This is a genomic window from Paenibacillus sp. B46(2026), assembly GCF_056786355.1.
In genome coordinates, this window is the sequence record NZ_CM165907.1 from 5,651,804 (window position 1) to 5,767,146 (window position 115,343).

Annotated in this window: 100 protein-coding genes, 16 tRNA genes, 2 rRNA genes, 1 pseudogene and 1 riboswitch (2 of these 120 running past the window's edge); of the genes and pseudogenes, 18 read left to right on the plus strand and 101 right to left on the minus strand. The window is 46.6% G+C overall.

Going from position 1 to position 115,343, the window contains the following annotated elements; translation table 11 throughout:
• From AC1S8V_RS25050 to AC1S8V_RS25090, 9 genes are all read right to left on the minus strand, one after another.
• Nucleotides 1–490, minus strand: partial view of a YwmB family TATA-box binding protein gene (locus AC1S8V_RS25050; RefSeq protein ID WP_482071208.1) — the 5' portion only. 260 nt of this gene lie to the left of the window's left edge; 490 of the gene's 750 nt are visible here — the first part of the coding sequence; its start codon is at nt 488–490; its stop codon lies beyond the left edge, outside the window.
• Nucleotides 491–902: 412 nt separating this feature from the next.
• On the minus strand, nt 903–1,571 hold the full coding sequence (locus tag AC1S8V_RS25055) for a response regulator transcription factor (RefSeq protein WP_091020933.1): 669 nt from the start codon (nt 1,569–1,571) through the stop codon (nt 903–905).
• Nucleotides 1,513–2,628: a sensor histidine kinase gene (locus tag AC1S8V_RS25060; protein ID WP_482071209.1), complete on the minus strand. Its 1,116-nt coding sequence runs from the start codon at nt 2,626–2,628 to the stop codon at nt 1,513–1,515. Before AC1S8V_RS25060 ends, AC1S8V_RS25055 begins: the two co-directional genes overlap by 59 nt.
• Nucleotides 2,629–2,659: 31 nt before the next feature.
• On the minus strand, nt 2,660–3,307 hold the full coding sequence (gene liaF, locus AC1S8V_RS25065; protein WP_482071210.1) for a cell wall-active antibiotics response protein LiaF: 648 nt from the start codon (nt 3,305–3,307) through the stop codon (nt 2,660–2,662).
• 150 nt (nt 3,308–3,457) lie between these two features.
• Nucleotides 3,458–4,165, minus strand: a complete 708-nt coding sequence (locus tag AC1S8V_RS25070; protein WP_124117409.1) for a PspA/IM30 family protein — start codon at nt 4,163–4,165, stop codon at nt 3,458–3,460.
• A 1-nt stretch (nt 4,166) separates the two neighbouring features.
• A complete protein-coding gene (locus AC1S8V_RS25075; RefSeq protein ID WP_278298326.1) occupies nt 4,167–4,670 on the minus strand; it encodes a PspC domain-containing protein in 504 nt (167 codons plus the stop codon).
• Between the two features lie 17 nt (nt 4,671–4,687).
• Complete coding sequence (locus AC1S8V_RS25080) at nt 4,688–4,921, minus strand: PspC domain-containing protein (RefSeq protein WP_017692313.1); 234 nt, start codon at nt 4,919–4,921, stop codon at nt 4,688–4,690.
• A 4-nt stretch (nt 4,922–4,925) separates the two neighbouring features.
• Complete coding sequence (locus AC1S8V_RS25085; RefSeq protein WP_482071211.1) at nt 4,926–5,597, minus strand: PspA/IM30 family protein; 672 nt, start codon at nt 5,595–5,597, stop codon at nt 4,926–4,928.
• A 36-nt stretch (nt 5,598–5,633) separates the two neighbouring features.
• On the minus strand, nt 5,634–5,942 hold the full coding sequence (locus AC1S8V_RS25090; RefSeq protein WP_017692311.1) for a LiaF transmembrane domain-containing protein: 309 nt from the start codon (nt 5,940–5,942) through the stop codon (nt 5,634–5,636).
• Nucleotides 5,943–6,433: 491 nt separating this feature from the next.
• Between AC1S8V_RS25090 and AC1S8V_RS25095 the strand changes: the two genes are divergently transcribed.
• Nucleotides 6,434–8,785, plus strand: a complete 2,352-nt coding sequence (locus tag AC1S8V_RS25095; protein WP_482071212.1) for a helix-turn-helix domain-containing protein — start codon at nt 6,434–6,436, stop codon at nt 8,783–8,785.
• 68 nt (nt 8,786–8,853) lie between these two features.
• On the opposite strand, the gene AC1S8V_RS25100 is transcribed toward AC1S8V_RS25095, so the two are convergent.
• The 20 genes from AC1S8V_RS25100 to AC1S8V_RS25195 form a co-directional block, all read right to left on the minus strand.
• Nucleotides 8,854–8,929, minus strand: a tRNA-Asn gene (locus tag AC1S8V_RS25100).
• A 305-nt stretch (nt 8,930–9,234) separates the two neighbouring features.
• Nucleotides 9,235–10,161: a class I SAM-dependent methyltransferase gene (locus tag AC1S8V_RS25105; protein WP_482071213.1), complete on the minus strand. Its 927-nt coding sequence runs from the start codon at nt 10,159–10,161 to the stop codon at nt 9,235–9,237.
• Between the two features lie 168 nt (nt 10,162–10,329).
• A tRNA-Leu gene (locus AC1S8V_RS25110) sits at nt 10,330–10,408 on the minus strand.
• A gap of 6 nt (nt 10,409–10,414) precedes the next feature.
• Nucleotides 10,415–10,488 (minus strand) — tRNA-Cys (locus tag AC1S8V_RS25115).
• Nucleotides 10,489–10,494: 6 nt separating this feature from the next.
• A tRNA-Gly gene (locus AC1S8V_RS25120) sits at nt 10,495–10,569 on the minus strand.
• Between the two features lie 4 nt (nt 10,570–10,573).
• Nucleotides 10,574–10,648, minus strand: a tRNA-Gln gene (locus AC1S8V_RS25125).
• 22 nt (nt 10,649–10,670) lie between these two features.
• A tRNA-His gene (locus AC1S8V_RS25130) sits at nt 10,671–10,743 on the minus strand.
• 29 nt (nt 10,744–10,772) lie between these two features.
• Nucleotides 10,773–10,846, minus strand: a tRNA-Trp gene (locus AC1S8V_RS25135).
• A 6-nt stretch (nt 10,847–10,852) separates the two neighbouring features.
• A tRNA-Tyr gene (locus tag AC1S8V_RS25140) sits at nt 10,853–10,938 on the minus strand.
• A 9-nt stretch (nt 10,939–10,947) separates the two neighbouring features.
• Nucleotides 10,948–11,023: transfer RNA gene (locus tag AC1S8V_RS25145), tRNA-Thr, on the minus strand.
• 20 nt (nt 11,024–11,043) lie between these two features.
• Nucleotides 11,044–11,119 (minus strand) — tRNA-Phe (locus AC1S8V_RS25150).
• Between the two features lie 95 nt (nt 11,120–11,214).
• A tRNA-Asp gene (locus AC1S8V_RS25155) sits at nt 11,215–11,292 on the minus strand.
• 26 nt (nt 11,293–11,318) lie between these two features.
• Nucleotides 11,319–11,392: transfer RNA gene (locus tag AC1S8V_RS25160), tRNA-Met, on the minus strand.
• Nucleotides 11,393–11,409: 17 nt separating this feature from the next.
• Nucleotides 11,410–11,485: transfer RNA gene (locus AC1S8V_RS25165), tRNA-Val, on the minus strand.
• A gap of 67 nt (nt 11,486–11,552) precedes the next feature.
• Nucleotides 11,553–11,624, minus strand: a tRNA-Glu gene (locus AC1S8V_RS25170).
• A 9-nt stretch (nt 11,625–11,633) separates the two neighbouring features.
• Nucleotides 11,634–11,725, minus strand: a tRNA-Ser gene (locus tag AC1S8V_RS25175).
• A gap of 3 nt (nt 11,726–11,728) precedes the next feature.
• Nucleotides 11,729–11,804, minus strand: a tRNA-Asn gene (locus tag AC1S8V_RS25180).
• Nucleotides 11,805–11,872: 68 nt separating this feature from the next.
• Nucleotides 11,873–14,800 (minus strand): 23S ribosomal RNA (locus AC1S8V_RS25185).
• Between the two features lie 368 nt (nt 14,801–15,168).
• Nucleotides 15,169–16,721, minus strand: a 16S ribosomal RNA gene (locus AC1S8V_RS25190).
• The 16S and 23S rRNA genes sit together here with 15 tRNA genes alongside, the layout of an rRNA operon.
• 458 nt (nt 16,722–17,179) lie before the next feature.
• Entirely contained in the window at nt 17,180–18,058 is an 879-nt protein-coding gene (locus tag AC1S8V_RS25195; protein ID WP_482071214.1) for a nucleotidyltransferase-like protein, read from the minus strand.
• A gap of 122 nt (nt 18,059–18,180) precedes the next feature.
• Between AC1S8V_RS25195 and AC1S8V_RS25200 the strand changes: the two genes are divergently transcribed.
• Entirely contained in the window at nt 18,181–18,561 is a 381-nt protein-coding gene (locus AC1S8V_RS25200; RefSeq protein ID WP_221820841.1) for a DUF2614 family zinc ribbon-containing protein, read from the plus strand.
• Between the two features lie 268 nt (nt 18,562–18,829).
• Here AC1S8V_RS25200 and AC1S8V_RS25205 read toward each other — a convergent pair whose 3' ends face one another.
• From AC1S8V_RS25205 to uptA, 17 genes are all read right to left on the minus strand, one after another.
• Nucleotides 18,830–20,560 carry a glycosyl hydrolase family 18 protein gene (locus AC1S8V_RS25205; RefSeq protein ID WP_482071215.1) on the minus strand — a complete coding sequence of 577 codons (1,731 nt, stop codon included), beginning with the start codon at nt 20,558–20,560 and terminating at the stop codon, nt 18,830–18,832.
• A gap of 141 nt (nt 20,561–20,701) precedes the next feature.
• Complete coding sequence (perR, locus tag AC1S8V_RS25210; protein ID WP_482071216.1) at nt 20,702–21,124, minus strand: peroxide-responsive transcriptional repressor PerR; 423 nt, start codon at nt 21,122–21,124, stop codon at nt 20,702–20,704.
• A 171-nt stretch (nt 21,125–21,295) separates the two neighbouring features.
• The gene (locus tag AC1S8V_RS25215; RefSeq protein ID WP_482071217.1) at nt 21,296–22,705 is read right to left on the minus strand and encodes a DUF4097 family beta strand repeat-containing protein; all 1,410 of its coding nucleotides are present in this window, start codon (nt 22,703–22,705) and stop codon (nt 21,296–21,298) included.
• A gap of 26 nt (nt 22,706–22,731) precedes the next feature.
• Complete coding sequence (locus tag AC1S8V_RS25220; protein WP_482071218.1) at nt 22,732–23,325, minus strand: hypothetical protein; 594 nt, start codon at nt 23,323–23,325, stop codon at nt 22,732–22,734.
• Between the two features lie 146 nt (nt 23,326–23,471).
• Nucleotides 23,472–24,182 carry an MgtC/SapB family protein gene (locus AC1S8V_RS25225; RefSeq protein WP_482071219.1) on the minus strand — a complete coding sequence of 237 codons (711 nt, stop codon included), beginning with the start codon at nt 24,180–24,182 and terminating at the stop codon, nt 23,472–23,474.
• A gap of 33 nt (nt 24,183–24,215) precedes the next feature.
• Nucleotides 24,216–24,677, minus strand: a complete 462-nt coding sequence (locus tag AC1S8V_RS25230; protein ID WP_482071220.1) for a GNAT family N-acetyltransferase — start codon at nt 24,675–24,677, stop codon at nt 24,216–24,218.
• A gap of 95 nt (nt 24,678–24,772) precedes the next feature.
• Nucleotides 24,773–26,212 (minus strand): Asp-tRNA(Asn)/Glu-tRNA(Gln) amidotransferase subunit GatB, encoded by a 1,440-nt coding sequence (gatB, locus tag AC1S8V_RS25235; RefSeq protein ID WP_482071221.1) that lies wholly within the window; start codon nt 26,210–26,212, stop codon nt 24,773–24,775.
• Nucleotides 26,213–26,238: 26 nt separating this feature from the next.
• A complete protein-coding gene (gatA, locus tag AC1S8V_RS25240; RefSeq protein WP_482071222.1) occupies nt 26,239–27,696 on the minus strand; it encodes an Asp-tRNA(Asn)/Glu-tRNA(Gln) amidotransferase subunit GatA in 1,458 nt (485 codons plus the stop codon).
• Nucleotides 27,697–27,723: 27 nt separating this feature from the next.
• Nucleotides 27,724–28,011, minus strand: coding sequence for an Asp-tRNA(Asn)/Glu-tRNA(Gln) amidotransferase subunit GatC (gene gatC, locus AC1S8V_RS25245; RefSeq protein WP_036607033.1), 288 nt, complete (start codon nt 28,009–28,011; stop codon nt 27,724–27,726).
• Between the two features lie 205 nt (nt 28,012–28,216).
• Entirely contained in the window at nt 28,217–28,600 is a 384-nt protein-coding gene (locus AC1S8V_RS25250) for a hypothetical protein (protein WP_017692297.1), read from the minus strand.
• Between the two features lie 215 nt (nt 28,601–28,815).
• On the minus strand, nt 28,816–29,049 hold the full coding sequence (locus AC1S8V_RS25255; protein WP_482071223.1) for a sigmaY antisigma factor component: 234 nt from the start codon (nt 29,047–29,049) through the stop codon (nt 28,816–28,818).
• Nucleotides 29,042–29,377, minus strand: a complete 336-nt coding sequence (locus AC1S8V_RS25260) for a YxlC family protein (RefSeq protein WP_482071224.1) — start codon at nt 29,375–29,377, stop codon at nt 29,042–29,044. Before AC1S8V_RS25260 ends, AC1S8V_RS25255 begins: the two co-directional genes overlap by 8 nt.
• Nucleotides 29,378–29,379: 2 nt before the next feature.
• Entirely contained in the window at nt 29,380–29,910 is a 531-nt protein-coding gene (sigY, locus tag AC1S8V_RS25265) for an RNA polymerase sigma factor SigY (protein ID WP_076212623.1), read from the minus strand.
• A 103-nt stretch (nt 29,911–30,013) separates the two neighbouring features.
• Nucleotides 30,014–30,280: a hypothetical protein gene (locus AC1S8V_RS25270; protein ID WP_482071225.1), complete on the minus strand. Its 267-nt coding sequence runs from the start codon at nt 30,278–30,280 to the stop codon at nt 30,014–30,016.
• A gap of 587 nt (nt 30,281–30,867) precedes the next feature.
• Nucleotides 30,868–31,500: an MBL fold metallo-hydrolase gene (locus AC1S8V_RS25275; protein WP_036607016.1), complete on the minus strand. Its 633-nt coding sequence runs from the start codon at nt 31,498–31,500 to the stop codon at nt 30,868–30,870.
• Between the two features lie 6 nt (nt 31,501–31,506).
• Nucleotides 31,507–32,076 (minus strand): thioredoxin family protein, encoded by a 570-nt coding sequence (locus AC1S8V_RS25280; protein ID WP_340399454.1) that lies wholly within the window; start codon nt 32,074–32,076, stop codon nt 31,507–31,509.
• A gap of 2 nt (nt 32,077–32,078) precedes the next feature.
• Complete coding sequence (gene uptA / locus AC1S8V_RS25285) at nt 32,079–32,693, minus strand: undecaprenyl phosphate transporter UptA (protein WP_145325788.1); 615 nt, start codon at nt 32,691–32,693, stop codon at nt 32,079–32,081.
• Nucleotides 32,694–32,853: 160 nt separating this feature from the next.
• On the opposite strand from uptA, the gene AC1S8V_RS25290 reads away from it, so the two are divergent.
• Nucleotides 32,854–33,201, plus strand: coding sequence for a dehydrogenase (locus AC1S8V_RS25290; protein ID WP_482071226.1), 348 nt, complete (start codon nt 32,854–32,856; stop codon nt 33,199–33,201).
• Between the two features lie 315 nt (nt 33,202–33,516).
• Here AC1S8V_RS25290 and AC1S8V_RS25295 read toward each other — a convergent pair whose 3' ends face one another.
• The 5 genes from AC1S8V_RS25295 to yyaC form a co-directional block, all read right to left on the minus strand.
• On the minus strand, nt 33,517–36,030 hold the full coding sequence (locus AC1S8V_RS25295) for an O-antigen ligase family protein (RefSeq protein WP_482071227.1): 2,514 nt from the start codon (nt 36,028–36,030) through the stop codon (nt 33,517–33,519).
• A 185-nt stretch (nt 36,031–36,215) separates the two neighbouring features.
• Nucleotides 36,216–37,457 carry a class I SAM-dependent methyltransferase gene (locus AC1S8V_RS25300; RefSeq protein WP_482071228.1) on the minus strand — a complete coding sequence of 414 codons (1,242 nt, stop codon included), beginning with the start codon at nt 37,455–37,457 and terminating at the stop codon, nt 36,216–36,218.
• A 95-nt stretch (nt 37,458–37,552) separates the two neighbouring features.
• Entirely contained in the window at nt 37,553–38,257 is a 705-nt protein-coding gene (locus AC1S8V_RS25305; RefSeq protein ID WP_482071229.1) for a DUF6483 family protein, read from the minus strand.
• 206 nt (nt 38,258–38,463) lie between these two features.
• Nucleotides 38,464–39,255: an alpha/beta fold hydrolase gene (locus tag AC1S8V_RS25310; protein WP_482071230.1), complete on the minus strand. Its 792-nt coding sequence runs from the start codon at nt 39,253–39,255 to the stop codon at nt 38,464–38,466.
• A gap of 60 nt (nt 39,256–39,315) precedes the next feature.
• Entirely contained in the window at nt 39,316–39,873 is a 558-nt protein-coding gene (yyaC, locus tag AC1S8V_RS25315) for a spore protease YyaC (RefSeq protein WP_482071231.1), read from the minus strand.
• Between the two features lie 158 nt (nt 39,874–40,031).
• Between yyaC and AC1S8V_RS25320 the strand changes: the two genes are divergently transcribed.
• Nucleotides 40,032–40,256, plus strand: coding sequence for a DUF1128 domain-containing protein (locus tag AC1S8V_RS25320; protein WP_017692283.1), 225 nt, complete (start codon nt 40,032–40,034; stop codon nt 40,254–40,256).
• A gap of 151 nt (nt 40,257–40,407) precedes the next feature.
• On the opposite strand, the gene AC1S8V_RS25325 is transcribed toward AC1S8V_RS25320, so the two are convergent.
• Together AC1S8V_RS25325 and AC1S8V_RS25330 are read right to left on the minus strand one after the other, a co-directional pair.
• The gene (locus AC1S8V_RS25325; protein WP_482071232.1) at nt 40,408–41,133 is read right to left on the minus strand and encodes a pirin family protein; all 726 of its coding nucleotides are present in this window, start codon (nt 41,131–41,133) and stop codon (nt 40,408–40,410) included.
• Between the two features lie 139 nt (nt 41,134–41,272).
• Complete coding sequence (locus AC1S8V_RS25330; RefSeq protein WP_482071233.1) at nt 41,273–42,292, minus strand: asparaginase; 1,020 nt, start codon at nt 42,290–42,292, stop codon at nt 41,273–41,275.
• A 176-nt stretch (nt 42,293–42,468) separates the two neighbouring features.
• On the opposite strand from AC1S8V_RS25330, the gene AC1S8V_RS25335 reads away from it, so the two are divergent.
• The 4 genes from AC1S8V_RS25335 (at nt 42,469) to AC1S8V_RS25350 (ending at nt 44,480) form a co-directional block, all read left to right on the plus strand.
• Nucleotides 42,469–43,170: a phosphatase PAP2 family protein gene (locus tag AC1S8V_RS25335; RefSeq protein ID WP_482071234.1), complete on the plus strand. Its 702-nt coding sequence runs from the start codon at nt 42,469–42,471 to the stop codon at nt 43,168–43,170.
• Nucleotides 43,171–43,304: 134 nt separating this feature from the next.
• Nucleotides 43,305–43,562, plus strand: coding sequence for a GlsB/YeaQ/YmgE family stress response membrane protein (locus AC1S8V_RS25340; RefSeq protein WP_017692278.1), 258 nt, complete (start codon nt 43,305–43,307; stop codon nt 43,560–43,562).
• A 63-nt stretch (nt 43,563–43,625) separates the two neighbouring features.
• Nucleotides 43,626–44,033, plus strand: coding sequence for a YtxH domain-containing protein (locus AC1S8V_RS25345; protein WP_458462305.1), 408 nt, complete (start codon nt 43,626–43,628; stop codon nt 44,031–44,033).
• An 81-nt stretch (nt 44,034–44,114) separates the two neighbouring features.
• Nucleotides 44,115–44,480, plus strand: coding sequence for a DUF5665 domain-containing protein (locus AC1S8V_RS25350; protein WP_482071235.1), 366 nt, complete (start codon nt 44,115–44,117; stop codon nt 44,478–44,480).
• A 17-nt stretch (nt 44,481–44,497) separates the two neighbouring features.
• On the opposite strand, the gene AC1S8V_RS25355 is transcribed toward AC1S8V_RS25350, so the two are convergent.
• The 11 genes from AC1S8V_RS25355 to AC1S8V_RS25405 all read right to left on the minus strand — a co-directional run bounded on the left by AC1S8V_RS25355 (nt 44,498) and on the right by AC1S8V_RS25405 (nt 56,768).
• Nucleotides 44,498–45,529, minus strand: a complete 1,032-nt coding sequence (locus tag AC1S8V_RS25355) for a magnesium transporter CorA family protein (RefSeq protein ID WP_482074583.1) — start codon at nt 45,527–45,529, stop codon at nt 44,498–44,500.
• 127 nt (nt 45,530–45,656) lie between these two features.
• A complete protein-coding gene (locus tag AC1S8V_RS25360) occupies nt 45,657–46,430 on the minus strand; it encodes a sigma-70 family RNA polymerase sigma factor (protein WP_145325800.1) in 774 nt (257 codons plus the stop codon).
• The gene (gene rsbW, locus AC1S8V_RS25365; protein WP_482071236.1) at nt 46,427–46,879 is read right to left on the minus strand and encodes an anti-sigma B factor RsbW; all 453 of its coding nucleotides are present in this window, start codon (nt 46,877–46,879) and stop codon (nt 46,427–46,429) included. Before rsbW ends, AC1S8V_RS25360 begins: the two co-directional genes overlap by 4 nt.
• Before the next feature lie 18 nt (nt 46,880–46,897).
• Nucleotides 46,898–47,236 carry an STAS domain-containing protein gene (locus AC1S8V_RS25370; protein WP_482071237.1) on the minus strand — a complete coding sequence of 113 codons (339 nt, stop codon included), beginning with the start codon at nt 47,234–47,236 and terminating at the stop codon, nt 46,898–46,900.
• Between the two features lie 86 nt (nt 47,237–47,322).
• Nucleotides 47,323–48,999 carry a response regulator gene (locus tag AC1S8V_RS25375; protein ID WP_482071238.1) on the minus strand — a complete coding sequence of 559 codons (1,677 nt, stop codon included), beginning with the start codon at nt 48,997–48,999 and terminating at the stop codon, nt 47,323–47,325.
• Between the two features lie 15 nt (nt 49,000–49,014).
• Nucleotides 49,015–49,887 carry a CheR family methyltransferase gene (locus tag AC1S8V_RS25380; protein ID WP_482074584.1) on the minus strand — a complete coding sequence of 291 codons (873 nt, stop codon included), beginning with the start codon at nt 49,885–49,887 and terminating at the stop codon, nt 49,015–49,017.
• Between the two features lie 86 nt (nt 49,888–49,973).
• Nucleotides 49,974–53,702 (minus strand): response regulator, encoded by a 3,729-nt coding sequence (locus tag AC1S8V_RS25385; RefSeq protein WP_482071239.1) that lies wholly within the window; start codon nt 53,700–53,702, stop codon nt 49,974–49,976.
• Nucleotides 53,699–54,868, minus strand: a complete 1,170-nt coding sequence (locus AC1S8V_RS25390; RefSeq protein WP_482071240.1) for a PP2C family protein-serine/threonine phosphatase — start codon at nt 54,866–54,868, stop codon at nt 53,699–53,701. The genes AC1S8V_RS25385 and AC1S8V_RS25390 overlap by 4 nt, the downstream gene beginning before the upstream one ends.
• A 349-nt stretch (nt 54,869–55,217) precedes the next feature.
• On the minus strand, nt 55,218–55,562 hold the full coding sequence (locus AC1S8V_RS25395; RefSeq protein WP_458124102.1) for a YflT domain-containing protein: 345 nt from the start codon (nt 55,560–55,562) through the stop codon (nt 55,218–55,220).
• 94 nt (nt 55,563–55,656) lie between these two features.
• The gene (locus AC1S8V_RS25400; protein ID WP_482071241.1) at nt 55,657–56,190 is read right to left on the minus strand and encodes a hypothetical protein; all 534 of its coding nucleotides are present in this window, start codon (nt 56,188–56,190) and stop codon (nt 55,657–55,659) included.
• A gap of 68 nt (nt 56,191–56,258) precedes the next feature.
• The gene (locus AC1S8V_RS25405) at nt 56,259–56,768 is read right to left on the minus strand and encodes a DUF948 domain-containing protein (protein WP_482071242.1); all 510 of its coding nucleotides are present in this window, start codon (nt 56,766–56,768) and stop codon (nt 56,259–56,261) included.
• 219 nt (nt 56,769–56,987) lie between these two features.
• Between AC1S8V_RS25405 and AC1S8V_RS25410 the strand changes: the two genes are divergently transcribed.
• Both AC1S8V_RS25410 and AC1S8V_RS25415 read left to right on the plus strand, forming a co-directional pair.
• On the plus strand, nt 56,988–57,152 hold the full coding sequence (locus AC1S8V_RS25410; protein WP_017692264.1) for a DUF1328 domain-containing protein: 165 nt from the start codon (nt 56,988–56,990) through the stop codon (nt 57,150–57,152).
• 366 nt (nt 57,153–57,518) lie between these two features.
• Complete coding sequence (locus AC1S8V_RS25415; RefSeq protein ID WP_482071243.1) at nt 57,519–58,037, plus strand: hypothetical protein; 519 nt, start codon at nt 57,519–57,521, stop codon at nt 58,035–58,037.
• Nucleotides 58,038–58,128: 91 nt separating this feature from the next.
• On the opposite strand, the gene AC1S8V_RS25420 is transcribed toward AC1S8V_RS25415, so the two are convergent.
• Nucleotides 58,129–59,016, minus strand: coding sequence for a cation diffusion facilitator family transporter (locus tag AC1S8V_RS25420; protein WP_482071244.1), 888 nt, complete (start codon nt 59,014–59,016; stop codon nt 58,129–58,131).
• A 290-nt stretch (nt 59,017–59,306) separates the two neighbouring features.
• Between AC1S8V_RS25420 and AC1S8V_RS25425 the strand changes: the two genes are divergently transcribed.
• Nucleotides 59,307–59,495: a hypothetical protein gene (locus tag AC1S8V_RS25425; protein ID WP_482071245.1), complete on the plus strand. Its 189-nt coding sequence runs from the start codon at nt 59,307–59,309 to the stop codon at nt 59,493–59,495.
• Between the two features lie 112 nt (nt 59,496–59,607).
• Here the strand turns inward: AC1S8V_RS25425 and AC1S8V_RS25430 are convergent, their stop codons facing one another.
• From AC1S8V_RS25430 to AC1S8V_RS25455, 6 genes are all read right to left on the minus strand, one after another.
• Nucleotides 59,608–61,233 carry an ABC-F family ATP-binding cassette domain-containing protein gene (locus tag AC1S8V_RS25430; protein ID WP_482071246.1) on the minus strand — a complete coding sequence of 542 codons (1,626 nt, stop codon included), beginning with the start codon at nt 61,231–61,233 and terminating at the stop codon, nt 59,608–59,610.
• A 216-nt stretch (nt 61,234–61,449) separates the two neighbouring features.
• The gene (locus AC1S8V_RS25435) at nt 61,450–62,496 is read right to left on the minus strand and encodes an MBL fold metallo-hydrolase (RefSeq protein ID WP_482071247.1); all 1,047 of its coding nucleotides are present in this window, start codon (nt 62,494–62,496) and stop codon (nt 61,450–61,452) included.
• Between the two features lie 71 nt (nt 62,497–62,567).
• Nucleotides 62,568–62,771: a cytochrome bd oxidase small subunit CydS family protein gene (gene cydS, locus AC1S8V_RS25440; protein WP_482071248.1), complete on the minus strand. Its 204-nt coding sequence runs from the start codon at nt 62,769–62,771 to the stop codon at nt 62,568–62,570.
• Nucleotides 62,772–62,779: 8 nt separating this feature from the next.
• Nucleotides 62,780–63,814, minus strand: a complete 1,035-nt coding sequence (locus AC1S8V_RS25445) for a cytochrome d ubiquinol oxidase subunit II (RefSeq protein ID WP_482071249.1) — start codon at nt 63,812–63,814, stop codon at nt 62,780–62,782.
• Nucleotides 63,811–65,157 (minus strand): cytochrome ubiquinol oxidase subunit I, encoded by a 1,347-nt coding sequence (locus tag AC1S8V_RS25450; RefSeq protein WP_482071250.1) that lies wholly within the window; start codon nt 65,155–65,157, stop codon nt 63,811–63,813. The genes AC1S8V_RS25445 and AC1S8V_RS25450 overlap by 4 nt, the downstream gene beginning before the upstream one ends.
• A gap of 386 nt (nt 65,158–65,543) precedes the next feature.
• Nucleotides 65,544–68,390 (minus strand): PAS domain-containing sensor histidine kinase, encoded by a 2,847-nt coding sequence (locus AC1S8V_RS25455; protein WP_482071251.1) that lies wholly within the window; start codon nt 68,388–68,390, stop codon nt 65,544–65,546.
• Nucleotides 68,391–68,735: 345 nt separating this feature from the next.
• Here AC1S8V_RS25455 and AC1S8V_RS25460 point away from each other — a divergent pair, with 345 nt between their 5' ends.
• The gene (locus tag AC1S8V_RS25460; protein WP_482071252.1) at nt 68,736–69,434 is read left to right on the plus strand and encodes a response regulator transcription factor; all 699 of its coding nucleotides are present in this window, start codon (nt 68,736–68,738) and stop codon (nt 69,432–69,434) included.
• A gap of 47 nt (nt 69,435–69,481) precedes the next feature.
• Here AC1S8V_RS25460 and AC1S8V_RS25465 read toward each other — a convergent pair whose 3' ends face one another.
• Nucleotides 69,482–69,898, minus strand: coding sequence for a hypothetical protein (locus tag AC1S8V_RS25465; RefSeq protein ID WP_482071253.1), 417 nt, complete (start codon nt 69,896–69,898; stop codon nt 69,482–69,484).
• A 242-nt stretch (nt 69,899–70,140) separates the two neighbouring features.
• Between AC1S8V_RS25465 and AC1S8V_RS25470 the strand changes: the two genes are divergently transcribed.
• From AC1S8V_RS25470 to AC1S8V_RS25480, 3 genes are all read left to right on the plus strand, one after another.
• On the plus strand, nt 70,141–71,283 hold the full coding sequence (locus tag AC1S8V_RS25470) for a virulence factor (RefSeq protein WP_482071254.1): 1,143 nt from the start codon (nt 70,141–70,143) through the stop codon (nt 71,281–71,283).
• A 147-nt stretch (nt 71,284–71,430) separates the two neighbouring features.
• A riboswitch (Lysine riboswitch) is annotated at nt 71,431–71,644 on the plus strand.
• Between the two features lie 117 nt (nt 71,645–71,761).
• Entirely contained in the window at nt 71,762–73,243 is a 1,482-nt protein-coding gene (locus AC1S8V_RS25475; RefSeq protein ID WP_482071255.1) for an amino acid permease, read from the plus strand.
• Nucleotides 73,244–73,530: 287 nt separating this feature from the next.
• Nucleotides 73,531–74,172: a class D sortase gene (locus tag AC1S8V_RS25480; protein ID WP_482071256.1), complete on the plus strand. Its 642-nt coding sequence runs from the start codon at nt 73,531–73,533 to the stop codon at nt 74,170–74,172.
• A gap of 132 nt (nt 74,173–74,304) precedes the next feature.
• Here the strand turns inward: AC1S8V_RS25480 and AC1S8V_RS25485 are convergent, their stop codons facing one another.
• The 11 genes and pseudogenes from AC1S8V_RS25485 to xylA form a co-directional block, all read right to left on the minus strand.
• Nucleotides 74,305–77,448 (minus strand): SpaA isopeptide-forming pilin-related protein, encoded by a 3,144-nt coding sequence (locus tag AC1S8V_RS25485; protein WP_482071257.1) that lies wholly within the window; start codon nt 77,446–77,448, stop codon nt 74,305–74,307.
• A complete protein-coding gene (locus AC1S8V_RS25490; protein ID WP_482071258.1) occupies nt 77,429–78,811 on the minus strand; it encodes a collagen binding domain-containing protein in 1,383 nt (460 codons plus the stop codon). Before AC1S8V_RS25490 ends, AC1S8V_RS25485 begins: the two co-directional genes overlap by 20 nt.
• Before the next feature lie 165 nt (nt 78,812–78,976).
• Nucleotides 78,977–80,104, minus strand: coding sequence for a transglutaminase domain-containing protein (locus tag AC1S8V_RS25495; RefSeq protein ID WP_482071259.1), 1,128 nt, complete (start codon nt 80,102–80,104; stop codon nt 78,977–78,979).
• Nucleotides 80,105–80,311: 207 nt separating this feature from the next.
• Nucleotides 80,312–82,705, minus strand: a complete 2,394-nt coding sequence (locus AC1S8V_RS25500) for an S-layer homology domain-containing protein (RefSeq protein WP_482071260.1) — start codon at nt 82,703–82,705, stop codon at nt 80,312–80,314.
• Between the two features lie 226 nt (nt 82,706–82,931).
• Nucleotides 82,932–83,858, minus strand: coding sequence for an alpha/beta hydrolase (locus AC1S8V_RS25505; RefSeq protein ID WP_482071261.1), 927 nt, complete (start codon nt 83,856–83,858; stop codon nt 82,932–82,934).
• A 174-nt stretch (nt 83,859–84,032) separates the two neighbouring features.
• The gene (locus AC1S8V_RS25510; RefSeq protein ID WP_482071262.1) at nt 84,033–84,659 is read right to left on the minus strand and encodes a bifunctional 4-hydroxy-2-oxoglutarate aldolase/2-dehydro-3-deoxy-phosphogluconate aldolase; all 627 of its coding nucleotides are present in this window, start codon (nt 84,657–84,659) and stop codon (nt 84,033–84,035) included.
• 247 nt (nt 84,660–84,906) lie between these two features.
• A complete protein-coding gene (locus AC1S8V_RS25515) occupies nt 84,907–85,977 on the minus strand; it encodes a glycosyltransferase (protein WP_482074585.1) in 1,071 nt (356 codons plus the stop codon).
• A gap of 441 nt (nt 85,978–86,418) precedes the next feature.
• Nucleotides 86,419–87,072: pseudogene (locus AC1S8V_RS30515) on the minus strand (glycosyltransferase family 2 protein); the annotation flags it as partial.
• Complete coding sequence (locus AC1S8V_RS25520; RefSeq protein ID WP_482071263.1) at nt 87,060–87,776, minus strand: glycosyltransferase; 717 nt, start codon at nt 87,774–87,776, stop codon at nt 87,060–87,062. The gene AC1S8V_RS25520 and the pseudogene AC1S8V_RS30515, both read right to left, overlap by 13 nt.
• Nucleotides 87,777–88,000: 224 nt before the next feature.
• Complete coding sequence (gene xylB, locus AC1S8V_RS25525; RefSeq protein WP_482071264.1) at nt 88,001–89,494, minus strand: xylulokinase; 1,494 nt, start codon at nt 89,492–89,494, stop codon at nt 88,001–88,003.
• Nucleotides 89,495–90,094: 600 nt separating this feature from the next.
• Nucleotides 90,095–91,411: a xylose isomerase gene (xylA, locus tag AC1S8V_RS25530; protein WP_133387161.1), complete on the minus strand. Its 1,317-nt coding sequence runs from the start codon at nt 91,409–91,411 to the stop codon at nt 90,095–90,097.
• Between the two features lie 200 nt (nt 91,412–91,611).
• On the opposite strand from xylA, the gene AC1S8V_RS25535 reads away from it, so the two are divergent.
• Both AC1S8V_RS25535 and AC1S8V_RS25540 read left to right on the plus strand, forming a co-directional pair.
• Nucleotides 91,612–92,778 (plus strand): ROK family protein, encoded by a 1,167-nt coding sequence (locus tag AC1S8V_RS25535; RefSeq protein ID WP_482071265.1) that lies wholly within the window; start codon nt 91,612–91,614, stop codon nt 92,776–92,778.
• A 146-nt stretch (nt 92,779–92,924) separates the two neighbouring features.
• The gene (locus tag AC1S8V_RS25540; protein WP_017692236.1) at nt 92,925–93,122 is read left to right on the plus strand and encodes a hypothetical protein; all 198 of its coding nucleotides are present in this window, start codon (nt 92,925–92,927) and stop codon (nt 93,120–93,122) included.
• Nucleotides 93,123–93,254: 132 nt separating this feature from the next.
• Here AC1S8V_RS25540 and AC1S8V_RS25545 read toward each other — a convergent pair whose 3' ends face one another.
• Both AC1S8V_RS25545 and trxB read right to left on the minus strand, forming a co-directional pair.
• Complete coding sequence (locus AC1S8V_RS25545) at nt 93,255–93,485, minus strand: glutaredoxin family protein (protein ID WP_036668031.1); 231 nt, start codon at nt 93,483–93,485, stop codon at nt 93,255–93,257.
• A gap of 62 nt (nt 93,486–93,547) precedes the next feature.
• Entirely contained in the window at nt 93,548–94,489 is a 942-nt protein-coding gene (gene trxB, locus AC1S8V_RS25550) for a thioredoxin-disulfide reductase (protein WP_482071266.1), read from the minus strand.
• A gap of 255 nt (nt 94,490–94,744) precedes the next feature.
• On the opposite strand from trxB, the gene AC1S8V_RS25555 reads away from it, so the two are divergent.
• Nucleotides 94,745–95,476 (plus strand): ZIP family metal transporter, encoded by a 732-nt coding sequence (locus AC1S8V_RS25555; protein ID WP_336764765.1) that lies wholly within the window; start codon nt 94,745–94,747, stop codon nt 95,474–95,476.
• A gap of 189 nt (nt 95,477–95,665) precedes the next feature.
• On the opposite strand, the gene AC1S8V_RS25560 is transcribed toward AC1S8V_RS25555, so the two are convergent.
• The 16 genes from AC1S8V_RS25560 to AC1S8V_RS25635 form a co-directional block, all read right to left on the minus strand.
• Nucleotides 95,666–97,678, minus strand: coding sequence for a heavy metal translocating P-type ATPase (locus AC1S8V_RS25560; RefSeq protein WP_482071267.1), 2,013 nt, complete (start codon nt 97,676–97,678; stop codon nt 95,666–95,668).
• 313 nt (nt 97,679–97,991) lie between these two features.
• Nucleotides 97,992–100,343 carry a histidine kinase gene (locus tag AC1S8V_RS25565; protein ID WP_482071268.1) on the minus strand — a complete coding sequence of 784 codons (2,352 nt, stop codon included), beginning with the start codon at nt 100,341–100,343 and terminating at the stop codon, nt 97,992–97,994.
• A gap of 63 nt (nt 100,344–100,406) precedes the next feature.
• Nucleotides 100,407–100,979 carry a potassium-transporting ATPase subunit KdpC gene (kdpC, locus tag AC1S8V_RS25570; RefSeq protein ID WP_482071269.1) on the minus strand — a complete coding sequence of 191 codons (573 nt, stop codon included), beginning with the start codon at nt 100,977–100,979 and terminating at the stop codon, nt 100,407–100,409.
• 15 nt (nt 100,980–100,994) lie between these two features.
• Complete coding sequence (gene kdpB / locus AC1S8V_RS25575) at nt 100,995–103,022, minus strand: potassium-transporting ATPase subunit KdpB (RefSeq protein ID WP_482071270.1); 2,028 nt, start codon at nt 103,020–103,022, stop codon at nt 100,995–100,997.
• 24 nt (nt 103,023–103,046) lie between these two features.
• Nucleotides 103,047–104,714, minus strand: a complete 1,668-nt coding sequence (gene kdpA, locus AC1S8V_RS25580; RefSeq protein WP_482074586.1) for a potassium-transporting ATPase subunit KdpA — start codon at nt 104,712–104,714, stop codon at nt 103,047–103,049.
• Between the two features lie 32 nt (nt 104,715–104,746).
• Nucleotides 104,747–104,827 carry a K(+)-transporting ATPase subunit F gene (gene kdpF, locus AC1S8V_RS25585; protein ID WP_433754336.1) on the minus strand — a complete coding sequence of 27 codons (81 nt, stop codon included), beginning with the start codon at nt 104,825–104,827 and terminating at the stop codon, nt 104,747–104,749.
• On the minus strand, nt 104,824–104,931 hold the full coding sequence (locus AC1S8V_RS25590; RefSeq protein ID WP_433747247.1) for a signal peptide protein: 108 nt from the start codon (nt 104,929–104,931) through the stop codon (nt 104,824–104,826). Before AC1S8V_RS25590 ends, kdpF begins: the two co-directional genes overlap by 4 nt.
• A 172-nt stretch (nt 104,932–105,103) precedes the next feature.
• Nucleotides 105,104–105,811, minus strand: coding sequence for a response regulator (locus AC1S8V_RS25595; RefSeq protein ID WP_482071271.1), 708 nt, complete (start codon nt 105,809–105,811; stop codon nt 105,104–105,106).
• Entirely contained in the window at nt 105,804–108,491 is a 2,688-nt protein-coding gene (locus AC1S8V_RS25600) for a DUF4118 domain-containing protein (RefSeq protein WP_482071272.1), read from the minus strand. Before AC1S8V_RS25600 ends, AC1S8V_RS25595 begins: the two co-directional genes overlap by 8 nt.
• A gap of 246 nt (nt 108,492–108,737) precedes the next feature.
• On the minus strand, nt 108,738–110,096 hold the full coding sequence (locus tag AC1S8V_RS25605) for a TrkH family potassium uptake protein (RefSeq protein WP_482071273.1): 1,359 nt from the start codon (nt 110,094–110,096) through the stop codon (nt 108,738–108,740).
• 211 nt (nt 110,097–110,307) lie between these two features.
• Nucleotides 110,308–111,615, minus strand: a complete 1,308-nt coding sequence (locus tag AC1S8V_RS25610) for a homocysteine synthase (protein ID WP_482071274.1) — start codon at nt 111,613–111,615, stop codon at nt 110,308–110,310.
• A gap of 239 nt (nt 111,616–111,854) precedes the next feature.
• Nucleotides 111,855–112,700, minus strand: coding sequence for a sugar phosphate isomerase/epimerase family protein (locus AC1S8V_RS25615; RefSeq protein ID WP_307542097.1), 846 nt, complete (start codon nt 112,698–112,700; stop codon nt 111,855–111,857).
• Nucleotides 112,701–112,737: 37 nt separating this feature from the next.
• Nucleotides 112,738–113,490, minus strand: a complete 753-nt coding sequence (kduD, locus tag AC1S8V_RS25620; RefSeq protein ID WP_482071275.1) for a 2-dehydro-3-deoxy-D-gluconate 5-dehydrogenase KduD — start codon at nt 113,488–113,490, stop codon at nt 112,738–112,740.
• Between the two features lie 77 nt (nt 113,491–113,567).
• On the minus strand, nt 113,568–114,326 hold the full coding sequence (locus AC1S8V_RS25625) for a DeoR/GlpR family DNA-binding transcription regulator (protein ID WP_482074587.1): 759 nt from the start codon (nt 114,324–114,326) through the stop codon (nt 113,568–113,570).
• An 87-nt stretch (nt 114,327–114,413) separates the two neighbouring features.
• Complete coding sequence (gene kduI / locus AC1S8V_RS25630) at nt 114,414–115,253, minus strand: 5-dehydro-4-deoxy-D-glucuronate isomerase (protein ID WP_036606918.1); 840 nt, start codon at nt 115,251–115,253, stop codon at nt 114,414–114,416.
• Between the two features lie 64 nt (nt 115,254–115,317).
• Nucleotides 115,318–115,343: the 3' end of a hypothetical protein gene (locus AC1S8V_RS25635; RefSeq protein ID WP_482071276.1), read on the minus strand. It continues 199 nt past the right edge of the window; 26 of the gene's 225 nt are visible here — the last part of the coding sequence; the start codon falls outside the window, past its right edge — the gene reads right to left on this strand; it ends in the stop codon at nt 115,318–115,320.

Here is a 115,343-nt window from a genome sequence, read left to right on the forward strand (position 1 = left end):
CTGTACCTTGCACAGACATATTCCAGGTTACCTTCATCCCTGAGTCTACAAGCAGTTCATCTACCCGTTTATGTAACGTCATTAATGCCTTCCGATCCGTGTGTGCATCCCCTGAAATTTGTACGATGGCGTAGTAGCCGTTGTCTCCTGTCTCGACGACATTGACCAACAGCCCTGCTTCTCCAGTAGCCTCATCGACAACCATCTCACTGCGATACACATCATGGCCCGTCTGACGTACCTGCATCGGTGGTTCAAGTCCCAAGTGACTAGCCAGTAATGCTGCTTGTGCCTCTGCGTTTCCCTGGCCTTCTCCTTGCCATTTAATAACTAGACGATCCACATTATCAATCACGCTGTCAGCAGTATAGATCAATTGTTCCAGTTGGGCTGCTTTCGGTTCGTTCTTCTCTGCATATACCCGTGTCACACCGATAAGAATAATGATAACCATTGCTAATATACCTGCTGTCATCCAACGATTTAACATTTGAATCCCCCGCTTCTTTCTTGCATTCTATGAATCTATCAACAGCATGCCCCTTTCCCACATTAGCTATACTTCTTCAGAACACATCAAAAAAAGCCCCCTCTACCACATGCATGGCAGATCGGAGCTTTCCATTCATACTTATAGAGGTTGTTCAAAAAGTCCGCTTTTGATTACGAAGGGTGCCTAGCGGCATCATCAACATCGAATATGGAATTCAGCCGAAATGTCCGTTGCTCACGTAGCTCGATCTACACTCCGCTACTCCATTTCTAGCTTTATCCCTTCTTCTTGGTACTGAAAACCGACCTTTTTGAACACGCACTTATATCTGAATCATCTCTTATCTATAATTTCCGCACATTAAAAGTACGGTTCTTTGGCTTGATTATGATATTGCATATGATTCTTGTTACTCTGCAAGTCCGTTTTTATAAGCATAGATCGCGGCCTGTGTACGGTCGTCTACGCCCAATTTTGCCAGTAGGTTTGTAACATGGAATTTGACTGTCTTGATGCCGATAATCAGATCATCAGCGATGTCCTGATTCGACTTGCCTTTAGCCAGCAACCGGAGCACATCCATTTCCCGGTCCGTCAATTCATCATGCAAAGGAGCTGCTGCCTGTGGCTGCCGGAATCGATTCATCATTTTCGAAGCGACCTGGGACTCCAGAACGGATTGTCCGCGAGCTGCTGCGCGAATCGCATCTGCCACTTCATTGGCTCTTGATGTTTTCAACAGATAACTGAATGCGCCTGCTTCAATGACAGGATACATTTTTTCATCATCCAGGTAACTGGTCAATACGATGACTTTGCACTCCGGATACATTTTAAGTACCTGACGAGTAGCCTCAATGCCATCCATTCCTTCCATAACCAAGTCCATCAGAACAACATCAGGCTTATATTCCTGTGCGAGCCGAATGCCTTCCTCTCCACTACCTGCTTCACCAACAACTTCAATTCCATCTTCGGTATCCAGTACCGCTGCAAGACCAATACGTACCATCTCATGATCATCCACGAGCAATACTTTGATCGACGTTTCCGTCTCCGTTTCGACTTCCGGTTCCATTGACATGTTCTTCCTCGCTTTCATCGTTCATCAAAGGTATCGTAATCTCAATCCGCGTTCCCTTACCAGGTGCTGTTACAAATTGTATGGCCCCGCCAATCTCCGTAACACGTTCACGCATGTTAGCCAGACCGTAGGAAGCTTGTTTATTCTCATCCAGATCGAAGCCTTGCCCATCATCACGAATCAATACCCGGATCGCATCAGTACGGCCCTGGATCCGTATCTCCATTTTTTCCGCTTTTGCATGCCGTAACGTATTGGACATAGCCTCCTGAACGATTCGAAACAGATGATTCTCGATGCCTTTGATCAGATCAATGTCTTCGTCCATTTCGAGCACAATGTCCATGGGTACTTTTGTTTTCAGTTCCATCACCAGATCACGCAGACCTTGTTCGAGATGTTTACCCTCCAGATAGACTGGCCGCAGATGTAACAGTAACGCACGCATCTCGGACTGGGCTACCGAAGCCATCTCCTCAATCAAAGCCACCTGCCTCTGAGCACGTTCAAAATCCTTCTCCATCTTCCGTCCAACGGCCGTTGCTGTCATGGATATCGCGAACAATTGCTGCGATACCGCATCATGCAGTTCCCGTGCCAAACGTTGCCGCTCTTCCACAATAGCCGTAATTCTGGCTTGTTCAGCAAGCTGTGCATTATGAGTAGACAATCGCTGGAGCGAAGATATCTGATCTTCCCACTTTTTGCCGATTCGTCCGAGTTGCTCACTTAAACGGCCCACATCATCATCGCCCAGATCAGGTACAGTGCGTGATAGAGAGCCCTTCTCCCACAGTAGAAGTGTTTCCCGCAGTAGTTCGAGCCGGCGTTTAACCCGGTAACTCTGATAGAACCCAAAGACCGCACCGATTCCAATCAGAAGCAGCAATAGAGCCAGACCCGATTGAATCAGATGCCGCCAGCCTGCAAACGGAGCAAGATAACCATATGTATACAATACATACAAAATAACAGCGAGCACAATGAAAACCAGGAGGATCCCTTCACCCATACTTCGGGTTACCATGTCGGTATGTCGTTTTGTCTTCATCGGGGTCTCCTCCTTCTCTTCATCTATATTACTACGGATTACTGATGCTTAGGTCGCCAACAATATAAGAAATGACAAATTTTGCTTTATGTTCACTGGATTCATATCCAGGTGTTCTCCATACTAATTTGTTCATCATGCCGCTATCTTGTTCTCCAAGAAGATTAATCCGGCCAAAAAGAACCGATGCTTCAATCTCCACACCATAATCTTCTGGTAGCGTAAGGCGAACATTACCCATCACTCCTTGCAGCAGCACAATCGTTTGTTTCTCCTCCGGAATCGAAAGAGACAGATCGGCGTTAACCTCACCTATGGCATGCCACAGACTCATACTACGTAACGTCCAAGATGCTTGATCCCAGTAGTACCGAGCCATGAAGTTCTGTTTCTTCATAACGCCCTCGTCCAGATGAATCTTTTTGTTTTTTGAATAAAAGTAAGCTAAAGAAGCCAGTACAATCAAAAATACAATCATTAAATTATCCAGTACTAACAGTGCCGCACCAATGCCAAGATACCGATAACCTTTGCGGGTATCCCCTTTGCGGACTTGAAGCATTCCAACCGTTAACAGAATCAGTGCGGCAGCGGTCAGCATATTAATATTCTGATTCAACAACATTAATGTGCCAATAATAATAACGACAACTGCAAGCCATTTGCTCTTTTTATTCATCCCTGCCGCACCTCCTCTGTAAGTTATTCTATCTTTATTCAACGGAAAAGCCATACCAGGCAATGAAGTCCTGTATGGCTTAACTTTTGTTCTACCAACCGTACATTATACACGATTTATAGAATATCATATTGTCCACCAAGCGAACAGTTATTCTTTTGAAGTTCCGTTCGCTTCATTCTTGGAACCATTGCCCATTTTGTTTTTGAGGGCCTGCAATTGCTGATCCACTTTGAATTGTTTTTCCACATCTACAGGATTCGTATACGTGGATGATGTGTTGCGGTAAGGTGCACGAGCTACGTCAGCTTCTGCTTCCAGTTGCATGATTTTCTCTTCCATGCGGTGGAATCCTAGTGATGCCCCACCACTTTCGATGGAATGCAAGCTGTTAATGGAAGACATTTGTTTTTTGGCTTTTGCCATTTGTGCACGGGATACGAGTTCATTACGTTTGTTACGCATTTTGTAGAACTCATCTTTCATATCATGCAACTGTTGCAGCAAATCTTTCGCTTGTGCTTCGGACTGTGCATGCAGTTCACTGTACTCCGTAATTTTTTGATCAAAGTAGATTTTCTCTTCCAGCAATTTGCGTGCCACTTCTTCCTGACCGTTGGCCAGAGCAGCTTCTGCTTGGGACTCACGTTGTACCGAAGTACGCTCCGCTTCATCCAGACGTTGTTTCATGCGGCGCTCATTCGCCATTTGTTTGGCAACAGTTACCTCTGCCTCGTGAATCTCAGCCTCCATATCACGCAAGTACTGGTTCAACATTACAATCGGGTCCTCTACTTTATCCAACATATCATTTACCGATGCTTTCGTCATATCCTTAATCCGTTTAAATACTCCCATTTTACTTTTCTCCCTTCTCGTAACGAGATAATTTTTGGCGAAGCTCTTCAACTTCTTTTTTCAGTGCTTTTTTCTCGATATCTTTCATCATGGAATCAAGTTCACTTTCTTGCGGTGCTCCTGCTCCGTAGGCGTTGTTGTCATAAGAGCGCGGACCAGATTGGGGTCTGCTGTTGTATCCTGGGCCGGGACCGAAGTTGCCAGGACCTTGTTGGTTGTGATTATTTTGAAAAGGACCTCTTGGCGGCTGATGGTCATAGTTGTTGTATCCTCTGCCAGGACCAGGGCCCGGACCATAGCCATATGGATCATAAGGCGGATACGGTTCCTTTGGTACCACCAGTGCGGCAATGAAGTATATTAACAACGACGTGCCGCCTGTTACGAAGATACTGATGACAAAGATGATCCGCAGCAGGGTGGAATCCATTCCGATGCTTTCGGAAATTCCGCCGCACAAGCCGGTTAACATCCGGTCACGCGTTGAGCGGTATAATTTGCTCATGTGTTTGCTCCTTTCGTTTACTTGTATCCTCTTACGTTGGAATCATAAGCATACGGATCAACGTGATTGGATTCCTTTGGTACCACCAGCGCAGCGATGAAGTAGATCAACAATGATGTACCTCCCGTAGCGAAAATACTGATGAAGAAGATGATACGTAGCAGCGTGGTACTCAATCCGAGATTTTCAGAAATGCCGCCGATCAAACCTGTTAGCATTCGATTACGCGCCGAGCGGTATAATTTACTCATGTGACTACTCCTTCCTGTCATTGTTCAATTTCTGTTTTAAGCGCTCCAGTTCCTTATCCAGCGCAGAGGATGACATGCTGCCAGTCGCTCCTGAACCGTCTTGGCTCATCCGCCGGATATCCCGGAGACTTTGTGCTTCATATTCGAGATCAGAGACTTGGTCATCCAGTCGGTTAAACATACGGGGTACATTTTGACCGTTGTGATTCCCTCTCTGGTTCATACGTTGTTGTAACTGAATCGTCTGCATACGAGCGTAGTAATATTGGCGTTTGCTGTATACATTCTGATATTCAACCTTCAGCTGGTCGATCTGTTCATCCAGCTCCTGTAATGCCGCATAACTTTGTGCATACAATTCATTGTATTGTTCCATTTTTTCCTCGTGGAGGATTTTCTCCTGCAAAGCCAGTTTAGCGAGATGCTCTTCCCCTGCTTTCAGAGCCATGGAAGCCTGCTCTTCCCGTTTGTTCACCATACCTGCTGCCTGATCGGCTTGTTGTTTCATTTGTCTGGTATGGCTTGCATATTGGTGACGAAGCTTCTCGGCTTCACCGATGTCTTGGCGGGTCGAGACCAGGAACTGATCAATCAGTTTGACTGGATCCTGACTTTGCTCCAAATGTTCGTTCAGATTGGCTACGGTAATATCCCGCATTCGACGAAATACACTCATTATGTTCTGTCCCTCCTTTTTCATAATCCTGAAAGCTTAGTAACGACCACGACGACTGCGGTTATTGCTTAGCATTGAGATACCAAAGATGATTAACCCGATCGCGATGATCGGTCCGATCAGCCATGCCAGCTTACCCATCAGTGAGATGATACCGATGATGAGAACAATCCAGCCAAGCATCACATTCCCTCGTTTAACTCCGTAATATCCCAGTGCAATCATCAGGACCGGAATCAGATAACCCATTAAGTGTCCAAGAAGAGGAGTTAACTTTCCGAAGAGGAGTAGTGCACCCAGTGCAATCAATACAATCGCCCAGCCATTTCCCTTATTCAATCTCATAATTGTTGTTCACCGCCCTTTCCGTTCGTTCATTTTAACTGGTTAAGTCATTTGTTCGTTTGTTTCTTGTTTTTTTGTTTCCGTGTTTCTTGTTTAACCTTATGTCCTTATTCTAGGGGATTCTGAGACTTTTCAAAACAGACCGTGGACGGTTTTTCATCCTAGACTCAGGTCGGGGATCTAGTTGGACCTTTGACTGTCCCTATATAAGACCTTCGTTCCACCCAAGCTGTATAGCTCCGGATACCTTTTATATACCCGTATTCAGGCTACCCCTTTACCCGATATCGACCTGTAGAGAGAATGATGTCCATGCCTCTATTTACGTTCACACTGCAATTTCGTTTCCCTTCCTCAAAATTACTTATTTATCCAAATAAACAAAATTTAGATTGTTCTATATGTAAGCGTTTACTAAAATAGAAAGTGTTACTATTTCTAATGTCAGGGGTGGAACTGAAACTGTGCGACCAATCAGCTATCTCCATAAAATGATCATCTTCGGAATCCTGTTAAGTACCCTGCCCATTTTGTTAACGGGAATTGCCGCATTTATCTATTCATCAAACCAAACTGAGCTGCATCGTACGCAGGCCAACAGACAGTTGCTGGAACAAATGCAATCCAACGTAGAACACAAACTCGCTACAGTCAGTTATATGCTTGATCAGGCCGTTCGCTCTCCAGTAACCCTCCGTTCCCTGTCTGCTTCTTCTTCACTAGAAGGGAAAGGACCTTTACTTGCCGACAAGTTACAGAGCGAATTTCAGAATATGAGGTCATGGGAACCTTTGCTGGATATTACTCTGGTGAATCAATCTCAGAATTGGCTTATTGATCATGCCGGATTATATCGTAATACGGATTTTCCACTGGCTCTTCCCATGAAGGAATTGATTTCGGATACGTTAACCTCCGGATGGCAACTCTCCCCTTCATCGGTGTTCAGTAATGATGAGCGTTCACCCGGTACAGGCTGTATTTATCATATTGCCCTTGCGAGATCTATTCCGAATCTGAATACGTCTTCCGATGTAGCCTTAATTGCCGGAATTCCTGCATGCTCTTTACAAAATACGCTAGGTGAAGCCTCCATGGGGAATTCTGCCTCAGGACTGATCATTTTAAATCGGGAACAACGTATCATGGTACATCCCGATCCCGTATACATTGGACAACCGCTGTCTGCAGTTGGATTACAAGATCGTGATACGGAAGCCAGCATAATTAGACTATCTCCCATCACATTTTCAACAGGCTTTGAAGAACGTGAAGTCAAGATCGCCGATACAAGCTATTCTCTGACGTATAGCCCTTCTACCTTAAAAGGATGGACTTATGTACTAATCTCACCTACCAACATTCTGACACAAGAATATATCGATATCGGATTACACACCTTGTATATCAGTATCTTTCTGCTTATGCTTTCATTATTGCTCGCATGGCTCGGCTCCAAACGAATGCATATTCCAATTCGTAAACTTTTAACCCAACTTGGTGACAACCACTTGTCCAAAGATGGCGGCACTTTGACTCAGCAATCACCAGAGCTCTCTGATGAGTTCGAACAGATCAGAGCAGGGGTCTCACAATTATCTGCCTCTCGCTCCCAATTAGAGAACACACTTAATATGCATCTGTTGCAGATTCGCAATCATTTTATGATGAATCTGTTCCAGGGCAAGAGCCCTGTTCATACTCTTCATGACACCCTCAATGAATATGGCTACACGCATCAGGTTCGGGAATGGCAACAAATTGCTGTTATTACACTACAGGCCGATCTCGTTAATCATACAAAATATAGTGCTAGTGATCGTGACCTCTTATTATTTGCTATTCAAAATATATTGGAGGAAACGGTTGTGCATAACCAGCAATTGCTTCCCTTTGTGCTGGAACATACGGTAGGCACGGTGATTGGCACCGTGGAACAGGATCAGTTTATTTTTTCACAACAGCTATATGTATTAACAGAACAGTTACAACAACAGATTAATGAGATTTTAGCTCTTCAAGTCAGTATAGGTTTCAGCCAGCCGCACAGCTCCCTATATCACATCCCTCAAGCTTATACAGAAGCCATGGAAGCATTGAGGCATCGGATGAAGCTGGGAACAGGCATTATTTTTCAATATGAGAACATAGATCATAATGCTCCCACTTGGTCCGTGACCTACCCGGAATCATTGGAATATTCGTTGATCCAAGCTATTCAAAGTGCGGACGAAGTCCAGGCCTCTACTCTTCTGCAACAGCTGCTTGAAATGATCTTTGGTATGGAGTGTACACCAGAGGAATATCAGGTGGCTCTTATGAGGCTGCTGACGCATATTTTGCAAATGACTCAGGAATCCGGTATTCGTCTTGGACAGATCACCCAAGGCCATGGATCGATGTTTCATGAACTTCATGGTTTGCAGTACGCCGCTGAAGTTGAGGATTGGTTTAACCATCAAGTCATCTTGCCCATCATTCAGGTTTTTAAAGCAAGACAGTATGCCCAGTATCAGCATATATCAGAGAAGATGATTGCCATGATTCATCAAGATTATGATAAGGATCTGACGCTTGAGGAATGTGCCGTGAAGCTTCACTACAATGCCAATTACTTAAGTAGTGTTTTCCGCAAAGAGACCGGCTGTGCATTTAGTGAATATCTGACCAAGTACCGATTTAACATCGCTAAAAAATGGCTGGACGAAAGTGATCTAACCGTTAAAGATATCGCAGCACGACTTCGGTACAACAATCCGCAAAACTTTATCCGATCATTTCGTAAATGGGAAGGAATCACCCCCGGTCAGTACCGGGAGCGCAAACAAAAAGCAGAAGTGTAGAACAGAAATTAGAAAAGGAGCACGATTGTAAGTCGTGCTCCTTCGTCCAGCTCGGTCACCTCTCCATATGGCTCCCCGAACAGGGGTCGAACCTGTGACAAGTCGATTAACAGTCGAGTGCTCTACCAACTGAGCTATCAGGGAATATGCTTCAGAGATCATTCTCTGAAAACTAGATATGTGTTTTGTTTTTTCGTTGTCTCGAACATCTCCAAATAAATGAGGGTCTGGTTCGAAGCAGTGGATTACTCATTGGCTTTACAAAAAAGAGGGAGCAAATATTCTGCTCCCTTCACTTACAACTTAACTTCTATACTCTTAACTTCATATGTTTCATACGTACATCTTTTTGCGCAGCGATGTGATACTTCCTAGCGTCATCTTAGACGTTAGACTACGTTGTCCGTCTCGATTCCTGACCCTTGTAACACGTACCAATCTTATACGATTTATCGTTTATCCTTGGTACGGACTGTTTTCATATTGGGTTGTTCAAGTTGGATCAGAATTTTACCAAACCTTGCTCCACGTGAGAAGGTCACCATACTATCCTTATATGTATCCCGGATATACTTCTCAGCCAGTCTGAGGGAATCTTCATCTGTTGGTAACTCATACGTATTAAGCCATTCTGGCAGCTTCTCAATAATCTCTTCCACCGGCACTTCAAATGAGTTAACTTCTCTTGTAATGATCATCGTGTATGAATAACCCTTCAAATATAGTAATTGTTGGATATATCCCATATCACCAGCCTTATATGAAGAACTGATCCCAAGTACATCCTTAAGTTCATCCATTAGTGTGTGTTCCTTCTGTCCCGCTATAGTGCTTATATACACATACTTACGAGCACAGTTGATCGCCATCTCAATTGTTTCCCAATCCGACATGGCCGGGCACATGGAAGCAAATGCAAAATCATATTTCTTCTCCCAGCCTTTATCCTGAATGGAGATTTCCTCAAATCGCTCTTTCACGATTTCGATATTAGATTCCAGCTCTGAAGGTATCGTTTCTTTCATGAGTGAGACAAGCAGGTCAGAAGGCTCAACAGCGGTTACCCTTGCTCCCTTTTCAGCAAAAGGAATGGTAAATATGCCTGAGGCCGCTCCAATGTCCAAAATGGACAAGCCCGCGAACTCTACTCCCTGGTTTTCAATCCAGCCCATAATGCGCTCAGACCGCTGTTTTCCTTCTTCAGTAAACGATTGTGCATGATAATCTCTGGCCCACCGCTCAAACGCTTCTTCTGTATTAAATGGTGCACTTTTCTTCTTATATTTTGAACTTCTCGGACGATTCATCCATGCCTCTTCCCATACAGAGAGATTGAATAACAGGTCTGTATCCGGTATATTTTTTTCAGTAGTCACTTTACTTCACTCCTTTATATTAAAGACTTCACTTATCTACAATATACCGGATATAATCATACGTCAATCTTTATTAAAGTCCAACTTTTCTTACTATGCAAAAATCATTTCTTATAAAATAAAAATAGCCCCACAGATTGCATAAGCAATTCGTAGGGCTATTCAATATACCGGCGAGAGGACTCGAACCTCCACGGTTTCCCACTCGATTTTGAGTCGAGCGCGTCTGCCATTCCGCCACGCCGGCATATACTGGAGGCGCCACCCAGATTCGAACTGGGGATAAAGCTTTTGCAGAGCTGTGCCTTACCACTTGGCTATGGCGCCATATCTTGGAGCGGACGACGGGAATCGAACCCGCGACCCTCGCCTTGGCAAGGCGATGCTCTACCGCTGAGCCACGTCCGCATAATGGCTGGGGATATAGGATTTGAACCTATGCATGACGGAGTCAAAGTCCGTTGCCTTACCGCTTGGCTAATCCCCAATAAAAAATGAAAAAACAAAGGGGCGATCGAGGGGAATTGAACCCCCGAATGCCGGATCCACAAACCGGTGCGTTAACCACTTCGCCACGATCGCCACAAAAAGTTAATTTTCTAAAATTTAATTGGCAGGGGCAGCAGGAATTGAACCCACACCAACGGTTTTGGAGACCGTTGTTCTACCTTTAAACTATGCCCCTAAAAACTGGTGGAGGATGATGGATTCGAACCACCGAACCCGTACGGGAGCAGATTTACAGTCTGATGCGTTTGGCCACTTCGCTAATCCTCCAGGATTACATGGTGCCGGCGAGAGGACTTGAACCCCCAACCTACTGATTACAAGTCAGTTGCTCTACCAGTTGAGCTACACCGGCATATTAAATTGTTTTAAAAATGGTGGCTCGGGACGGAATCGAACCGCCGACACGAGGATTTTCAGTCCTCTGCTCTACCGACTGAGCTACCGAGTCATAATAAAGTCTAATCTCATTTCCTTACACTTTATATAGGGCATCAGTGCCATACAGCAGATGTAGCGAACATTTTGCCTCATGTAAAGATTAAATGGCGGAACCGACGGGATTCGAACCCGCGATCTCCTGCGTGACAGGCAGGCATGTTAGGCCAACTACACCACGGTTCCAGATCACTTTCTCAAGGAAAGTCTAATTGCGGGGGCAGGATTTGAACCTGCGGCCTTCGGGTTATGAGCCCGACGAGCTACCGGGCTGCTCCACCCCGCGTCGTTATAAAAGTTATATGGTGGAGGCTGAGGGGATCGAACCCCCGACCCTCTGCTTGTAAGGCAGATGCTCTCCCAGCTGAGCTAAGCCTCCGAACAACACATTTATGATCTTACCATAATCTTATTGTAAAAATCAACTTCTTTTTTTGAAGTTAATATGACCCGTAGGGGATTCGAACCCCTGTTACCTCCGTGAAAGGGAGGTGTCTTAACCCCTTGACCAACGGGCCTTAATATTATGGCGGAGAGAGAGGGATTCGAACCCTCGAGACGCTTGTGACGCCTACACGATTTCCAATCGTGCTCCTTCGGCCAGCTCGGACACCTCTCCATATGGCTCCCCGAACAGGGCTCGAACCTGTGACAACTCGATTAACAGTCGAGTGCTCTACCAACTGAGCTATCAGGGAATATGCTTCAGAGATCGTTCTCTGAAAACTAGATTCGAAACGAAACCTGCGAATTATCACTTGCATATTTGGATAAGCCCTCGACCGATTAGTACTGGTCAGCTCCATGCATTGCTGCACTTCCACCCCCAGCCTATCTACCTCGTCGTCTTCAAGGGGTCTTACATACTGGGAAATCTCATCTTGAGGGGGGCTTCACGCTTAGATGCTTTCAGCGTTTATCCCTTCCGTACATAGCTACCCAGCGGTGCTCCTGGCGGAACAACTGGTACACCAGCGGTACGTCCATCCCGGTCCTCTCGTACTAAGGACAGCTCCTCTCAAATTTCCTACGCCCACGACAGATAGGGACCGAACTGTCTCACGACGTTCTGAACCCAGCTCGCGTACCGCTTTAATGGGCGAACAGCCCAACCCTTGGGACCTACTTCAGCCCCAGGATGCGATGAGCCGACATCGAGGTGCCAAACCTCCCCGTCGATGTGGACTCTTGGGGGAGATAAGCCTGTTATCCCCAGGGTAGCTTTTATCCGTTGAGCGATGGCCCTTCCATGCGGTACCACCGGATCACTAAGCCCGACTTTCGTCCCTGCTCGACTTGTAGGTCTCGCAGTCAAGCTCCCTTATGCCTTTGCACTCTTCGAATGATTTCCAACCATTCTGAGGGAACCTTTGGGCGCCTCCGTTACTCTTTAGGAGGCGACCGCCCCAGTCAAACTGCCCACCTGACACTGTCCCCGTACCGGTTTACGGTACCAGGTTAGAACCTAGATACGATCAGGGTGGTATCCCAACGTTGCCTCCACGCAAGCTGGCGCTCACGTTTCAAAGGCTCCCACCTATCCTGTACAGATCGTACCCAAATTCAATATCAAGCTGCAGTAAAGCTCCATGGGGTCTTTCCGTCTTGTCGCGGGTAACCTGCATCTTCACAGGTATTAAAATTTCACCGGATCTCTCGTTGAGACAGCGCCCAAGTCGTTACGCCATTCGTGCGGGTCAGAATTTACCTGACAAGGAATTTCGCTACCTTAGGACCGTTATAGTTACGGCCGCCGTTTACTGGGGCTTCGGTTCACAGCTTCGGGATTGCTCCCTAACCACTCCCCTTAACCTTCCAGCACCGGGCAGGCGTCAGCCCGTATACTTCGCCTTACGGCTTCGCACAGACCTGTGTTTTTGCTAAACAGTCGCTTGGGCCTTTTCACTGCGGCCCCCTCGTGCTATTCACACTACCGGGGCACCCCTTCTCCCGAAGTTACGGGGTCATTTTGCCGAGTTCCTTAACGAGAGTTCTTCCGCGCGCCTTAGAATACTCTTCTCGCCTACCTGTGTCGGTTTGCGGTACGGGCACCATCACCTGGCTAGAGGCTTTTCTTGGCAGTGTGAGATCATGACCTTCGCTACTGTAATTTTCACTCCCCATCACAGCTCAGCCTTACGATGTGCGGATTTGCCTACACATCAGCCTTACTGCTTAGACGGACATCCATCAGTCCGCGTCACTACCCTACTGCGTCCCCCCATTGCTCATAACGGCTTACGGTGGTACAGGAATTTCGACCTGTTGTCCTTCGACTACGCCTTTCGGCCTCGCCTTAGGTCCCGACTTACCCTGAGCGGACGAGCCTTCCTCAGGAACCCTTAGGCTTTCGGCGGATCAGATTCTCACTGATCTTTTCGTTACTCATACCGGCATTCTCACTTGTATAATGTCCAGCGCTCCTTACGGTACACCTTCAACCCTTATACAACGCTCCCCTACCCCTGATGCAAAGCATCAAGCCATAGCTTCGGTGGTGTGTTTAGCCCCGTTACATTTTCGGCGCAGAGTCACTCGACCAGTGAGCTATTACGCACTCTTTCAATGATGGCTGCTTCTAAGCCAACATCCTGGTTGTCTGTGCAACTCCACATCCTTTCCCACTTAACACACACTTGGGGACCTTAGCTGATGGTCTGGGCTGTTTCCCTTTTGACAATGGATCTTAGCACTCACTGTCTGACTCCCGGAAGTAAGTCTATGGCATTCGGAGTTTGACTGAGCTTGGTAACCCTTGCGGGCCCCGCACCCAATCAGTGCTCTACCTCCACGACTCTGTTTTCCGAGGCTAGCCCTAAAGCTATTTCGGGGAGAACCAGCTATCTCCGAGTTCGATTGGAATTTCTCCGCTACCCCCACCTCATCCCCGCATTTTTCAACATGCGTGGGTTCGGGCCTCCAGTGCGTGTTACCGCACCTTCACCCTGGACAGGGGTAGATCACCCGGTTTCGGGTCTACGTCCACGTACTCACTCGCCCTATTCAGACTCGCTTTCGCTGCGGCTCCGGCTCTTCACCTTAACCTTGCACGGGAACGTAACTCGCCGGTTCATTCTACAAAAGGCACGCCATCACCCCTAAAACGGGCTCTGACTTTTTGTAAGCACACGGTTTCAGGTTCTATTTCACTCCCCTTCCGGGGTGCTTTTCACCTTTCCCTCACGGTACTGCTTCACTATCGGTCGCTAGGAAGTATTTAGCCTTGGCAGATGGTCCTGCCGGATTCATACGGGGTTTCACGTGCCCCGCACTACTCGGGATCCGTCTCGGAGGGAACCAACTTTCAATTACAGGGCTTTTACCTTCTTTGGCGGGCCTTTCCAGACCTCTTCGCTTAACCGGTTCCTTTGTAACTCCATGTGAGACGTCCCACAACCCCAGAGAGCAAGCTCTCTGGTTTGGGCTTCTCCGCGTTCGCTCGCCGCTACTGACGGAATCACTATTGTTTTCTCTTCCTCAGGGTACTTAGATGTTTCAGTTCCCCTGGTATGCCTCTGCACAACCTATGTATTCAGTTGTGAGTAACTGGAAATTACCCCAGCTGGGTTTCCCCATTCGGACACCCCCGGATCAAAGCTTGCTTACAGCTCCCCGAGGCAGTTTCGTTGTTCGCCACGTCCTTCATCGGCTCCTAGCGCCTAGGCATCCTCCGTGTGCTCTTAGTAGCTTAACCATATTGCTCCGGTTTTGACTGCTCGCTTCCCTTGTTTTGCTTGCGCAAAGCCAAAAGTCGCTCCCATCCAATACCATCGCAAAAGCAATTAACTACCGTTTTTATTGAAACTTGTTTTAACACAAGTTCAGCTAAAAAGGAATGTTCTAATTCGCGTTTGTTTCGTTTCGATATCTAGTTTTCAAAGAACAAGCTCCATGCAAAAGCAAGCTGTTTGAGAGTTTGAGCTCTCAAAACTGAGCAACGAGTGAGTGTTTTGTGCTCTTCATTTCATCCACACCGAAGTGATGGACCGAAATGAATTGCTGTCGCAGGTTCTAAGAACCTGCTGATTTGAATGTTTCCACGCGGGAAACGATTCTCCATAGAAAGGAGGTGATCCAGCCGCACCTTCCGATACGGCTACCTTGTTACGACTTCACCCCAATCATCTATCCCACCTTCGGCGGCTGGCTCCTTGCGGTTACCCCACCGACTTCGGGTGTTATAAACTCTCGTGGTGTGACGGGCGGTGTGTACAAGACCCGGGAACGTATTCACCGCGGCATGCTGATCCGCGATTACTAGCAATTCCGACTTCATGCAGGCGAGTTGCAGCCTGCAATCCGAACTGAGACCGGCTTTGTTGGGATTGGCTCCATCTCGCGATTTCGCAGCCCGTTGTACCGGCCATTGTAGTACGTGTGTAGCCCAGGTCATAAGGGGCATGATGATTTGACGTCATCCCCACCTTCCTCCGGTTTGTCACCGGCAGTCTATCTAGAGTGCCCACCCGAAGTGCTGGCAACTAAATATAAGGGTTGCGCTCGTTGCGGGACTTAACCCAACATCTCACGACACGAGCTGACGACAACCATGCACCACCTGTCTCCTCTGTCCCGAAGGAAAGATACATCTCTGTACCGATCAGAGGGATGTCAAGACCTGGTAAGGTTCTTCGCGTTGCTTCGAATTAAACCACATACTCCACTGCTTGTGCGGGTCCCCGTCAATTCCTTTGAGTTTCAGTCTTGCGACCGTACTCCCCAGGCGGAGTGCTTAATGTGTTAACTTCGGCACCAAGGGTATCGAAACCCCTAACACCTAGCACTCATCGTTTACGGCGTGGACTACCAGGGTATCTAATCCTGTTTGCTCCCCACGCTTTCGCGCCTCAGCGTCAGTTACAGCCCAGAGAGTCGCCTTCGCCACTGGTGTTCCTCCACATATCTACGCATTTCACCGCTACACGTGGAATTCCACTCTCCTCTTCTGCACTCAAGTCACCCAGTTTCCAGTGCGATCCGGGGTTGAGCCCCGGGATTAAACACCAGACTTAAATGACCGCCTGCGCGCGCTTTACGCCCAATAATTCCGGACAACGCTTGCCCCCTACGTATTACCGCGGCTGCTGGCACGTAGTTAGCCGGGGCTTTCTTCTCAGGTACCGTCACCTTGAGAGCAGTTACTCTCCCAAGCGTTCTTCCCTGGCAACAGAGCTTTACGATCCGAAAACCTTCATCACTCACGCGGCATTGCTCCGTCAGGCTTTCGCCCATTGCGGAAGATTCCCTACTGCTGCCTCCCGTAGGAGTCTGGGCCGTGTCTCAGTCCCAGTGTGGCCGATCACCCTCTCAGGTCGGCTACGCATCGTCGCCTTGGTGAGCCGTTACCCCACCAACTAGCTAATGCGCCGCAGGCCCATCCCCAAGTGACAGATTGCTCCGTCTTTCCAGTTCTCTTCAGGCGAAGAAAACAACTATTCGGTATTAGCTACCGTTTCCGGTAGTTGTCCCAAACTTGAGGGCAGGTTGCCTACGTGTTACTCACCCGTCCGCCGCTAAGTATCCAGGAAGCAAGCTTCCTATCAACTCCGCTCGACTTGCATGTATTAGGCATGCCGCCAGCGTTCGTCCTGAGCCAGGATCAAACTCTCCAATAAAGTATTGAAAAGAGCGATAAGCTCATTTTGAATCTGACGAGATTAAAAATCTCATTTGTGCTCCAGTCGATCCAAGCCAAGGCTTGTTTCATACTTTCGCGTTCATTCTGCAAGCAGAACGTTTACTCACTCGTTGTTCAGTTTTCAAAGATCAAACACGATTTGTTTTACTTGTTTTTGTCTCAGCCAAGTTTCGGCGGCGACTTAAATAATGTAACACATTTCGTTTGTTTTCGTCAAGAAGTTTTTTTGATTTCTTTTTTTGAAGCTTTAGTTCTTCACTTTTCCTCTGAAAAATTCATCGTTTGTTGGCGATAATCTCGTTTGAGGAACGAAATATAATGTATCATATATCGCGAATGAGAGTCAACATCTTTTTATAAATTATTAAACAAACAAAAAAGGAAGGTTTCCCCCTCCCTTATGTGATCAATATAATACCAGGCTTTTGAAAAAGGTTATGCCTCAATCCAATACCGAATTTCCCGGCCCTCTCCTCCGATCGATGGCCATCCTGCCGATTCTTTTACAATAGAACGAAAGACCAGCTTGCGCAGAACCAACGGCAGATCTTCCCGAACAAATCTTAACTGCGGATGATGAACAAGCTCATTCATGCTCCACGGCTCCTTGCGACTTCTTAGCACACGCAGCAGCAGTTCTGAGCATTCACTCATTTTGGACATTACCGAAAACTCACAGGCAAGCAGGACAAGCTCTACTCGCTGCTCCAGCGTCTCCGAGCTTACGGTAAGTTCTTGATATAGTTTCCATAAAGCGCGATCCAGATTCTGCACATGTGTCCATACGGCATGATCCGGGTATATCCCCTGTTCAATCAATACAATTCTTGCCCAGTTCCCCAGAGCCTCTAATACATTGTAGTAGGCGTCTACAACATGACCTTCCTGAATATGACGTTTGGCCTCCACATACATCCTCAAGAAACTGGTGAATTCATGAAGCAGCTTCTGCTCGCGCAATTCCGCCCCAAAGGCAGACAATTCTTCTCGCAAATCACTTAAGGTGCTGTCCGCTTCCCAGATAATCTCACCTTCAATCAGACACTGGGTGAGATTATTATGATTCCCGGTAACTACACTACTCTTTAATTCATGACGGCTCGCATAGATCATCTGATAACGAAGATCACCATATCTGTAATGTCCCACCGCCGACTTTAATTGATCATCATTATGAACAACAAGTACTAATAATTCGAAATCTTGAATTAGGGAGCCGTGGAATCGCTCTCCCGGGTGGGAATATGCGATAGCCCCAACTGCCCCTGTCTCTTCCGACTGTTCGGACAAAAAAGCAAGGTTCTTTAATTCCACGATTCCCTCCATACATTTCATGGCAGATAAGCGCCAAGTCAGTTATAATGTAATTCTACATCCAGACTGAAGTTTCCTTCTTTTCCAGGTCCGATACTACTCATACGATAGGAGCATTTTTCATGATTTTTAAATCAGCAAAAATTAATGCTTTTCGCACTTGGGGATTACTACTGACCATGCTAGGTATGGGCCTAATGATACTGGGAACAGCCGGGATTGTTTTCTGGGGACATGCAGGCAAGGTATTCGCAGCTGTAGGGCTCGTCATCGGACTGATTGCCATGATGGCCAGTTTAGCCATTTATTTCTGGGCGGGTATGCTTTCCACCAGCGCAGTACAAGTCGACTGTCCGGAATGCGGGAAGTTAACCAAAATGCTTGGCAAAACGGATCGTTGTATGTTCTGTCATACCATCCTCACCCTGGACCCTAATAAGGCCAATATGACCAGCCAACAACTGAAAGCGCCTTCTACACAAGTTCCCCCCACCGATGGATAGCACGAAATGATCTCCAACGCTAAATGTCTTTTACCTTAATTTCATTGAAGAACAAAAAAAGGCCCGGTATGTTTACCGGACCTTTTTGGACTTGGCTTATAAGTGAACCCTTGTTGCTGTTATCAATAGCTAAGATCTGAAGTTAAGTTATGATTCCTATGGCTAATAAAATGATAGATTAGATGTAAGATGGTATCGAACGGGAGCAACTTCTGACCTTGCAAAGCAAAACGAGAGAAGCAATCCGTCGAACACGGAGCACAAGTAATTATTTCTGATATCCAGCCTGCTTCAATATCTCCCATGCAGAAGCATTAGCAAAGCTTCGATTCCACGCCGCTACTCCGCCTAACTTCAACGAAGCAATCAAATCCACACGTGCCTGAAGGGACACGGCATCTTCAATCCATATTTTCTTGGTAGCTCCGTCTTCCTCATATTCCACATAGTTCTGTCCACTTGCCTGATCCAGTTCGGGTTTGAGTTTCTTCTCTTGGATGAGTTCCACAATGGTATTCATGCCTACCGCTTTGGAAGACACTTTAACCTCCCCTTGATCATTCGTCTCTTCCGTCCAGATCCGTGTATAGAGCGGAACCGCCATGATCAACTTGTTAGAAGGTACTTCATCCTCCTCAAGTATACGTCTCATGGAAGCCTCGGTCCATGGCAGAGACGCTACCGAACCTGCCTTGGGACTGGCCGCCCAATGTTCATCATAAGCCATCACAATAACATAGTCTGCAAAAGAACCTAAAGCGCGGCGATCCAGAAAGGCTGACCACATCTCACTGTTCGATTTTGGTGTCACATCAATCGATAACATTAATCCATGTATGCGTGCCATCGCCTTGATCTCGCGAACAAATTGCGTAATATTCGGCCCGTCATCTGTATACACGTTCTCAAAGTCGATATTGATACCATCCAATTGATACGTCTGTGCATACTCTAACATCTGCTCAATAATATGCGTGCGTGTCTCGTAAGAAGCTACGGCTTCTTTTGTAACGTCCGGATCAAAGCTGTTATCCATGAGTCCCCATACTTCCATACCCGAACGGTGAGCCCAGTTCACATAAGCTTGGTTTCCCTTGCTTTTCACAGTTCCCTGTCCATCCGTAATATGAAACCATGTGGGGCTAACCACATTCACACCGGGCATTTTACCGATAGAGCCCACATCAGGCTGACGATTGTACACGGCTTCCCAAACCAGGTTTACCGGTTTATTTTGCCACTTTTTCTCTGCTGCAGTCAGCGTATACTTGGGCAAGTCCACCTTCTTTTTCTCGGTGAGTGCAATATAATCATTATCTACATATCCGGCATATCCATTATCGAGTTGAACAAAACTCTGTTTATCCCCCGTCTGCCATACACGTACCCGTGCATCCTTTTCCATGTCGGCAATGATGGGTGAGGATTCTCCCCCACGTTTATATAACGGCACCGTCTTGTCTGCTTTGGATGACAACGTATCAATCTCTGCATATTGTATCGTGTCCCCTCCACGCATCAGCAGCACAGCACCTGTTACTGGATCTTCCTGTACGGTTATGCCATATACTTCTTTCAAAGGTTTGAGCGGAATATAGGCTTCTCCGTCCTTAACCTCAGGCTTAACTGTCATGGGATAATCTTTGTGATTAAGTTCTGCTTGTGTGCTTCCATCTTTCATATGAAGGACTCGCTGAGGGGAGGCAATAATGATATCTCCCGATTCAGATTCATAACGTATGCCTGCATCAATCGCTTCTTGCAGCACATCTACAGGTAACTTGAGTTGATCTCCTGTACCCAGAGCGTCTCCATCCATCAGTTGCCCATCTACAAAAATAGGTTGGCTTCTTCCTACCCAGTCGGGGTCTTCATGGGTCTGGTTCAACCATACATTTGTTATAAGCCAGTAAGCCCCTCCGGCGATCAGACAAGCCCCGAGAAAACCGGGCCAAAATGAACGTCGCTTCTGACGTGTATATCTGCTTTTTCTACCCAAACGTCTACCTCCGTTAATTATGCTGATCATAAGGATGTGCGCATAAGTTGTTATAAAAATGAGTGTTTTGCATAAATGCTAAAAAAAAAACGTGAAGAATCCATACTGAATTCTGCACGTTAATATTGTAATTCAACTCTCTTAATCCCTGCAACTTTTGCATACGCCATATACTTCCAATCGGTGACCATGTACTTCAAAACCCGTACTAGACTCCGCTTGAAGTTCTACACTTTTGAGTGAAGGATAGCTGAAGTCTTCTATCTTGCCGCAATGATCACAAATAACATGATAATGATCCGTCACATTGGCATCGAAGCGACTTGAATTATCTCCGTATGTCAATTCCCGGACCATGCCAGCTTCCAGAAACATCTTCAAATTATTATATACCGTCGCCACGCTCATACTGGGAAATTGGGGTTCAAGCGCTCGGTAAATTTCATCGGCTGTCGGATGCCCCATGGATTCCATCAGATAGTTCAATATGGCATGACGCTGGGGTGTAATACGGACACCGGTCGTTTTCAGATGCTCCAACGCATGTTGGACACGTGTTGCCATAAAACCCACCGCCTTACCTTTCATTCATTCTCTGGCGAAGAGTGAGTTACTGTCTCCTCGTACAGAGTAGATTCCCGGCCATTAACAACGACACCCCATCTATCGTATCGTGTAATCTTGCCAGTGTACATTTATTGTACGGCGATTACAAGTTTATTGTCAACGCGGCCGTCAAGGAACTTCTGTAGAATCATCCTGGGAATTTGCTCCGTCTTCGGTCGTCTGTTCCAGATTTTCAGCCGCATCTTCAGATTCCTGTGTAACCGTATCTGGTGTAGACACAGCTGGGTTGCTCTGAATGGTGAGATCACTGTTGCCTTCGATTTTCACCCTGTACTCACCCTCACCGAGCTGGCCTTCAATAGTTTTATTCTGTACTTTGAAAGGCAGATCCGTACTTAAATCTCCATAACTGCTGGAACCCGCAAGACTGTAGTCTCCACGATCAGGAAGTAATACGTTAATGGCTCCCACAGCACTGTACACATCCCAGTCACCCCCGACTTTGGCAGATACGATGTTAATACTGCCATTAAGCGATTGAGCCTTGATTCCCAGGTTGGCACCATCCAGCGTAATATTGCCGTTACGTGTCTCTGCCGTGAATTGGCCAACGGAGTCTGCGATACTGATACTTCCCACTTGTGTGGTCAGATCGACATCACCGGAAACTCCGCGGGCCTTCATGTCTCCACGGTTACTGTCGAGGTCTACATTACCAATGGCGTTGGCTACAATGACATCTCCGTTCAACGTTTTCCCCGAGATATCTCCAACGGCATTGGTAATCCGGATCCGTCCGTTACCCGTTTCGGCAAATATGGTACTAATGGCTTCCGGACGGTTTAACAATATGGCTCCATTGGAAGTTCGAATATCCAGATTAAAGCGACGATCATCCGGAATCGTTATGGTAAGATTCATCCGTGGCTGCGTTTTTTCATTTTCTCCATACGTCTTGCCTGTAGCTTTAATATGAATCACTTTCGCACCATCGGTCTCCACAAAAGAGGCAGCTGCTACAGCCTTCGCTTGCACTTCCGTCGTCTGATCTACCCAGATAACCGTTCGTACTTCAATCCCCTCCGTATCCCCCCGTTGCACTGAGATATCCCCGTTCACACCTTCGACCACAAGATCTGAAGTATCCATGCGTACGGGTACTCGAATTGTGCCCTTATCCTCCATATATCCCGCAGCTTGACTGTAGTCCATGGAGGCCGCACCGAGATTAAGACTCACTCTATTCCATAAGTGCATATAGTGATCCTGCTCGGTAACGATAAATACGGAAGCCGCCAAAATCAGTGAGGTCAGAATGCCTTTGGCATCAGGTCTAAAACGTACTTTTATGGGTACATCAGGATGGTCTGGATTATCTGATTGCGCCTTGTTTCTTCTGCGTGTCCACAGAAACAGCACAATATATTCCACGCCTAAAACTATGAGCAAAAATGGCCACCAGTCCACCATCTCATATACGTAGTCAGTTCCCCACCGTTTATCCAAAATCAACAGCACACCCACCGCTACGATTAAGGCGGCAGCCGTATAGCGGCCAACCCGGACTTTACGGTTCATTACGTTCCCTCCTTGTATCGTTTCAACTACATTTTTTTCTTGTTCAACATAACCCAGAACTCACGCCCGAACAGAAGCAAACCTCCTATGATCATGAGAATTGCAAATGAGTATCCGCCGTACATGGCGAGGATCTCTTGGAACCAGCGTGGTTTACGAAAAAACAGTACCATCAAAGACCCTCCCACAATCAGGAGCAATCCAAACGATATGCCTCTCTCCCAGACCATCATTGCATCTCGTGTAGAACGTTCATTGGATACCGGCTTGTCCAAAGTTCCCTGGGTCACTGCTCTCCGTCTGCGCATCATGACCCAATCTGCAGATTGCAGCACATCATATACATTGTAAAAGTAAATAACCGGGATACACAAAGCAAGCAAGATGAGCAATGGCACATTGATCTGTATTCCAATGGATGAGAAGTACAACACTGCTGACAGATCAAGCAAAACAAGCAGCATAAAGGTCAGACCTCTCATGTACAATCTTAGATAAATATGACCGAGCCCAGGAATAATGGCACTCAATAATCCCGCAATAAACTTGTGAGTCCGATTTCTCACCGGTTTGGCCTGGACTGTACGGGTCCTTTTGTTGGATTGACGTCTCCGCTTCATAACATACTCCTCTCTTCTGATCTGACCTTCCGCTCTTCATGCATTTGGTTAGATAGTACCCTAAAGAGCAAGGAGAGTAACTGGAAGAAATATGGATATAACCAAAAACCCTCCGGCACTGCTGGCCTGGGGAGGGTTGTAATTCATTATTCGATCGATACTTTGGTCACATGTTCCCAATGTCTTAACTTGGATACCAGCCCTACTGTTTTGAAATCATGCGGTACCTGGACATGCAGCACAATCTCAATTTTACGTTCAACCGATATCATCTCTGCATAAGCCAGGTCTTGTTCATTCACTGTAATTTTACGAATTTTGATCTTCTCCTGCTCCATACATGAAGACAGTTGTTCCAGAAAACCAGGTTCTGACAAGGTATGAAGTGTAACGACATGCATTTTGTTCCCTCGTAAATACCTCAGCTCTAGTTTGTTAAATACCCAGAGATTAAGCAATACCAGGACGGTGGATACGATAGATGCAAAAAAGAATCCCGCACCTGCTGCGAGCCCAATGGCTGCAACAACCCAGATTGAAGCTGCCGTAGTCAGTCCGGTGATGGATTTTCCCGTGAAGAGAATTGTCCCTGCTCCCAGGAATCCCACACCAGTAATTACAGCTGTAGCCAAACGAGCTGGATCGATCCTTACATTTAATTCATTAGCAAAATCTTTAAAGCCATAAACAGACAACATCATAATCAGTGCAGAGCCCAGACACACCAAAATATGGGTACGCAAACCAGCAGCATGATTGGACCGTTCCCGCTCCAGGCCTACGAGCCCTCCAAGCAGCATAGCCAGTAATAATCGTAATAAAATGTGCCACTCATCAATGAACCAGGGATCGCCCAAAGTCGGTACTCCTCCTCCCAGTTGTTAACGTTATTAAAGTTTATTCTTATGAAAAGTCGTTAATTCCACTCCAGGTGCAATCTGTGTGACTTCCACGGGGTTAAAACCAAATTTGGTGTACAGTTTCACAGCGGGTTGATTCAGCGTTCCTGTGGAGACGATATAACGTGGAAGATCCGCATGCTGTTCCAACACATACGCCATCAAAGATGCAGCAATTCCCTTGCGAAAGTGATCCGGGTGCACCATCATTCGTGTAATGGTCAGTGTGTTCTCCTCTTCCTCCGCTACAGCGACAGCTCCGATAAGTTCTCCGTCATCATGGACACCATAAAAGTGCTCTCCGCAATCCCGAAGTGTCTCCATCGTATCCATCAAAGGAGGAATCTCCTGAAATCCGATGATTTCAGCTTCCAATCGATAGGCCACATGTTGAAGTCTCCATAACTGTCCCAACGTCTCCAGATCACTTAGTGACAATGATTGAATATTCATATCCGTTCCCCCGTCCGAATTTCTTTTATATCTTTCATAACAAAAAGAGGCTGTCACAGGGACGAGCCTCTTTCTGTCCGGCCTCACCGGAAGGATTAGCGGTTCAGTACATCTGCAAGCAGTTGGTTGGCGAGGGCGGGATTCGCCTTGCCTTTACTTTCTTTCATAACTTGACCAACGAGGAAGCCGATGGCTTTCTGTTTACCAGCCTTATAATCTTCCACAGATTGAGGATTGTTCGCCACAACCTGCTCAACGATGGCAAGAATGGCACCTTCATCACTAATCTGCACAAGACCCTTCTCTTCAACGATCTGCTGAGGAAGCTTACCGCTCTCGAGCATTTCCTTGAATACCGTTTTGGCGATTTTGCTGTTAATGGTGCCCTTCTCAAGCAAGCCAATCATCTCACCCAAACCTTGACCTGTTAGTGGAACCTGAGTCACCTCGAGGTTGCTCGTATTCAGGTAACCCAGCAAATCGCCCATGATCCAGTTGGATACGGATTTGGCATCCTGAGTGAATTTCAGGCTATCTTCAAAAAGATCAGCTATAGCTTTGGATGAAGTAATAACCTCTGCATCATAGCTAGGCAATCCATAATCAGCCGTGTAACGAGCCTTACGTTCGTCCGGAAGCTCAGGTATGGTAGCCTTGATCCGCTCTTTCCAGTCTGCATCAATATGCAGCTTCACCAGATCCGGGTCCGGGAAATAACGGTAGTCATGCGCCTGTTCCTTGCCACGCATTGACAGTGTCTTTCCTTGAGCTTCGTCCCAACGACGCGTCTCCTGAACCACCTCACCGCCATCATCCAGAATTTCAGCCTGACGATATTGTTCATATTCGAGACCACGTTGAACACCACGGAAGGAGTTCATGTTTTTCAACTCGGCTCTCGTTCCCAGCTTTTCCTGTCCATGTGGACGCAAACTGATGTTGGCGTCACAACGTAGTGAACCTTCTTCCATCTTCACGTCCGATACATCACAGTACTGCATAATCGCGCGCAATTTTTCAAGATACGCACGTGCTTCTTCCGGAGAAGAAATCTCAGGTTCAGATACAATCTCTACGAGTGGAGTACCGACACGGTTGAAATCCACCAAAGACGCGTATCCGCCATCGATATGTGTAAGCTTCCCTGCATCTTCCTCCAAGTGAAGACGTGTGATGCCGATTCGTTTCGTTTCACCATTCACTTCGATATCAATCCAGCCGTTCTCACCGATCGGTTGATCGAATTGCGAGATCTGATAGGCTTTTGGTGAATCGGGGTAAAAGTAGTTTTTACGGTCAAACTTGCTGACATCAGCAATTGTACAATTCAGGGCCATCGCTGCCTTCATCGCGTAGTCTACAGCTTGACGATTCAGTACAGGCAATACGCCCGGATGCCCGAGGCAGACCGGACAGGTATGCGTATTCGGCGGAGCTCCAAAAGCTGTGGGGCAGCCACAGAAAATTTTGGAGTTCGTGTGCAACTCCACGTGGACCTCAAGTCCAACGACCGTTTCATATTTAGATGCGGACATTTCTATATTCCTCCGTTCCGGGCAGTCTACAGCTGCGGACGCTGCTTGTGGAATTCTGTATTTTGTTCAAACGCATGCGCTACACGCAATACGGTCGTTTCATCAAAAGCTTTACCGATAATTTGCAGGCCTACTGGCAATCCTTCCGAGAATCCACATGGAATACTAACGGCAGGTACACCAGCCAGGTTGACCGGAATTGTCAGAATATCGTTCAGATACATCGTAAGTGGATCATCCACCTGTGAACCCAGTTTGAACGCCGTTGTTGGCGCAGTTGGTCCGATAATGACATCATATTTGGCAAATACATTGTCGAAATCCTGTTTGATCAATGTACGCACTTTCTGTGCTTTCAGATAATAGGCATCATAGTAACCCGAGCTGAGTGCATACGTTCCAAGCATGATGCGTCGTTTCACTTCAGGACCAAAGCCTTGACTGCGGGATTGATGATACAGATCCAACAAGTTGTCCGGATTGTCTGCACGCACGCCATAACGTACACCATCAAATCGAGCCAGGTTCGAAGAAGCCTCTGAAGAAGCCAGCAGGTAATACGTAGCCACCGCATATTCGGTATGCGGGAGGGATACTTCTTCCCATGTTGCCCCGAGTCCTTCGAGAACTTTCAATGCAGACAGAACTGTCTCTTTCACTTGTGGATCGACGCCTTCACCGATATATTCTTTCGGAACCGCAATACGAAGTCCTTTGACATCACCTGTCAGTCCGCTCAAATAATCGGGGATCTCCACTTTTGCAGATGTCGAATCTTTGGCATCATAACCAGCAATGGCTTGCAATACATAGGCAGAATCTTCAACATTTTTCGTCAAAGGCCCTATCTGATCCAGGGATGAAGCAAATGCCACCAGACCAAAGCGGGAAACAAGTCCATAAGTCGGCTTCAATCCGACAACACCACAATACGAAGCAGGCTGTCTGATGGAGCCACCTGTGTCTGAGCCTAGTGTGAAGTATGCTTCTCCCGCAGCTACAGCAGCTGCAGAACCACCACTGGAGCCTCCTGGAACACGGTCAAGCGCCCATGGATTACGTACAGGGGAGAAACTTGAATTTTCATTGGAGCCGCCCATGGCGAATTCGTCCATGTTGAGTTTACCAATAGTTACGGTGTCTGCAGCTTTCAATTTCTCGACAACTGTCGCATCATACACCGGGTCGAAATTACGAAGAAACTGGCTACCGCAGGTCGTGCGCAGTCCGTTCGTAACGATGTTATCCTTAATCCCTACAGGCAGGCCGAAAAGCAAACCTTTCTCCTCGCCGCTAACCAAACGGTCATCCAGTTGACGTGCACGAGCGCGTGCTTGTTCTTCATCCAGTGCCAAATATGCTTTAACTTTATCATCATGCGCGCCAATATTCTGATACGCCTGTTCCACCAGATCGCTGACCGACAGTTCTTTGGCATGCAGCTTGTTATGTAAATCAGGCAACGATTGTTCAAATAAACTCACAGTTTTTGTCCTCCTTCCGGTTATCCGTTATTCCATTACAGCAGGCACTTTAAACTGCCCGTCTTCTTCTTCCGGTGCATTGCGCATCACCTGTTCAATCGACAGGCTTTCTTTGGTCTCATCTTCACGCATGACATTGCTTACGTGCAGAACGTGAGTGGTGGGTTCGATGTCTTCTGTATCCAGCTCATTCAGCTTTTCTGCATATTTTAAAATCGCGTTCAGCTGACCTGTCAGGGTCTGTTCTTCTTCAGCAGTCAAGTTGAGCCGGGCCAGCTTGGCCACATGCTGAACGTCATTATTCGAAATACTCATTAGCGGATGCCTCCTTCATTCGTTCTGATTCCCAAAACGGCCTGAAACGAATCGCTCGTTTAACGGGCTAAAGTCTCAAGATAACTTTTTTCATTATAGGTGAGATAGTTCGACAATTCAATGCAAATGACCTGACAGGCTTCCGGGAAGCTAAAAACAAACTTATAAAATAAAAAAGAGCCGACATCAGCCGACTCTTAAAATTCTAAATCCATGCACGCAGATTAACCTGCTTTATAAAATCCGCCTGTGACATAACATCGTTCGCGGGTTCTTCTTCCTCTTCCACAACTTGAAAATCTCCATTCATCAGATGATGAAACAGCTTCTCATTGTGTGTCGCAAGGGCGTAATCTATCAACGCTTCTCGCTCGACCCGCTCAGCTTCCTGCTTCAGCAGAACCTCTTCCAGATCGATGTCGCCGGATGGAACAAAAAAGTTCCGGTTTACCTGCGGCACTCGAAGCACGTAATCGAACGCATTGTCCGGATTCCGGTCATAAGCGATGACGAAACCATATTCCCCTACAGGAAGATTCTGCTCAAACGAATCCGCGACGATGACAACCTTCTCTCCTAATCGCAGCATCGTCTAACCTCCTGGTAGTCTATCTTTTTATTATCTGTATAGTCTACTAGAAAAGAATAACGATGTCTAGGAATACTAGAATTAAACAACATATTTGTGCAAAATCTTTTTTCTCTGTATTAGTGCGTGTTCAAAAAGATAAGTTTCAGTACCGAGAAGGTGGGATGAAGCTAGAAATGGAGTAGCGGACTTTTTGAACATCCTCTATTAAACGATCATACTTTCTTGTGTTGTGTACCTGGCTTGCGTTGTGATCGAATCACGACGAACCAGTATATGATGAGAGGCGTGGGAAATCCGGTGATCCCCCATAATCCCCATAACCAGGGGAAACGTCCACGTTTGCGTGCATCCTGAAAGATCCATGTGCCCTGAACCAAGAGAAAAATGCCAAGCAGTATAAGCCACAGAGGAGAAATTTCATCCAACGAATAATGCATTTTATTCATGACGAACCTCCTTCCGGCGCCGTCCAGCCCAGATCACAGCCAAAATCACCGCAACAGCTGTACCAAGAGCCTGGATACTCACGTATAGAGCTGGAGCGGACACGAACAATAAGACCCCGAAAACAATGGCAAACAAGCCAACCAACCAGAAACATATCATCTCGATCCAATTGGCTCGACGTCTACTCTGTCTTCGTTCCCTGACTTGGGCTTCAAGTGAACCTAAGGAAGGAATGCTTGTCGGTTCAAATGCATCATCCAGCACTTTCATGTGTTGCTGCAATCGTTCTACAACTTCTTGTTCTTGTGCATCATCTGATCTGCCCATCCTTATTCCAGCTCCTTTCTTAACTGACGGAGACCATAAGCTGTTCGTGACTTTACCGTTCCAGCAGGAATACCCAGCATTTCCCCGATCTCGTCATACCCGTATCCATAATAATGCTTCAGTAACACTGCAACACGATGTTCGGGTGTCAGTCTTGTCATCGCATCCATGACATCTGTCCATTCTTCATTCCGTGTCTCAAGCTGCCAGCGGAATCGACGTACAGCCTGATCCCGGATGAGAGCAAGCCAGTTCTGTTCTCTCTTCTTACGTCTTGTCTTATCGATATAGATGCGGGTCGCAATGGTGATCATCCATGATGAAAAGGCAGACGTGCCATCATATCGATGGATATTTTCCATACAACGAATCATCGTATCCTGCACCGTCTCTTCTGCGAGGTTAGCGTCCATTGTCACTTTGACAAGATACTTATACACAAAAGTGTAGTGACGTTGCAACAACGCTGCGAGTGCGCTATCGTCTCCCGATACTGCTCTGCGTACCTCTTCCAGCTCAGCTGCCTTTATCATGAAAATCACCTGCTTTCCGTTCAATCTGGAGTTAATACGACAGGCTCTGCAGAAACGTTCAATGGAATCAAAAAAAAATTAAACCCGACAATTTCCCGGGCAATCAGACTTGATTCCGGTAATCTTGCAGCTTGTCGAACCACGGTTGGTTGCGGGCTCCGTTTCTTAATACATGGCTTGTCCATATATTCTGCTGAGGCTTCATCACTTCATTGGTCACGCTAGGATTATGTATTAAAGCTCGGTTAGTACCTGTTTCTCTTTTTCCACTATCCAACATGCGACGGTTTTCTTCAATAATCGGATACTCGACATGCTGTCCCAACGGAATGACTCTTGTTTTCTCCACTTTGATCTTCCCCGCTCTCATGATCTATATAAGTTGAACTAAAGATTATTTACACTGACACTACGATGACAGAATAACCTTCCAATCGCTGTTATCCCCAGATTTTTTGATTCCCTTTTCCGAAGGGGAAAATCCGGAGATAGCGTATGCTTCCGATGCAGCTTTCTTTCAGAAAGCTTTTAGGCGAAGTGTATGCTTCCGGAGTAGCTTTCTTGCAGAAAGCTTGTAGCTTCGCTTTTTCAGGTTTTTTCTGTCCTCTCCGTTATCGTGTAAATGATTAGTTCAACTTATATAATATTTTCTTAAATTTATTTTTTCTAAATCAATCTGTACTTGCTGCTAACTTGCTATTGGTCTCAAACTGGCTTGTGATGAAGCGCATCTTGCATCTCAATGTAGGGTGAAACGGACTGATTCTGTCATAAAAAGGGGCTGAAAATAAAAAAAGAACGCAAACCGGGTATAGACCACAGTCTGCGTGCTTCGCAAGGTTGGGTGTTTCTTGGTAATGCTTCGGTTAGATGATGCCTTAACGCTTGTAACAACTAATTGCTATTCTAATGAAAAAGTTGTCGCTTGTCCAGACTTTCTTCACATAACCTGTCGGATTATCTTGCGGACACGTAAGGATTGTTCTGTTTCTCATAACCAATGGTCGTTTTGGGACCATGACCTGGATATACTTTCACTTCATCAGCAAAGGTGTAAAGCTTGTTCTGGATTGAATCAATCAGATCCCGTTCACGCCCTCCTGTCAGGTCCGTTCTGCCCACACCCATGCGGAACAGCACATCACCGGCAAACAGGTCGTTATCACAAAGCAAACTTACACTGCCTGGTGAATGTCCAGGTGTATGGAACACTTTAAACGTATGTCCAATCAGATTCAGCTTCTGTCCTTCGTCCATGGCATATTCAGCAGGATCTGTCGAAAGCGGTGGTGTCGCCTGCGGCCAATTCAAAGATCCATTTAATTTTGGGGTTGTAAGCCAGTCACTCTCCAAGTCATGAAGATACACGGGACATCCCTTCAATTTACGGATCTCATCTACCCCACCCATATGATCAAAGTGAGCATGAGTCAGGAGAATGGCTTCAATCTCCAAGTCCTGGATCGCCTTAAGCAGCGGCCCTGGATTCATGCCCGGATCAATAATGACGGCTTTACCCGGATCATCTCCTTGCAGGAGATACGCATTGGTCTGAAGCGGGCCTAGTGTAAACGTGCGAATGTTAAGCATATCGGCTTAGTAACCCGAAATCAGTTCACGCAACTCACGGATAATGGTTGCATGTGACTCCGTTCCTTCCCCATAACGTTTACCTATCTCTTGACGCGCTACAGCCAAATTTTCTTGATAATCTGCTGCTTCACGATCCGGGTTAAGGCGTTTGAATTCAATCATGACTTCCTGTACATGCTGCGGACGAGGTCCCCACTGACCTAACACATGGCCACCCGTGTCTGCGAAAATAACGACTGGCACGGAACGGCCACCCATCGTCAGGAACTCATCCATCACTTCCGGATGGTTCTCCATAATCAGAACTTCTGTTGGGATTCCTGAGATTTCAAGCGCCTGGAACACAACCGGAATATTGCGGACAACATCCCCGCACCAGTCAGCAGCCAGAATTAACACACGCAGATCATCGCGATGGTTCAGACTCTCAAAAAACTCACGATCCTCTTCGTTCGACCAAGTAAAGCTATCATAGTTGGCCTGGAATTCACTTTGGTTCTTGGTCATACTCTCAATGAAATCCTTCGGTGGCAGACCTTTACCGAATTTGTGAGACAAGTTGGGTTTACCCATAACTAGACACTTCCTTTCTTTTTACGAGCATTCATCCATTTAATAAGTACATAAACAATCATAAGGGCGAGAGCGACCAACAAAATAGGCATAACATATGGTGCCGCTTTCTCATCAATATGCTTCCATTGATCTCCAAGAATCATCCCTAAATATATAAACAATGCAGTCCAAGGTATAACAGCGAGTGTAGTAAGCAAGATGAATTTGCCTGCATGCATTTTCGTGATGCCAGCCGGGATGGAGATTGCATGTCGTACCACCGGAACAAAACGAGCCGTGAAAATGACACCGGTACCATACTTGCGGAACCACTCTTCGGAATGGTCGATGTGTTTTTTCTGGATGAGTATGTATTTACCGTAGCGTTCAAGTACAGGTCTACCGCCATAACGGCCAATCCAGTAAATAAATAACTGGGCAATCACACCGCCCACTGTACCGAAAATCATAGCACCGAAAAAGTTGATATTACCTTGTGAAACGAGAAAACCTCCATACGCCAGCACAATTTCGCTCGGGATGACTTCCATCATTAATCCAAGCATGATTCCAAAGTATCCAAGACTTTGAATCCAATCGAACAATTGGCCGACAAGGTTATGAATAAAGTCCATCTCAACCCTCTTTCTCCATCCTGATTGGCGGTGCCCCTCCGCACCATGGATGTTCGTCCCTATTTTATCACAGGGCTGTGGACGTTGCTACTTCACAAGGCTGGGATAGTGTCCCGTTTGCAGCGGTTCGCATATGGTATGGGGAGAGGAGCGTGAGAAGATGTCACACAAGTCAATACCCGGTTCTCCACCGGTCAAACATAAGCAGTCTGGTCAAAACCTTCCTTCCGCCAGGGGAATTCGCCGGGCATGCAGCAAAGAACTGTACCGCACAGCCAAACGGCTGAAGGTGTACGTCTCCCCAGAACGAATGAAGCAGGCGGAAGAATGTTATTACTGTAAGGTAATTGCCAATCTGCTCTGGATCGGGGAAAATCGCGACAACCGCAAAAAGTTATGTGAGTGGTGGAACACGGATGTCAGTGCAGAGATCGCCGCGCTGTGGGAAGTCGATGTTGAGCCATTAAAAGATGCATTTCAGCATGCATTTGGCGGGTATCGTCTGTAGATATGCGGCAATGAGCTAGGCAGGCGGAAAAAGAGTTTATGTTGTCTCCCTGTACATGAAAATGGGCTTAACTGTTAACCCTCTTAATTCTCATGAATTGAATCTGTTCATTAGGGCGTGTCTGAAAACTCCGAAGGAAGCAGATTTTGCCGAATTTTCGTTCCAAGCCAGGAAGTTTTCCGCAGGCGTGCCGGGGCACGTCAAGGGAAAGTGACGCAGCATGGGGCGAAAAGGCGGTTAAAGATGCACTTCAGCGAGTTTTGAGACACGTCCTAGATAAAAGCAAACAGGTAAGCCACTAAATCCAGCTGCGGTTCAATGATTCCGCCGGGTCAACTCTGGAGTAAATGGAGCGGAAGCAAGCTTGCGCAGGTTCTCTCCATAAACAAGAGCATGTTCCTCCATTACAAAACGACGATCATTATGAACGTTCCCTGCTTCCACTTTCTCCACCAACAAACGATAACGTTCATACATCTGTACACCAGCGGCGGCAGTCTGTTGGGCTCGATCCGTGAATCCTGCCTCCCATTCCCGCTGCGCTGCCTGCTCCATCCAATACAATGCGGCGGATTGGCCAATGCCATCATAGCGATTCAATGCGATAGCTTGATCAAAATATTTCCCAGCCTGTTGCCCCTCTCCGAATTGGACTGCCAATCGCCCCAGTTCGAAGTAAATCTGAGGGTGCACCGGGGAATGGGACAGGCTGTTCAGAAGGAGTGATTCTGCTTCTTGCCCCCCGAGAGATCGTGCAAGGGATAAGATAATATCTGGTCGATTCGGATTCGATTGAAAGGCAGCTATAAGATGTGCCTTTTGTACGGGAGTTCCATCCGATTCAGACATCGCCTGACGGTACTGCACTTCTGCTACGGCGTATCGGGAGGTCAGCCAGACTGTTCCACCGAGCCAGAAAAGGATAATCATCACTACTGATGCCCGTATTCCCCGATAAGTTAAACGCTGAAGAATATGAGAGAAGGACCGCATCGGTAAAGATAATAGACGGGATTGGGTTGGTGGAGAATCGGAGAGCTGAGGTCTGGGTGGGTTGTATTCGACAGTTCCCCCGGATCGCTTGCCTTCCACCGCTTCCGTCTTCAATGCGACTGCCCAAGCACCGAGCCAGATGAAGAGCATCCAGAATAGTGTGAAGCTCCAGTCAAAGTCCATCGCCCCATGCAGGCCAAAAATAAGCACAGATGGCATGAGCTGCGGTGCAACGTGAAGGATGCTTCGCAGGGTGAGGAGAAACCACCCTGCGACAAGCAGAATGCCGATCAAGCCCGTGTCCAGGGCAAGATCGAGCAAGCCGTTGTGAACCTCGCCTCCGACATAAGGCGAGGATTGAATGGCGTGGAACGTGTTGCGCCATGTGTCCCCCCCGTGGCCAAGCCATGCGGCCTCGGTCCACAGCGTTAGGGCGTCCCGCCACATCTGAAGGCGGGACACCCCTGTGCCGACACCAGCCGCGAGGCGATCAGCGGTGGAGGCCACGGCCATGAGTGCGGCGGCGGCTCCCGCCAGCACGATGGCCGTCAGGGCAGCGGCGCGAGGAGCCTTGGCGGCGCCGCTGTGCCATAGACGGCACAGCAGCAGCGTGCCGAGCAGCGCAGCTGCCCATGCCCCGGCCAGTGCCAGCAGGCCGGGCACGGGTGCAGGCGCCAGCTGGGCAGCTGCCAGCTGGCGGTATAGCCAGGCCGCGCACGCCAGTGGCGCGGCCGTGGCCAGCAGCAGCGGCAGGCGGGCACCGCGCCGCTGCAAAGCGAAGGCGGCGACCGCGGCGCAGCCGGTCGCCAGCCAAGCGCCGCGCGACTCGCTCAGCAGGAGCGCGGCTTGCGCAGGCATAAGCGGCAGCACTGCCGCGATGAGTCGCCCGGCCGGCACAGGCCGGGCTATGACTCGCGCGGCGGCCGACAGCCGCTCTAATGCGTACATGCCAACAACGGCACCGTACGCATTCGGGTACTGCAATAATCCGCCGAGCCGGGCCCCGGCGGAGCTGATCTCGGGGTCAGCGGTCCGCATCACCCCGAAGGGCAGCGGCCATACCCCGCACACGGCAAGGATGCCGCTTAGCACGAGCAAGCCGCCCGCCATCTGCCAACCGCAGGCTAACCAGCGCGCACCATCCGTACGCGCAGCCAATATTGCGGTGAGCAGAGTAAATATCGCAAGCAGGCTCCATCGCAGCATCTCATCCATACTGCCCTGTTTACTCACCGAGCCTGCCCATGCATGTAGGGCGTAACAAATTATCATCCCTAGCGGCCACAATACCCGCCACATCCCCGGAGTTTGAAATATTTTCTCAACCATTCGTTCAATGTTCCCCTGCCCCTGTACCAATGACATGGGTATTCGTTCACTCGCCTTCTGTGGACGAAAAACTACAAGAAATAGCACAAGTATAATCAAGGTGCTTCCTGCTGCGATCAGAAGGACAGGATACAGATCAGCCGAATAGTACAGTCCCCGACTCAGACATCCTGCGAGCAGCAAGACAATGGAGAGTATGCCCAACCCAACAGTCCATCCCGAACCTAAATTACGTTCACACCTCAAAATCCGAGAAAAACTGCCCTCCCACTCGGTTTGGATAGCTCCATTTGGATTAGATGTATCATCTTTTTTATATGTATCTTCCTTTTTGTATACACTGTCTCTACTGCACCTAATGTCCCCGTTACATAAGTACCTGTTATCTACATATTCTGTACCATCTGCATGGTGGGACCTGTCTAACACAAGTTCTATCATTTCTTCATTCACCGCACGCCCCTGTTTATCCACTGGCTTTGCCTTATCCATTGTCCTATACTTCATCCACGTCCACCCTCCTTTCACGGCTCCACATGCATAACAAAAAGACAGAAGATCCCGATAAAGGGTCCTTCTGTCTGATAGATCTGACAGTTATGATGTTGCTTGCAACGAAGGTTGTGCACTGTATTGAAGTTTACATTCAGAGACCCTAATTGCAGTATGTCCCTGGATTGTCATTGGCACACTCAGCAAAGGTCGCAATGTGCGGAATCCTGAACGGTTCCTTTACCTGATTTCCCGCTGGTCTGTTTGCCATCGCCTGGAAGCAAATCCGCACAAACCCGCTCCAAATATGGATCGGCATGAATGAAATCACGGAAAGCTGTATATTCATTCCACATATCCGTCACTTCGCCGGCCTGACCACGAACGGCACGAATCAATATATTTTTGGGCGTATGCTCCATATCGATGAATTCTAGCAGTTGTGTTTTATATCCCATCAGGTCAAGCAGCTTGGCACGAATCGCATCCGTAGCCAGTGCGGAGAAACGTTCCTTCAGGATACCATGAGACAACAACGGATTCATCACGGAAGATTCAACCTGGTCAAACAGCTCGTGCTGACAGCAAGGCACAGACAGAATGACTGAAGCGCCCCAGCGAACCGCCTTCTCCAAAGCCGCATCGGTAGCTGTATCACAAGCATGCAGCGTTACGACCATATCCACTTCATTTAGTTCATCGTAGTCGGCGATGTCTCCAACCAGGAACTTCAGGTCACCATAATGTAATTTGTTAGCCAGATCATTGCAATGTTCGATCACGTCAGCCTTCAAGTCGAGACCAATAATCTTGAGCGAACGCCGTTGTTGTACAGACAGGTAGTGATATAACGCAAATGTCAGATAAGACTTGCCACAACCAAAATCAACGATGGTCAGCGGACGTCCCTCCGGCAGATGCGGAATGACATCCTGCACCATTTCGAGGAAACGGTTGATCTGTCTGAACTTGTCATACTTGCGGGTCAGCACACGACCTTCTTCGTTCATAATACCAAGTTCAACGAGGAACGAGACGGGCACTCCCTCTTCCAATACATATTGCTTCTTGCGATTATGCGAAAGATCCACCGCAGTCTTGGAAGCAGATTTGGTCAGTATGGATACTTTATATTTTTTGCTGATCAAAATTTGATAGTCTGCCTCGGTCGTGCAGAGCAGCCCTTGACGAAACGTCTCTTCGCATAGCAATGTCATGCGCTCGGCCGCTTCAGCCGGAATCAAATTCTCGTGCAGCACTTTGTTGTTATAATGAAATGCAAATTGATAATGCAGCTGATTCTTCAGTGTCACCGGCTTGACTTGCACTTTGGTATACGAGACATTGTCCCGTCTGCGCAGCTGGCTCCAGGTCGCTGTGATCAGCGAATTCTGTTCAAAGATGTCTTGTATAAGCTTTCGCAATGAATCCACGGGGTACATCTCACTTTCGGTTTGGTTTGGTCAACCGTTACCATACCACAATTCCGTTCCCTCTCCAAGTGAAGGCATGTAACAAGCCTTGATCCAATCCATATTTATGAGCTCATCTCTTGACGAGTGAGTTCAGCTAGCCCCTCTTCAACTTCGTTCCGTGGCAGACCACCTTGCTCCAGTTGTTCATCCGTGAGATGGCTCAACCTTTCGTAGAACGCCTGCACATCAGCTCGATAATTCACCGGGAAGTCAGCACCAAGCTGTAACAACCTGTACCAACTGTTCTCTGCCTGGTCGTACCGTCCTTGTTGCTCACGATACAGGGCAAGCTGTCTCACGGTTCGGGCAGGGAGTTCATATTCTTTGGTGAGCCCCAATACACCCTCTACCCGTTCCGGTGCGTCCAATAACTTAGGATTAGCGCCATGATTCAATGCATACAGGTAAAAATGAAGTGATCTCATCAATCGGATGACAGCCTCATCCTCTGCATCCATTCTCTCCTGATCATCTATGCCTTCCACTCTGGCCTTCTCTTGATAAATGTAAGCTTCTTCTTCAATCAGCCTGGCGGCTTGCTGCAGATTGTCCACTTCGATAACTCCGCGAAAACGAAACATTTCAATAACATCCTCCGCTGGCAATGAGTTCAGTAAAGATAAGTTCAACCCAAACTGCCTGCGCATCAATTCATCCAACTCGGACAATGCCTCCGCGTGCTTACGTTGCTGCTTGAGCGTGAACACTTTGCCAATCGCCTCTGTCATTTCCTCCATCATGCGGAGCAGATAATCTTTTCTGAACATCTGGTATGCCCCCTCATCGTTCGACCCTATCAATCCACTCGTTCTCACATCGTCCCTTTATAATTATTTTAATTCATGCCATGACAAAAAGCCAAAAACAAGACATACGCGTCTATGTTATGGCCCTAAACGCACCAACCCCCGCCTGTCCCAAAGGGACGTTGCAGGGATTGGACTTGAATGGTACTGGTACTAATGAAATTAAATTACTTCGATAAGCCAGCCATAAATTGTTTAATGACCTGAATTAACTCTTCAGGAGCTTCATACATGCTCATATGACCCGCACCCGCAATCACGGCTTGCACGATATGTGGCTTGTCACTTGTAAATGTGCGTTCTGGCGGGATAACAGCATCCTTCTCTCCCGCAACCAGCAATACAGGTAAAGGTGTAGCCGATAACACATCGCGGCGATCCGGGCGTTCTCGCATAGCAAGTGCAGCGCCGACAGCACCTTGAGGTACGGTCTTGTAACCAATCTCCTTCACACGTGTTACATGCTTAGATAGCGATTCCACATGTTCCGGTGCAAACAGTCCGGGAACCAGTCCATCTACAAAATTTACGATACCTTCAGTTTGAATGGCGGATACAGCGCGCAGGCGTTTCTCCTTGGCTTCTTCACTGTCCGGATAGGCTGTGGAATGAATCAGACCAAATGCATTCAAACGCTCCGGGTGACGTTGTGCGATAGAGAGCGCAATATATCCTCCCATGGAGTGTCCCAGAAGGACCGCCTTTTCCACGTTCAGCTCATCCATCAGCTGTAATACATCGTTGCCCATCTGTTCGATGGTATAACTTCCTACAGGTGCATCCGTTTTTCCGTGTCCACGCAGATCAGGTACGATACAGCGATAGCTGCGTGCCAGTTCAGGTACGACCTCATCCCAATACGATGAACTGCCACAGTATCCGTGGAGCAAAATGAGTGCTTCTCCCTTACCTTGTTCGGCATAACAAATCGTCGTTCCATCACACATCACTTTTTCCATATGAATCCCTCTCTCTGCGCGAATGATATAATTCAGGTTGTATATTATTAAGCCTACATATCATGAATGAAACGTTTGTCTCCATTTCCATGCTTCAATTGCGGCGTCTGCAATCGTTCGGGACATCCCCATGACCAAGTGAAGCGAGGTCATCTGCAAAATGGAATAGGGCCTTGGTCCATTAGCATTAACCACAGCTGCTAAACTGTATTGTCCAACAGGGGGTAGCTTGCCTCCGACCGATTGGGCCGGAATGAGTGGGTTATTCGAGAGATAGTATGTACCTACCGCATGCTTTGGACCCAGACATGCATCAATCGCTATGATGGTATGGTGTGCAGGAATAAGTGCCAATTTCTTTTCCAGCGTATCTGCATCACAAGGGGAAGACAGCGTGCCAATCACGTTCTCCATTCCGCTCTCTTGCAGTAAACTTCCTGTCAGTGGACCCAGAGCATCCCCGGTGGAACGATCGGTACCGATGCAGACAAACGTAATTTCATCTGGAGAATGAAGCTGAACGATGTTTTTGAAAAATAAGACCAGATCCTCTGCAGGCACACCTTTACGGACTTCCCTTCCTTGATGGCGAACCATTTCTCGCTTATACGCTGCCAAGCTGTATTCCCTCCAGTACACTCAGGTTTCCATTAAACCCTGTTGTTGTATCCATCATTGTAACCGATGCTTCGTCTCCCCGCAAAAGCATTGGCCTGAGCACTTCCAATCATGATACAATAACAAGAGTTTCCGATACGGAAGGGATGATCTTAACGATGGATTTAACACAAGCAACAGCAGCCAATATGGAATATATGATTGAAGCGATCAAAACCAAACTTCGTATGGCAAGCGGTGCCGCCATGCAAGCTTCTTCATTCCCACTTGAGAAATATGAAGATCTGTTTGACCTGTATGAAATGATTTTGAGCAAGGAACATCTCAGTATCTCTGAAGTGGAAGCTGTCGCTTCAGAACTAGGTAATCTTCGTAAATCTTAGCAGAGTGTTGCTTTTGATTATTTGCGATTTCTATGAAGTCCTATTCAAAAGCAAGCAAAAAAAAGGACCTGTTTTCCACATCAACATGGGAACAGGTCCTTTTTGGCATGTTTATATTTCCAGAATATCCTTAACGGAATACATCCCATCCTTAAGGCAGGTCAACCAGAACAAATTCGGCAGGTTCGCTACCTGTGCTCGTGATTTGCAGATCACAGCTTTTGCGAATTCGTGCAGCATCCCCCGGCTTGAGGTTGAAATTACCATCCGAACAGTTAATCTCGACATGTCCACTGATCAGAAAAAGATGTGTACGCCGATCTTCGTGCTGCGGGTACATCAACTTCTTACCGGATTCCAAATGGGACAAGTAACAGGTCACATCCTGGGAAATAGGCAATGCGCTCTCGGCTCCCTCCCCACCTTGCCCGGATACAATCGGACATAGACGATTCAAATGTTCCTGAGCCTCTACCCTTCGATTCGTATAAGAAGGTTTCAGCATACGTTCAGACGGCAAAAACCACATCTGGAGGAAACGTACCGGTTCATCCGTTGACGGATTGGTCTCGGAATGCTCCACTCCCGTACCTGCACTCATCACCTGAACCGTGCCTGGCTCAAGTAATTGCTCTGTTCCCATGCTGTCCGTATGCTTGAGCGTGCCTGATATGACATAACTGACAAGTTCAAGATCATGATGTGGATGTTTCTTAAAGCCTTCTTGCGGCATCAGCGTGTTGTCATTATGGGCAAGCAAACAGCCAAAATGGGCATTGCTCGGATCATCATAATCCGCAAAGGAAAAGCTGAATTCACTGTGTATCCAACCTCGATCCGACGTGTGCCTTTCTTCCGATGTCACCACTTTAATCATGTTCATCCACCTCCAAGGGTTTAGAACTGCCACTTTACCGCGGCAGTCCGTGCGTGTATATGAATTGTATAGATGAATACCAGTTGGTATGTCATCTTTACCCGAGGTCCGGCAACTCTAATCACGCCCCTTCTTAAGGTTATAGGCTATCTTCAAGTGAGTGCAGAAGGAACTCAGTTTCTGCATGACCCACAAGGGTACCTGCGTCATTTCGGATATCCGAAGGGAATACTTCAGCCAATCGTGCAATGGTTCTGTCATTGGAATAACCAATCTGTTTCAGGATGGATTGGGTAATGAAGGCCCACTCTTCCTCGGAACCATCCAGTACCTTGAAGGTGACTCCCAGCCGTTCTTTTTTCAGACCAAATCCAAAGACCCCCTTGAATCCACCTTTCGCTACAATGTTATCGTCTTCCAATAGCACTGAATCTACCCGCTCCGTGCCACCTACCATCAACGGATGTTCATTCATAGCTGATGTTATGGTCTCTACAGCTGTTCTTGTGGAAGGATCAGCGATAAGATCCGGACAAGCGAGCTTCAGATAGGCGTTCGACAATGCCGACAACGGCAAAGAAAATACCGGAAAGCCGCAGCCATCCGTCCCAAGCTCAATCTCCTTTTCCTCAATGCCTGCCAGGTCGGCAAACGTTTCAAGAATTTCACGTTGCACTGGATGATCCGGCTCAGCGTAACTGCCCAAATCAACTTGCTTCATCTGACTGTATCCCAGAATTCCCAGATGTTTGCCGGAGCAGTTATGCAAAATGCGACGTTTCTCCCCTTGTCCACGTAACCATTGATTACGGCTTTCTTCATTAAGCGGATAGCTTGGTGCACAGATCAGGCATTCTTCTCCCAATCCGATTTTACCGGATAGCTGCTCCAACACCCGAATGTGTTCCGGTTCCGAACGGTGTGAAGAGGACATGATAGCAATCTCCTGTGCTGAGAGACCGTAGTGACCGGCAATTCCTGCCCGAATGCCTGGAATGGCTTGAAAAGGTTTGGCAGATGAGCGAGTGAACGCTCTAAAATGAGGATCACCAGCCGAGTATACGATTCTGCCATGCTCATCCGTAATACTTATGTGTCCGTAGTGGGCGCATTCCATAACGCCTGCACGGTATTCTTTAATTAACAAGGCACTCTCCATGCGAGTTCTCTCCTTTGTACTCCCGAATTCATCTCTGCTTTGCGTCACGACGCCGCATGGGATATCTTAAATAGTATAGTACAAAAGTGACGTTTTTACAGTTTTTTCGACAGCTATTCCGGGTATAGCTTTATCATCTATGTTTATCTATTACAATATTGAAGGAGAAACTCACTATGCCGCGCAAAACGTATACACCATCCTCAGCCGGTTCAGCTCCCGGCATGTTGTTACGCCCCCTCCTCAACTGGAGTTTGGCTGGTATGGCCATCAGCGCTTCGATTGTGTTCATCCTGGCAGGTCTGGGTGCCTGGTTGGGTGCTGATGTTATTATTCATCTGGATGATCAAATTCAGCAATTATTTTATCTGAATTCGGATTCCCGTCTTCATCTACTCCCTTACCTTACATTCATCACCGTACTTGGTTCATTCAAAATCTCTGTGGTGGCTGCAGGAGGTTTTGCTCTTCTTTTCTTCATGCAACGCAGCCCAAGGTTTGTTATATATGGATATGCGATCTCGGGAAGCTTTGCCATGATGTGGATTCTGAATACGTTATTGAAAGAATTTTTCAGACGAAGCCGACCTGAACTGGATCATCTGCTGGTTGTTCACGGGTATAGCTTCCCCAGCGGACATGCCATGATCTCCATGGGTTTCTACGGCATGCTCTTTGTAATCTGGGCGATTGAACGACAGCGACATAACTCTTCCAGTGTGTGGCTTCCTGTTCTATGCGGTATCAGTTTTATTTTCTTGATTGGCCTCAGCCGAATTATGTTGGGCGTTCATTATCCTACGGATGTATTTACTGGATTTACTGCTGGATTGGCATGGATCTTCTGCATGATTAAAGGCATTAAACAAAGCCGCTAAAGAATGAATTCCTCTGATTTCCAGTTCATTCATCCTCATCTTTATTGTTTCACAGGGTTGCACGGGGTTTATATACGAAGTAAGCAAACGCGAACAGACAACATCCTACATCAAGTTTAAAGGAGGCGGTTGTTATGTGGGGCATCATTATCAGCATTGTGATGGCTGTCATCATCGGTTTGATCGGAGATGCACTAGCTGGTCACAATATGCCCGGGGGCATCATCGGTGCAATGATCGCCGGATTTGCCGGAGCCTGGCTGGGAGCACTTTTGCTTGGTAACTGGGGACCGGTTATCGGTAACTTTGCCATTATTCCTGCCATCATTGGTACAGCGCTCTTTGTTTTCTTGCTGGGGCTTGTGTCCAGACTGCTAAGACAGGCTGCCTGATTCGGGCAACAAGGTGTTCGTTGTTTCGTATTTGTTTCTTAATTTGAAGAAGGAGTGATTAGCATGAATAAAGCAGAAGAACAATATCCTGTACAGACGGGTTCAACTTTCGCCAAGGGAATTTTCATCGGGGGTTTGCTGGGAGCAGCTGCAGCTCTACTCTTCGCACCTAAACCAGGACGTGAATTGCGTGGTGATCTGTCCGAGAAAGTAGGCATGGTTACTGACCGTACTAAAGAAGTGGCAACTGTTGTAGGTGACAAAGCCTCTGAACTGGCTAAAACGGTCTCTTCCAAAACTTCCGATATTGCAAAAACGGTAAACCAGGGCCGCAATGATGTTATGGAATCTGTGAGAAAAGCATCCGCGGATGTAGCCAACGAAGCATCCCGTGCATCTGATGAAGTGGCTGCCGCTTCCGTTGAAGCGAAGGAAGATACACGTAAAGAACTGAACTCGACTAGTCTGTAAGCTTTACAGATCGAGTGACCAATAGCCAGCTGTATTTCAGCTGGCTATTTTTTATCCAAAGCAACTTAAGGAGGTAAGAACATGAGTAAAGTCACGATGAACGGTAATACTCCGGTTACAGGAGGAACACCCACTCAACAGTATGATACAAGTGAGCACCCTTTTGAATTACGGCATGAGGTAAAGCGATTGAACACACGTCTGGACCAGATTGCGGACAGTCTGGAGCGAGCACAGATCAAGGATATTATCGAGAATTACAGCAGTCCCAAAAAGCGGATTATTACCAACTTTACAGCGGGTATGGCACGAGGACTTGGTCTGACCGTAGGTACCTTTGTTGTTCTGGGTTTGCTCGCATTCATTCTCAGCCAATTCGTCAATATGCCGATTGTTGGACAATACATTGCTGATTTACTTGGCTATATTGAAGATTACAAAAACTAAGAGGACTAGCCAATAGGCTATCCCCTACGCGTTTTAGTCATTTCTTTTTTCTCTATCTCTTCAGCTGAAGGCTGTGAAGATTTCACTTTCAGCAGATCCCCTGTCCATCCTTTCATCATCAGCCATACATACATGCTGATCATGCTAAAGATAATCAGTCCGATGACCAGTACAACTCCCCAGCTCTTGTCGATCAGGGGCAGATTCTCAAAGTTCATGCCCCATATCGCTCCAGCAGCCGTTGCCGGTATGAACACAGCTGTAACTATGGTTAGCGTCTTCATAATCTCATTGCCACGAACCCCTGAGATTGCATTATCAATAGAGATTAAGGTGTCAATCTCTTTCTCATAATGGTTAAAGAGACGCTCCATCCGTTCCACACGATATTGAAGCTGTAGAAAGAAACGGTTGTCTTTCAGCTCACTAAGGTAAGCTTCATGGGCAGCGGCCATGAGTTCCGAATACGGGATAAACAGATTGCTCCAGTATAACAATTCAAATCGGGCAGCCAGAATCTGATCCATCAAGGTGCGTGCATTACGAGACTCCATCTTTCGTTCCAAATCACGCAGGTTCATCTCAAAATGATCCATTCCCACATGGTAGTAATGCAGTATAGCTCGAAAAAGTACAAACATGCCCTCCCTCGCCACCGTACATTGTTGCAACATATTCGCACGTTCATCTGTCTTCATAATGCCTCTTGTGTTGTCATCCATATTCAAAGTAACCAGGTTGGTACGATCGACATAAAAGAACATCTGATTATCTTTTCGTTTGTCATCTCTCTCATTCTTAATCGCATATAACAAGGAGCCAAATATGACGGGCTCCGTACCATTCACGAAACGGACGGACAAATAATTCGATTCCACTTCCGGAATTTTATGAAGCCAATACTGCATATCAGGAAAGGCCTCTGTCAGCTCCTCCAAGGCATTCTTCATGCTATCCGTGTCAGGTGCAACCCAATCCCACCATTGCCAATGATCGGAGCAAGCTAACTTGTCGCGACGAGCTTCCAGCTTGATTTGGTCCACAATCACAATATCCACTCCTGCAAATATGTTTATTGCATACAACCTTTTTAATCCCAAAAAGGACACGTATGTATTCCAATGGAATTACGTGTCCTTCTTTATGCCGTGCTCAACAATATCAGGGATTCATCTTTCATAACATTGAAGCATTGGACATGATCTGTTTCAATTTCTCTGTAGCTCGCTTCTGAATCCGAGATACACTCATCTGTGAAACACCAAGCTTCTGGGCAATTGCCCGCTGAGACTGGCCATCCTGGAATGCTAGAATAAGTACCTTCTGTTCCTGTTCCTTCAATTGTGCCAATGCCTGTTGCAAGTCCATCCGTTTTTCGACTGAATCAAAGTCATTTACATCTGCACTGATCAGTTCTCCCAATGTGGCTGCACTGTCATCCTGAGATAACGGAGAATCCAGTGACACATAGTGGTAACATTCCCGACCAGCCAGAACTTCAATTGTCTCTTCTGCAGTCAAATCAAGGTATTCAGCAATCTCGTTCACACCAGGTGAGCGCTCCAGCTTCACGGTTAGCTCATCAATGGCATGCTGCACAAGTGCTCCTTTTTCCTTAATCCTCCGGGGCACCTGAATATACCAGGATTTATCTCGCAAATAGTTCTTCATATGACCGATCATGCTCTTCATGGCATAAGGTTCGAATGGGATACCCAGGTTGATATCGTATTGCTTGAGCAAACGAATCAATGCCATCTGCCCGGTCTGATACAAGTCCTCGTATAGATCGGGGCGATTCCGAGCAATTTTACCTGCTGCCATCTTTACCATCGGTTCATATTTACGGATGAGAACTGTTGCAATTTCATTATCTTGGGTTTGCTGGTATTCCCAGATCAAACCTATTGCTTCAGACATGGACTCTGGGGGAGTCACTTTTTCACTCATACTTTCTCCTCACTTCTTGCAAGACGTTTTACGAGTACTACTTTCGTACCTTTGCCCGTCTCACTTTCCACACTGACATCGTCCATCAAGGCTTGCATCAGGTAGAACCCAAGTCCGCCAATCTGTGCTTCTGTCAGTTCTTTGTCGTGAAGACCGGCACGTGCCACAGCAGGGTTCATGTTCTCGAAACTGGCACCTTCGTCTTTAACAGTAATGGACAATGTCTCGCCATCCACTTCAAATACGACTTCAACCATGCCGCCTTCATGTGAGTAGGCATACAGTACAGAGTTGTTACAGGCCTCGGATACAGCAACTTTCATATCTTCAATGTCTTCATAAGAGAATCCCATTTTGGATGCTACTCCATAAAGATTGAGTCTTACAATATCGACGTAATCAGCTGTCGCCGGTAAATTAAGGGTGACTCTTTGAACTTCTGCATTCATTCCTTTTTCGATCCTTTCCTATTGGGAATTCTTCTGTGTGACAAAGAATTTGGCGATGCCCGTCATGTCAAAAAGTTTCTGGATTTGCGCAGGAACTTCCTGTACTTCAAAGCGAGCTTCCATTCCATGTCTAGCCTTCAGAACAGATAGCAGGATGCCAATCCCTGTACTATCGATATACTTCAAATCTTTCATGTTGATCATAAGATCCTGTTCCTTGTTATCCACGAGCGGCTCCATGACCAAACGGAAATCAGGAGCGACAGACAAATCCAATTCGCCAGTCAGATACACTGTGCACACACCGTCTTCTGCTTCAGTTCTTGCATTGAATTTTTCATTTTTATTTGTATTCATTAGACATCTCTCTCCTGATCAATGGTTTCCTTACCTAATAACCCAACTTCAGCATGAGTGAAACAAAAAGAAGTTTGGAAAATGTTTCAATTGGCATGATTCATGGCAGATGGACCTGAGTTTAACATTTGTCGTGGTTTCTGAAAATGGGTAATTTTCTGTTTTACATTACCCATTTTCACCGGTTTACTAATATAATCATCCATACCTGCGGCAGTACAGCGTTGCTGAATCCCTTCCATAACGTTAGCAGTCATGGCTATAATGATGGGCTGGTTGGACTGGGGCAAGCTCTCTCTAATCCGCCGTGTACATTCCAGACCGTCCATAACTGGCATCTGCAGATCCATGAATACATAGTCATAGGGATGACGGCTACCGAGCACCATGTCCAGTGCGCTCTGCCCATCTTCAGCTATGTCCGATAACAACCCAAGCTTACTGAGCATAATCGACATCAACTTCTGGTTAATGGGATGATCATCCACAATTAATACCGTAGGATATTTATTCTCATTCTTCACATCCGTCAGCTTCTCTTCTCCGTTCATCTGTACCAGTTCGGTTTCTACATAGCGTTTCGCCTGAATCGTAAATACAAACGTTGCCCCCCGCTGCTCCGTAGTGTCCAGATAAATCTGTCCACCCATCATTTCGACCAAAGTCTTGCATATGGCTAGCCCTAAGCCCGTTCCACCATACTTGCGAGTCATGGATGTATCCAGCTGGGAAAATGGCTGAAACAGGCGATCAACTTTGTCTGACGCAATGCCTATCCCTGTGTCCTTCACGGCAAACTCTAATGCCATTCGTCCGCCATTCTCCTCCTTAACTGACACGATCAGATATACCCCGCCATGGTCGGTGAATTTAATCGCATTAGCAATCAGGTTCAAGAGAACCTGGCGTAGCCTCGCCATATCTCCATAGATTAATTGAGGGACAGAATCTTCGAGGAAATAGTCCAGTTCCAGATTTTTTTTGCCTGCTTCTGCAGCAAACAATCCCAGTACTTCCCGAATACAGGAGACTAGTTCGAAAGGATGCTCTTCCAAATCCATTTTGCCGGATTCCATCTTGGTAAAATCAAGGATGTCATTAATTACCGTCACGAGTGCATCCGCACTGCGACGAACGATGTCTGCGTATTCCTTCTGATCTTCCTTCAGTTCCGTCTCCATTAGCAGATCCACCATGCCGATGACTCCATTCATCGGCGTGCGAATCTCATGGCTCATCATCGCCAGGAACTCGGTCTTCGCATTGGCTGCAATTTCCGCTTCTTCCTTGGCCTGAATGAGTTGTTGGTTCATCTTCTCCAGTTCCTGTGTCTTCTGGTGAAGCAGCATCGTCTGTGTCTTCAATCGTTTATTTGTGATAAACATCTCCACAAAGCCCTCGATCTTGGATTTCAAAATCTGAGGAATAAACGGCTTAACCATGTAATCAATGGCCCCGGCTGAATATCCGGCAAATAAGTGCTCCGCCTCTCTGCTATTTGCTGAGATGAAGATGATCGGCACATCCTTGGACTTGTCCCGTGCCTTAATTAACTTTGCTGTCTCAATTCCGTCCATTCCAGGCATCTGCACATCAAGTACGATAACCGCAAATTCGTCTTTCAGCAGACAGCGGAGTGCCTCTTCTCCGGAAGTTGCCTTAACGAGTTTATATTGTTCCGATTCCAGAACCGCTTCAAGAGCAAGCAAGTTCTCAGGGCGGTCATCTACCAATAATATGTGGATTGGTTCATTGAGCCCCATGGCTAACCTAACCCCCTATTTGATCTTCCGGTATATTTTTTCGGTCCGGTCTAACGGCTCATAGGTATCACTGAACTCTGTAAAATGTATCGATTCTTTAGACCCCAGAACCAGAATACCAAAGTGGCTCAAGCTCTCGTGAAACAGCCCATGCACATGGTTCCGCAGTTCATCATTGAAATAAATCATGACATTGCGGCAAAAGATAACATTAAACTCGTTAAATGACCGGTCTGTTGCCAGGTTGTGCTCGGCGAATATAATGTTCTTCCTTAGAAAAGGATGAAATATCACCGAATTGTATTTCGCTGTATAGTACTCAGAGAAGGCTCTGGTACCCCCTGCCTCCAAATAATTTGTAGTAAATAGCTTCATTTTCTCAATACCGTAAACGCCCTCTTTGGCCTGTTGCAATGAGCGATCGTTCATATCGGTTGCGTAGATTCTTGCCTTGTCATACAGTCCTTCCTCATGCAACATGATGGCCATGGAATAGACTTCCTCTCCCGTAGAGCAACCCGCATGCCAGATTCGGATGTACGGATAGGTTCTCAGAATAGGAATAATCTGTTCCCGAAACATTCGGAAAAGCGAGGGATCTCGAAACATTTCCGTTACAGGGATGGACAAGTTCTGTACAAAACGTTCAAACGCGGAACGGTCATGAAGGACACGCTCCTGCAAGCCGGATATGCTCTTAACACCTTCGGCATGTGCATGATGCCAGATTCTTCGCTTTAGGGATGGCAGTGCATAGTTTCTAAAATCATATCCATATAAACGGTGCATGCCTTCCAACAGCAACTCAATCTCGATCAGCTCGCGCTCTTCATCTTGCGGTATGCGGACCAAATCTGTCCCTGTCTCGGTAGGTTCCCACGGTGTCATAATTTCGCTCCACTTCTTCATTTGTTACTTGCGTATTCGTCTTATTGTCTTTCATTACCCAAACAATGAACATACGAATAATGAACTTACGAATACAGCCATACGCGCATTAAGGATAACAATTGATCTGTCTGAATTGGTTTTTTCACATAATCAGATGCTCCAGCCTCAATACATTTGCCTCGATCCTCTTTCATGGCTTTGGCCGTAAGCGCAATAATCGGTAACTTTTCAAACTGTGGTATCTGTCTAATTCGTGTCATGGCTTCGTAACCATCCATTTCTGGCATCATCATATCCATCAGCACCAGATCAATTTCCGGATTTTTCTCCAGAATTTCCAGAGCCTCACGACCATTCTCTGCAAACGTTACATCCATACGATAGCCTTCAAGAACACTTGAAAGGGCAAATACATTACGGATATCGTCATCTACGAGCAATATTTTCTTGCCTTCAAACAACGTTTCCTTGTTATGCAGCTTCTGCAAGATGCGACGCTTGTCTTCCGGCAAATTGGCTTCTACCCGATGCAGGAATAATGTGGTTTCATCCAGCAGACGTTCCGGTGACTTCACATCCTTGATAATGATAGATTCTGCATATTTGCGCAGCTTCATTTCTTCTTTGGAATCCAGTTCTTTGCCTGTATAAATTATAATCGGCAGATCGTTCAGATATTCATCATCCCGGATCTGGTCGAGCAACTCGAACCCGGTCATATCTGTTAACATCAGATCCAGTACCATGCAGTCATAACGTTGACTGTGTAATTCATTCAAAGCCTCACTACCTGTGGATACTGCTGTAATTGCAACATCATCATGACCAATCAATTCAATAATGGCTTTACGCTGAATCTCATCATCTTCCACAATCAACAGTCGTTTCAACTGATTCTCGGTATAGGATTTGATATGCGAGAAAGCTTTATCCAGTGAATCCTTGCTGGAAGGTTTCTTCAGATACGCAATGGCGCCCATCATCAAACCTTGCTTCATATCATCAATGACTGAAATCACATGTACCGGGATGTGGCGTGTTGCCGAACTGCTCTTCAGCTCGCCCAGAATGGTCCAACCATCCATAACCGGCAATTGAATATCCAGGATAATGGCATCCGGGAGATATTGACGCGCCATTTCAAGTCCTTTATCACCTTGGAGGGCAACAAGTGCTTTGAAACCTCTACCTCTCGCCATATCCATCAAAATATGTGCAAAGTTCACGTCATCCTCAATAATGAGAAGGATTTTATCACCTTCCATGAGATTCTCCCGATCATCTTCGATCTGCGTTACTTCAGGAGTATGGGTAGGAGACAGATCCGTACCCACGCTCCGATCCGGATCAGGAGAAAGAATGGACTGATGATTTGAAAGCATGGTCCGTGTTTCGATGAACTGTTCATAAAGACCCTCTGAGGAGACAGCCGCTTCTCTTGAAGAAGCACCTTCCTCGGCCAGAGCTTCCTCTTCATGATTATCCGGCAGGTACAAGGTAAAGCAGCTACCTTCGCCCTCGGATGATTCCACCTGTATTGCGCCACCAAGCAAACGTGCCAGTTCCCTGCTAATGGACAATCCCAGGCCAGTTCCGCCGTATTTTCGACTTGTTGTCCCGTCCACTTGCTGGAACGCTTCAAAGATCAAATCCGTCTTGTCCGATGGAATACCAATGCCGGTGTCTTTTACACTAAATCCGAGATATTCCTGATTGGTGTTCATATAACCCGGCAGTTCTTCCGGTTTCATCCGTCGTCCAATCAGACTGACCGAACCACGATTGGTAAACTTAAACGCGTTCGACAACAAATTCCGCAAAATCTGTTTGACGCGATGACTGTCGGTGTATACCCATTCCGGTAAATCGCTGTCGAACTCGATATTCAAGTTCAGTTCTTTTTTATTCGCCATCGGTCCAAAGTTTTGCTGAACAAAGCCGATCAGCTCTTCCATTCGAACTGTCTCATAGTTGATATCCATCTTACCTGCGTCCACCTTGGACAGATCCAGAATCTCATCAATCATCTTCAGCAGATCCGCGCCCGACATGTAGATGGTTTGAGCATATTCCTGCTGCTTGTCAGTCAGATTCCCACCCTTGTTCTCCGACAATAACTGGGAGAGAATCAGCAGACTATTCAGTGGTGTACGGAGTTCATGCGACATATTCGCCAAAAATTCGGACTTGTACTTGCTTGTCATCGACAGCTGCGTAGCTTGTTGTTCCAACTGTGTCTTCGTTTTCTCAATTTCGTCATTTTTCTCTTCGACTTCACGTACCTGCTCTTCAAGCGCTCTCGTCTTGGCAATGAGCTCTGTATTAAAATGCTCCAGTTCTTCCTGCTGACGCTGCAGCAATTCTTCGGAACGTTTAAGCGCCTCTGTCTGCTCCTCCAGATTCTCATTGGAACGACGCAGCTCTTCTTGCTGTGTCTGCAATTCTTCCGATTGAACCTGCAGTTCCTCTGTCAGTGCCTGGGATTCACGAAGCAGCTCCTCCACACGCAAACGACGTCGAACGTTGTTCAGTATAACGCCCAGATTCATAATCAATTGAGAGAACAATTGCTTGTGCAGTTCATTGAACCCTTCAAAGGAAGCCAGTTCAACAACACCAATCAATTCATCCTCGAACACGACAGGATAGATCATGATGCCCGCAGCTCGTGTTGAACCTGAAGCTGAACCTATATGCACGTAATCTCCAGGCGTATTATCCAGAATAATCGGTGTCATATCCAGTGCAGCCTGACCAATTAGACCTTCACCGATCCGGTACATTTCTTTACCAACGTCTTCGTTCTCCTCAAATGCATATGCACCGTAACGTCTCAGTTCGTCGGGATGTTTCTCTTCATCAATCAGATACACGACACCCAACTGAGCACCAAGCACAGGTGTGAACTCACTGATAAACATTTGTGAAATTTGCCGGATGGATCCAATCCCCCGAAGCAGCTCCGGGACTCTTGCAATATTGGAACTCATCCAGTTCTGATCCTGTTGGGCCTGCACATAAGCCTTCTCGACTTCCAGTTTTTCTTCCAGATCGCTGGACACATCTTTGAATACACTGGCAATCTGACCAATCTCGTCCGTCGACTTGACCTGAATGCGGCGGATAGTCCGATAGCGGCCTTTGCCAAAACTGGTCATCATCATGGATACGGTATTCAGCCCCCGTGTAATGCTTGGCAGCACCCACATAATGACACCCAGTGCCAGCAACAATCCGGCAATCATGATACTTACCGTAATCTGCACTGCTCTCGTATACGCTGCGTTAGCGTCCTTAATCTCCGTATCAATCTCTTGGTCCTGGTAACGGGAAAGAGCATTCAAACTATCTACGGCTTCTTTTTGCACTGCGAGTCCTGTTGAATTGCGGAAGTTATTCGCATCTTCTAACCGGTTCTGGGACATCAGGCTAATCTGTCTCGTAGCATAGGCTGTATAAGCATTCCATGCAGTATTTACACGATCCACCAGCTGATGTTCAGGCGCACTGTCTGCACGGTTTCTCACTTCTACGAGGTTGCGATCGCCTCGATCCTTCATCTCCTTCAGGTCAGCGTCTGCTGCTGCAGTCGAGTTGTTTGGATTTAATAACAAGTTAGCCAGCACTTTAGCTATATCATTAACCTCTCCTCGTGCAGCAGAAGTGAATCTTACTTTGAGATAACGTTCCTGATACATCTGATCTATCTGTTGATTGATGCTGTTCAGCCGTTCATAACTCACAAACGTGAGCAAAATTAAAATGGCCATCAGAGCGGTAAAGCCAATCAGCAGTTTATTCCTGATCTTCATTCAGCATCCGCCCCTTTTTCCAGAGTGATCCAGACCAGACATTTATCATCATCACGTTCCTGTGAAATTTCGTCGTCGAAAAACAGCGCCTGCATGGCAGCTTCATTCCACTGATGTGAACCGCTCAGTTTTTCGATCAGGAATTCGTGCTGCTCCTCCTGACCACCCTGAACAGCTTCCAATAAACCATCTGTATAAAGCGCAATATGCCCGTCACCTTCGTAATGGATCGTTTGTGGCTCGATATCCATTTTGTCAAATAAACCAACAGGACAGCAGACGCTGTCAAAAGTAGTGACACTGCCGTCATCACGGAAGAATAAAGCAGGCGGATGCCCTGCATTGACATAATCAATACGCTTCATACGTGTATCCACAACCAGATAGATTGCCGTGAAATAGTACTGTACCAATTGTTTCCCCAGATGGAGCTGATTGAAGCGACGGTTCAACTCCTGAATAACCTTCTCCGGATCAACGTAGGTTGTTACCGTATCTTTCAAGACAGAAGCGATAAACATCGTAAACAAGGATGAAGATATCCCATGTCCCATCATGTCGAGCAGCAGTACCCCATAACGGCCTTCCCCTAGCGGATACCACGAATACAGATCACCCGCCAGTTCGAAGGAAGGTTTATAGATGGCATGCACTTGGAACAAGGGGTCTTTGATCGCTGGACTTAACACGGCATTTTGAACCATCGCTGCCAGTTTCAGCTCATCCTGAATACGTTGATCACGCTCTTTATGCCAATCTTTCTCCTGTTTCAAACGAAGCGCGAGTCGAATTCTGGCCATCAGTTCGACTTTGTTAATCGGTTTGGTTACATAGTCAGATGCACCCGCATCCAATGCTTCGGCAAGTTTCTTGGAGTCACCGATGGCAGTCACCATAATAATAGGTATATCCTTCAAATTTTCAAATTTCTGCACAATACTGCAGGCTTCGATGCCGTCCATCTCAGGCATCATCATATCTAGCAAAATCAGGTCAATATCCGACGGTCTTGGACGAAGTTCATTGCTTTCCTCTCCGATCCCCAAAACTTCAAACATTTCCATGGCGGAACTCGCCGTTACAATGTCCCGATAATTTTCTTTTTTCAGAATTTCTCGAATGATAATGACATTCGTCGGATTGTCGTCAACAATAAGTATTCTCATTGATATCTCCTTATCTGTGGCGTCCGGGTTTGTCGATTCTTATTAGGTTAAAACGAACGTTGATTATACAAATTTTGCATACAAAACGGCAGTAGACATAATAATTCCTAGTATAACTATAATCTTAAAAACAAAAAAACTCTATCAGTAAATGGCACCATCGCAGGAGATTCTCCCCGCTTTTCACCCTGTTTTTGCAGCGTCCTGATCCCGCTTCCAAACTTGCAAAAACATAGATAAGGAATGGGGATAGCCCCATTCCTTATCTATGTTTTTGATTAAGCATTTTACATAAGTGATTCAGAAGCTTGTCCATGTTCTGCAAGCTTCAACTTGCAGCGTATATTGGTTAATCTTTCTTTTTAGCAATAACGAGTACTTTCCCTTTATCGAGTTCACTCTCGTAGAAGTCGGCTTCGGCTTCGGTAAAGCCCATCGAAACAATTTTGGCCCGGAGTTCATCACCACGTGAGCGGAACAGATTCGCCAAGGAATCAAATACGCCTTCTTCCTTCATGCCAATTTCTTTGGCATCTGCTGTATCGGCAATTCGATCTGTACGATCCTTCTCATGGGCGAGAACAAAGATATGATCAGCAAGGTATCCGGTAATCTGCAATTCTTTCACCGCTTCTACCGCCTGGACTCCGTTTTCTACCACTTTTGCATAAGCTTGCGCATTGGTTGAATTCATCGTTTCCACTCTCCTCTGATTTAATCTTCTATAACGAGCTACTTAGTATATAACCATACTATATGGGGTTGAAACGATTGTGTAATAACCAATCCTAGGAAACCGTGTCATCAAAAAGATCAATGCCATCAATCTGCCTGGAGCCTGACTTCATATATACCTTTAAAGCCTGATCTCCACGGAGGAACACTTCTCCGTCCTCAGCCACATAATACGGTTTACCTAGAGCTTGATGGATCGCTTCAATATTCATCTCAATTTTCTCACCGTTTAACATGATGTGATTCTCAGATGCATCGATATGCACATATTGAATAACATCCGTATCTTCACACAAACCAACCTTCACATCATGAAAGTGATATTCAGGACACCCCAGATAAGGGTCTTCCTGCTTATGCCCCGGCTGACCCTTCTTGGCCAACAAGTCGTTCATGGTGTCATCCAGAGAAATGCCATTCAGAGTCCGAAAATGCTGGAAAGTCTCGGAACGATCAACAGCCGGAGTCACCTCTGACGCCTTCTCTTCCATTGCCGTCCATTGCATATCGTGAGCAGCGGGCACCGCTGCCGGTTGAACGGAAAAGGGAGAAATTACGCTAAACATCACAAGCAGTAGTTTCATCATGATTCTCACCCTTTCATCAAGTTCATCACCGCTCTGAAGGTTTCTTTATGGATTACAAAGCGGTCATGTTATTTGCGCATGCGTTGCCATACATTCGCTGCAACATCGATATACTTCATCCAGTTCTTCCCGCCCTTAGCCTCACCATTATATGTAGCATCATAGGATTGCAGGGTACGATCCGTTGATGTAGCAGGCGGTGCTGTTATATTAGACGGTTTAGCGTGCTTTGTCTCTTCAGCATGGTTTCGTTTGGTCTGAAATCTGGCCATCAGCGTTGTGGAGACTTGTTTGGCTGCTGCCGTCACTTCATTCAACACTTCTCCGAGATTTTCAACAGATTCCAGCACAGGATCAATTTTTTTCATTTTGTGCTGCACATCCACTGTAATGTCATTGGCATGTCTTACCGTCTGTTTCACTTCATAACTAAGTTCGTCAATGGTCTTCTGTACCTCCTGTAATGTCTGTGAGACATTGTCCAAAGAACCCTGAGCGGATTTCAAGGTACGAATTAAGAAGAAAACAAGTACTGCAAATGCCACTGCAATCAGGGCCACGCTAATTTGATAGATCATAAAAGAACCTCTCTTTCCATATGTGCATCAGTTTGTTATTGCTATAGTTACCCGGCGTTTTCCCTGACGAAACAATATTATATGTCGCTTCATATATGCATGCAGTTGGAAAAAAACCAATGTTTCAACCGGATCACACTCGGTTAAAGTTAGACTACACAAGGCGGTGAGGTGAACACAACTCACTCCACATATCAGTAAACGAAAGGATGAAACCTCATGTTGAAATGGTCTGTATTATTTCTAATTATTGCACTGGTTGCAGGTATCTTCGGATTCTTCGGTATTGTTGAAGCAGCTGCTTCAATCGCCAAAGTACTGTTCTTCATCTTTGTAGTACTGTTCGTAATCTCCCTTATTACGGGACGCAGCCGAATGCGATAACCTGATGTTTCGAATGAATAATCATCGACGAATACATACAAAAGCCGATCGTGCTACTATGCCGATTGGCTTTTGTGCGTTCAGGTACAGGTCGACTTTTCTATATTATGTATTGCACTCCTTTCTGCTTTATTCCAATCCGCTCTCGTATGAATCCCAAAAAAACAGGACCTTTTTGAGATAGCCAACCCGGTTTTATCCCACTGAAGTATGATTTTTACAGGCTCGCTATATACCCAAATATGCGTCACTTGACACTGGAGGATCCAAGAAAATATTGTTATAATTTGTGATTCATAGTGGAGCTTGCTTGGTTACTTTTAACACAGGACAACAAATTACATAACAAACCGAGGAGGAAAAAAAATGAAAAAAATCGTAAGTTTTGCCGCTGCTTTAACGTTGATGGGTTCGATGGCTGCCGCTGCAGGTGCTGAGGAAGCAGTTACTGGAACGGTAACTCCGGAAACAGGAACTGAGGCTACAACAACGCCAACGACCACAACAACTCCGGCTGTTGAAGTGAACAAACCTGCTGTAGAAACAGTAGAAGGTACTGCTGAGACAGTAACAGGCACAACAACAGACACTACAGGTACAGAAGGTACTTCAACTACAACTGAAACGCCAGCTACGACTACAGATGACAAAATGTTTGAAGAGCCAGTTGTAAAACCAGGCGATGTAGTACTGGTACCCACGATGTTGCTGAACCTTCTGGAGCGCACTTGGTTCTATGATGCACCTAACGGTAAACCAATCGGTGCATTAGGCTCCCAAGTCATCGATACAACAGGTGAAGTGGTTGATGGATTCGATGGCGGCGAGTGGGTTCAAGTATACACTTGGAAAGGCAAAGCGTGGATCCACGTTGCCATTCAATAATATCGTATAATCGTTCTAACGATAAGTAAAGAGGACAGCGCGCTTAATCGCAGCTGTCCTCTTTTCATGTTCCAATATGTTCACTCTCTGTTCAAGGGTTCCCGGTAACCTCATCCATCTTCGGTTCCACATGTACATGCACATGCATGATGTTATGCGATCGCTTCAACCGCTCTTCCACTCTGTCACAGATCTGATGGCCTTCAATCAGGCTTAGGCCTCCGTCCACTTCAATCACCACATCCACAAGTACATGACTGCCGTGCACACGTGCTTTCACATCCTTGATCATTTCAACACCGGGAACTCGAGCCACGGAGGATCTGAGATCCGTCAGTTCTTTCTGATCAAATCCATCGGTAAGGCGATGCGTAGAATCCCGGAAAATCTCCCAAGCCGTCTTACAGATCAACAGACCTACAGCAATCGCAGCTACTTTATCCAGCCAAGGAAGTCCGAACTGCGCACCGATAATGCCAACTGCAGCGCCTATGCTGACCCAGGCATCTGAGCGATTATCTTTGGCCGCAGCCATCAAGGCCTGGCTGTTAATTTGTTTGGCGAGACGGTGATTGTAAAGATACACCCCTAACATCACTACCGCACAGACCACAGCCACCGCTGCCGCCCACAGATTAGGAGCAACAAAGGCTCCTTCATACCAGGAACGAACGGCTTCAACCAACACTTGCAGCCCAACCATAGCCATAATAAATGAAGCCACCAAGGCAGCAACAGTCTCCGCTCTAAAATGACCATAGGCATGATCCGAATCAGGGGGTTTCTGGGAGATCCGAAGCCCGATCAATACAGCAACGGACGCCACAATATCCGTAAGGTTATTAAAACCATCCGCTAACAAAGCGCTGGAAGCAAATAAATATCCACAGATCAGCTTAAAGGCGGACAAGACGAGATAGGCTACGATACTAACCCAAGCGCCTCGCTCCCCTTTTCGTATTTCTTCATAAGCGTTCAAACCGGGCGACACTCCTTTAACGTTTCGTATTACGGTTTTTCCATGTTACCAAATGCGGAGCGTGTGGGTCTACAGAAACAGTGTTGCCAGGCTGCATTGCTGTAGGAAAGCCGAAACAAAGTTGCCAGACGGCAGGGCTGTAGGTGCTGAGAAAGAATGTTGGGCTGGGTAAAACCAAAGGATTTGAGCATTTTATCAGGTTGCCCTTGTGGGGCTTTTGTAAAACGTATAAAATAGGTACATCCCGTCCAATCTGGACGGCTTACTGTAAGACCGGGAGGGAAATAACGATGAGCGAAAATAACGAACCGAAAAAGGTCAGTTTGCAGGATGCTATACGCCAAAAGCTGGCGCAAAAGAAAGAACAAGTAAATTCCGGTAACCAATCCAGCGCCTACTTTGAAGGCGGACCGAAAGCGATGAAGAGTCAAAACAACAAGAAGCCCAACAACCAACGTCGCCGTACTGGTGGATCTTAGGTCTTAAAGACCCAGAGAAACCCATTGGATTACAAAAAGAACCGCAAGCCCTCTTCACAGAGGCTTGCGGTTCTTTTGTGTTCCTATGATAATGTGCCGTATGATGCTTAGTTTAAGCTTCTACCGGATACATTTTATTGCGCAGTTCTTTGATTTCATCACTTTCCAGATATTCGTCATAGCTCATTTGGCGATCAATGATGCCTGTCGGCGTAATTTCGATAATCCGGTTAGCAATCGTTTGAATGAACTGATGGTCATGGGATGTGAACAGCATTGTGCCGTCAAAATCAATCATACCATTGTTCAACGCTGTGATGGATTCGAGATCCAAGTGATTCGTAGGCTCATCCAGAATCAATGCGTTAGCACCAGTCTGCATCATTTTCGCCAGCATACAGCGAACTTTCTCGCCCCCGGAGAGTACACTTGCCTTTTTCAAGGATTCCTCACCTGAGAACAGCATACGTCCCAAGAATCCACGCAAGTACGTTTCATCCTGATCTTTGGAATATTGACGAAGCCAATCCACGAGAGTCATGTCTACACCGTCAAAATATTTGGAGTTGTCTTTTGGGAAATAAGCTTGAGTTGTTGTTACACCCCAAGTGTATTCGCCGCTATCCAATTCCGTTTCACCCATAAGAATATCAAACAATAGTGACTTGGCATTACCATTCGGGCCAACAAATGCGATTTTATCCCCTTTGTTCACGACAAAGCTGATATCATTCAACATGTTCACGCCATCAATCGATTTGCTGATGCGATCTACAGTCAACAATTGTTTACCTGCTTCACGCTCAGGCTTGAAGTTGATAAACGGATATTTACGGTTCGATGGACGAAGGTCATCCAGCGTGATTTTGTCGAGCTGTTTCTTCCGGGAAGTTGCTTGCTTCGATTTCGAGGCATTCGCAGAGAAACGTTGAATAAAGGCTTGAAGCTCTTTAATCTTCTCTTCTTTTTTCTTGTTGGCATCACGTTGCAACGCAAGTGCCAATTGGCTGGACTCGTACCAGAAGTCATAGTTACCTACGTACAGCTGGATTTTACCAAAGTCGATATCCGCAATGTGCGTACATACTTTGTTCAGGAAGTGACGGTCATGGGATACAACGATAACAGTACCTTCATAGTCCATCAAAAAGTTCTCAAGCCATTGAATGGATTCGAGATCCAAGTGGTTGGTAGGCTCATCGAGCAACAGGTTGTTTGGACGACCAAACAATGCTTGTGCAAGCAGGACACGAACTTTTTCGTTACCACTCAGTTCATTCATCTTCTTCTCGTGCATGTCACGGTCGATACCCAGACCGATCAGGAGTGCCGCTGCATCCGGCTCAGCATCCCAACCATTAAGCTCCGCAAATTCACCTTCAAGCTCACCTGCGCGCAGGCCGTCTTCTTCAGTGAAATCTGCTTTGGCATACAGCGTATCTTTTTCTTTCATAATGGCATAGAGACGACTATGACCCATAATTACCGTTTCGAGAACCGGATACTCATCATATTCAAAGTGGTTTTGCTTCAAAACGGCCATACGTTCGCCCGGGGTGATGTGCACCTCTCCCGAGTTTGATTCAATTTCACCGGACAAAATTTTCAAGAACGTGGATTTGCCGGCTCCATTGGCGCCGATCAGGCCATAACAGTTTCCTGGTGTGAATTTGATATTTACATCTTCAAAAAGTGCACGTTTTCCGTAGCGGAGCGTGATGCCGCTTGTACTGATCATTAAGCATACCATCCTTTATTGGTTAATCTGCATACTGCATGAATAGCAAGTTGCGTAAATCATGGATTCAATATCCCGATGCCTATTCTGGCACCATATTATAACACAAAAAAGCGGCAAATTCGAAAATTGGCCGCTTTTTACTTATTTAAAGATTTGGTAAATATACTGTTCATGCAGGCATACCCCTACATTAACATATTTGGCTCGCTTTTGTTAGTCCTGTTTGCTTTTCTCATGCCGTATCCGCAGGGTTTCACCATGACCAAGCACCCGAATCCGCTCTTTACCAATGCCTAGCCGCTTACGTTCGACTTCGAGCCGATCCAGTGCTTCCTTGGGCGTATCATCCGCCAGCTTGAATGTGCCGTAATGCATCGGCACCATGAGCTGGGAACCGGATTCAACGAACCCCTGCAGCGCTTCTTCGGGTGTCACATGCTGAGAAGTCATGAACCATTCTGGATCGTAGGCACCGATGGGCATCAAGGTAACACCAATATCAAAGCGCTCTCCAATCGTTTTGAAACCCTGGAAGTAACCTGTATCACCCACAAAATACAACACAGGCGGGCCGCCTGATTCTTTGGCTATTGCGTTCGTCCGCGTTTCCGTGGGTGATTGATCCTGATCACTTGTCGTTGCAGCACTTTCCGCTGCTGAGGTCATCACCGGATGGTTCGGTTCCAATACATAACCGCCCCAATGGGACGTATTGGTATCAAACAGCGTTCGGCGTGTCCAGTGCTGTGCAGGGACAAAGGTTATTTTGACTCCGCCAAGTACGATATGTTCCCACCACTTCATCTCCTGGCATCGATGGAATCCTTTGCGAATCATTTTGCGCTTCAGACCATCGGGTACGATCAGCAGCGTCTTGGCTGTAATCAGCTTACGCAAGGAAGCCAGATGCAGATGATCATAGTGGGAGTGGGAGATCAGAATGACATCCAATGGTGGAATGTCCTGAATCGGAATGCCGGGGGCACCAAGCCTGCGTTGAAATCCCATTTTTTCGGCCCATACCGGATCAGTCACGATGTTCAATCCATAGTACTGAATAAAAAACGTGGAGTGACCAATCCAGGTAATGGTGGTTTCCTCCCGGTTGGCATGCAGATAATCCAGTTCAGGCGGGTGTTTGGGCACGGTGTAGGAATAGTCCTTCACTTTGCTTCGCCGCTGCTCCCTCCATTGCTTGAATTCCTTCAGCGTCTTGTCCGTACTTACATTATCAATATTGTTATAACGGATTTTCGGCATGAAAGGGCCCTCCTCCCTTCCTTATAACTTAACAACAGATTACCCCAAACCGGAATGGACGTACCAGTGAATCAATCCTTCGGGTTTTTGTATGCCGCCAGATACACAAACAGAAAGACGATAGCAGCTACAATAATCAGGGGTGGAGCATACATAATGGTAAAGGTCTCAAAAAAACTTAGCCCAGTCACACCAGGGATTCCCGTGACTCCCTCAGTAGCTAAAGGATACAACGTGGGAGACATGAGCATGAACAAGAACATGTTCGGGTGCATGAACAGACTCATCCTTTCTTTTTACCAGAATTACCGCGTACATAATTGGCATCAAACAGGAACAGCTTCATAATCAGCACAAGTGAAGGAATGAGCACGAGTAGTCCCAGACTGAACGCTGTAATCAGCGCAATCCCCATCGTACGATTCGTAAAGCTGTCGTAAATATTAATGTAAGGATACAAAATATACGGAAGGTGAGATCGTCCGTAACCATACCAGGCAAAGGCAAACTGTAGCATAACAGCGATAAAGCACCAGCCTAGATATTTACTTTTCCACACCAGCGACACGGCAATGACAAAACAAATAAACGAAGCAATGAACATCCAGGAAATATTCACCATCTGCTCAAAGTGTGCGGGATTCTGTTTATTAATCTGAAGAAAAGCTAGAAAACTCGCAAAAATAGTAGGCAAGCTCCATAGCAGTGCATACTCCCGAAGCACTTCAAATGCCGGCTCATCCCCCGCCCGCTTGGCGTAATAGGACAGAAACATCGCCGAGATATAGAGCACACTGACCAGTGCAAGCAATACAACCGACCAGGTATAGGGATTCGTCAAAAATTCACGCCAGCGAAAAAATACCTGATCGCCCACCTGCTCAATGATCCCGCCTTCGGATATGGCCAAAATGGTGGAGAACACCGCTGGAATCAGCAATCCCGTCGCTCCGTACAATGCCATATAGATCCGGCTGTTCTTCCCATGATTGCCATAGGTATTATAGGCGTAATACACGCCCCGGATCGCAAGCAGTACGATAGCCAGGGAACCCGGAACCAGCAAGGCTGTCCCGTAATAAAAGGCACTGTCCGGATAAAATCCGACCAGTCCGACCACAAAAAAGATCAAAAACACATTTGTCACTTCCCACACGGGAGACAGGTAACGCTGAATGATGTTATGAATTTTGTTCTCGTGCCCGGTCAATATGCTATAAAAGCTGAAAAACCCGGCACCAAAATCAATGGAAGCAACGATCAGATATCCAAACAAAAACGTCCACAATATCGCGATGCCTGCAATTTCGAAACTCAATGCACGATCCCTCCTTCAAGCCCCAGCGTCTCCAGTTCCTTCTCTGCTTCCTTGTTACGGAACAGCTTGCTGAGTACCCGAATGCACGAGAAGCACAGGATTAGATACAGCAAGATGAACAACACCAGCATCCAGCCTACCGAGGTTGACGTTGTTGCGGCCTCCGATACCTTCATGTAGCCACGTAAAATCCAGGGCTGCCTGCCCACTTCGGCGAACATCCACCCCAGCTCAATGGCAATCATGGCAAGAGGCCCAAGGAAGACAATGCCAAGCAGCAGCCATTTGGGATATGGCTTACGCCCTGGTAACCACCGCCGCAGCACATATAACACGGGAATCATCAGGATGATCACTCCGGTTGTGACCTTCAGGTCGAACATATAGTGAATGGACAGTGGCGGCCTCAAGTCAGCCGGATATTCTTCGAGCCCCTTCACTTCTGTATCCGGGCGATTTCCTGCCAAAATGCTAAGTGCATAAGGAATTTCAATCGCGTATTTCACCTCGTTGTTCTCGTCAAGAATACCGCCATAGACGAGCGGTGCCTCTTTCATCGTCTTGAAATGCCACTCGGCGGCAGCCAGCTTCTCCGGCTGATATTTCGCCAGAAATTTACCGGAGGAGTCGCCGATCATAACGGTACTGATTGCAAATACGAGTGCAGACACCGTTGTGAGTTTAAGTGCTTTTTTGTAATACACGTGGTCCCGTCCCCGAAGCAAACTGAAGGCGGCTATGCCCGCCAGGACACCCGCACTCAAGGTGTACGATGAGGCGAGTACATGTGACACCTTGGTAGGTGTCGCTGGATTCAGCATCGCAGCAATCGGATGAATGTCCTTCATGATGCCATCAATCAGGGTGAATCCCTGCGGCTGGTTCATGAAAGAATTCACCGTTGTAATGAAGATCGCAGAGGCGGATGATCCCAGTGCTACCGGAATTAACAGCAGCATATGCGTATATTTCTTTTTAAAACGATCCCACGTATAGAGGTAAATCCCAAGAAAGATCGCCTCGATAAAAAAAGCGAACGTCTCCATAAACAGCGGCAAAGCAATGGCCTGACCCGCGACCCGCATAAACATCGGCCACAGCAAACTAAGCTGTAGTCCAATCGAGGTGCCAGTAACAACGCCAACGGCCACCGTGATAACAAAACCTCGCGCCCAACGGCGTGCCAGCAAGGTGTAATGAATATCATTGGTTCGCAGCCCTCGCCACTCAGCCAAGGCAATCATGAGGGGAACACCTACACCAATGGAGGCAAAAATGATATGCACAAACAGGGTAAGACCGGTCAATATCCGGCTGAGCAAAACAGGATCCAGGGATGACATGGTTACACTCCTCTTTCACATAATCGTTTATGTACGACAGCAGATCACTCTGCTTGAACGTGTGTCTCAATAACTCATGATTCGGATGATGCTTTTCACCACGGCATAAAGTACAACCACAGCTGCGACCAGACAGACGATGATGAGCGTTTTCTCTTGTTTACGAAACATATAGCCGACGTCCTCCTTTGGCATGGGATGCAAATTATGGCTCTATATACAGTGTGCAAAAGAACAGGTTTTTTTATCCGGGACATTAAAAAACAAAAAAAGCCCCTACCTCTCATGACGCTTTCGCGCCGAAAGGTAAAGGCTCTAACGGATTGATCTCATAACCATCGTTTTTTTAAAAGTGAATACAAATTCTTCATTCCTAATCATTATGTTCAGAGCAGCACGTCCTGTTTCGGCAGTCGAACCTTAAATGTGCTTCCTTTGTCGGGTGCAGATAGGAAGGACAGTGTACCGTTGTGATCTTCTACAATTTTGCGGGAAATGTACAATCCGATTCCTGTTCCTCCTATCTGTCGATGATCCGAATTATCCACACGATAGAATTTGTTGAACAGCATGTCCTTTTCTTTCTCGTCAATGCCTATTCCGTAATCACGCACGTCGATACATAACCATTCCTCTTCTTCCCATAGCGTAACATCAATTCGGTCGGCTCCCGGTGAGTATTTGACTGCATTACCCACCAGATTATGAAGTACCTGAACCATCCTATTCTGGTCAGCATAAGCAAAAAAGTCCCCATTAAACGTATGAACATGGATTCGCTGAACGGACTTCATATTCCACTGATCAACTACACCTTCTACCAGTTCAACCAGCGGTACATAGGTCATATGGTAGGTCATACCTTCGTTGTCGAGGCGCTGAATATCAAGCACATCATCCAGCAAACTGCTCAGCCTCATGCCCTCCGAGGAGATGGTCTGCATGAATTCCTGCCGTTGAGCTGCTGGAAGATCATACATCATCATTAATTCCACATACCCCATAATGGTGGCTACAGGTGTTCGAAGCTCATGGGATACCACGCTGATCAGTTCATTCTTCATCCGATCCAGCCGTTCTTCTCCTGTCCGGTCACGGAAGACCAGCAGAAATCCATGATTTTTACCCGGGACGTCCATCTGTTTCATATACAAGGAAAATAAACTTTTCTCCACATTGTTAAATATAAATTCAGTCTCGATAAATGCCGTTTCTCCATCCAGGAACGCTTTTGTCTGTTCCAACAGATTGAAGTTATCCGTCAATACCATCGTATCAATCGCCTGAGCCAGATCTTCAATGGATCTACCCAGGAAATTACCCAGACCAAACATCTCTTCTATCCTTCGGTTGACGATGGTTATATTGCCTAATCGATCAGACATGACGAGTCCTTCCCGAACAGACTCTATAAATTGCTCACTGATATCTCGCTGTTCCTGAATGGCAATCTTTTCATTGAACAACTCCGAGTTCAGCTTCTCCAGTGCAAGAGCATGACGTACACGATCTTCTTCTGCTCTTGTTCTCTCCGTAATGTCCTTAATAAACAGGTTATATAACGTCTCGGTCTTGCCGAGCTGGATTTCCACAATTTTGTACTCGATCGGAAAGACCGAACCATCTCGGCGAATTCCTGAAATTTCATCTACGATCGTGTATCTCTTACCTTCAACATATTCGAACCGCTCCAGCAATTTCTTGATCTCCCTGCAACTGGCCCCTTGAAAAAGAGATGGTGCCTCCTTGTGCAGGATCACTTCTTCCCGACGCAGTCCAAACATTCTTTCGGCCTCCGGGTTAAACTCAACGATCAGTCCATTGGAATCCACAGCGATAATCGCATCAATGGATGATTCAATAATCGCGTGTTTCACCTCTTCACTATTCTTGAGTTCCTTGGTACGCTCTATGACCCTGTCCTCCAGCGTTAACTTGTCGAGACGAATCTGTTCGAATTGTTCCAGCAGCACATCGGCCATTTTCCTCAAATTACCAATCAGAATCTGGACTTCAGTCACATGGCTGGTTGGCCACTCCATCTTCCCATTCCGAAACAGCAGTCTCGGGAGAGAGCCTGTCATCCTGGTTAGTCTTAACAACGGACTAACCACCTTACTGCTGAGTGGGGCCGCTACAATCATGGAAGCAACAATGATAATGAACAGGGATTGCAGTGTGGTCAGGTAGATCGATTCTATTCGGGGATAATACTTGGACGAGTCGGTCTCAATGAATACCCGATAAGGCGTTAAAGCTGTCCTCTCCGCTTCATAGATGAAAGAGGCGTGTTTCCAGTGATTCAATACATCGCTGTAATGAGTACTCTCAGAACTTAACAGGATGGGGTTATCCCCCATTTTCAGAAGACGGAAACCTTCCATATCCAGATACTCGCCAGCCTGCAGTGTATTCAAACCAGAAGCGACGACTGCATCATTTCGATCCAGCAAAATCACATTCACACCCAATAGATGATGATACCGCGCCATATTCTGATCCATATTCTCCGAGGTAACATACTGTTCGTCCAGATCCTGAACAACGGCACTCGCTGCATGTTTCATATCACGTATAATGGCATCATTCATTTGACTCAATTGTCTACGGCTATCTGCGGATAACAATAGGAGAGAAACAAATACCACGAAGGCGACTACGTATTTAAATGCAATTCTTGTGAGTGGAATGGTTCCTGTGCGCTTTGATTTGTGTTCACCCGTAGTAATCCAGAAATCCACCACAATTCCCGCGATCAGCGCGTTCACCATGCCAATTACGGCAATATACATATACTCATACTTCAAATCTTCTATATTCAAGCCCAATATATAATGCCCGCAATAGATGACCGGAAGTAACATCACTACCCAGAAGACAGCATTAGCCTTGATTAGGCTTCCATTCTTCCATCGGATCTGCCAACCGAGCATCCAGATCAGTTCAATGAAATGTGCAATCATTACAGTTAAATTCCGCGGCTCGAAGCCGACAACGATGGTATTCAGCAGATGGATGACTGTAAGGGTGACAAATCCATAGATAGCCCCATGCAAACGGAGAGCAATGAGTGCAGCTGCGCTGCCAACCATATACTGCACACCATAGAATAAAGTAAGCGGAAATATAGTGCTTAGTGAGCCAAGCATGATCAGAATGCTGGTACCATACCAAGGTATCCTCAGCTTCAGCACGACCCACTCCAGCAGTCGACTCGCCTTTATACGATCCATAAGCAACTGCCCTCGCGGCTGATTTTTTGTTCTGTATTTACCAACAACATTGGTTCCTCCTAAACACTTGCGCGGATACAATCTACTTTTTTTCCCCAAAAAATCGTTCTGATCCATTATACTGTAATTAACACTTGATGTAGCTTTGGGAAATTCTGATCGCTCGGCAAACAAACTGCATTCATGCTAAAATATTGAAGTTCATCTAAAAACACTACTCCCTATCTACATATACATCCTATATTCTGGGATAGAAACATTAAAAATTTTGCAGTATTTTTTAGCAAATCACAGCTTTTTTTTAGTATTTTCTTAACACATTATTTTCACCAGGAGTGTGACCCTATGACGATCAAAGTACTTCTTATAGAAGATGAGAAAAATCTGGCTGACATGATTGCTTTCTTTCTTGAGGAGGAAGGATACATCACGGAACGGGTTCATCATGCCCGCGAGGCACTTCAACTGTTCCCACAATTCCAGCCAGACATTGTTGTAACAGACCTCATGCTTCCTGAAACGGATGGGAACGATCTTGTAGAGGCCTTTCGCCAGCACTCCACTGTGCCGATTCTAATGATCTCAGCAAGCACGATGCTGAATGATCGACTTCGTGCTTTACATAATGGTGCGGATGACTTTCTGTGCAAGCCATTCAGCCTCAAAGAGCTGGACGCCAGAATTAAAGCCCTGCTGCGCAGATCTATCATTTCCTATCAGGATAAGCCAGCTAAAGAAGACAAACAGGCAGAGGTTACTGGACATGTGAATGTTAACGAGTACAGAAGAACCCTGTTTGTGGACGGCGTTGAGATCGAGGTCACTCATATTGAGTTTGAAATTATGAAGGAATTATACCGGAATCCGGGCAAAGTGTTCACCCGCAATGAGCTGATGGATCGGATCAAAGGTTCAGAGCGCGCCTACCTGGATCGAACGATTGATGTTCATATCTCAAGCCTGCGTAAAAAAATTGAGCCTGACCCCAAGAACCCACGTTATATCAAAACGGTGTGGGGAACAGGCTATAAATATGTGATCTAATTCGATCGTAATCATTAAAGTTAAAAACCTTTGGCCATATCCCTCTCTTATCTCATGGATAAGAGAGGGGGTCTGGCTATTTGTGATTCATATACAGAGGAATGCAGCCACTGCTCCATGTCTATGATCAGCTGATCCGGTTCTTGCTCGTTCCAGAGAATCATCTTCATCTCACCTGTACCTGTAATCAGTTGCAGGTGTCGCTTCCGAATCAGCGATTTGAAATCCGTAATGACCAGTAACGGAATCTGCGGCATAAAAGCCCGAATGGCATTGGCTGCTGACACCGCTTCTTCGGCAATCTGATAATCAACAATACAGTAACGGGAGTTTTCCCAACTTCCCCGGTGCGTTTCGATCACAGAACCGGATGGTGCATCGGCAATCCAATTCCTGAACAATTGAATAATATTCTCATATGCAATACGACGTTTTCCATCCGAGAGAACGGTAATAGGTTCCATAGGTATGACCTCCTGTTGATTCTTCCTCTTATTGTGTCAATTCTCGTTTAAAAATGTTTGTGCGTGAACATGAAAGAAGTGTTAACAATTTTCGTACTTCTTCACATACTGTGTCAGTCACGACTAGGTCTTTTCTGGATGATTTCGCAGATTCCACACATTGATGTAAAATAGAGAAATACCCGTGTGATTTAATTTACGGGAAGTTAGAGATGAAACTGGTATCTTAGGAGGTTACACCAATGAATATAATTTCCATTGAACCCACGCCAAGTCCAAATACGATGATGTTGCATCTCGATGAGCGTCTGGAGGACGGGATTCGCAGAACATATACGCTGGACAACGAACGATCCGCTCCGGCGTTCATTCGCCAGATGCTTCATATTCCTGGCGTAAAGAGCGTATTCCACACAACAGACTTTGTGGCGCTTGATCGCAAAGGAAATGCAGACTGGTCCGTCATTCTGGGTGAAGTCCAAAATCGCCTTGGACAGCAAGGCATCGATCTGGACTGGATTGACTCCGAAGATAGCTCAGGCGAGCACTTCGGAGAAGCACAGGTATTCGTTCAGTTCTTCCGAGGCGTACCCATGCAAATCAGGGTCAAGGCCGGGGTCAAGGAAGAACGAATCTCGTTGTCGGACCGCTTTGTCAAAGCCGTGACAGAAGTCGCCAGTGCAACGATGATCAAAGAACGCAAACTGAGTGATTATGGCGTTCGATATGGCGAATTACCGGACATCGCACGGGAAGTCGAACAGGAACTCGAAGCCGCTTACCCACCGGAACGACTGGAGCAGCTCATCCAACAGGCCATTGAACATGGCACCAAATCAGAAGAGTTCGTTGAGCGCCGTCGCGAATTGGATGGAGCCGAACTTGAAGAGGCTCTGCGGAGTGACGATTGGAATGTTCGCTATGCAGCGTTTGACGGCATGGAACCTACGGCAGAAAGACTGCCCCTCGTAGCCCATGCCCTGCATGACAACAAAATGCAGATTCGCCGCTTGGCCGTGGTATACCTGGGTGACATTCGTACACCGGAAGCGATGGAACTGCTGTATGAAGCGCTCCAGGACAGTTCTCCTGCGGTACGCCGTACGGCCGGGGATACCTTGTCTGATATCGGTGATCCTGCCGCCACTCCAGCCATGACAGCAACGTTATCCGATAAAAGTAAACTTGTACGCTGGCGTGCAGCACGTTTTCTATATGAGGTCGGAACAGAAGAAGCAGAACAAGCCTTGCGAGTTGCAGCCGATGATCCCGAATTTGAAGTCAGCCTACAGGCCAAAATGGCTCTGGAGCGGATCGAATCGGGCGAACAGGCTGCTGGAACGGTATGGCAGCAGATGGCTGGCCGTAACAAGAAAGAGGAATAGTCGTCCCTCAGACCTCACATCCAACAATTGTTATTGCACTGGAAAACCATGCGCGTTATACTGATTGTCTGTTTACTAAACAGGACACACGGTGTTAAGTTGTGTTGTTCATAATTTCATAGACAATAGATACACCTCATCCATTAATGGTGAGGTAGAGGTCGCGGGTGCGATCAGTACGCTGAAGGAGGCGCTAAGGAGCCGCTTATGAAATCAGCCGAAAGGTGTACCCGCCGAAGCTCACTGGACGTTCCTTATACGGTCCGGTGGGCTGGGGCTGCTGTCGAAAGGCGCAGAACTGTCACGGAAGTATTTCCTTTATAAAAGGGTATGAATTCTTCTGTGTTGAGCTATCTTAATCATCTGGGACATGGTGCGGACATTGAAATATTAAAGACCGCAGGCTGATGCCTGTGGTCGTTTTGTTTATGAATTCAGGTATCGCAAACATCAGTATATCGAATGAAGGAGTGTTTCCATGCAAGACCGCAGTAACCCAACAACGACTGGACCTTCCCTGAAAAAAGGATTACGCGCACGCCATATGACGATGATCGCCCTCGGTGGCTCCATTGGTACCGGGCTGTTCCTCGCAAGTGGTACCGCCATCTCAACCGCAGGCCCTGGTGGAGCTTTAATTGCCTATGCGGCTGTCGGCATCATGGTCTATTTCCTGATGACCAGCCTTGGTGAGCTTGCTACCTTTATGCCGGACTCCGGTTCATTTAATACGTATGCCGCACGATTTGTCGATCCAGCCCTTGGGTTCGCCATGGGCTGGAACTTCTGGTACAACTGGGCGGTGACCATTGCAGCAGAGCTTGCTGCCGCTACTGTACTCATTAAATACTGGTTCCCCGACAGTTCATCCATGTTATGGAGCTTGTTATTCCTCGTGCTGATCTTTGCCTTGAATGTCCTGTCCGTCAAAGGCTACGGAGAGTCCGAGTACTGGTTCGCCATTATCAAAGTAGCTACCGTTATTATTTTCCTGGCCGTTGGTGTGCTCATGATCTTCGGTATTATGGGTGGAGAAGCAGTTGGCTTCAGTAACTTCACCATAGGTGATGCACCCATCCATGGCGGATTCTTCGCAGTGCTTGGCGTGTTCATGGCTGCGGGATTCTCATTCCAGGGTACAGAGCTTATCGGGGTAGCTGCTGGTGAGAGCGAAAATCCGCGTGAAAACGTACCTCGTGCAATTCGTCAGGTATTCTGGCGCATTCTGATTTTCTACATTTTGGCGATTACCGTGATCAGTCTGATCATTCCGTATACCCATCCGAATCTGCTCAAAGGCGATTTGGAAAATATCGGTGTCAGCCCGTTTACACTGGTGTTTGAGAAAGCTGGACTCGCCATTGCGGCTTCCGTGATGAATGCCGTTATTCTAACCTCCGTACTCTCTGCCGGTAACTCAGGCATGTATGCTTCAAGTCGGGTTCTCTATGCCCTTGCCCGAGATGGTAAAGCTCCTCGTTTCCTGGGCAAGCTGAATAAAAAAGGCATTCCAATGAATGCACTTTTGCTCACGACGGCTGTTGGTATGCTGGCATTCCTTGCCTCCCTGTTCGGGGATGGTATTGTGTATACCTGGTTGCTGAATGCATCCGGCATGTGTGGTTTCATCACTTGGCTTGGAATCGCCATAAGTCATTATCGCTTCCGTCGTGCTTACGTTGCACAAGGCAGAGATCTGAGTGAGCTGCCTTATCGTGCACGTTGGTTCCCGTTTGGTCCAATTTTCGCCTTTGTCCTGTGTATTATCGTAATCATCGGACAGAACTATCAGGCATTCACGGGTGACCAGATCGACTGGAGCGGAGCCATCGTCGCTTACCTGAGCGTACCGCTGTTCCTGGTGCTGTGGCTGGGTTACAAATGGATCAAGAAGACCAAAGTGGTGCCGCTGCAGGAATGTGATTTCACACCTACGGATTCACCAGCGGATAAGCAATAACGAGGCAATATTTACACATGCCACTTCTATGACAGAACTAGTCCTCTACGTTCTCATGTAAATGATTGGTTCAACTTATACAGCTGATACGATCTGACTCCATATCATAAAACATCCCCGTGGCGTTGCAGTTTTCCTACTGTAGCGATACGGAGATATTTGTTTGGAATCGGCTATCAACCTGAACATTCCTGTATGTCCTTTCGTTCCTGTCCATATTTTGTATAGATTCATACGTAAAATAGAAAGGTACATGATTTTTCTTGGACAACGGGAGTTGAAGCATAATGAAAAAAATCTCTATCCTGCTCATTCTACTGGGAATTCTGGTCGTCAGTTTTCCTTTCCTGCGGGAAACGTATTATGACTGGCAGCAAACCCGTGTGATGAACGAGCTGGAGCAGTTGCAAAATGGCTTGTCTAAACTTAATCACTCCTTTGAACAAGGCATACAGGATGCAGCTTCTAACGAGCCGACTACGAATAGTACAAGTGCAGTGCAAGAAGCCAATTCAGATACTCTGGGAGTTCTGTCGATTGACAAGATCGATGTCCGCCTGCCCATTTTGGAGGGAGCAACGGAAGACAACATGAAGGTAGCCGCAACCCATCTTGTCGAAACCACTAGGATCGGGAACAAAGGTAATGCCGCCATAGCCGCTCATCGCGCCCACAAAAAAGGACGACTGTTCAATCGCCTGGGAGAACTCCAGATTGGGGATACGATGCAAGTCACCTTGGCAGATCAAACGATTATCCAATACAGGGTAGATCAGATCTCCGTTGTGGAGCCGAATGACTTGTCTGTGCTGGAAGACCCGGGACTTGGACAGGTCCTCACCTTGATTACCTGTGATCCACTCATCAATCCAACACATCGGTTAATTGTAAGAGCTATTGAAGTGAATCCAGAGGTTGCCGGATTTTAATCTTTCCTGAGGTGCAGCTGAAATAAAATACCCTCTAGTATATTCACACGGTGACCCTGGGTCTCCGTTGTGAATGCTAGAGGGTATTTTTATCTGAATAATATGATCTGTTCCTGCTTTACGTGCTGCGATCTAGCGCTGAAGCAGTTGTCTGCGTCGGAAGTACATGTATCCCGCACTACCTAATGCCATCAGCATCATACCTGCGACAGTGAAAGCCAGTGTGCTCTCTTCGCCTGTCTTCGGCAGCATTCCCTGTGATACAGAGTTTCCGGTCTGCTGTGATGGAGAATTTTCATTGCCCTGTGATCCATCTGTGTCCGTTCCAGCAGGAGGAGCCAGTGCGCTATCCCCATCCGTCGTATCTGTATCCCCAACTGGAGGTGCAGTGTCATCACCGTTCGAAACGCCAGGTGACGGAGGCGTTAGCCCGTTATCTTCACCTGTTGGAATTTCGGTTTCGTCTTCAGGTTCAGTAGGTTCAGTAACAACAGTGCCTGGGATAGACGGTTCTGGTGTTCCAGGTTCCGGTGTTACTGGTTTACCCGGATCTGGTGTTACACCCGTAGTAGGTGTTCCCGGATTGTAAGGTCCACTCGATCCACCTGATACCGGCATAGCCTGATTTGTTTTTTCCACAATTACGACTTCGGTTTGTGTATTCGTAATTTCAAATGATACTGGGGTTGGGTCTAAGATATATCCACTAGGTGCTTTTATCTCAACCAACTGATATTTGTTGATATCCAAGTCTTCAAGTACAATTTCACCTTGTTGATTGGTGGTCAATGTCGCTTCATCTAGACCTGTTACCTTATGGAACACCCAATTCCCATTTGCGTCCATCAATGCAGTTTGAGCACGTAATTCAAATACAGCTCCCTGCAATTGTTGGGTTCTGCTTGCGTTGAACTTAATCAGTTTCACGGAACGATCATTTTCTTTATTTTCAATGGTCAATCGGATTTCAGGTTTGGTAATGGATACAGGCGTCTCAGGCTGTTCAATAACAAAGCCTTCTGCCTTGGTCTCTACCAATGTATAGGAACCATAAGCCAACCCGTCAAATTCAATGACACCGTTCAGGTCCGTTAGTTTAGTATCAATAACCGTGTGAGAAGGATCACGCAGTTCGAATTCAATTCCGCTTAATACAGACTGATCCTTGGCATTTACTTTGGTAACGACAAGTTTACCACCCGTACCCATTGCATTAGACTTCGTCAATGTAATAATCTCCGTCTGATTCTCTACAATGGTGAACGGAATTGGTGTAGCATCCAATTGATAAAACTCAGGTGCCACGACTTCTACCAGCTCATAATCCCCTGGCAAAAGCCCACCTTTGGCGATCTTCCCATCTTCCCCTGTCGTTAACTCATCGATTTTCTCTCGGTTTGCGCCGTCCTTGTAGTACAATTCGAAAGTTGCTCCCTGGAGTGTCTGAGATGAGTCCACAACATCTACCTTGGTTAATTCAAAGCCTTGACGAATCTTTTTATTTTCAATCTCAAAGGCAATATCTGCATCCTTGAATTCAATCGTTTTGCCTGAAGCAGAGCCATACTCCGGATCAACCAAGTATCCTGCCGGGGCAGATAATTCTTTCAATTTGTAAGGCAAGCCATTGGTCAGATTGTTCAATCGATAGTTTCTGGAGCTTTCAACCACTCCATTCTCGTCCGTCGGTTTCAATGTTTCCAGAAGTGTAGTTCCAGACGCATTATAGATTGCAAATATTGCACCCTCCAGCGGTAGTCCTGTATCACTAACTTTGTGAATTCTGATCTTGCCCAGACCTGTGGAGGCTCCTCCACCGGCTCCAGCCAAGGAAACTTTGATTCCCGACTGATTACCTTCACCGACTACGGAGGAAGATTGGCCTGCAAATTCAACCTTATTCTCAATTCGGGCGCCATGATCGGCATTAATATAAGACTGATATTCCAAAATGAATGCCGTATGGATATCTTTCTTGAAGGTGAAGGTAAATGTATTGCCCTCCACATCCAATTCATAATCAGCCGGATCAACAAGTCCAGCTTTGGTGGATATATTGCCTGAATTGTTGGCAGGTAAATTGGTTGTATATAATTTCAATGAATCAGCCAATAAAATTTGGTTCTCCGACAGGGTATCTGTTAGTTGAGTACCCGCAGGAATATAAGATTGACTTGGATTGATATTTACCGTCCATGATGCTTTATCCGATGTACCTTCTTGCTTCCCTGTTTTGCGCACGTATACACCACCGTGAGCAGGTGTAACACTGGCTGATCTATTAAATCGTATTGCACCGCCCTCACCGTCCGTCAGAACAGCCTCGTTGGCATATGTGCCTACAACGGAATATGGTCCATCCAGACTTGTTTGGTACTGAATACGATAAGCCATTTTGCCCATGTTACCCAGATCCAATGCAAAACCTTTACCGTCCGGGTTCAGCTGGAATTGACCAGGTGTGAGTGGTACTTCGCTACCTACAGCAGTAACATTATTGGCTCCCTGTAATTCTAACTCATGAACCTTCAATGAACCGTCTACGAAAGATTGGTTGCCGGTGTAGGCATCCTTGAGGATTGCATCCTGAATATCAAACAAATTGTAGTTTACATCAATTGTCCAGGTGATCGTTTTATCTTTGGCGCTATATTCACCCTTCTTGTTACCATTTTGAATCGTGTAGTCCTGCGGTTTGACCGCAGCAGATTTTGTAATCTCAGTCTGTTTTACATCAGACTCTTCCCATTCGATCTTAGCCGAGTTACGATATTCATCATCCGTTGGCATACCTGCTGTCGGATCAAAGCTTGTCGTATAGCTAATAACATGCTCCGTACTGAGCGTGACGCCGTCCTTCAAGCGAAGTGAGAATCCTTTTTCATACGTTGGATCAGCCGGGTCTGGAATCAGTTCGAAGTCGTCCTTGTTAACACCACTCACTTGAAGACTGCCCGGAATCAGTTTCATATGTCTGCCTTCGTAATGATCGGTGATGACGATATCCGTCATGTCCTGCAAATCACGGTTCAAGACCATCTGCCATTCAATTTCTTTTGTGTTGAAGTTTTCACTGTTTACACTCTTTGCAAAAATGACTTCCTGAATGTCTCTTCGGCCTGTTTTTGAAGTACCATCATACATGTTCACTGTGTTCGTAATGGTATCATTCGTGTAGACTCGGGCAATGGATTGTGTGTCATATTCGATCTCATAGGCCTTTGTAATATCGTTCTTAAAATGTAATCTGAAGCCGTCATCGAACCCTGTATTCATTCGGATTAATCAATGTTCTGTTCGAAGCCGCTCCGCTCGCATTAATATCCACTTGGTACACTTTGACGGAATTGTTGATCAGTTTCTGTTTCGCTGTATCAAAGCGGTCTTCAATCCATGCGTTCGTCTGCATGATTTCTTGCTGATTATAGTTATATTGTACTTTCCATGTGATCGTCTGTGTCACGGGATCATACGCACTATCTTGCCCTGACTTGTTCAAAGGCTCATTAAAACTCACACGAACTCGGCCAATATCCGTTTCGTTATGTTCGTTCTGGTCTGTAGTAAGCGCAACCTGATTTTGATACTCCACGTTGGTGAACGGAGCAGTGGTTGGTGCTTTAACACTCGTCGTATAGGTTACACGATAGGCCTTGTCTGTGTCTCCCAATACAATTGGAAACTGTGGTTCCGTTTGAACTACTAGACCTTCTTTTACAGATCCATTCAATTGCACTTCCAATTCGTGAATTTCAATATTGCCCTTGAGTTCCAGGTTTGTTGGCAACGTATCTGTAAGAACAGCATTTTTCATAGCTTTCTCGCCTTGGTTAAAATCTACGGTCCATTTAATTTCATCCGAGTTGAAGTTATTTTTGTTCGCGCTTCCCGATTTCTTCAACTTATCTATGGCTGTGTTGGCAAAATGCACATCAATGATGCCCTGCCCTGCGGAACTAAAGTCTATCTGTTGTTTCAAGCCATCTTCCATCTTGCTCTCATCGAACTTGATCCACACGTAGAAGTTGCCTTCCAGCTTCGCTTGCTCGATCAGTTCATTAAAAGTAAAGATGATTGTGCCATCTGGATTGACCACATACTCCCCAACACCGCCATCCAGATTGCCCTTAAGCTGTGATCCAATGATGAATTTATCCGGCAAGTTGAAGGTGTACGTGGAACCATCGCTGTAGTTGTGCGTGTCATCTGCGAGTCCCCATGTAAAGACTACAGCCACCTCATCCTGAATACGTGGACGAATATCCTTGATCTTATCGCCTTTGATTTCAATCGTACCATCCCCATTGTCTTGAGGGGCCTGATTGTACATTTCAACACTTGTAATCAAATGCTCTGTAATCACCGGGCCTGCGGATGCACTAAGCAAACGCATCGCAATTTCCTCCTGATCTTCTGGAGTACTGGCATCCTCCTCTTCTTCCGGATTGGCAGCAACGTCAACGTTGTCCAGATCTCCCAAATCTGCGGAACCTTCTTCTGACGCTGTATCGCTCATTGCACTGGCTGGCAGGTTAGTCATTTCATCCTGAGCGTACATCGTTGGTGTAAGTATCCAACCCTGCATCATTTGCGTGACCAGCAACAGTGCAATGATCACTATGCTCACTTTTTTCCTCATTTTTTGCATATCCTCCTCTTGCGTAATGTGTGCGTACGCCGAAGAATAGGATAACAAATCCAAATATACAAAAAAATAGACAATTCTCAAATCCTCGTTATTGAAGATAAAATTGAACGCAAAAAAGGACACTCCTCAAGCGGAGCATCCTGTTCAAAACGATTATTATAACGTCCAGTTAATTTTGACACGCAGATCCGTGGTACCTTCCATTTTGGACACATAGTAGGATATCGATTTCATGCCAAGCTGGTACAAATCCTGCAAATCTTCAATCAGCCCAGCCTCAGTACCCTTGTACCTGAATGTGAGCGAGGTTCCGCCTTCCTTCAGCTTACTCTGAACCTTGGTCTTCAGCGCAGCATGGCCTTTAACGGCATCCTGTTCATCATACAGGGAATAGTCGAGAGCGTGGTACAGCTTCTGATACGCAGCCTTTTTGCTATCTCCGGCCTTCACCAGCTTCAGTAAAGCTTCCCGATAAGGAGTTGGCGCAGCTGGATACTTGCTTTTGCCTGTCCAGACATGGTCACGTTCCATCTCATCATCGCTCAGCAGATAATAGCTATGACTTACCTTACCTTTGCGGTCAGGAGTAGGGTCATCCCAAGTCGTATCCATGTGATACCACTTGCCGTCCAGGTTCACGATATTCCAGGCATGAAGCTGCCCACCCGCTGTACCTTCCACAATCCGATTATCGATACCTACTCGCTCCAGCATCCGATATGCCAGCAGTGAATATCCCTGACAGACGGTACTGCCTGTAACAAGCCCGTCGTAGGCCGTATATTTCTTCAAAGAGGTGTCGTAAGAAAGGTTAAGCACAATCCAATCATGGATGACCTTGACCTTCTCATGATCCGTCATGCCTGGTTTGATGATTTCTTTCAGCACGTTCGTTACTTTACGATTCACATAATCGGTCTGTTCCTTGGTCTCCCGGTAGGAGAGAGTTACATGTACCTCGGCTGACACATTGGAACCTTTATAATTAAATGCATAGCTTTTAACGGTATATTGAATATAGGGGTCACTCTTCATTGCCTCATCGATGGAGGTTTGCAATTGTTTTTTGAGGCCTTTCACATTGCCTTTGTATGTAAAAACAAGTTCCTCCGTTCGCTGTGACATTGCCGTAAGCAAGGTCTGGCGCAGATCCGTAGTCGTGGAGATATCTGATGTTCCCGATGCGGCATACAGCTGATCCAGATCAACTGTGCGTGGCAACGCTACAGCAATCAGGCAGCCTGCCAGCAATATGGTGATAATACGTTTCCCGTTCTTGCCCATGAAAGGAACCCACCCCTCTTTGCAAAGTTCTCACGCCCTATTGTATCACAAAAGGCTCTGTCGTCATTCTTCTATATAATTTTTGTGAAAATTAAATCAAAAGAGACCTTCTATGGAAGGTCCCTCAGATCTTCAGTTCAATGAATCACGATTACCCGTTATCCTCATCCTATGATTCACACGGGCATGATATGCGCGATTCCTCGTTTAATACAGACGATTACCACTCATAAATGTATCTGTCTTCCCTTGAAGCTTCGCTAGCCGTTCCAATACCTGTGACGCTTCGGCTACCGTCACTTTGCGTGCAGGCATGAATCTTCCTTCAATCGAAGGAAGCAATCCCAGCTTCAAACTCAGGGAAACAGCACCCTTACTCGTAATGGCACTGGCATCCGCAATGTTGGGAAGGTCCGATGGCAACGTGTAGAATCCGGCAAGCTTCTCATAGCGTAATATACGTACGAGCAGCACAGCCAATTCTTCACGGGTCATCTCTTCTTGCGGATTCAGATTCTGTTCAGGGTCCGCTCCGGCAAGCCAGCGCTGATCGATTAGAACCTTGATCGCCTTATAATACGGGCTATCAGGTGTAACGTCGGCATACAGCTTGTCATCCCCGTCCCCACTATAGTACATATCCATATTTGGATTAATTGCTCTTGCCAAATAGTTAAACCAGTCACCTCGTGTGATCACACGATCCGGGAATACACGTCCCTGCTCATCCGCAAGCAACACGCCATGTTGTGTCATATTACGAAGAGCTGCTTCCGCCACATGACCAGAGATATCCGTAGGTTCAGCCTTGACTGCAGAGCCTGTGTCCCCGTATAACAACGTCCACTCGCCTGTGTTAGCATCCAGCACTTCATAGTTGCCGTAGATCAAATTCTCATCTCGTGTAGGCATATAAGCTAGGTTAACTCCCACCGGGACGACTTCACCGCTGTTCATACCCCATCCACCGTAACGGGAATACGCCAGAACCAGCTTGAACTCTTTCAGATAAATTGCCTTTGCCTCTTCGTAACTGATGGCTGGTTCTTTCTCTGCTGGCAGTTGTTCAGGCGTCGCGGCAATACGCGTATAGAATTCGTTAACCGTTCCGTTGTTCAGCACCTGTACTTGTGCCGTGTCATCCTTAACCGGAATTCCGTTCAGATAACGCTGGAACATAAAGGTACGCGCATCATCTACCTCAATAACGTTAGATAGGCGGAACTGCTCCGTTGCATCTGGAACTAGCGCAATGACCGTGTCCATCGCCAGTTTCTCAGCCTGCTTGCGGGTTACCCATTTGCCTTCCTTCTCTTTAGCTGGCTTCTCCTGCTCCATCTCTGGTCCCATTCGTTGCATCATTGTATAGCTGTAGATCTGTCCAGTAACTGCATCCACCTGAGCTGAGATATCCCGCATGAACATATAGGACATATTGGCACTTCGATCGCTCCAGCTCAGACTCCATACCTGATTGTTCGGACTTGCATATAATCCCTTGCTTAACTGGCTGTGCTCCAGCTTGTAGCCCTTAGGAATATCAAAGTTCGTAGCCACCCGATTGGCGGCCTGCTGTACATTTAACCTCGTACCATTGGCCGGGACAAAAGGAGTTACATCGCCTTTCAGCTTCGTATCCTGCTCTAAAGAATCTTCATCCACAGCTTTACCGGTTAATGTATTAATCCGTTCCAACGTATTGGCTTCAATCGGAACGATACTAATATTCTTTGGTGTGTAGCCAAGGTAATACTGCTGGCCTTGTTTGGAAAACAGACGATCTTTGGAGATATAAGCCAGCTCCACATCGAACTGTTCTTCAAACTGCTGTCTCGCCTTCTCTTCCGAAGCTGCCGGTTTCGATGAAGGATACTTAGCTGAGGTAGTACCTCGTGAGTAACCTGTCACCAAACCACTTTCATCCACATTGATGTAGACTGTCTCTGCGTCAGATAATAACCCGTCATGCTTCAACTGGTAACCGTATCGATACTCTGTTCTGCCAAATAATGACTGTTGTTCGATGGAAGAATACAGATTTCCAAGCGGAGCATACTCTGTATCTTTCAGACCTGGAATCGCTTGGTACAACAGGGCCACGGCCTTCTCTTCGGCTTCAGCTTTGGTTAGCTTAACTTCCGATGCCGAGACATGCTTATCCATGACATCCGACGGCAAATGTACACTTAACACTTCCCCTGTGCCTGCATGTACGGTTGCACTGAATCCTGACGTATGATTGCCTTGCGTGATCTGGAACCCGATCTCCCATGCCTTGTAGTCTGGCGGTGGATAAGAATTAGGTGAATCGAATCGTGCAGATGAAATCATTGCTTTCTTTAACAAAGGAAATAGCTTCAGTATATTTTCACTGGCTTGCCTGGATGAGATTTTCGCTCCCTCGGGCACGTCATTGCTCGTTGCGTCTAGTTGTTCATTTTCCCCCGTTGTCGCTTCGGTCAACTGTTCTGCTTGCGCGGCTGATGCGCTGCCTGCAAAACCTGGTGTTTGCGAAGCAAGTAACAGTGTTGCCATCGCTGCCGTTGCAGCTTTCGCTGTGAACATTTTGAAACGTACATTAAACTTCCAATTCAAACTCAAATCTGGACCTCTCCCTTCAATTTCATACAAAGATGCATAGCAAATAACCTCGCATGAATATTGCCAGTCTATTCTATGATACCATAAGCTTCCTTTTTAATGGTCGTTTTCGGGGCAATTTTACAAATGTGAATTTCTGCATATTGTTCATAACAACAAAAAAACGTCAACGACGTTGGCGTTTTTCTGTTAGCCTGCACTCTTATGTAGGCTGATTCTACTCGGTTCAACTGCTCGCAATAGTGGAATCGTTCGACTTCGCCCCACCTTGGACATGGGTTTGCAAAAATGGAATAACGGTATCCCAGAAAGCAGGATCTTCCTCGGAACAACTGTGTCCTCCGCTGTTGACCCATAGATGTTCCACAGGCGGATCGGCTTTGGACATAAAATATTCAAGCTCACTCGGAGGAATAAAATTATCTCCCTTGGAGTGCACCATCAGCATCGGCAGTTGCATCCCCCTGCGACGTTCATTCAGCATCATCACCGGGTCACGTTGACGATAGGATTTCAGAGATTCACCCAGTCGCCAGAACCAGATTCTCGGAATTAACTGGGCCAGTGGAAACAGGGGCAGACGCCGGCGTCTCAGCTCTGAACTGACAATAACCTCAAATTGCGATGGCATCGAGTCCGTAATCACTGCTGATACAGGAATGCCTTCCGTCACCGCAAGAATCGTGCCCAGCCCACCCAAAGAATGTCCAAGCACACCGATGGCATCCGGATCGATCTCTGGTCGTGCGGTTGTATACTGCAATGCCGCCAGCAGATCATCCCGGAACAAATAGGCAGATGCAGCACGAACCGGATCACTGGCCCCGTGGCTGCGGACATCATACATAAACAGGGCATATCCTGCTTCCCAGATCGGCCGTGCATAACGAAGAACACGGGAGCGATTGGAGCCCCAACCATGGGCAATAATAATGAGCGGCCATGGTTTCGGAATGTCCGCTCTGGCCGGGATGAACCAGCCATGTACCCGACCTCCACCACTGTCGAAGGTCACATCTTCAAATGGCATTGGAGGTGTCAGGGTGATTGGAATCTTCTTGGGTGTCTGGCTCTTCACCGCCGCTTTCCATAATCCACCTGCCGTTACTGCGGCCACGGCGAGCATGCCGCCAATCATTGTTTTAGCTTTCACAGGGCATCTCTCCTCTCCGAATTCTGGCATACATCCATCATAAAACAATAGAATGAACGGCACATTAAGCGACATCGGTTTTTATGATAACGATTGATCCAACAATTGATATAAAGCTAAAAAGCTACCTTCATATATACCCAAATATACATATTTCTCCTCTGTGGCTGAAGCCTAGGCTTCAGCTGCTTCCACAAATCTCCGTGCGCAAGCTGCAATCTGCTCATGATCTCCTGCGGCAAGGGCTTCTCGTGGCAAAAGTGCACTTCCCAGACCCACTGCCGCTGCGCCTGCTGCATAATAATCAGCTATATTCTCCAGTGTGGCACCACCTGTTGCCAGCAGCGGGATGTGGTTCAGCGGAGCTTTAATCTCCCGCAGATACGGAATGCCCAGACTCGCCATTGGAAACAGCTTCACAACTCGTGCTCCCGCTTCATGGGCAGCGACAATTTCCGTGGGTGTCATGGCTCCAGGCCAGATCTCGACACCATGTTCTACAGCATATTCAATTACAGACAGATCGACATTGGGGGACACCAGGAATTGTGCTCCTGCAGCGACCGCTTCCTTGGCCATCTGTACATTCAGTACCGTACCAGCTCCAACATAAGCCTTCCCTTCATGCCGCTCACGCCAGTCTGCAATAATATCATGTGCTCCAGATGTGTTCAGTGTGACTTCCATCAGTCGGATTCCACCACCTGTCATACCTTGTCCAGCTGTTACTGCCGCTTCACGGCTTATACCGCGCACAATCGCGACCAGCCTCGACTCCAATAGTACTTCCGTTAGATTCATATCCAGTTCCCCTTGCTTCATCAATTCGGCAGCCGAAGACAAGTAATCATGTTCACCGCTTTTCCGTTACTATTATTGTAAAGCATATCCTCCCCTGGATGAAATACATTAATCCATTTCTGAAGTGAATGAGTGTACCAAGGACACTATGAAGTATTGTCATCACAACGCAAAAAACCTCTCCATGGAAAACGGGATTGATTCACCCATCCAACTCCACGAAAGAGGCAGCATTCGGTCGAAAATACTAAGCGTTTTCCAACACGTTATCCTTCTCCAAATCTTTAAAGTAACGGTCATTATATAACATGCTCGGATGCGTTGGATGATAGGCAAGTGCGATATCATTATGTTCCCGGGCCTTCGCACGGTTGCCCATCCGGTCATAACACACACATAGTTGCAGATGTGGCATCCAGGTCCAGGCTGCTTCATTCAGCACCACCATGGGATCGTCCGGACGTACAGCCCGAGTGGCCTGTTCGTACCAGAACAGCGCTTTGCGATAATCTTCACGGTCGGCAAAATACCCACCCAATCGGCAGCAAATCTCGGCTCTCGGTAAATCATACGCAAACGATCGGAACAACGCAGATACCTCCTGTTCCGGACGTTCACGCGCGGCTTCACAATCGGCAATTTTCTGGCAAGCAGCGATCTGATCTTCCACCCAGCCCAGCCCGGTATCCAAGAACTTCTCATAGTACTTTACCGCATCCTCATGCTGTCCATGGTCCTTCAATTCATTGCCAAAATAGTACAAATCACGCGGCGAGAAATCCTCTCCGGCCTGCTCCCTCTTACGATAGATCCGCAGATTCCGATCCGTATACTCCTTATCTTTCTTATGGGTAACCGCTATATCACTATGCAGCAGATTCCCTGCTACATCCAGGTATTCATGCACCGCACCAATCCAGCGAAATTGCCGATCCCGACGCACCAGGCGATTCCGGCGCAAGCTGTAGGCTACTTTTCCATCTGCCGTGAATGACAGATTGTAATCCATCGTAACACTATCGACAGCAGGGTCCAGCGAACGTTTCAAGGCGATCAGTTTCGCCCGATCTTCCGGTTCGAACACATCATCGGCATCTAACCACAGAATATATTCGCTCTTCGCCTGATCGAAGGCAAAGTTACGTGCTGCTGCAAAGTCATCCACCCATTCAAAATCAACGATACAATCCGTATATCTGGAAGCGATCTGACGGGTACGATCCGTTGAACCGGTATCAACGATCACAATCTCATCGGCAATGCCGTTGACCGAGTCCAGACATCTGGCGAGGGAAGCTTCTTCATTTTTCACAATCATACACAGGGTAACGCTGATCGTCTCCTCCCCTCGTCTGACCCTGCGGTTAAAGGCAGATACCCCTGGCAGCTCAGACAGACGATAGATGTGGTAGGCCGGAAGATGTGTATCGACGAACAAACGAAATCCCAGTGCTTGAGCACGGATGCAGAAATGACGATCTTCGCCCCAGAAGGATACATTCGGAATCTGGTCATAGGAAACCCCTGCTGCCAGAACATTTTTGCGAATGAGCGTACATGCCCCCAGCCCTCCAACTTCGTAGCAACCCGGGACACGCAGCTGATTCAGAAAAGCAGTCGTTTGCGCCCCCTCGTCTTCCGCCTCGTTCCCGGCTGATGATTTACCGCCGCGGCGATACAAGGCATACTCATCCTGCAGCCATACCTGCGGCATTTCTCTAGCCCCCGGCTGCCATCGGGTCCAAAAAATATTGGATACAATGTCTTTGCCGCTCGATACGAGTTGCTCCAGCGTCCGCGGATGCAGCACCAAGTCAGAATCAATAAGAAAAACCGCATCGTAATGGTTGTCGCGTGCATATTGCAGTATGCCATTTTTCAAACCAGCTACACGCCAAATCTGCTCATCCCGCCAATAGTGTCCTCCCTCATCCTTGGTGTACACCCCTTTGTTGTCGGGACTACCACCGTCAAGTTCATCTGCTTGAATAACCGTCCCTTCATGCTGAATCACAAATTCACGCAATATATTCGATGCAGCTTCTTCCTCGTTATCGTCTACAAACAGATAGTCCGTCTTCACCGTTGTTCGTTCCAGTGCATGCAGAGAATCCAGAAATTCACGGAGCACCGGAGTTGTCTGGCGAACCGGGCTGGCGATCAGTATTCTTTCTTGCCCAAGCGCTTCAAGATTTTCCGAATGGCGGGTTTCTTGCGATTTAGCAGAACCTCTGGACGGTCGATTATTATTCTGGCTCTCTTTCTGGTTCTCATTTTCGCTCTCATGTTGCTTCTCATTCTGATTCTCTTTTTCTTGGGAATTCGGCTCTATTTGAGGTTTGGATTCTTCTTGCGTTTTGCGTAACGGGTCTTTCTTCAACGTGCTCACTCCCCCTCTCCTTATTCGGACCATACCAACAGTCGTGGCTCTTGATCCAATATCGATTCGTACTGTTCCTTCCAACCGTATCTTGCTTCAGGGTCCAGTGTTTGATAGCGTTCATATTTGCGGATACGGTCTTCTTCCCGCGCCCAACCATAGTGCTTCACCCGGGGAGCATGGCAGCCATAGGACAGATGCTGGATCGTTAACGGAAAACGACCACAATGCTGAGGGGTTTCTTTCCATTCATAACTCATTTCCGGGTGATATCGAATTAAGAATGGTCGATAATAGGCATGCGCCTGCCAGAACTCATCTTCCCGGTAATGCGTCTCACTCCACATATCAAACAATCTGAAATAGATCGCATCTTCCTTGCCACTGAGCAGCAGATCCCGTACCAACCCAAAGTCACTGGTTAGAATCTCATCCGCATCCAGATTCAAAATCCACTCCGGATTGGTCGCCACCGTCTCTTCCCATTGTTGTTTTCTCAGGCTTACCTCGTCTGCAAAACGTGAAGCAGCGTTCTCCACCAATACGAGTGGAATACCGTCCAGAAGTTCCCTGCACAGTGCGACCGTTCCATCCGCGCTTCCGTCATCAATGATTACTGCGCGATCAATCCAGGGACGATGTGTCTCCAGAGCCTGCCTGAGATACCGATTCTCCTCATTACGAACGATCATCGACAAGGTGATATGTGGTCTTCCAAGCTCCTCATGTTCATCCAAAGCTTCACCCCCATGCTCAAGCTTCTACCTACTAAAATCGTCGGACACCCTTGATGCCTGGACGAATCACAATCCTCTATTTCCAATCTATGCAGAGCCAGAATGCGGATATGCAGGCCAAGAAAACCTTTCATGAGATTAATCCGGATGAACGACAAAGAAAGCACCCGCCTTCGCGGATGCTTTTAGTGTAATCCCAAGATTAATGTAGTGAAGTAAATGAATTAACGGTATTCAGCCAAACGATCATTGAGACTACGTGTCTGTCCATAGACTTCCTGGTACAGTGCGAACAGTCCATCATAAACGGCAACCGTTTCCGGGTTCGGCTCATAGGACTTCGCTGGACGAATAAACGCCGTTGCACATTCCTGCAAGGACGGGAACCAGCCACAGCCATAAGCAGCCAGCATCGCTGCCCCCATCGCAGGACCCTGTTCGCTCTCCAACTTCACAATCGTGGCGTTGAAGACATCCGCCTGCATTTGCAACCAGGCTTCATTTTTGGCACCACCACCAATGGAGATGACTTCATTGACGGTTTTACCTGCACCACGCAAAATATCAATGGACTCGCGCAGCGAGAAGGTAATGCCCTCCATCACCGCACGTCCAAAGTGCTCCAGCTTGTGTCCTGCATCCATACCGATGAAGCTGCCACGGATATTCGCATCTGGATGAGGCGTACGCTCCCCAACGATATACGGTGTGAACAACAATCCGTTGCTGCCGGCCGGAACCTGATCAATGCCCTGCAAGAGCACATCAAATGATTTGTCCGCTGCAAATGTATCCTTGAACCAGGACAGGCTGTATCCTGCGGCAAGTGTTACCCCCATAATATAGAAGGCATCCTTCTCGCCGTGATTAAAAAAGTGTACTTTACCTTCGAAATCGAGATCTTTACGCTCTTCGTATGAAAGCACAACACCGGACGTTCCGATGCTGCACATCGTCTGTCCTTCACTCAGAATACCTGCGCCAATGGCACCGCATGCATTGTCCGCGCCACCTGCATATACTTTCGTCGCAGCCGCCAGACCCGTTTGGTCCGCAATCTCAGGCAGCAATGTTCCCACTTCCTCAAACGATTCCACAAGACGTGGACAGAGGGAGATCGGCAGCTCGAATGCTTCTGCAATCTCGTTGCTCCACTGCTTGCCTGCAACGTCCAGCAGCAAGGTACCCGCTGCATCCGAATAATCCATAGCGTAGTCTCCGGTCAAGCGATAACGAACATAGTCTTTTGGCAACAGGAACAAGGATGCTTGCTGTAACAATTCAGGCTCGTTCTCCTGAACCCACAGAATTTTTGGCAATGTAAAGCCCTCAAGGGCACGGTTCCGGGCAATGTTTAACAGCTTGCCGTCCAGCACTTTTTCGATGCGACGGCACTGAGCCGTTGTACGTGTATCGTTCCACAGGATTGCATTACGCAGCGGTTTACCTTCTGCATCCACCAAGACCAGTCCGTGCATCTGACCGGAGAAGCTCAACCCTTCGATTTCCGAAGGCTTTAAGCCAGACACTTCCAGCAATTTGCGCAGGGAAACAATCGTCTGCTCTACCCAATCTTCTGGATTTTGTTCACTGTATCCAGCCTTGGGCTGGTACAACGGGTATGCCTCGGATGCTTCAAATGCCACTTTCCCTTCACGATTGACCAACACGGTTTTGACCGCGCTGGTTCCAAGATCGACACCAATTACGTAACTCATAGGTTAACTCCTCTCGTTTATCACAAATTATATCCACGAAAGATCCAAACACGCATGAAAGTCACTCCGTGATCAGAAAACCCTTGGATCGCCGTTACCCCCGGATTTCCTTTAATTCCTTTGAGAAGGGAGAAATCCGGGGATAAATGCGCACGCTCCGCTTCCTCGGGTCCTTTCTGCTCACTCCGTTCTGTATGCATGATCCTGGACACACATGGATATGAAACGAGTAAAACGTACTCGTTTCTGTAGCAAATAGATTGATCCAATGACCTTGATCCGTCATTGGTTATTAATGAAACCTCTCAATTGAACATGTAACCACTCCGTGATCAGAGAACATTCAGGTCCTTTCTGATCTCTTCGTTTAGCATGCAATTATACATTTATATCAAAAATTTAAAAACCGCGTTGTTTGTTTAATCAAAAAAACCGCCCCGTCTTCCCATGGGAAAGTCGGGGACGGTCCGAATGTCATGCTTGTTCAGGCGTTCCATGGTACAAGCTAATCTTGTGCATAGGCAAGCTTGGATACTAATGTCCAACCACATATGAGTAACCATCGGTTGTCGACGTACACCCACCCTGCCTAATCCGATATTAGTCAGCCAGGATGTACTGGTTGAGTTGTGCTCTCAGCAATTCCTGACGTCCGGATTGGTTTTTGCGTGGGTTTTCGTTGTTCAGCGCGTACTCTGCAAGGGAAGCAAGTGTTGCTTTACCTGCAACCACATCTGCACCAATGCCTTCGCTGAAGCTGCTGTAACGTTTTTCGATAAAGTCATCGAACACGCGATCTTCGATCAATTTCGCTGCTACTTTCAGACCTTTCGCATACGTGTCCATACCTGCGATGTGTGCCAGGAACAGATCGTCGGCTTCGAAGGAACCACGACGTACTTTTGCGTCAAAGTTCACACCACCACGGCCGATACCGCCGTTTTTCAATACTTCATACATTGTCAATGTAGCATCGTACATATCAACCGGGAATTCATCCGTATCCCAACCGATCAACATATCGCCTTGGTTCGCATCGAGGGAACCGAGCATGCCGTTTGTACGAGCTACGCGGATTTCGTGATCGAATGTGTGACCAGCCAGTGTAGCGTGGTTCGCTTCCAGGTTGAGTTTGAAGTGTTTGTCCAAACCGTATTTTTGCAAGAAAGCAATGGAAGTTGCTGCATCATAATCATATTGGTGTTTCGTTGGCTCTTTTGGTTTAGGCTCGATCAGGAATTGTGCGTCAAAGCCAATTTCCTTCGCGTAATCTACAGCCATGTGGAACATGCGAGCAATGTTGTCTTGCTCCAGTTGCATGTCTGTGTTCAGCAATGTGTCGTAACCTTCACGACCGCCCCAGAAGACATAGTTTTCAGCGCCCAGACGTTTACCCACTTCCAGACCTTTCTTGATTTGTGCTGCAGCGTGAGCATACACGTCTGCGTTACAAGTGGAAGCTGCACCAAACATGAAACGTGGGTTCGAGAACATGTTCGCTGTATTCCAGAGCAATTTTTTGCCGCTGGATTTCATGTGGTCTTCAATCAGATCAACGATAGTGTCGATGTTGCTGTAGAACTCACGCAGGTTGTTGCCTTCTGGTGCGATGTCCACATCGTGGAAACAGAAGAACGGGAGATTCATTTTTTCCAAAAATTCAAATGCCGCTTCTACGCGTACTTTCGCGAGATCCAGACCCGAGTATTTATCCCAAGAACGAACAGCTGTCTCCGCACCGAACGGGTCACTGCCGCCTGCAGTTAATGTATGCCAGTAAGCCATACCGAAACGGAAGTGTTCTTCCATCGATTTGCCGGCTACCACTTCTTCCGGATTATAATGTTTAAAAGCAAATGGATTCTTGGAATCTTTACCTTCAAATGCAATTTTATTAACGGATTCAAAATAGGCCATGTGTAAAATGCCTCCTCAATAGTTTTAAAGAAATCGTTTACACCGTTATCCTATCACATCGATTATACTTTGTCTATTGGTTAAACAAAGTAAAAATAAAAATGTTTTTTACAGGTTTGTTTACGCTATAATAGTCGAATAACTTGTTACGGATGTGGGTCAGAACCCTTTTATCAGAAGAATAGGAGTGCCTTAACGATATGAAAATTACCGGAGACCAGATGCTGGTCAAAAAAATAAACAAGTCGATCGTTCTCGATACGATCCGGCGGCATGCCCCTCTCTCGCGCGCACGGGTGTCCGAGGTTACGGGGCTGAACAAAGCAACGGTATCCAACCTGGTTGCTGATCTGATCAGTGATGATCTGGTGCAGGAGATTGGCCCTGGGGAATCCAGCGGGGGGCGCAAACCACTTATGCTGCTGTTTCGAGGTACATCGGGATATGCAGTCGGTCTGGAACTCAGCGTGACCCATTTGAAAGGCGTACTTACAGATCTGGAAGGTCACATCATTACTGAGTACGCAGTGACCTTGGAACACCATGACGTGTCCTCTGTACTGGAGCAATTGAAATTAGCGGCGCAACAACTCATTGAAGCAGCTCCTCCTTCCCCTCACGGTGTCATTGGCATTGGCATCGGAGTACCCGGCATGGTCGATGAGGCAGGAACGGTCCTGTTTGCACCCAACCTGGGGTGGGAGAAGGTAGCTCTTCGCTCCATGCTTGAAGAAGAATTTGAACTGCCTGTAACCATCGATAATGAAGCCAATGCTGGTGCCCACGGAGAGTTGAATTTTGGGGCAGGCATCGGTGTCCGTCACATGATCTACATCAGTGCAGGCATGGGTATTGGTTCAGGCATCATGGTGGATGGTGAATTATACAAAGGAGCGTGGGGTTACGCTGGCGAAACAGGCCACATGTCCATTGAAGCGGAAGGTCTGCCCTGTTCCTGCGGTAATCGTGGCTGCTGGGAGTTATATGCATCAGAAAAAGCCTACGAGCATCCGGAGCATCAGCTGAAATTACCTGCTCATACCACCCGAGAGCTGATTCATTATGCGGAGCAAGGCCACGAGGAGGTTCAGGAATTATACGACACGATTGGACGAAAGCTGGGGATCGGCATTACCAATATCGTGAACAGTTTCAACCCGGAACGCATTATCATTGGTGGTCCCCTCTCCGAAGCTGGTCCCTGGATTGAGACAGCCCTAAAACAAGTTGTTGAGGAGCGAACATTACCTTATCACCGTCGTAGTCTGCAGATTGAATGGGCAGCTCTGGGCAGCCGTTCCACCCGTGTGGGTGCCGCTTACTCTGCGATATCCCAGTTTTTAGGTAAAATTAGGGTATCCGTCTAATAACAGATGAAAATTGACATCATTTCGCCCCATTTCCTCCCTTTTTGTTAAAGAAATCCAGATGTATAATGGGGTTATGTGATTTTTGTCATGGCTGTGTGAATACAGCTGTGTTAATTCCGATAACGAAACGGAGTGAAAAAAGCGTGACCTACGTGGATACTTCAGATATCTCGGCGCAAATGTTTGTCACCGTACTCCTGTTCCTGATTGTGCTTGCGCCCCTGTTCAGCCTTGGCATACTCCGATTGTTCCAGAGCAAAAAGAAGGCTGGTTTCATGTACATGCTGTCAGGATTGCTGGTGTATGTTGTATTTCAGACTTTTATGAGTATTTTTTTCTAGATCATATTCTGCGTTTGCACAAAAAACCGTACCCCATCGGGTACGGTTCTTTCTATATCCTAACGGCTCGCGAAAACCGGAATTGCATCGAAACTTTATTCAATACATCATGTCCAGATGATCAGCGTATTTTTAAGCGTCCAGCGCTTTGGCGAATTGGGTTTTGTTCATACCCAGAATGCGGTGTTCACCGATTACAGTCAAAGGCACGGCACGTACGCCCATGTCCCATACTTGTTGTGCAAACTCATCACTAGTCTCAATGTTGCGCTCTTCGTAAGAGATACCTTTGTCAGCCAGGAATGTTTTTACGGATTTGCAGTTCGGGCAGTTCGTTGATGTATATACAATTACGTTTTCCATGTTTATTTCACCTCATATGGTTTTATATTAATCTATAGTTTGTTTAGGGTCAGCTCATTTTATTACAGAACGACTGTGCTATGTTCCAGACTCTCAATGTATTTCTCTGTGTCCATGGCAGCCATACATCCGCTACCTGCAGCTGTAATCGCTTGTTTGTAACGTGTATCCTGAACGTCACCACATGCGAACACGCCTGGAATATTCGTCTCGGATGTACCCGGTGTAGTCAAGATATAACCGTGTTCGTCCGTAGTGATCTGTCCACCAAGGAATCCAGTGTTCGGTGTGTGACCAATGGCTACGAATACGCCGCTTGCCGGAATCACTTCTTCTTCACCTGTTTCGTTGTTCAACACTTTGAGCCCTGTCACGCCGTTATCGCCAGCAAGTACTTCGAGTGGTGTACGATTAAGAGCCATTTCTACTTTTTCGTTGCTGCGTGCACGATCCTGCATGATTTTGGAGCCACGCAGTTCTTCACGACGGTGTACCAGCGTTACTTTGGAACCGAAACGGGACAGGAAGCTTGCTTCCTCAAGAGCAGAGTCTCCACCGCCAATGACGATGATCTCTTTGTTACGGAAGAAGAATCCATCACATGTTGCACATGTGCTGACACCACGGCCCACATTCGTTTCTTCGCCAGGGATACCCAGGTATTTGGCAGATGCGCCTGTAGACAAGATCAACGTTTCCGATACGAGCTCACCCATACCTTCAACTTGAATCTTGAACGGACGCTCGCTCATGTCGATGTTGTTCACCCAACCTGTGCGGAATTCAGCACCGAAGCGTTCTGCTTGTTTGCGCATGTTGTCCATCAGTTCAGGACCCATAATGCCATCAGGGAAACCTGGGAAGTTCTCCACTTCAGTCGTTGTTGTCAGTTGGCCACCAGGTTGTGGTCCTTCAATAACGAGTGGGTTCAAGTTGGCACGTGCCAGATAGATTGCTGCTGTCAGCCCTGCAGGGCCTGTTCCAATAATAATTGATTTATACATGTATAGTTCCTCCCCCGGGTTCTGCAAAAAGGTTGGCCCTCCGGCATCAAAAGCTTGGGCTTTTGCATACACTAGAACGAAAAGTCTATATCATGTCCACAAGACCTGCCTGTGAAATGACAATTGCCCTATGCAGAAACGGAATTCTAATTTATAATCATTCTAATCTGTTGTTCATTATGATCTCTTTTATGTACGGTGTCAATGCTCGGCAGCGATTATGAAGAAGTCTTCATCAGGAGGGAAAATCGAAGCATGAACGATGCACTCATTGGCAGTTTTATATCAGCCATGTCTACCGGCCTAGGGGCTGTACCGATTCTATTTATGCGTAAAATATCACACCGTCTGCGTGATATCTTGCTGGCCTACGCCGCAGGTATTATGACCTCGGCTTCAGTGTATAATCTCATTCCGGAAGCGCTTGGCCAATCGAACCTTTTTGTACTCGCATTTGGTATTTTGCTTGGTAGTCTGGTTCTACTGGTGCTGGAGATGAAGATTCCACACGTCGATCTGGAGAATCCCGAGAAAATGCCTTTCAAAATTGAAGCCAAGGCTTTCATGATTATTGCAGCCATCACCATGCATAACCTGCCAGAAGGGTTATCCGTTGGAGTCAGCTATGCAAGCTCGGATGAGAACCTGGGCAATCTCATTGCCTTCTCCATCGGATTGCAGAATGCGCCGGAAGGATTCCTGGTGGCCCTTTTTTTAGTGAATCAGAACATTGGCCGCTTCAAAGCGCTAGGTATTGCCACCCTGACCGGAGCCGTAGAGATTATTACAGCTATGATTGGTTACACATTAAGTAGTCTCGTAGCCGGTCTTGTCCCTTATGGTTTGGCTTTTGCAGCCGGGGCCATGATGTTCATCGTCTATAAGGAACTCATTCCCGAAAGTCACGGCGACGGCAATGCACGTGTGGCGACGATGTCTTTTTTACTCGGACTCATCACGATGATCGGTCTGACCGAACTGTTCTAATTGCAGAACGAATACTTACATTACAACCAGTAAGGCACCCCTTATAAGCACAACCTAAAGAACCCGAGCGAAACAGTCCAAGACCGTCGACCGGGTTCTTTATTTAGCCATAAATGAAGATTCCATGAAATTAATGGGATTGCCTGTCAGAGGCATTACTCCCTCTTCTCCTATCCTCCTCAATTCTGATTACCGCAACAGTCTAAGGCCATTCAGAATAACCAGAATTGTACTGCCCTCATGACCTACCACACCCAGAGGCAATGCGACATCTTGAAGAAAGTTACCCGCAATTAAGGCCAGAATAACCGTAATGGCAAAACACATATTCTGCTTTACCGTACGCTGTGCTCGCCGAGCCTGCCCAATCACCCACGCGATTTCTTCAATGTTGTCGTTCATCAGCACCGCATCGGCGACCTCCAGTGCAGTGCCGCTCCCCGATAACCCCATGCCCATACCAACCGTTGCCGCCGCAAGTGCCGGCGCATCATTAACTCCATCCCCTACCATCAGCACAGGACCATACTGTTTGCGCAGTGCATGTACCTGCTTCACTTTATCTTCAGGCAACAAGTCTGCATAGACCATGCTTACTCCTGTTTCACGCGCAATCACAGAAGCAGATCTGGCCCGATCACCTGTTAACATCGCAACCTGTACACCCATCGCTTTGAGCATTTTCACTGCTGCTGCTGCCTGAGGACGAACCGTGTCTCGCATAGCGATCAGTCCGACTATTTCACCATCTGCCATAACAACCGATACGGTTTTCCCTTCCCCCTCAAGACGGGAGCATACATCCCCCCATACTGAAGATACGTTCACTAGGTTAACATCATGTTTACCTAGATCCCTGTTGCTGTCTTTCATCTCCTCTGACTGCATTGATTCCATTACATTTGTTTTACCGACTCTCCAGACCACACCGTTTATAGTTCCTTCAATGCCCCAACCTGTCATAGCCTGCACGTGCTCCGCTTCCTGAAGAGTAATGTTCTCCTTGTTTGCCTGATCTACAATGGCACGAGCCAAGGGATGCATGGAGAGACTTTCAATTGCCGCTACCGCAGATAATAGTTGCGTGCGATCTACGCTCTCAACAGTTAGAATATCAGTGACTTGCGGGGTGCCCATGGTCAATGTACCTGTTTTGTCAAAAGCCACAACCCGCGTCCGAGCCATATTCTCCATATGGGCACCTCCCTTGAAGAGAATGCCACGGCGGGCACTACTGGACATCGCGGACAGCATTACAGGCATGATGGAAGACACCAGCGCACAGGGCGAAGCAACAACCAGAAATACCATCGCTTTGTAGAATGCCTCATTCCATGTCCAGCCGAGCAGCAGCGGAGTTCCTGCAATCACAAGTAAGGTCACACCTACAACAATACGTGCGTAAATCCCTTCAAACCGCTCCATGAAACGCTGGGAATCCGGCACTTCCGCCTGTGCTTCTTCCACCATTTTAATGATTTTGCCGAACAGTGACCCTTCAGCCGATTTTGTGACCTCTACGTATAAGGCGCCCTCCCCGTTTACCGTACCTGCATAGACTTCATCCCCCGCAACTTTGTCCACAGGCAGAGATTCTCCGGTGATTGACGACTGATTGATAAAAGAACTCCCCCGGTACACTACGCCATCCGCAGGGATGAGTTCTCCCGGTTTGACCAACAGCAGATCACCCGGCTGCAGATCATCAATAGCCACGAGGTTCATCTGTCCATCCTCAATACGCAGTGCAGTCTCTGGCTTGAGCGCCAGCAACGATGAGATATCCTTATGACTGCGCTCGGTCGCATAACTTTCCAACGCACCACTGAGTGCAAAAATAAAGATAAGCATCGCACCTTCGTTCCAGTAGCCGATGGCTGCTGCCCCAAGTGAAGCGGCAATCATCAGCAGGTTTACATCCAGATCACGGTCCTTGACCAGTGTCTCGATGCCCTCCTTCGCTTTGGTCCAACCGCCAACGGCATATGCCACAATGTAGAGCATGATGGACAATGTACCAAAATACGGCGCAGTTCCCCAGGCAATCAGCATCAAAATCCCACTGCCCAATGCAGATTGCATCTCTTTGTTCTGCAACATGGCTCTGAAATTGGGCTTATGCCCCCGGTTCGGGCCTGGTGTATTCGAAGACCGCTGCTCTGCTTGTTTCTGTCTGTGTAGAGGTTGATGTATCGCTTGCATATAAATCACGTTCCTTTCGAATGGGTTTGAGCGCAGATGACATGGCTATTACCCGTCGTATTCTGCTTCTCGAATTGAAGTTGTATTGAGAATGAGAGCCATTGTTAATGCCCTAAAAATGACACATGCTGCTGCGGGAATCCCGCAGCAGCATGGTTTTCTAATGATTTTCAAATCATTCAGACTGAGAATGATAATCATTTTTGTGCTTATGCAATTATTTTTACCCAATACAACTTTCGCTTTATTATATGTCTGTGCCCTGTATTTGTAAATGGGTATTTCCGAGCAGTTCATAGCATATTTTAAGGAACTACCCTTCTCCACGAGGCGGAAGAGTATCTCGTTTAATATGAGGATCGTAGTTAGCGACGATAAGAATATCCATATGTCTTGCAGTGCGCAGTAATTTTTTGATCATTGGAGATCCCCCAAAACGTTTCCATACGGGACGGTCACACTGACCAATAATAAGCTGGGTAGCATGATATTCATTTGCTCTGGCTACAAGGACATCTGCAAGATTATTCGAGCGAGCGGGCGATACAACTTCAAAGCTCCCTCCAAGACGCAGCACCAGGCTTTCCAGACTCTCTTTTTTCTTCAATTCCTCGTCATTCATCACTTCCCGATGATGTACATATGTGACGATCCATTGTGCCTTGAGACGAAAAGCCGTTCTAAAGCCTCGTCGGATTAGCCGCTCTGCATTGGAGCTCAATTTGACGCATACGAATATGACCTCCTGTTTGTTCCATGGTCCACGCAGTGAACTTCTCCGCTCCCATACTTCCAAACGCTCATCCACATCGTCGGCAATTTCTCGGAGAGCCAATTCTCTTAGAGCAATTAAATTTCCGATTTTAAAAAAATGCCCCAGCGCCTGATCTACTTTTTCCCGGGCATATATCTTACCTTCCTTCATTCGGATTTGTAACGCCTGTGGTGCCACATCGATAAGCTCAACCTCGTCCGCAAGACGAAGAATCGAGTCTGGAACGGTTTCTCTGACACGCACTCCTGTAATTTGCTCCACTGCATCATTTAAACTTTCCAAATGCTGAACATTAACGGTAGAAATGACTGAAATTCCGGCATCCAGAATTTCAAGGACATCCTCATATCTCTTTTTGTTGTTACTCCCAGGCACGTTAGTATGAGCTAGCTCGTCGACAAGTACCAGTTCAGGGTTTCGCCTAATGATGGCTTCGGTATCCATTTCCTCAAGTTCTGTGTGTGAGTATCGTCTTTTCGCACGTTCGATTATGGGTAGACGATCTACCTGTTGGAAGGTTTCTGCTCTTCCATGAGTTTCCAGAAGACCTACTACAACATCAATGCTCTTCTTTAAGAGATGATTGCCCTCTCGCAGCATAGTGTAGGTTTTGCCGACTCCGGGTGCAGCACCAATCAGAACCTTGAATCGTCCTCTCCTGATTCGTCCAATTTTTTCATTCACCTCACGTGAGTCCAATCGTTGATATAAAGGGTTTGTTTTTGTACTGGTCATTCTGGCAGGCAGAATACGTTCCCCATGATGCTCCGCCTGATCAGCAACCATAAAAATGTCCATATTTTTGGACTTGCTCAAAATGTCATTAACAACGGAGCCTTGCCAGAACTCCTGCCCTCGCGATTGTCTGGAATGGCCCAACATGATTCGAGTAACATTATGTTCAAGCGCATACCGAACAAGCCGGTCTGCTAATCTTCTCCTTGAATGGAGTGGCAATTCCTCCAATGTTGCATCCACCTTTTCAACAAGCTTAACTAGCGATTGTTTAAAGGCTGTCTGCTCTTTCGTAAGAGGTTGCTTCTTGCTAGTAAAGGTAACGACAATAAGCTCGCCATTTAATCGTTTGGCCACCTGTTGGCCGCGCCTCACATAGATGGAACTGTTCCAATGATATTGCGTCAACACCAAAATACGCTCTGCCACTCCCGAAGGACCTAGCATCCCCATTTGCTCACGGTGCTTCTCCAGTGAATCGTTTACTCCTTCTGCTACAAGCCTGAGTGCCAACTCCCGCAGCACGCCCAAGCTCCCCCGTTTAAACAGTGAAGCATTCCTGTCGTTGCGTACATGACCTTCCGAGAAGCGTTGTAATAGAGTTTCCGGGGTAACATCAATTAATCGGATTTCGTCAGCAAGCTCCAATGTATCCATTTTGACCGTTTCTTCGACCTCAATGCCCATGTACTTCTGTGCGAGTTCCCTTACCCCTTCCAATTCATATACATTTACCGTTGTCAGTACACTGATTCCATGACTCAGTAAGAAATGGATGTCCTCTAACCTTGTCTGACGCTCCGCACCTGGCCGATTCCTGTGAGCCAAGCCATCCACAAGGACTACCTCCGGATTTCTCTGAATCAAAGACGCAATATCCAGATCCTTTTTTTCCACTCCACCACTGTTCCAGTGGATACTCGGGACCCGCTCCAGCAGACCCATCTGTTCAACCGTCTCCGGTCGCTGTAAAGTAGACACTGCACAAATTACGACATCGACGCCTTGCTGCTGGAGCGCTGTTCCTTCCCGCAACATGTGATAGGTTTTGCCTGAGCCACTTACAGCTCCAATAAAAATTTTAAACCGTCCCTGATGCAGTTTGGAAATAGATAATAATATTTCTTCAGGGCTTTTCCTTTTGAAGTTTTCCACTGCTTCTCCCCCTCCTTAAACAAAAAGACCCGGCAAGAATATCCTGCCGGCCTTAGGCTCTGATTAGTTCCGTCCCGCTGTCTTTTGTATATCAAGGTTCAGAAGCAGAACATTGACTACGGGTTCTCCAAATATACCTAACTCTCTGGTTTTTGTATGTTTTACTACTAATTTAAGGAGCTGATCTTCCGATATCCCGGTACTTTTACTAATTCGCGGAATTTGAGCTTCCGCAGCCTCTATACTGATATGCGGATCAAGCCCAGAGCCTGAATTCGTAATCAAGTCAATTGGCAGATTTGAAATCGGAACATCCGGGTTTTGCAATTTCCAGTCTTCCACTGCTTTTTTTGTCCGATCCAGCAGATCCGGATTGGAAGCAGCATAGTTGGGAGAGCCAGAAGAATCCGCATTATATTCGATGCTGGAGACCCGTCCATGAAAGTAGCCCGGATCGGTAAAGTTTTGTCCGATGAGTTCAGAGCCGATAACCTCATGATTATCATTATAAATCAAACTTCCATTCGCCTTATCGGGCATAACTGCCTGGGCGATTCCTGTTACAACCAATTGATACATTAGAATGATAAACATTACTATAAAACTTGTTCTTAATGTAACCGTGATTGTTTTCACTTCGCATTATCCTCTCTATACCCAGAATTGGACCAGCAAGTCGATTAGCTTGATTCCTACAAAGGGAATAACTACACCGCCCAGGCCATAAATAACCAGATTACGGCTTAACAACTTGGACGAACTCATCGGCTTGTACGCGACCCCTTTCATTGCTAACGGAATGAGAAGAGGAATAATAATGGCATTAAAAATCAACGCCGACAGGATGGCTGAAAGCGGTGAATGAAGTCTCATCACGTTCAGAACATCCATTTCAGGAATCGCCACCATAAACATGGCCGGAATGATTGCGAAATATTTAGCGATATCATTCGCTATACTGAACGTGGTCAATGCTCCGCGTGTCATTAGCAACTGCTTGCCAATGGATACCACTTCAATAATTTTGGATGGATCGGAATCCAGGTCCACCATGTTAGCCGCTTCTTTGGCAGCAACCGTACCGCTGTTCATCGCAATCCCGACATCCGCTTGGGCGAGTGCAGGGGCATCATTCGTACCGTCTCCCGTCATCGCCACCAATTTTCCTTCTGCCTGTTCACGGCGAATTACGGCAATTTTATCCTCTGGCTTGCTTTCGGCAATGAAATCATCCACACCAGCTTCTGCTGCAATGGTTGCAGCAGTCAGCGGATTATCACCCGTACACATAATCGTTTTTATTCCCATTTTTCGCATTTGCTCGAAACGTTCCCGCATCCCGGGTTTTACCGTATCCTTCAGATAAATCAGACCAAATATCGATTGATTGACGGCTACCGCAAGGGGCGTACCTCCTGCCAAACCCACGGCATCGCTTTTTCCCTGCAAATCGACAGGTATATCACCGCCCTGAGCAGCCACCCATTGTTTCACTGCGTCAACAGACCCTTTGCGAATCTGGCGTCCATCCGGCAGATCAATGCCGCTCATTCGTGTCTCTGCCTTAAACTCTATGAACTTCGCACCATCTGCGATGGATTCCTGAAAGGAAAGATTCTGCTTCTTGAGAAGCTCCAGCACGGATCTTCCTTCCGGCGTTTCATCCTGAACCGAGCTTAGAGCAGCCCAAGCGGCGACATCCTGCAAGCTTTGATTTCCAACCGGAATAAATTCGCTAGCCATACGGTTTCCATAGGTGATCGTTCCGGTTTTATCTAATATAATCGTATTGATGTCTCCGGATGCTTCTACTGCCTTACCGGACATTGCCAATACATTAAACTGGGTAACCCGGTCCATTCCTGCAATGCCGATTGCCGATAACAATCCGCCGATCGTCGTCGGGATCAAACAAACCAACAAAGCTATTAAAACAGGAATCTCAAGCCGAATGTTCAGATAGTTTGCGAAAAATGGGAGCGTAATGACCACAATCAAGAAAATGATGGTCAGACTAACCAATACTGTATTTAGGGCAATTTCATTTGGTGTTTTTTGACGTTTGGCCCCCTCTACCAAAGAAATCATCCGATCCAAAAATGATTCGCCTGGATCACTTGTGATGCGAACCTTGATCTGGTCACTGATTACTTTGGTTCCCCCGGTTACAGAGCTAAAATCCCCTCCAGCCTCTTTAATCACCGGTGCAGATTCACCCGTAATTGCGGATTCATCGACCGAAGCCAAGCCCTCAATCACTTCTCCGTCACCCGGAATCATTTCCCCTTGAGCTACAACAACGACATCACCTTTACGTAGTTCAGTGGAAGGAACTTGTTTAATAGCGCTGCCGCTCAACTTATTTGCGGTAATTTCCTTTTTTGACTTTTTTAGTGAATCTGCTTGCGCCTTGCCTCTTCCTTCGGCTAATGCCTCAGCAAAGTTAGCAAACAATAGGGTGAACAATAGGATCAATGCTACAGCAAGGTTAAATCCTGCAGATACCTGTCCACCAAATGCATCAGGCATTAGGACAAGTAATAACGTAATGATAAAACCAACCTCGACGACAAACATGATTGGATTTCGCAACATCATTTGAGGATTCAGTTTGATAAAAGACTGCTTGATTGCCTGAGTGACAATATCTTTATTTAATACACTTTTCTTTGTATTCATCTCTTTTCCTCCATCCGTGACCTTCTAAGGTTTCAGCGTTAAAAATTCAGCAATCGGACCGAGCGCAAGCGCCGGGAAGAATGTCAGAGCTCCTACAATCAGCACTGCCCCCAGGAATACGGCACCAAACAATGCATGATCCGTACGAAATGTGCCTGCCGTTTCCGGAACGCTTTTCTTGACCGCTAACGAGCCTGCTACCGCAAGCATCGTAATCAACGGAAAATATCGGCCGAGGAACATAACAATGCCAGTGCATATATTCCAGAATGGAGTCGCATCCCCCAGTCCTTCAAAACCAGAACCGTTGTTAGCAGCTGCCGAAGTGAATTCGTACAGTACTTGTGTCAGCCCATGAAAGCCTGGATTGGATATGGTATCCTCCTGAGTGAAAAGAGCCAAGGCGGCAGGTAACAGAATAAGTAATGGATTAATAATCAGCGTAATCGCAATAAGCTTCATTTCTTTACCTTCCATTTTTTTACCAAGAAACTCTGGTGTGCGTCCTACCATTAAACCGGATAGAAATACGGCAATCATTGCGTACATAAGCACATTGACAAATCCCGCTCCAACACCGCCAAAGATCGTATTCAACATCATATTTCCGATCGTAATCATACCGCCTATAGGCGTCAGCGTGTCATGCATCGTATTCACTGCGCCTGTCTCTGAAGCGGTAGTTACTACGGAGTACAGAGAGGACTGGGCAACGCCAAACCGGGCCTCTTTCCCCTCCATTGAACCCTGCTGATGCTGAATGCCAAGTGCGTTAATTGCCGGGTTGCCGACATATTCACTGAATAGAGAAATTCCTAGAAAAACGATAAACATCATTGCCATGGAAACAAATAATACCCGACCCTGTTTTCTGTTCCCGACCATCTTGCCGTATGTAAAAGGCAGAGATGTTCCCAGTAGTAACATGAGCAAAATTTGTAACAAGTTGCTGAGCCCGCCTGGATTCTCGAAAGGATGGGCAGAGTTGACCCCGAAAAATCCACCCCCGTTGTTTCCCAATTCTTTAATCGTCAGGAAGGAGGCCACAGGCCCACGGGCGATCTCCTGTTTCACACCTTCGAGCGTTGTTGCAAAAGCTGCTGGCTCCAGGGTTTGTGGTACGCCTAACGCAACAAAAACAAAAGCCAGTACAAAAGAGATCGGCAAAAGAATACGCGTAATTCCCCGTATCATATCTACAAAGAAGTTTCCCAGAGGTTTACCGGCCAACCCGCGAATAAAAGCAATAGCTACCGCTAACGCTGATGCAGGAGCAGTAAACATCATAAACAGGATCGCCAGCATCTGCGACAAATAAGACAGTCCACTCTCCCCGCTGTAATGTTGAAGATTGGTATTGGTCATGAAGCTGATTGCCGTATTAAAAGCAAGTGTAGGCTCCATCGAGGGAATCCCGCCTGGATTCAATGGCAGCACACCCTGAAATCTAAAAATCAGATAGACAAGTAGAATCATCACTGAGTTACTGAGTACTACAAACCGGGCGTATTGCTTCCAGGTCTGGTTCTCTTTGCTTATTCCCCCAATCGCATAAATCGGTCTTTCCAGCCATCCAAACCAGCGATCAAGCCGCGTTTTCTCATAACTGAATGCTTGCGCAATGTAATGCCCCGTAGGGCGGGCCAGCAATAAAGAGAGCAATAATGTTATTGCAATTGCAATTAAAGAAATTAAGGTCACTTGTATCCCTCCTGAAATCTTCCCTAATATTTTTCCGGATTAATAAGCGCGTAGATTAAATACACCATAAGCGCAACTACAATTACCGCAAGCATCCATATCATCCCTGGTCACTTCCTTTATTAATTGTTAAGGAAGCCCACTGCCCGAGTCCGATCATCAATGCGGCAAGTGTGATTAAAATAGCGATCAAATACACATCTAACATTTCTACAAACCCCCTTCAATGTTCGATTTCAGCGTAACATTTCTATCATTAGTTTAGGATTAGGGTTTCTATAAAGACGTAAAGATCACCTTAAGATATAAATGATTTTACCTGGAAAACAAATAAACCATGCTCAAAAGAGCATGGTCAGTCATCCTGATCATTTAGAGTTTCAGCTATCCTCACCCACCTGTAACATACGGTAACCGACTCCAATATGCGTTTGAATAAACTTTAGCGGTGATGTTGTTTTCTCAATTTTCTTTCTCAGCGTCGCCATAAACACACGCAAAGCAGGAATATCATAACTATGGCTACCCCAGATTTCTTGCATGATATAATTATGAGTCAATACCTTACCTACATTCTTCGCTAATAAACAAAGAAGTTTATATTCACTTGGCGTCAGGTGAACCTCTGTACCACTGATCCATACACATCCCGCTGCGTAATCGATCCTCAAACTACCATTGATAAAGCTGGATGCGTCCTTCAAAAGTCTGTCATTGTCATACCGAATTCGTCTTAAGCTGACCCGGAGTCTCGCCAGAAGTTCTTCCACACTGAAAGGCTTTGTCAAATAATCGTCTGCTCCGGCATCGAGTGCATCTATTTTGTCTCGATCCTCACTTCGTGCGCTGACCACAATGATCGGCATATTCGACCAAGCCCGAAGCTTCTTAATAATATCCACTCCATCCATATCCGGTAATCCCAAGTCGAGAATCATCAGATCCGGCTGTCTGGATACCGCCTCCAGAATCGAAGCTTCTCCTGTTTCGGCTGTATGATATTTATAACCTTGTGTCTCAAGAGTAGTCGTAATCAGTTTACGGATCGGTTTGTCGTCTTCTACGACAAGAATCAAAGGTTTATTCATACACATTCACCTCCTCAGCTTTCAGAGTAAAGTAAAAAACAGTCCCTTGAGGGACAGCATTTTCAACTCCAATGGTTCCTCCATGAGCACTTATAATTGATTTGCACAATGAAAGTCCCAGTCCTAATCCGCGGCGATGATCTCCATGAAAATTATCTACCGTATAAAACATTTCAAACAGCCTGGCCTTGGCTTCTTCCGGAATCCCCGGGCCATCATCAGAGATTTCAACAACGATGCTTTTTCTCTCACGTCTTGCAGAAATTTTGATATGAGATCCATCCTGGGTATACTTGATGGCATTATCAACAATATTGATCAAAACTTGAACAATAAGCCGAGAATCCATCCTGGCCATCATCAATTCGTCCTCTAATTCTGTTTGAATGATATGTTTCTCACTGTTGCGATTCACGTGCAGCAAGGCTTCCGAAATCACTTCTTCTATTAATTCTGCCTGAAAATTCAGATTCAGAGTACCATTTTCAATTCGACTAATCGAAAGTAAATTTTCCACCAAATTGATCAGCCACATGGAATCATCGTATATATCCGTATACAGACCTCTTTTCAGTTCCTCGTTCAATACTGTAGAGTTCTTTAGAAGAATCCCAGCATTCCCTGAAATACTTGTAAGAGGGGTACGTAAATCATGGGAAATGGATCGAAGCAAATTAGCCCTAAGTTGCTCCTGCTGAATTTGCATGGAGATTTCTTTCTGTTTTTCGTTCAGTTTTTCTTTCTCCAGCGCTAACGCACACTCTCCCAACATTGCGATCATCAAGCTCTTCTCAAAAACTTCCAAAGGTTCTTCCTGCTCCATAACAATGGCAGCTACCGCAAAAACCTGTTCCCCTCCACGTACCGCATGATACAGGCATTTCGCGCCAGAAAACGTATCGGTGGTCGCTCCTGCACGCTTGTTGTTTTTAAGCACCCACTCAGCAACAGTACGTTCGTTGCCCCCCGTGTAGATCTCTTGATCAAACGCAGGTTCTTTCTTCGGAAAAACCTGCGGCGTTGACAATCCATCTACCTCGACGGAATAAAAAATGACCGTTCTGTCCAGCAACTTCACCATTTGATGTGCCATTTCATTAATGATCGCCGAGGAGTCCTTGGCCTGCTGCAATTTCCTGCTTGTTTCCAGAAGCACCTCGGTACGATAGGCTTTTTGAGCGGATTGCCGAGCCTGCTCTCTTACCTGCATAGTCAGAGTACTCGTTATGAATGAAGCCGCCAGCATGACCAAAAAGGTAACCGGATAACCTGAATCATACACTTTCAGAGAATAATAAGGTTCGGTAAAGAAATAATTAAATACAAGCACGCTCATGACTGAGAATAGGGTGCTGTACCATCTCCCCTTGGTCACAATGGCGTGCAACAAAACACCCAAAATGTACACGGTAATAATATTCGCTTCTCGAAAGTTCAGATCCTTAAACCACAAGCCAATGATTGTACATATCCCCAAAATAACAACGGTTCGGGTGAGATCAGCAAGCGATAGCTTTGGGTATTTGGCATAAATAGGTTTATAAATAAAAGACTGTGTATATGGAATAATGTAAATTTCTGTATTGGGGAGCAAGGCGGTCAACTTATCAACCACATTAACGTTTGCCAATCTTCTCTTTTTGTAAGGAGAACGCCCCAGAACAACTTTGGATACACGACTTGTTTTGACGTATTCAGCAATCTGTCCTGCAATATCTTCTCCATACATGGTTGCGATTTGGGCACCCATTTGCTCTGCAAGTCTTATATTCTCTCTTAACTCTGTTCTATTTTTTTGAGTCAATTCTTTAGTTTCTGGTGTTTCCACAAAAATCGCCGTGAAATGCCCATGAAAAGCAGCTGCCATTCTCGCAGCTGTTCGAATCACTTTTTTATTGGAAGCCGCCGAAGACAAGCAGACTACGATATGTTCTTTTGGATCATATTCATTTTTTTTCGTTCGTGAACTGATTTGCACTGCGATTCGATTTAACTGGCTCGCTGTAATACGCAGAGCAATTCCCCTTAGAGCTGTTAGCTTTTCTTTGGTAAATAAATCCACCTGTGCATTTTCTAAATCACGATATATCTTTCCTTTATTCAAACGATCTATTAAATCATCTGGTTCAATATCCACAAATTCCACTTGATCAGCACCATTAAACAGGCTATCTGGTATGCGTTCATCAACAGGAACGCCAGTGATAGAGCAGACAATATCCGCCAGGCTTTCGATCTGCTGCACATTCATCGTTACATATACATGAATACCTGCGCGAAGAAGCTCCTCCACATCCTGATATCTTTTTTTGTGACGACATTCCGCCATGTTCGCATGGGCCAGATCGTCCAATAAAATAAGTTCAGGGCTTCTCTGGAGCGCATAATCCAGATCAAATTCTGGAATCATAGCATCCCCACCTGAAATCTCAATATGGGGAAGAACTTCAAGCCCTGCCGCCATGGCGGCAGTATCCGGTCGGGCATGATCTTCAATGCATCCGACTACGACATCCATCCCCTCTTTTTGCTCCTTACGAGCGTCAGTGAGCATGGCACAGGTCTTTCCGCCTCCAGGCGCATATCCAATGAAAATTTTCAATTTCCCTCTTCTTTTTCCTGCAAGCGAACTGGTCATTTGCTCAAGTATGGACTCAGCATTGTTTGGTTGGATTGACATTCTGCGCCCACCTTCTGTTGTATTCTCTCAAGTTCAATTATATCATGGGCAAAATCAGTACCGTATTACGAAAACGACTGAAAGCATTAAGATCGCATTAAGATCGGGTTATTTTAGTTCAACTCATATCGATCCATAAAAATACTCTGTCACACACATGACAGAGTATTTTAATAAAGCTATATAAAGTTTTATTCACAAATCCTAATAGTGCTCGATTAACATTTGTGATTGGCTCAAGAATTACTATCCTATGAGTAACTTATCCTCTGGATAACGATGTTTTTGTTTAACGGTTTTCTGTGCCAAAGCGAATGCAAGGGTTAATGGCCCCAATCTGCCTATATACATCGTAACAATGATAATCAACTTCCCTGCTGTTGAAAGTTCTGGCGTAACTCCCATAGACATACCTACTGTGCCGAATGCAGATGTCGCTTCGAAGAGTAGCACCAAAAAATTGGTATGATGAGAATATTCTGTAATGGTAAGAAGGAATGTAGAAAGTAAAACAACACTCGCAGAAATGGTCAATACAGCAAGTGCCCTGAAAATAATCTGTTGAGGAATTCGCTTATTTAGTAGCTGTACATCTTCTTTCCCTCTAACCGTTGCCATGATACTTAATAACAGTACAGCAAAGGTACTTGTCTTAATGCCCCCACCTGTTGAACCGGAAGAAGCACCAACAAACATCAATAAAATCATGAAAAACAGGGAAGCAGGCAACATCATACTGATGTCGATGGAATTAAATCCGGCGGTTCGTGTAACTACACCCTGAAAATATCCAGCCCAAATTCTTTCACTCCAAGAGAGTGCACCGAATGTTTGGGTATTAAAAAGTTCAATCGTGAATGTAACCAGAAAACCTGCAAGGCATAAGATACCCGAAGTTAACAAAACGACTTTCGTATGAAAGCTAAGGTCTCTCCACCTTCTTTTACGATACAAATCCAGAATTACAGTGAATCCGATCCCGCCGATGATAAACAAAAAGGATATCACGATATTAACTAATGGGTCCCCGACATAACGGCTTAAGCTATCTGACCATAACGAAAATCCTGCATTATTAAACGCAGAAATGGAATGGAATACTCCGTAATATATAGCCCTGGCTACTCCCAAATCTCCTGCCCACCGAATAGCTAATATTGCTGCTCCAAGAGTCTCAACAATCAAAGCAATGAGGAAGATATTCAGTGATAAACGGACAACGCCTTGCGTAGTAACAGCGTTTGAAGATTGTTGAATAAGAAGGCGTTCCTTTAATCCAATTTTTTTCCCCAAGATCACGGCTATTAATACACCAAATGTCATAAATCCCAATCCGCCAATTTGAATCAATAGCAAGATTATCATCTGTCCAAAGTGCGAAAAGTCGGTACCTGTATCAAGGACTACAAGCCCTGTTACGGATACTGCGGAAGTTGAAGTGAAAAGCGCGTTTAACCAACCCACACTAATTCCGGTTGCAGAGGACACAGGCAGAGAAAGCAGAACAGCACCTAGTAATATGGGTATGGCAAAGCCTAACAAAATTATTCTTGAAGAAGTCAAACTGAATTTTTGGGTAAGTAGTAATTTCTTTTTAGATAACATATCACAGGCTCCTGTTGTGCTAATTTTTAGAACAGCTTCATCTTTTGAGTCGGTCTCCTAATTCCCTTTGTCTAAAAAAACATAAAAAGAGTCCGCTGTTGGCAGACTCCTCCGGGTAAACAGGTATACAATTATCGTCATTATATAACTCAAGGTTGAAACTGTAAAGAGAATGTCTCCGCAAGAACAGGCTGCCCAAAGATTTAGAAAATCAAACCCCTACGCTGGATTGCTGACTCGCCTTGATCGCTTGCTCCAGATCATAGATAATGTCTTGAATGTTCTCGGTGCCAACAGACAGACGAATCAACTCCGGATTAACGCCTGCGGCAGTTTGTTCATCTTCGGTCAACTGCGCGTGAGTTGTACTTGCCGGGTGAATAATCAGTGACTTGGAATCGCCCACGTTCGCAAGGTGAGAGAACAGTTTGACACTTTCAATCAATTTGCGACCTGCGTCCGCACCACCTTTGATTCCAAAGGTCAGAATCGCACCCTGCCCTCTTGGCAGATATTTCTGTGCAAGCTCATAAGAACCATGGCTCGGCAGACCTGCATAACTTACCCAAGACACATCCTCATGTTTCTCAAGGAATTCCGCAACCGCAAGGGCGTTGCTACTATGACGCTCTACGCGCAGATGTAATGTCTCCAGTCCTTGCAGCAGTAACCATGAGTTGAATGGAGAGATCGTTGCACCCAAGTCACGCAGAAGTTGTACACGAGCTTTGATAATATAAGCAATCGCTCCAACCGCTTCCGTATATACCACACCGTTATAACTGGAGTCCGGCTCCGTCAAACCAGGGAACTTGCCACTTGCTTTCCAGTCAAATTTTCCGCTATCCACGATAACGCCACCAATGGATGTACCATGACCCCCAATAAATTTTGTTGCAGAGTGAACGACAATATCTGCTCCATGTTCGATTGGACGAAGCAGGTACGGACTTGGGAACGTATTATCCACGATCAAAGGAATTCCATGTTCATGAGCGATAGCTGCCACCGCTTCAATATCAAGTACATTCCCCTTTGGATTACCGATCGTTTCAGCATACAATGCTTTGGTTTTCTCCGTAATCGCAGCCCGGAAATTCTCAGGATCACTGGAATCCACAAATTTCACGTCCAGACCCAGTTTCGGCAAAGTCGTCGAGAACAGATTGTATGTACCTCCATACAAACTCGCCGAAGACACGATCTCATCCCCTGCACCGGCAATATTCAGAAGTGAAAACGTTATGGCTGCCTGACCGGAAGCTGTAGCGAGCGCCCCAGCTCCGCCTTCCAACGCCGCAATCCGTTGCTCAAACACGTCGGTTGTTGGATTCATCAGACGGGTATAGATGTTGCCAAACTCTTTCAAACCAAACAGGTTAGCTGCATGCTCGGTGTCCTTGAATCCATAGGATGTTGTCTGATACAAGGGCACAGCTCGTGCGTTGGTGGTTGGATCAATCTCCTGGCCTGCATGAATTGCCAATGTTTCAAATGAAAGCTCACGTTCGTTTGACATAAAATCTGAATCCTCCCTTGGTATATACGTTCTTAGAGTCCTTGATGCCTTGGCATGGTGGCGTATGTTTTCCATATTCTCTCACAAGATGTCGCATTTGAAAAGAATTATTTCCGATATTTCCGATAAGAAATAATTAATATGTATTTAATCGATTACTGTACCAAAAAAACCTTTGCCCTCGCAAAGGTTTTTCGGCTATTTTGGCTTCGGTATGCCATACCATATCTAGGCTTTGCTTATACCCGAACTGCACTCCAGACTTCACGCAAATGTTTGGCCGCAGGCACAGCTTCCTCCGCAGTTACACCTTCAAGTGAAATATCGATATGTGGCTTATATGTTTTGAGCAATTCAAAAAATAGCGGGTAATCCAGTATGCCTGCCCCAGGTACCGGATTGAACTTCTCTCCCTGTGCATCGAAGGCTACATCTTTGGCGTGGATCACAATCATGCGCTGATACAGCGATTCCATCACCTCGCGCAAGAAAGCCCCTTGATCTGCTGCGTGCGGCTGTTTGATCAGATTACACGGATCGAACAGCATCCCCAGGTTGGAAGAAGGAATCTCTTCAAACAACCGTGTCATATGCTCATGGGTATGAAGGGTGTGGGTGGACACAGGCTCAATCGCCGCATGTACGCCCCACTTCTCGGCTTCCTCAGCCAACTCCTCAACCGTTTCCTTCAGCACGCTCCACGCCTTCTCTTCATATCCATCCGGATGTGTATCCTGATAGGTGTCCAAGCCCCCGGTCTCCGTTGCCACCATGCTGCAACCAAAATCCCGGGCATAACGCAGATGCTCCTTGAATCGATCAATGTCCGCACGTCTTGTTACCGGATCAGGGTCAATCGGATTAATATAACAGCCCAGTACCGCAATCTTCACCCCGCGCTGTGCAAATTGATCTCCAATCTCATTCGCAAGTCCTGGACTTAGTTTGCCATTGGACGAGTCCACATCGGATAATGCTTTGGCAAGCGCCAGCTGCACGGAATTGAATCCGTTATCCGCAATCGTCTGCGCAAGCTGGGCTGTAGGCTGTTTGCCAAATGTATGCGCCAGAATACCAAGTTTCATGTCACTGCCTCCTTATGCAATTCCGATCATTAAGCGATTAACGAGCCATCCAGCCGCCATCGACATTCAGTACATGACCATTCAGATAATCCGAAGCTGCGGATGCCAGAAAGACAACCGGGCCTTTCAGATCTTCCGGTGTACCCCAACGTCCAGCAGGAATACGGGCTGTGATATCCCGGTAACGATTCTCGTCCGCACGAATCTGGGTGGTATTATCAGTTTCCATGTAACCCGGTGCAATCCCGTTAATCTGAATCCCCTTACCTGCCCATTCATTGGCGAGTGCTTTGGTTAAACCGGCAACACCATGTTTACTGGCTGTATAACCCGGTACATTAATCCCGCCTTGATAGGACAACATGGATGCAATATTAATGATTTTGCCGCTTCCGCGTTCAATCATATGTCTGCCGGCCAATTGGCTTAGGAAAAATACCGTGTTCAGGTTCAGGCCGATCACATCGTGCCAGTCCTGCCCTGTATGATCAGCCGCAGGTGTGCGGCGAATGATTCCGGCATTGTTGACCAGAATATCAATTCGGCCCTGGAACGCAAGCGCCTTTTCAAACACAGCCGACAACTCGTCTTCACGACTTAAATCCGCTTCAATCACATAAGCTTTGCGTCCGAGTGCTTCAATAGCACTTGCCGTTTCCGCTGGCTTGGAATAGGAGACCAATACCACATCAGCGCCCGCTTCTGCCAGGCCAATGGCCATCCCTTGTCCTAGTCCGCCCGAGGTACCTGTCACCAATGCAACTTGTCCGCTTAAATCAAATGGGTTCATGAATGATTCCTCCGCATGGTTTGATGTGCAAACAATAGCTCCTAACGTTTCTTTAATCCCGTGAATGATATATGAGGTTAACTTTGATAATCCACTGTGACACCGCTCTGTTCGTACAAGGCAGCCGTCTCTTCATCCAGACGACCGTCACTAATAATGTAGTCCAGTTCCGAACACTGAGCGAAAGTCCGAAGTGCAAATTGTCCGAATTTATAATGATCCACAACGCCGTATACCTGCTGCGAGGCAGATATCATTGCTTTTTTCAAAGGAACCAGATCTCCCGTGTAGATCGATAGCCCAAAGTCCGGATGAAGGGCTGTCGTGGATATAAAGGCTTTGTGAATGTTAAGACTGGATATAAACGCAGCCGTATCATCCCCCACCAGCATATTTCGTACACGAGCCCCGCCAGGCACAACCAGTCGCACCTGCTCCTTCTTGGTCAACTCCGCAATAATGAACAGGTCATTGGTCACCACCGTCAGCGGCTGATTATCGAGACGTTTGGCCATCTCCAGCGTGGTGCTGCCACCATCGAGAGCAACGATATCTCCAGGTCGAATGTAAGCAAGGGCACGTTCAGCAATCTCCGTCTTCTCGGGATGATGCTTCTCTGTAACTCCGCGGCTATTCAAGATGCCATACTGGTCATTCTGAGCCAGCATAGCCCCTCCATGAACACGTACGAGCAGTCCCATGCTCTCCAACTTGTCGAGATCCTCTCGCACAGTCTTCCCCGTCACCTGCAATAACTCACTCAGATCACTAACGGTTACTTCCTGGCGCTCCAGCAGAGCCTCCATAATTTTTTCATGTCTTTTCAATGGATTCATCATAATCAACTTCCTATACTATCTAAGTTAAATGAATGAGTGTTCTAGCGTCTACCCTGTCAATTTAACTCAGACATCTGTAATTTATTATTTCAGGTCTTTCATGGCTACGCCGTCCATATCTTCGAACGTCTGATTCTCACCAGCCATCGCCCAACAGAACGTGTAGTTGCTTGTGCCCACACCACTGTGAATGGACCAGCTTGGCGAGATGATTGCCTGACGATCACGTACAACCAGATGCCGCGTTTCGTTTGGCTCACCCATCATGTGGAACACAACGCCGTCTTCAGGCAGATTCCAGTACAAGTATACTTCGGAACGGCGGTTATGGGTATGTGCAGGCATGGTGTTCCACATGTTACCTTTGTCGAGTTCGGTAATGCCCATCACCAACTGACAACTCTGAATTCCACCTTCTCCTTGGTGAATGTAACGATAGATCGTACGCTCATTGGAAGTTTCGATGCTGCCCAGATGATTCGGCTGAGCTTGTTCTTGCGTTGCTTTTACTGTTGGATAGGTGTGATGAGCCGGTGTGGATACAAAATAGAATTGAGCAGGTTGAGCCTTGTCACTGCTCGTGAACACAACTTCCTTCACACCTCTACCGATGTAGAGACATTCCTTCGCTCCAATCTCATAGCCTTGTCCGTCCGCTGTCACTGTTCCGTGACCACCGACATTAATGATACCGATTTCACGACGCTCCAGGAAAAAGTTCGTTCCGATATCTTTCAGGTTCACTTCAAGGGTAATGTCCTTGCTCTCAGGTACAGCCGTTCCCACAATATAACGATCCACATGAGAATATACCGTTACCAATTCATCGGTTGCAAACAGTTGCTCCATCAAAAATTCCTCACGCAGGCGAGATGTATCATACGTTTTCACTTCATTGGGATGTGCAGCATAACGATTTTCCATTATTAATCCATTCCTTTCGTCATTTAATTTAGTTGGGATTGAGTTTGATAATGTTCATATAAGTTCATTTTAGTTCATTATGTATCTTTT

Coding starts and splice junctions, on each gene's coding strand:
- AC1S8V_RS25055 (WP_091020933.1), bottom strand. CDS start 1,571: ATGGAACCGGAAGTCGAAACGGAGACGGAAACGTCGATCAAAGTATTG.
- AC1S8V_RS25060 (WP_482071209.1), bottom strand. CDS start 2,628: ATGAAGACAAAACGACATACCGACATGGTAACCCGAAGTATGGGTGAA.
- liaF (WP_482071210.1), bottom strand. CDS start 3,307: ATGAATAAAAAGAGCAAATGGCTTGCAGTTGTCGTTATTATTATTGGC.
- AC1S8V_RS25070 (WP_124117409.1), bottom strand. CDS start 4,165: ATGGGAGTATTTAAACGGATTAAGGATATGACGAAAGCATCGGTAAAT.
- AC1S8V_RS25075 (WP_278298326.1), bottom strand. CDS start 4,670: ATGAGCAAATTATACCGCTCAACGCGTGACCGGATGTTAACCGGCTTG.
- AC1S8V_RS25080 (WP_017692313.1), bottom strand. CDS start 4,921: ATGAGTAAATTATACCGCTCGGCGCGTAATCGAATGCTAACAGGTTTG.
- AC1S8V_RS25085 (WP_482071211.1), bottom strand. CDS start 5,597: ATGAGTGTATTTCGTCGAATGCGGGATATTACCGTAGCCAATCTGAAC.
- AC1S8V_RS25090 (WP_017692311.1), bottom strand. CDS start 5,942: ATGAGATTGAATAAGGGAAATGGCTGGGCGATTGTATTGATTGCACTG.
- AC1S8V_RS25095 (WP_482071212.1), top strand. CDS start 6,434: ATGATCATCTTCGGAATCCTGTTAAGTACCCTGCCCATTTTGTTAACG.
- AC1S8V_RS25200 (WP_221820841.1), top strand. CDS start 18,181: ATGATTTTTAAATCAGCAAAAATTAATGCTTTTCGCACTTGGGGATTA.
- perR (WP_482071216.1), bottom strand. CDS start 21,124: ATGGCAACACGTGTCCAACATGCGTTGGAGCATCTGAAAACGACCGGT.
- AC1S8V_RS25215 (WP_482071217.1), bottom strand. CDS start 22,705: ATGAACCGTAAAGTCCGGGTTGGCCGCTATACGGCTGCCGCCTTAATC.
- AC1S8V_RS25220 (WP_482071218.1), bottom strand. CDS start 23,325: ATGAAGCGGAGACGTCAATCCAACAAAAGGACCCGTACAGTCCAGGCC.
- AC1S8V_RS25230 (WP_482071220.1), bottom strand. CDS start 24,677: ATGAATATTCAATCATTGTCACTAAGTGATCTGGAGACGTTGGGACAG.
- gatB (WP_482071221.1), bottom strand. CDS start 26,212: ATGTCCGCATCTAAATATGAAACGGTCGTTGGACTTGAGGTCCACGTG.
- gatC (WP_036607033.1), bottom strand. CDS start 28,011: ATGAGTATTTCGAATAATGACGTTCAGCATGTGGCCAAGCTGGCCCGG.
- AC1S8V_RS25250 (WP_017692297.1), bottom strand. CDS start 28,600: ATGCTGCGATTAGGAGAGAAGGTTGTCATCGTCGCGGATTCGTTTGAG.
- AC1S8V_RS25255 (WP_482071223.1), bottom strand. CDS start 29,049: ATGAATAAAATGCATTATTCGTTGGATGAAATTTCTCCTCTGTGGCTT.
- AC1S8V_RS25260 (WP_482071224.1), bottom strand. CDS start 29,377: ATGGGCAGATCAGATGATGCACAAGAACAAGAAGTTGTAGAACGATTG.
- sigY (WP_076212623.1), bottom strand. CDS start 29,910: ATGATAAAGGCAGCTGAGCTGGAAGAGGTACGCAGAGCAGTATCGGGA.
- AC1S8V_RS25270 (WP_482071225.1), bottom strand. CDS start 30,280: ATGAGAGCGGGGAAGATCAAAGTGGAGAAAACAAGAGTCATTCCGTTG.
- AC1S8V_RS25275 (WP_036607016.1), bottom strand. CDS start 31,500: ATGCTTAACATTCGCACGTTTACACTAGGCCCGCTTCAGACCAATGCG.
- AC1S8V_RS25280 (WP_340399454.1), bottom strand. CDS start 32,076: ATGGGTAAACCCAACTTGTCTCACAAATTCGGTAAAGGTCTGCCACCG.
- uptA (WP_145325788.1), bottom strand. CDS start 32,693: ATGGACTTTATTCATAACCTTGTCGGCCAATTGTTCGATTGGATTCAA.
- AC1S8V_RS25290 (WP_482071226.1), top strand. CDS start 32,854: ATGTCACACAAGTCAATACCCGGTTCTCCACCGGTCAAACATAAGCAG.
- AC1S8V_RS25295 (WP_482071227.1), bottom strand. CDS start 36,030: ATGAAGTATAGGACAATGGATAAGGCAAAGCCAGTGGATAAACAGGGG.
- AC1S8V_RS25300 (WP_482071228.1), bottom strand. CDS start 37,457: ATGTACCCCGTGGATTCATTGCGAAAGCTTATACAAGACATCTTTGAA.
- AC1S8V_RS25305 (WP_482071229.1), bottom strand. CDS start 38,257: ATGTTCAGAAAAGATTATCTGCTCCGCATGATGGAGGAAATGACAGAG.
- AC1S8V_RS25310 (WP_482071230.1), bottom strand. CDS start 39,255: ATGGAAAAAGTGATGTGTGATGGAACGACGATTTGTTATGCCGAACAA.
- AC1S8V_RS25320 (WP_017692283.1), top strand. CDS start 40,032: ATGGATTTAACACAAGCAACAGCAGCCAATATGGAATATATGATTGAA.
- AC1S8V_RS25325 (WP_482071232.1), bottom strand. CDS start 41,133: ATGATTAAAGTGGTGACATCGGAAGAAAGGCACACGTCGGATCGAGGT.
- AC1S8V_RS25330 (WP_482071233.1), bottom strand. CDS start 42,292: ATGGAGAGTGCCTTGTTAATTAAAGAATACCGTGCAGGCGTTATGGAA.
- AC1S8V_RS25335 (WP_482071234.1), top strand. CDS start 42,469: ATGCCGCGCAAAACGTATACACCATCCTCAGCCGGTTCAGCTCCCGGC.
- AC1S8V_RS25340 (WP_017692278.1), top strand. CDS start 43,305: ATGTGGGGCATCATTATCAGCATTGTGATGGCTGTCATCATCGGTTTG.
- AC1S8V_RS25345 (WP_458462305.1), top strand. CDS start 43,626: ATGAATAAAGCAGAAGAACAATATCCTGTACAGACGGGTTCAACTTTC.
- AC1S8V_RS25350 (WP_482071235.1), top strand. CDS start 44,115: ATGAGTAAAGTCACGATGAACGGTAATACTCCGGTTACAGGAGGAACA.
- AC1S8V_RS25360 (WP_145325800.1), bottom strand. CDS start 46,430: ATGAGTGAAAAAGTGACTCCCCCAGAGTCCATGTCTGAAGCAATAGGT.
- rsbW (WP_482071236.1), bottom strand. CDS start 46,879: ATGAATGCAGAAGTTCAAAGAGTCACCCTTAATTTACCGGCGACAGCT.
- AC1S8V_RS25370 (WP_482071237.1), bottom strand. CDS start 47,236: ATGAATACAAATAAAAATGAAAAATTCAATGCAAGAACTGAAGCAGAA.
- AC1S8V_RS25375 (WP_482071238.1), bottom strand. CDS start 48,999: ATGGGGCTCAATGAACCAATCCACATATTATTGGTAGATGACCGCCCT.
- AC1S8V_RS25380 (WP_482074584.1), bottom strand. CDS start 49,887: ATGACACCGTGGGAACCTACCGAGACAGGGACAGATTTGGTCCGCATA.
- AC1S8V_RS25385 (WP_482071239.1), bottom strand. CDS start 53,702: ATGAAGATCAGGAATAAACTGCTGATTGGCTTTACCGCTCTGATGGCC.
- AC1S8V_RS25390 (WP_482071240.1), bottom strand. CDS start 54,868: ATGAGAATACTTATTGTTGACGACAATCCGACGAATGTCATTATCATT.
- AC1S8V_RS25395 (WP_458124102.1), bottom strand. CDS start 55,562: ATGAATTCAACCAATGCGCAAGCTTATGCAAAAGTGGTAGAAAACGGA.
- AC1S8V_RS25400 (WP_482071241.1), bottom strand. CDS start 56,190: ATGATGAAACTACTGCTTGTGATGTTTAGCGTAATTTCTCCCTTTTCC.
- AC1S8V_RS25405 (WP_482071242.1), bottom strand. CDS start 56,768: ATGATCTATCAAATTAGCGTGGCCCTGATTGCAGTGGCATTTGCAGTA.
- AC1S8V_RS25410 (WP_017692264.1), top strand. CDS start 56,988: ATGTTGAAATGGTCTGTATTATTTCTAATTATTGCACTGGTTGCAGGT.
- AC1S8V_RS25415 (WP_482071243.1), top strand. CDS start 57,519: ATGAAAAAAATCGTAAGTTTTGCCGCTGCTTTAACGTTGATGGGTTCG.
- AC1S8V_RS25425 (WP_482071245.1), top strand. CDS start 59,307: ATGAGCGAAAATAACGAACCGAAAAAGGTCAGTTTGCAGGATGCTATA.
- AC1S8V_RS25430 (WP_482071246.1), bottom strand. CDS start 61,233: ATGATCAGTACAAGCGGCATCACGCTCCGCTACGGAAAACGTGCACTT.
- AC1S8V_RS25435 (WP_482071247.1), bottom strand. CDS start 62,496: ATGCCGAAAATCCGTTATAACAATATTGATAATGTAAGTACGGACAAG.
- cydS (WP_482071248.1), bottom strand. CDS start 62,771: ATGCACCCGAACATGTTCTTGTTCATGCTCATGTCTCCCACGTTGTAT.
- AC1S8V_RS25450 (WP_482071250.1), bottom strand. CDS start 65,157: ATGTCATCCCTGGATCCTGTTTTGCTCAGCCGGATATTGACCGGTCTT.
- AC1S8V_RS25455 (WP_482071251.1), bottom strand. CDS start 68,390: ATGGATCGTATAAAGGCGAGTCGACTGCTGGAGTGGGTCGTGCTGAAG.
- AC1S8V_RS25460 (WP_482071252.1), top strand. CDS start 68,736: ATGACGATCAAAGTACTTCTTATAGAAGATGAGAAAAATCTGGCTGAC.
- AC1S8V_RS25465 (WP_482071253.1), bottom strand. CDS start 69,898: ATGGAACCTATTACCGTTCTCTCGGATGGAAAACGTCGTATTGCATAT.
- AC1S8V_RS25470 (WP_482071254.1), top strand. CDS start 70,141: ATGAATATAATTTCCATTGAACCCACGCCAAGTCCAAATACGATGATG.
- AC1S8V_RS25475 (WP_482071255.1), top strand. CDS start 71,762: ATGCAAGACCGCAGTAACCCAACAACGACTGGACCTTCCCTGAAAAAA.
- AC1S8V_RS25480 (WP_482071256.1), top strand. CDS start 73,531: ATGAAAAAAATCTCTATCCTGCTCATTCTACTGGGAATTCTGGTCGTC.
- AC1S8V_RS25485 (WP_482071257.1), bottom strand. CDS start 77,448: ATGAATACAGGGTTCGATGACGGCTTCAGATTACATTTTAAGAACGAT.
- AC1S8V_RS25490 (WP_482071258.1), bottom strand. CDS start 78,811: ATGAGGAAAAAAGTGAGCATAGTGATCATTGCACTGTTGCTGGTCACG.
- AC1S8V_RS25495 (WP_482071259.1), bottom strand. CDS start 80,104: ATGGGCAAGAACGGGAAACGTATTATCACCATATTGCTGGCAGGCTGC.
- AC1S8V_RS25510 (WP_482071262.1), bottom strand. CDS start 84,659: ATGAATCTAACGGAAGTACTATTGGAGTCGAGGCTGGTCGCGATTGTG.
- AC1S8V_RS25515 (WP_482074585.1), bottom strand. CDS start 85,977: ATGATTGTGAAAAATGAAGAAGCTTCCCTCGCCAGATGTCTGGACTCG.
- xylB (WP_482071264.1), bottom strand. CDS start 89,494: ATGAGTTACGTAATTGGTGTCGATCTTGGAACCAGCGCGGTCAAAACC.
- xylA (WP_133387161.1), bottom strand. CDS start 91,411: ATGGCCTATTTTGAATCCGTTAATAAAATTGCATTTGAAGGTAAAGAT.
- AC1S8V_RS25535 (WP_482071265.1), top strand. CDS start 91,612: ATGAAAATTACCGGAGACCAGATGCTGGTCAAAAAAATAAACAAGTCG.
- AC1S8V_RS25545 (WP_036668031.1), bottom strand. CDS start 93,485: ATGGAAAACGTAATTGTATATACATCAACGAACTGCCCGAACTGCAAA.
- trxB (WP_482071266.1), bottom strand. CDS start 94,489: ATGTATAAATCAATTATTATTGGAACAGGCCCTGCAGGGCTGACAGCA.
- AC1S8V_RS25555 (WP_336764765.1), top strand. CDS start 94,745: ATGAACGATGCACTCATTGGCAGTTTTATATCAGCCATGTCTACCGGC.
- AC1S8V_RS25560 (WP_482071267.1), bottom strand. CDS start 97,678: ATGCAAGCGATACATCAACCTCTACACAGACAGAAACAAGCAGAGCAG.
- kdpB (WP_482071270.1), bottom strand. CDS start 103,022: ATGAATACAAAGAAAAGTGTATTAAATAAAGATATTGTCACTCAGGCA.
- kdpF (WP_433754336.1), bottom strand. CDS start 104,827: ATGATATGGATGCTTGCGGTAATTGTAGTTGCGCTTATGGTGTATTTA.
- AC1S8V_RS25590 (WP_433747247.1), bottom strand. CDS start 104,931: ATGTTAGATGTGTATTTGATCGCTATTTTAATCACACTTGCCGCATTG.
- AC1S8V_RS25595 (WP_482071271.1), bottom strand. CDS start 105,811: ATGAATAAACCTTTGATTCTTGTCGTAGAAGACGACAAACCGATCCGT.
- AC1S8V_RS25600 (WP_482071272.1), bottom strand. CDS start 108,491: ATGTCAATCCAACCAAACAATGCTGAGTCCATACTTGAGCAAATGACC.
- AC1S8V_RS25605 (WP_482071273.1), bottom strand. CDS start 110,096: ATGTTATCTAAAAAGAAATTACTACTTACCCAAAAATTCAGTTTGACT.
- AC1S8V_RS25610 (WP_482071274.1), bottom strand. CDS start 111,615: ATGTCAAACGAACGTGAGCTTTCATTTGAAACATTGGCAATTCATGCA.
- AC1S8V_RS25615 (WP_307542097.1), bottom strand. CDS start 112,700: ATGAAACTTGGTATTCTGGCGCATACATTTGGCAAACAGCCTACAGCC.
- kduD (WP_482071275.1), bottom strand. CDS start 113,490: ATGAACCCATTTGATTTAAGCGGACAAGTTGCATTGGTGACAGGTACC.
- AC1S8V_RS25625 (WP_482074587.1), bottom strand. CDS start 114,326: ATGAATCCATTGAAAAGACATGAAAAAATTATGGAGGCTCTGCTGGAG.
- kduI (WP_036606918.1), bottom strand. CDS start 115,253: ATGGAAAATCGTTATGCTGCACATCCCAATGAAGTGAAAACGTATGAT.